Annotated in this window: 102 protein-coding genes and 1 riboswitch (1 of these 103 running past the window's edge); of the genes, 56 read left to right on the plus strand and 46 right to left on the minus strand. The window is 58.3% G+C overall.

Features of this window, described 5'->3' with window-relative positions:
- The first annotated feature begins 192 nt into the window (after positions 1 to 192).
- The 12 genes from B30_RS12710 to B30_RS12765 all read left to right on the plus strand — a co-directional run bounded on the left by B30_RS12710 (position 193) and on the right by B30_RS12765 (position 16,340).
- The gene (locus B30_RS12710; RefSeq protein ID WP_009572496.1) at positions 193 to 5,064 is read left to right on the plus strand and encodes a CapA family protein; all 4,872 of its coding nucleotides are present in this window, start codon (positions 193 to 195) and stop codon (positions 5,062 to 5,064) included.
- Between the two features lie 425 nt (positions 5,065 to 5,489).
- Positions 5,490 to 5,708, plus strand: coding sequence for a Flp family type IVb pilin (locus B30_RS12715; RefSeq protein WP_009572497.1), 219 nt, complete (start codon positions 5,490 to 5,492; stop codon positions 5,706 to 5,708).
- Position 5,709: 1 nt separating this feature from the next.
- Positions 5,710 to 6,678 carry a Flp pilus assembly protein CpaB gene (cpaB, locus tag B30_RS12720; RefSeq protein WP_040402471.1) on the plus strand — a complete coding sequence of 323 codons (969 nt, stop codon included), beginning with the start codon at positions 5,710 to 5,712 and terminating at the stop codon, positions 6,676 to 6,678.
- A gap of 35 nt (positions 6,679 to 6,713) precedes the next feature.
- Positions 6,714 to 8,045, plus strand: coding sequence for a type II and III secretion system protein family protein (locus B30_RS12725; RefSeq protein WP_100220113.1), 1,332 nt, complete (start codon positions 6,714 to 6,716; stop codon positions 8,043 to 8,045).
- Positions 8,042 to 8,602 carry a hypothetical protein gene (locus tag B30_RS12730; protein ID WP_009572502.1) on the plus strand — a complete coding sequence of 187 codons (561 nt, stop codon included), beginning with the start codon at positions 8,042 to 8,044 and terminating at the stop codon, positions 8,600 to 8,602. The genes B30_RS12725 and B30_RS12730 overlap by 4 nt, the downstream gene beginning before the upstream one ends.
- On the plus strand, positions 8,599 to 9,807 hold the full coding sequence (locus B30_RS12735) for an AAA family ATPase (protein ID WP_009572503.1): 1,209 nt from the start codon (positions 8,599 to 8,601) through the stop codon (positions 9,805 to 9,807). The genes B30_RS12730 and B30_RS12735 overlap by 4 nt, the downstream gene beginning before the upstream one ends.
- A gap of 3 nt (positions 9,808 to 9,810) precedes the next feature.
- On the plus strand, positions 9,811 to 11,349 hold the full coding sequence (locus B30_RS12740) for a CpaF family protein (RefSeq protein ID WP_009572504.1): 1,539 nt from the start codon (positions 9,811 to 9,813) through the stop codon (positions 11,347 to 11,349).
- Positions 11,350 to 11,645: 296 nt separating this feature from the next.
- Positions 11,646 to 12,323, plus strand: coding sequence for a type II secretion system F family protein (locus B30_RS12745; RefSeq protein ID WP_232616922.1), 678 nt, complete (start codon positions 11,646 to 11,648; stop codon positions 12,321 to 12,323).
- 1 nt (position 12,324) lies between these two features.
- Positions 12,325 to 13,278, plus strand: coding sequence for a type II secretion system F family protein (locus B30_RS12750; protein WP_009572506.1), 954 nt, complete (start codon positions 12,325 to 12,327; stop codon positions 13,276 to 13,278).
- Positions 13,275 to 13,697 (plus strand): TadE/TadG family type IV pilus assembly protein, encoded by a 423-nt coding sequence (locus tag B30_RS21450; protein WP_009572507.1) that lies wholly within the window; start codon positions 13,275 to 13,277, stop codon positions 13,695 to 13,697. Before B30_RS12750 ends, B30_RS21450 begins: the two co-directional genes overlap by 4 nt.
- Entirely contained in the window at positions 13,687 to 15,483 is a 1,797-nt protein-coding gene (locus B30_RS12760; RefSeq protein ID WP_157789812.1) for a pilus assembly protein TadG-related protein, read from the plus strand. Before B30_RS21450 ends, B30_RS12760 begins: the two co-directional genes overlap by 11 nt.
- Positions 15,484 to 15,539: 56 nt before the next feature.
- Complete coding sequence (locus B30_RS12765; protein WP_040402474.1) at positions 15,540 to 16,340, plus strand: tetratricopeptide repeat protein; 801 nt, start codon at positions 15,540 to 15,542, stop codon at positions 16,338 to 16,340.
- A 132-nt stretch (positions 16,341 to 16,472) separates the two neighbouring features.
- On the opposite strand, the gene B30_RS12770 is transcribed toward B30_RS12765, so the two are convergent.
- Positions 16,473 to 17,846 (minus strand): sensor histidine kinase, encoded by a 1,374-nt coding sequence (locus B30_RS12770; protein ID WP_009572510.1) that lies wholly within the window; start codon positions 17,844 to 17,846, stop codon positions 16,473 to 16,475.
- Positions 17,843 to 18,514, minus strand: a complete 672-nt coding sequence (locus tag B30_RS12775; protein WP_009572511.1) for a response regulator transcription factor — start codon at positions 18,512 to 18,514, stop codon at positions 17,843 to 17,845. Before B30_RS12775 ends, B30_RS12770 begins: the two co-directional genes overlap by 4 nt.
- Before the next feature lie 130 nt (positions 18,515 to 18,644).
- Here B30_RS12775 and B30_RS12780 point away from each other — a divergent pair, with 130 nt between their 5' ends.
- The 4 genes from B30_RS12780 (at position 18,645) to B30_RS12795 (ending at position 23,967) form a co-directional block, all read left to right on the plus strand.
- A complete protein-coding gene (locus B30_RS12780) occupies positions 18,645 to 19,745 on the plus strand; it encodes a Bug family tripartite tricarboxylate transporter substrate binding protein (protein ID WP_009572512.1) in 1,101 nt (366 codons plus the stop codon).
- Positions 19,746 to 19,878: 133 nt separating this feature from the next.
- A complete protein-coding gene (locus B30_RS12785; protein ID WP_198430616.1) occupies positions 19,879 to 21,840 on the plus strand; it encodes a tripartite tricarboxylate transporter permease in 1,962 nt (653 codons plus the stop codon).
- 64 nt (positions 21,841 to 21,904) lie between these two features.
- Positions 21,905 to 22,999 carry a 4-oxalomesaconate tautomerase gene (locus B30_RS12790; RefSeq protein WP_009572514.1) on the plus strand — a complete coding sequence of 365 codons (1,095 nt, stop codon included), beginning with the start codon at positions 21,905 to 21,907 and terminating at the stop codon, positions 22,997 to 22,999.
- An 11-nt stretch (positions 23,000 to 23,010) separates the two neighbouring features.
- Positions 23,011 to 23,967 (plus strand): D-2-hydroxyacid dehydrogenase family protein, encoded by a 957-nt coding sequence (locus B30_RS12795; protein ID WP_009572515.1) that lies wholly within the window; start codon positions 23,011 to 23,013, stop codon positions 23,965 to 23,967.
- Here B30_RS12795 and B30_RS12800 read toward each other — a convergent pair.
- Positions 23,948 to 25,000 carry an AbrB family transcriptional regulator gene (locus B30_RS12800; protein WP_009572516.1) on the minus strand — a complete coding sequence of 351 codons (1,053 nt, stop codon included), beginning with the start codon at positions 24,998 to 25,000 and terminating at the stop codon, positions 23,948 to 23,950. The two genes, B30_RS12795 and B30_RS12800, sit on opposite strands and share 20 nt — an antisense overlap.
- A 73-nt stretch (positions 25,001 to 25,073) precedes the next feature.
- Here B30_RS12800 and B30_RS12805 point away from each other — a divergent pair, with 73 nt between their 5' ends.
- From B30_RS12805 to tcuB, 3 genes are read left to right on the plus strand one after another with little or no spacing between them, the layout of a single operon-like run.
- Positions 25,074 to 25,745, plus strand: coding sequence for a GntR family transcriptional regulator (locus B30_RS12805; protein ID WP_009572517.1), 672 nt, complete (start codon positions 25,074 to 25,076; stop codon positions 25,743 to 25,745).
- A 3-nt stretch (positions 25,746 to 25,748) separates the two neighbouring features.
- Positions 25,749 to 27,191, plus strand: a complete 1,443-nt coding sequence (tcuA, locus tag B30_RS12810; protein ID WP_009572518.1) for an FAD-dependent tricarballylate dehydrogenase TcuA — start codon at positions 25,749 to 25,751, stop codon at positions 27,189 to 27,191.
- On the plus strand, positions 27,181 to 28,257 hold the full coding sequence (gene tcuB, locus B30_RS12815) for a tricarballylate utilization 4Fe-4S protein TcuB (protein WP_009572519.1): 1,077 nt from the start codon (positions 27,181 to 27,183) through the stop codon (positions 28,255 to 28,257). Before tcuA ends, tcuB begins: the two co-directional genes overlap by 11 nt.
- Before the next feature lie 108 nt (positions 28,258 to 28,365).
- Here tcuB and B30_RS12820 read toward each other — a convergent pair whose 3' ends face one another.
- Positions 28,366 to 29,262 (minus strand): LysR family transcriptional regulator, encoded by an 897-nt coding sequence (locus tag B30_RS12820; RefSeq protein WP_009572520.1) that lies wholly within the window; start codon positions 29,260 to 29,262, stop codon positions 28,366 to 28,368.
- Between the two features lie 87 nt (positions 29,263 to 29,349).
- On the opposite strand from B30_RS12820, the gene B30_RS12825 reads away from it, so the two are divergent.
- The 9 genes from B30_RS12825 (at position 29,350) to nadC (ending at position 39,244) form a co-directional block, all read left to right on the plus strand.
- Positions 29,350 to 30,519: an ABC transporter ATP-binding protein gene (locus B30_RS12825; protein WP_009572521.1), complete on the plus strand. Its 1,170-nt coding sequence runs from the start codon at positions 29,350 to 29,352 to the stop codon at positions 30,517 to 30,519.
- An 85-nt stretch (positions 30,520 to 30,604) separates the two neighbouring features.
- Positions 30,605 to 31,498, plus strand: coding sequence for a carbohydrate ABC transporter permease (locus tag B30_RS12830; RefSeq protein WP_009572522.1), 894 nt, complete (start codon positions 30,605 to 30,607; stop codon positions 31,496 to 31,498).
- Positions 31,495 to 32,388 carry a carbohydrate ABC transporter permease gene (locus tag B30_RS12835; protein ID WP_009572523.1) on the plus strand — a complete coding sequence of 298 codons (894 nt, stop codon included), beginning with the start codon at positions 31,495 to 31,497 and terminating at the stop codon, positions 32,386 to 32,388. Before B30_RS12830 ends, B30_RS12835 begins: the two co-directional genes overlap by 4 nt.
- A 49-nt stretch (positions 32,389 to 32,437) precedes the next feature.
- The gene (locus B30_RS12840) at positions 32,438 to 33,685 is read left to right on the plus strand and encodes an ABC transporter substrate-binding protein (protein WP_009572524.1); all 1,248 of its coding nucleotides are present in this window, start codon (positions 32,438 to 32,440) and stop codon (positions 33,683 to 33,685) included.
- Positions 33,686 to 33,749: 64 nt separating this feature from the next.
- A complete protein-coding gene (locus tag B30_RS12845) occupies positions 33,750 to 34,604 on the plus strand; it encodes a phosphodiesterase (protein WP_009572525.1) in 855 nt (284 codons plus the stop codon).
- Positions 34,604 to 35,377, plus strand: a complete 774-nt coding sequence (locus tag B30_RS12850) for an HAD-IIA family hydrolase (protein WP_009572526.1) — start codon at positions 34,604 to 34,606, stop codon at positions 35,375 to 35,377. Before B30_RS12845 ends, B30_RS12850 begins: the two co-directional genes overlap by 1 nt.
- A 374-nt stretch (positions 35,378 to 35,751) precedes the next feature.
- Positions 35,752 to 36,786, plus strand: coding sequence for a quinolinate synthase NadA (gene nadA, locus B30_RS12855; protein ID WP_040402520.1), 1,035 nt, complete (start codon positions 35,752 to 35,754; stop codon positions 36,784 to 36,786).
- A gap of 5 nt (positions 36,787 to 36,791) precedes the next feature.
- Complete coding sequence (locus B30_RS12860; protein ID WP_009572528.1) at positions 36,792 to 38,396, plus strand: L-aspartate oxidase; 1,605 nt, start codon at positions 36,792 to 36,794, stop codon at positions 38,394 to 38,396.
- A complete protein-coding gene (gene nadC, locus B30_RS12865) occupies positions 38,393 to 39,244 on the plus strand; it encodes a carboxylating nicotinate-nucleotide diphosphorylase (RefSeq protein ID WP_009572529.1) in 852 nt (283 codons plus the stop codon). The genes B30_RS12860 and nadC overlap by 4 nt, the downstream gene beginning before the upstream one ends.
- 155 nt (positions 39,245 to 39,399) lie before the next feature.
- Here the strand turns inward: nadC and B30_RS12870 are convergent, their stop codons facing one another.
- Together B30_RS12870 and B30_RS12875 are read right to left on the minus strand one after the other, a co-directional pair.
- Positions 39,400 to 39,810 carry a GFA family protein gene (locus B30_RS12870; protein ID WP_332835019.1) on the minus strand — a complete coding sequence of 137 codons (411 nt, stop codon included), beginning with the start codon at positions 39,808 to 39,810 and terminating at the stop codon, positions 39,400 to 39,402.
- Complete coding sequence (locus tag B30_RS12875) at positions 39,764 to 40,720, minus strand: DMT family transporter (protein ID WP_009572531.1); 957 nt, start codon at positions 40,718 to 40,720, stop codon at positions 39,764 to 39,766. Before B30_RS12875 ends, B30_RS12870 begins: the two co-directional genes overlap by 47 nt.
- A 172-nt stretch (positions 40,721 to 40,892) precedes the next feature.
- Between B30_RS12875 and B30_RS12880 the strand changes: the two genes are divergently transcribed.
- Positions 40,893 to 41,354 (plus strand): Lrp/AsnC family transcriptional regulator, encoded by a 462-nt coding sequence (locus B30_RS12880; RefSeq protein WP_009572532.1) that lies wholly within the window; start codon positions 40,893 to 40,895, stop codon positions 41,352 to 41,354.
- Between the two features lie 128 nt (positions 41,355 to 41,482).
- Here B30_RS12880 and B30_RS12885 read toward each other — a convergent pair whose 3' ends face one another.
- Both B30_RS12885 and B30_RS12890 read right to left on the minus strand, forming a co-directional pair.
- Positions 41,483 to 43,240, minus strand: coding sequence for an ABC transporter ATP-binding protein (locus B30_RS12885; protein WP_009572533.1), 1,758 nt, complete (start codon positions 43,238 to 43,240; stop codon positions 41,483 to 41,485).
- Between the two features lie 386 nt (positions 43,241 to 43,626).
- Positions 43,627 to 44,421, minus strand: a complete 795-nt coding sequence (locus B30_RS12890) for an IclR family transcriptional regulator (RefSeq protein ID WP_009572534.1) — start codon at positions 44,419 to 44,421, stop codon at positions 43,627 to 43,629.
- A gap of 105 nt (positions 44,422 to 44,526) precedes the next feature.
- Here B30_RS12890 and B30_RS12895 point away from each other — a divergent pair, with 105 nt between their 5' ends.
- On the plus strand, positions 44,527 to 46,659 hold the full coding sequence (locus tag B30_RS12895) for a malate synthase G (protein WP_009572535.1): 2,133 nt from the start codon (positions 44,527 to 44,529) through the stop codon (positions 46,657 to 46,659).
- Between the two features lie 31 nt (positions 46,660 to 46,690).
- A complete protein-coding gene (locus B30_RS12900) occupies positions 46,691 to 47,113 on the plus strand; it encodes a GlcG/HbpS family heme-binding protein (protein WP_009572536.1) in 423 nt (140 codons plus the stop codon).
- 513 nt (positions 47,114 to 47,626) lie between these two features.
- Here the strand turns inward: B30_RS12900 and B30_RS12905 are convergent.
- Positions 47,627 to 48,046, minus strand: coding sequence for an acyl-CoA thioesterase (locus B30_RS12905; RefSeq protein ID WP_009572537.1), 420 nt, complete (start codon positions 48,044 to 48,046; stop codon positions 47,627 to 47,629).
- A gap of 388 nt (positions 48,047 to 48,434) precedes the next feature.
- Between B30_RS12905 and B30_RS12910 the strand changes: the two genes are divergently transcribed.
- The 6 genes from B30_RS12910 to B30_RS12935 all read left to right on the plus strand — a co-directional run bounded on the left by B30_RS12910 (position 48,435) and on the right by B30_RS12935 (position 53,316).
- Entirely contained in the window at positions 48,435 to 50,717 is a 2,283-nt protein-coding gene (locus tag B30_RS12910; protein WP_009572538.1) for a bifunctional salicylyl-CoA 5-hydroxylase/oxidoreductase, read from the plus strand.
- Positions 50,714 to 51,457: an SDR family NAD(P)-dependent oxidoreductase gene (locus B30_RS12915; RefSeq protein ID WP_009572539.1), complete on the plus strand. Its 744-nt coding sequence runs from the start codon at positions 50,714 to 50,716 to the stop codon at positions 51,455 to 51,457. The genes B30_RS12910 and B30_RS12915 overlap by 4 nt, the downstream gene beginning before the upstream one ends.
- Positions 51,454 to 51,882: an acyl-CoA thioesterase gene (locus B30_RS12920; RefSeq protein ID WP_009572540.1), complete on the plus strand. Its 429-nt coding sequence runs from the start codon at positions 51,454 to 51,456 to the stop codon at positions 51,880 to 51,882. The genes B30_RS12915 and B30_RS12920 overlap by 4 nt, the downstream gene beginning before the upstream one ends.
- Before the next feature lie 27 nt (positions 51,883 to 51,909).
- Positions 51,910 to 52,338: a RidA family protein gene (locus tag B30_RS12925; protein WP_009572541.1), complete on the plus strand. Its 429-nt coding sequence runs from the start codon at positions 51,910 to 51,912 to the stop codon at positions 52,336 to 52,338.
- The gene (locus B30_RS12930; protein ID WP_009572542.1) at positions 52,331 to 52,708 is read left to right on the plus strand and encodes a hotdog domain-containing protein; all 378 of its coding nucleotides are present in this window, start codon (positions 52,331 to 52,333) and stop codon (positions 52,706 to 52,708) included. The genes B30_RS12925 and B30_RS12930 overlap by 8 nt, the downstream gene beginning before the upstream one ends.
- A 143-nt stretch (positions 52,709 to 52,851) precedes the next feature.
- Positions 52,852 to 53,316, plus strand: a complete 465-nt coding sequence (locus tag B30_RS12935; protein ID WP_009572543.1) for a MarR family winged helix-turn-helix transcriptional regulator — start codon at positions 52,852 to 52,854, stop codon at positions 53,314 to 53,316.
- Positions 53,317 to 53,331: 15 nt separating this feature from the next.
- On the opposite strand, the gene B30_RS12940 is transcribed toward B30_RS12935, so the two are convergent.
- The gene (locus B30_RS12940; protein WP_009572544.1) at positions 53,332 to 53,865 is read right to left on the minus strand and encodes a winged helix DNA-binding protein; all 534 of its coding nucleotides are present in this window, start codon (positions 53,863 to 53,865) and stop codon (positions 53,332 to 53,334) included.
- Between the two features lie 127 nt (positions 53,866 to 53,992).
- On the opposite strand from B30_RS12940, the gene B30_RS12945 reads away from it, so the two are divergent.
- Positions 53,993 to 55,081, plus strand: coding sequence for an LLM class flavin-dependent oxidoreductase (locus B30_RS12945; protein WP_009572545.1), 1,089 nt, complete (start codon positions 53,993 to 53,995; stop codon positions 55,079 to 55,081).
- A gap of 64 nt (positions 55,082 to 55,145) precedes the next feature.
- Here B30_RS12945 and B30_RS12950 read toward each other — a convergent pair whose 3' ends face one another.
- From B30_RS12950 to B30_RS12960, 3 genes are all read right to left on the minus strand, one after another.
- Entirely contained in the window at positions 55,146 to 55,955 is an 810-nt protein-coding gene (locus B30_RS12950; RefSeq protein WP_009572546.1) for an SDR family NAD(P)-dependent oxidoreductase, read from the minus strand.
- Entirely contained in the window at positions 55,952 to 56,794 is an 843-nt protein-coding gene (locus tag B30_RS12955; RefSeq protein ID WP_009572547.1) for a fumarylacetoacetate hydrolase family protein, read from the minus strand. Before B30_RS12955 ends, B30_RS12950 begins: the two co-directional genes overlap by 4 nt.
- A 63-nt stretch (positions 56,795 to 56,857) precedes the next feature.
- Entirely contained in the window at positions 56,858 to 57,283 is a 426-nt protein-coding gene (locus B30_RS12960) for a cupin domain-containing protein (RefSeq protein ID WP_009572548.1), read from the minus strand.
- A 568-nt stretch (positions 57,284 to 57,851) separates the two neighbouring features.
- Here B30_RS12960 and B30_RS12965 point away from each other — a divergent pair.
- From B30_RS12965 to B30_RS13015, 11 genes are all read left to right on the plus strand, one after another.
- Entirely contained in the window at positions 57,852 to 58,646 is a 795-nt protein-coding gene (locus B30_RS12965) for a cyclase family protein (RefSeq protein ID WP_009572549.1), read from the plus strand.
- 15 nt (positions 58,647 to 58,661) lie between these two features.
- Entirely contained in the window at positions 58,662 to 60,227 is a 1,566-nt protein-coding gene (locus tag B30_RS12970) for a phytoene desaturase family protein (protein WP_009572550.1), read from the plus strand.
- Positions 60,224 to 60,670, plus strand: a complete 447-nt coding sequence (locus B30_RS12975; protein ID WP_009572551.1) for a MarR family winged helix-turn-helix transcriptional regulator — start codon at positions 60,224 to 60,226, stop codon at positions 60,668 to 60,670. The genes B30_RS12970 and B30_RS12975 overlap by 4 nt, the downstream gene beginning before the upstream one ends.
- An 11-nt stretch (positions 60,671 to 60,681) precedes the next feature.
- Complete coding sequence (locus tag B30_RS12980) at positions 60,682 to 62,826, plus strand: thiamine pyrophosphate-dependent enzyme (RefSeq protein ID WP_009572552.1); 2,145 nt, start codon at positions 60,682 to 60,684, stop codon at positions 62,824 to 62,826.
- Positions 62,827 to 62,837: 11 nt separating this feature from the next.
- A complete protein-coding gene (locus B30_RS12985) occupies positions 62,838 to 64,388 on the plus strand; it encodes an indolepyruvate oxidoreductase subunit beta family protein (protein WP_009572553.1) in 1,551 nt (516 codons plus the stop codon).
- A gap of 3 nt (positions 64,389 to 64,391) precedes the next feature.
- Positions 64,392 to 65,936: a phytoene desaturase family protein gene (locus B30_RS12990; protein ID WP_009572554.1), complete on the plus strand. Its 1,545-nt coding sequence runs from the start codon at positions 64,392 to 64,394 to the stop codon at positions 65,934 to 65,936.
- Positions 65,937 to 66,065: 129 nt separating this feature from the next.
- Complete coding sequence (locus B30_RS12995; protein ID WP_009572555.1) at positions 66,066 to 67,604, plus strand: ABC transporter substrate-binding protein; 1,539 nt, start codon at positions 66,066 to 66,068, stop codon at positions 67,602 to 67,604.
- Between the two features lie 67 nt (positions 67,605 to 67,671).
- Positions 67,672 to 68,679 carry an ABC transporter permease gene (locus B30_RS13000; protein WP_009572557.1) on the plus strand — a complete coding sequence of 336 codons (1,008 nt, stop codon included), beginning with the start codon at positions 67,672 to 67,674 and terminating at the stop codon, positions 68,677 to 68,679.
- Entirely contained in the window at positions 68,672 to 69,535 is an 864-nt protein-coding gene (locus B30_RS13005) for an ABC transporter permease (RefSeq protein ID WP_009572559.1), read from the plus strand. The genes B30_RS13000 and B30_RS13005 overlap by 8 nt, the downstream gene beginning before the upstream one ends.
- A gap of 2 nt (positions 69,536 to 69,537) precedes the next feature.
- Positions 69,538 to 70,431 carry an ABC transporter ATP-binding protein gene (locus tag B30_RS13010; RefSeq protein ID WP_100220110.1) on the plus strand — a complete coding sequence of 298 codons (894 nt, stop codon included), beginning with the start codon at positions 69,538 to 69,540 and terminating at the stop codon, positions 70,429 to 70,431.
- A complete protein-coding gene (locus B30_RS13015) occupies positions 70,428 to 71,273 on the plus strand; it encodes an ABC transporter ATP-binding protein (RefSeq protein WP_009572562.1) in 846 nt (281 codons plus the stop codon). The genes B30_RS13010 and B30_RS13015 overlap by 4 nt, the downstream gene beginning before the upstream one ends.
- Positions 71,274 to 71,277: 4 nt before the next feature.
- Here B30_RS13015 and B30_RS13020 read toward each other — a convergent pair whose 3' ends face one another.
- A complete protein-coding gene (locus tag B30_RS13020) occupies positions 71,278 to 72,285 on the minus strand; it encodes an AraC family transcriptional regulator (RefSeq protein WP_009572564.1) in 1,008 nt (335 codons plus the stop codon).
- Positions 72,286 to 72,449: 164 nt separating this feature from the next.
- On the opposite strand from B30_RS13020, the gene B30_RS13025 reads away from it, so the two are divergent.
- The 3 genes from B30_RS13025 to B30_RS13035 are packed head-to-tail and all read left to right on the plus strand — an operon-like array spanning position 72,450 to position 74,990.
- The gene (locus tag B30_RS13025; protein ID WP_009572565.1) at positions 72,450 to 73,226 is read left to right on the plus strand and encodes an SDR family oxidoreductase; all 777 of its coding nucleotides are present in this window, start codon (positions 72,450 to 72,452) and stop codon (positions 73,224 to 73,226) included.
- Between the two features lie 29 nt (positions 73,227 to 73,255).
- Positions 73,256 to 74,497, plus strand: a complete 1,242-nt coding sequence (locus B30_RS13030) for a styrene monooxygenase/indole monooxygenase family protein (RefSeq protein WP_009572566.1) — start codon at positions 73,256 to 73,258, stop codon at positions 74,495 to 74,497.
- Position 74,498: 1 nt separating this feature from the next.
- Complete coding sequence (locus tag B30_RS13035; protein WP_009572567.1) at positions 74,499 to 74,990, plus strand: flavin reductase family protein; 492 nt, start codon at positions 74,499 to 74,501, stop codon at positions 74,988 to 74,990.
- Between the two features lie 58 nt (positions 74,991 to 75,048).
- On the opposite strand, the gene B30_RS22665 is transcribed toward B30_RS13035, so the two are convergent.
- The 24 genes from B30_RS22665 to B30_RS13150 form a co-directional block, all read right to left on the minus strand.
- A complete protein-coding gene (locus B30_RS22665) occupies positions 75,049 to 75,168 on the minus strand; it encodes a helix-turn-helix domain-containing protein (protein ID WP_157789813.1) in 120 nt (39 codons plus the stop codon).
- Positions 75,169 to 75,218: 50 nt separating this feature from the next.
- Positions 75,219 to 76,199, minus strand: coding sequence for a nucleotidyltransferase family protein (locus B30_RS13040; protein ID WP_232616923.1), 981 nt, complete (start codon positions 76,197 to 76,199; stop codon positions 75,219 to 75,221).
- Positions 76,200 to 76,385: 186 nt separating this feature from the next.
- Positions 76,386 to 77,147 (minus strand): bifunctional hydroxymethylpyrimidine kinase/phosphomethylpyrimidine kinase, encoded by a 762-nt coding sequence (gene thiD, locus B30_RS13045; RefSeq protein WP_009572569.1) that lies wholly within the window; start codon positions 77,145 to 77,147, stop codon positions 76,386 to 76,388.
- Positions 77,144 to 78,055 carry a HesA/MoeB/ThiF family protein gene (locus B30_RS13050; protein ID WP_009572570.1) on the minus strand — a complete coding sequence of 304 codons (912 nt, stop codon included), beginning with the start codon at positions 78,053 to 78,055 and terminating at the stop codon, positions 77,144 to 77,146. The genes thiD and B30_RS13050 overlap by 4 nt, the downstream gene beginning before the upstream one ends.
- Positions 78,052 to 78,657: a thiamine phosphate synthase gene (locus B30_RS13055; RefSeq protein ID WP_009572571.1), complete on the minus strand. Its 606-nt coding sequence runs from the start codon at positions 78,655 to 78,657 to the stop codon at positions 78,052 to 78,054. Before B30_RS13055 ends, B30_RS13050 begins: the two co-directional genes overlap by 4 nt.
- Complete coding sequence (locus B30_RS13060) at positions 78,654 to 79,415, minus strand: thiazole synthase (RefSeq protein WP_009572572.1); 762 nt, start codon at positions 79,413 to 79,415, stop codon at positions 78,654 to 78,656. The genes B30_RS13055 and B30_RS13060 overlap by 4 nt, the downstream gene beginning before the upstream one ends.
- Position 79,416: 1 nt before the next feature.
- On the minus strand, positions 79,417 to 79,614 hold the full coding sequence (gene thiS / locus B30_RS13065; RefSeq protein ID WP_009572573.1) for a sulfur carrier protein ThiS: 198 nt from the start codon (positions 79,612 to 79,614) through the stop codon (positions 79,417 to 79,419).
- Positions 79,604 to 80,410: an FAD-dependent oxidoreductase gene (locus tag B30_RS13070; RefSeq protein ID WP_009572574.1), complete on the minus strand. Its 807-nt coding sequence runs from the start codon at positions 80,408 to 80,410 to the stop codon at positions 79,604 to 79,606. Before B30_RS13070 ends, thiS begins: the two co-directional genes overlap by 11 nt.
- Positions 80,411 to 80,554: 144 nt before the next feature.
- Positions 80,555 to 82,354: a phosphomethylpyrimidine synthase ThiC gene (thiC, locus tag B30_RS13075; RefSeq protein ID WP_009572575.1), complete on the minus strand. Its 1,800-nt coding sequence runs from the start codon at positions 82,352 to 82,354 to the stop codon at positions 80,555 to 80,557.
- A 122-nt stretch (positions 82,355 to 82,476) separates the two neighbouring features.
- A riboswitch (TPP riboswitch) is annotated at positions 82,477 to 82,606 on the minus strand.
- 209 nt (positions 82,607 to 82,815) lie between these two features.
- Positions 82,816 to 84,843, minus strand: a complete 2,028-nt coding sequence (locus B30_RS13080) for a sigma-54-dependent Fis family transcriptional regulator (protein WP_009572576.1) — start codon at positions 84,841 to 84,843, stop codon at positions 82,816 to 82,818.
- A 57-nt stretch (positions 84,844 to 84,900) separates the two neighbouring features.
- Complete coding sequence (locus B30_RS13085) at positions 84,901 to 85,389, minus strand: hypothetical protein (RefSeq protein WP_009572577.1); 489 nt, start codon at positions 85,387 to 85,389, stop codon at positions 84,901 to 84,903.
- A 351-nt stretch (positions 85,390 to 85,740) separates the two neighbouring features.
- A complete protein-coding gene (gene katG / locus B30_RS13090) occupies positions 85,741 to 87,942 on the minus strand; it encodes a catalase/peroxidase HPI (protein ID WP_009572578.1) in 2,202 nt (733 codons plus the stop codon).
- A gap of 108 nt (positions 87,943 to 88,050) precedes the next feature.
- Positions 88,051 to 89,622: a GMC family oxidoreductase gene (locus B30_RS13095; RefSeq protein WP_009572579.1), complete on the minus strand. Its 1,572-nt coding sequence runs from the start codon at positions 89,620 to 89,622 to the stop codon at positions 88,051 to 88,053.
- 12 nt (positions 89,623 to 89,634) lie between these two features.
- A complete protein-coding gene (locus B30_RS13100) occupies positions 89,635 to 90,159 on the minus strand; it encodes a twin-arginine translocation pathway signal (RefSeq protein ID WP_009572580.1) in 525 nt (174 codons plus the stop codon).
- A gap of 20 nt (positions 90,160 to 90,179) precedes the next feature.
- The gene (locus B30_RS13105; protein ID WP_009572581.1) at positions 90,180 to 90,575 is read right to left on the minus strand and encodes a VOC family protein; all 396 of its coding nucleotides are present in this window, start codon (positions 90,573 to 90,575) and stop codon (positions 90,180 to 90,182) included.
- Positions 90,576 to 90,702: 127 nt separating this feature from the next.
- Positions 90,703 to 91,746, minus strand: coding sequence for an NAD(P)-dependent alcohol dehydrogenase (locus B30_RS13110; protein WP_009572582.1), 1,044 nt, complete (start codon positions 91,744 to 91,746; stop codon positions 90,703 to 90,705).
- A gap of 71 nt (positions 91,747 to 91,817) precedes the next feature.
- A complete protein-coding gene (gene groEL / locus B30_RS13115) occupies positions 91,818 to 93,449 on the minus strand; it encodes a chaperonin GroEL (protein WP_009572583.1) in 1,632 nt (543 codons plus the stop codon).
- A gap of 65 nt (positions 93,450 to 93,514) precedes the next feature.
- A complete protein-coding gene (locus B30_RS13120; RefSeq protein WP_009572584.1) occupies positions 93,515 to 94,318 on the minus strand; it encodes an iron-sulfur cluster assembly protein in 804 nt (267 codons plus the stop codon).
- A gap of 4 nt (positions 94,319 to 94,322) precedes the next feature.
- On the minus strand, positions 94,323 to 95,345 hold the full coding sequence (locus B30_RS13125; RefSeq protein WP_009572585.1) for an amidohydrolase family protein: 1,023 nt from the start codon (positions 95,343 to 95,345) through the stop codon (positions 94,323 to 94,325).
- Positions 95,346 to 95,436: 91 nt separating this feature from the next.
- Positions 95,437 to 95,805 carry an MmoB/DmpM family protein gene (locus tag B30_RS13130; RefSeq protein WP_009572586.1) on the minus strand — a complete coding sequence of 123 codons (369 nt, stop codon included), beginning with the start codon at positions 95,803 to 95,805 and terminating at the stop codon, positions 95,437 to 95,439.
- Positions 95,806 to 95,826: 21 nt separating this feature from the next.
- On the minus strand, positions 95,827 to 96,888 hold the full coding sequence (locus B30_RS13135; RefSeq protein WP_009572587.1) for an aromatic/alkene monooxygenase hydroxylase subunit beta: 1,062 nt from the start codon (positions 96,886 to 96,888) through the stop codon (positions 95,827 to 95,829).
- A 48-nt stretch (positions 96,889 to 96,936) separates the two neighbouring features.
- Complete coding sequence (locus tag B30_RS13140) at positions 96,937 to 97,995, minus strand: NADH:ubiquinone reductase (Na(+)-transporting) subunit F (RefSeq protein WP_009572588.1); 1,059 nt, start codon at positions 97,993 to 97,995, stop codon at positions 96,937 to 96,939.
- A gap of 78 nt (positions 97,996 to 98,073) precedes the next feature.
- A complete protein-coding gene (locus B30_RS13145) occupies positions 98,074 to 99,738 on the minus strand; it encodes an aromatic/alkene/methane monooxygenase hydroxylase/oxygenase subunit alpha (protein WP_009572589.1) in 1,665 nt (554 codons plus the stop codon).
- A 625-nt stretch (positions 99,739 to 100,363) separates the two neighbouring features.
- On the minus strand, positions 100,364 to 101,608 hold the full coding sequence (locus B30_RS13150; protein ID WP_100220111.1) for an RNA polymerase factor sigma-54: 1,245 nt from the start codon (positions 101,606 to 101,608) through the stop codon (positions 100,364 to 100,366).
- A gap of 118 nt (positions 101,609 to 101,726) precedes the next feature.
- Here B30_RS13150 and B30_RS13155 point away from each other — a divergent pair, with 118 nt between their 5' ends.
- Positions 101,727 to 102,701 (plus strand): hypothetical protein, encoded by a 975-nt coding sequence (locus B30_RS13155; RefSeq protein ID WP_009572591.1) that lies wholly within the window; start codon positions 101,727 to 101,729, stop codon positions 102,699 to 102,701.
- On the opposite strand, the gene B30_RS13160 is transcribed toward B30_RS13155, so the two are convergent.
- The 3 genes from B30_RS13160 to B30_RS13170 are packed head-to-tail and all read right to left on the minus strand — an operon-like array spanning position 102,698 to position 104,327.
- Positions 102,698 to 102,877 carry a hypothetical protein gene (locus B30_RS13160; protein ID WP_009572592.1) on the minus strand — a complete coding sequence of 60 codons (180 nt, stop codon included), beginning with the start codon at positions 102,875 to 102,877 and terminating at the stop codon, positions 102,698 to 102,700. The genes B30_RS13155 and B30_RS13160 overlap by 4 nt on opposite strands.
- 22 nt (positions 102,878 to 102,899) lie before the next feature.
- Complete coding sequence (locus tag B30_RS13165) at positions 102,900 to 104,036, minus strand: WD40 repeat domain-containing protein (RefSeq protein WP_009572593.1); 1,137 nt, start codon at positions 104,034 to 104,036, stop codon at positions 102,900 to 102,902.
- On the minus strand, positions 104,037 to 104,327 hold the full coding sequence (locus B30_RS13170; protein WP_009572594.1) for a hypothetical protein: 291 nt from the start codon (positions 104,325 to 104,327) through the stop codon (positions 104,037 to 104,039).
- A gap of 50 nt (positions 104,328 to 104,377) precedes the next feature.
- Between B30_RS13170 and B30_RS13175 the strand changes: the two genes are divergently transcribed.
- Together B30_RS13175 and B30_RS13180 are read left to right on the plus strand one after the other, a co-directional pair.
- Entirely contained in the window at positions 104,378 to 104,656 is a 279-nt protein-coding gene (locus B30_RS13175) for a hypothetical protein (protein ID WP_009572595.1), read from the plus strand.
- 344 nt (positions 104,657 to 105,000) lie between these two features.
- Positions 105,001 to 105,849 carry a GNAT family N-acetyltransferase gene (locus B30_RS13180; protein ID WP_009572596.1) on the plus strand — a complete coding sequence of 283 codons (849 nt, stop codon included), beginning with the start codon at positions 105,001 to 105,003 and terminating at the stop codon, positions 105,847 to 105,849.
- On the opposite strand, the gene B30_RS21455 is transcribed toward B30_RS13180, so the two are convergent.
- The 3 genes from B30_RS21455 to B30_RS13195 all read right to left on the minus strand — a co-directional run bounded on the left by B30_RS21455 (position 105,828) and on the right by B30_RS13195 (position 110,254).
- A complete protein-coding gene (locus tag B30_RS21455) occupies positions 105,828 to 107,654 on the minus strand; it encodes a sigma-54-dependent Fis family transcriptional regulator (protein ID WP_081583717.1) in 1,827 nt (608 codons plus the stop codon). The genes B30_RS13180 and B30_RS21455 overlap by 22 nt on opposite strands.
- A 218-nt stretch (positions 107,655 to 107,872) precedes the next feature.
- Complete coding sequence (locus tag B30_RS13190) at positions 107,873 to 109,051, minus strand: CaiB/BaiF CoA transferase family protein (protein WP_009572598.1); 1,179 nt, start codon at positions 109,049 to 109,051, stop codon at positions 107,873 to 107,875.
- 3 nt (positions 109,052 to 109,054) lie between these two features.
- Entirely contained in the window at positions 109,055 to 110,254 is a 1,200-nt protein-coding gene (locus tag B30_RS13195) for an acyl-CoA dehydrogenase (protein ID WP_009572599.1), read from the minus strand.
- Between the two features lie 114 nt (positions 110,255 to 110,368).
- Here B30_RS13195 and B30_RS13200 point away from each other — a divergent pair, with 114 nt between their 5' ends.
- Complete coding sequence (locus B30_RS13200) at positions 110,369 to 111,268, plus strand: LysR family transcriptional regulator (RefSeq protein ID WP_009572600.1); 900 nt, start codon at positions 110,369 to 110,371, stop codon at positions 111,266 to 111,268.
- Between the two features lie 73 nt (positions 111,269 to 111,341).
- Here B30_RS13200 and B30_RS21460 read toward each other — a convergent pair whose 3' ends face one another.
- Both B30_RS21460 and B30_RS13210 read right to left on the minus strand, forming a co-directional pair.
- The gene (locus B30_RS21460) at positions 111,342 to 115,172 is read right to left on the minus strand and encodes an HYR domain-containing protein (protein ID WP_198430611.1); all 3,831 of its coding nucleotides are present in this window, start codon (positions 115,170 to 115,172) and stop codon (positions 111,342 to 111,344) included.
- Between the two features lie 129 nt (positions 115,173 to 115,301).
- Positions 115,302 to 115,343, minus strand: partial view of a sensor histidine kinase gene (locus B30_RS13210; protein WP_009572602.1) — the final stretch only. The gene runs 1,770 nt beyond the window's last position; only the last 42 of its 1,812 coding nucleotides appear in the window; its start codon lies beyond the right edge, outside the window — the gene reads right to left on this strand; it ends in the stop codon at positions 115,302 to 115,304.

The following is a 115,343-nucleotide window of genomic DNA, read 5'->3' on the forward strand; positions in this document are numbered from 1 at the left end:
TCTCAAGGCGCAAGACATCCCGAGATCGCCCGCTCCTAACGCCTGGCGCGTTGGGGGCGGGTTGTTGACCCTGAGCGGTGTGTTTTGTACCAAGTGATCCGTGGGATGACCTCATCCGGCCTATAGGATGATTTAGAGTCTCACTGTTGTGCGGTGAGATGCTGCGTGACAGCCAATACAAAGGCGTATGCGATGGGCAAGAAAAAGCGGTCTCGAAACGTGCCAAAAGCAGACGCTCGACAGGGCAAGACTGACACACCCTACGCGTTGATGTCGCCGCTTGCACGCCATCCCAAAGCCCCGTTGACCGTGCTTTTGGCGCAGGCCAAAGCGGCTTTGACCTATGCGGTGGTGTCCTCTGGCGTTGAATCGCCAGCGTCAGCCCCGCTGCGCCTCTTTTTCTCCATGAGTGACGGCACCAAACGCGCAGAGGTCGTGCATTTCGTTGGGCGCGATCTGGCGGACATCTGGGAAAAAGTAGAGGCATGGCGGGGGGCTTTGGCCAATCCATGCCCGTCGATCCGTTGGCTGAGAGTGGATTGGGTCGATCAAACATGGGACCTGACATGGCACCACTGCCAATTGGCGCTTGAGAACAGCAAGCGGAGTTATTTTCGCTATGGGCTCGCGCTTGATCGTGGATTTGAACAGGCGTTTTTAGAGCAGGAACTCAATGCCAACGCGATGTTGTATCTTGGCGGCACCGTCGAACAGGCCGGTGTGAACGAAAAGAATTTCAACATTTATGGACGCCGACGGTTTGGCGCGGGATTCCAATTGCCTCAAGACCCCGCGCATCAGATCCGTTTGTTTTCGACCCAGGCTTTCCTTTTGCAGCCCAACCATGGTCCGATCCGGCTGCACGGCTTTTGCGGCGGGGCCGAAGGGCGGGACACCGGGCGCAGGGTTGTGACGGATCTCGACGAAACCACTGTCGAAAGCATGATCGCGCAATCCAGTCGGTTTTTGGCGGCCCAAGTCGATGAACAGGGCCAGTTTGTCTATGGGCTTCATCCGTGTTTTGACCGGGAGATTAAGGCCTATAACACCCTGCGCCACACCAGCACGATCTATTCCATGTTGGAGGCGTGGGAGGTCACACGAGACGCGGGGGTCAAGGCCGCGATTGACCGCGCGCTTCGGTTCATGACCCAAAACCTCATTCGTCGGTTTACCTTGCCGGATGGGAAAGAGGTCGCGTATCTGCAAGACCTGAACAATGAATTCAAGCTGGGAGGCAGTGCCGTCGCCCTTCTGGCGCTCGTCAAATACACCGAATTGACGGGCGATCAGAGCCACCTGTCACTGTTGGACCACTTGGCGGAGGGCATCCGACGGGTCCAAGACCCAGAGACCGGGCAACTGCCCCATGTGCTCAATTCCACGGATCTCAGCGTCAAAGAAACCTTTCGGATCATATATTATGATGGGGAGGCCGCTTTTGGATTGATGCGGCTTTATGGGTTGACCAAAGACGCGCGGTGGTTGCAAACGGTTGAAAAGGCGTTCGATTACTTTATCGCACAACAGCATTGGAAAAGTCACGATCACTGGCTTAGTTATTGCGTCAACGAATTGACTCTGTATCGGCCGGAGGAGCGCTATTTCCGGTTTGGCATCCAAAACGTGGTCGGGCATCTGGATTTTGTGATTGACCGCATCACGACCTTTCCCACCCTGCTTGAGTTGATGATGGCCGCGCATAAGATGATTGTGCGATTACAGGCCAGTGAGGCGCACCGCCCGCTTTTGAAACATCTTGATCTGGATAAGTTCTACCGGGCTCTCGAAACGCGCGCGCATTACCTGATGAACGGGTTTTTCTGGCCGGAAATCGCGATGTATTTCAAAAACCCCCAACGTATATTGGGCAGTTTTTTCATTCGCCATCACGGGTTCCGGGTGAGGATCGACGATGTCGAACATTACCTGTCGGGTTATACGGCCTATCTTCTGCACTATTTGCGAGATGAAAACCGCCCTTCAGACGTGGCAGACTCGCCGAAACAGGCAGAGCATGTGCTAGACGTGGGGGGGACGTCGCCCATGAGCGCCTCCGCGATTTTGGCTTGGGGGGGCGACGTCAATTTGGGGCGTCGTCAACATTACAGATCAAAGCAGCTGGGGTATGATCAGGTCCTCGATATTCCCGAGCTTAAGTCGGCCGATCTGTCGATCGTGAATCTGGAGTGCGTTGTCAGCTCGCTCGGCGCACAAGGTGTGATCAAGGGCGAAGGGGGGCCGTATTATTACCGTGCCCGGCCTGAAATGTTGAACATCTTGACGGCGGCAAACATCGACGCGGTGGCCGTGGCCAACAACCACAGCGGGGATTACGGCCCCCAAGCGTTGATGCAGCAACAGGACATCCTCCGCGCGCTTGGCATTGCCTACGCTGGCAGCGGGCGCACCCGAGACGAGGCCTTTCGTCCCACATTTTGTACCGCTGGCGCGGTACGTGTGGCGTTGTTTAGTGTCGATGCGACCCAGTTTCGGTTTGCCGCAACAGATGAGACGCCGGGCACCGCCTATGTGTCGTTGGATGATCCACACGCGTGGCGAGAGGAGTTTGAGCCGCGCATCGCCGAGGCCAAAAAACAAGCCGATCTTGCCATAATCGCCGTGCATTGGGGGGCGAACAATGCGCCCGCACCGGATGACGATGAAATCGCAGTTGGCCATGCCTTGATTGATGCCGGGGCGGATGCCGTGCTTGGTGCCTCGGCGCATCGGTTGCAAGGCATCGAAATCTACAAGGCCAAGCCGATCATCCATGACGCGGGCGATCTTCTGTTCGACTCCATTCGCAGTCAGTTTTCTGACGGCGGGGTGTTCCGGCTGGGCTTGAGCCCAGAGGGCGTGAAGTGGGTTGAATTTATCCCCATCGGGGTTGGATTTGGCTTTAGCCAACGCCTGCGTGGGGATGCTGCGCGCGGTGTGATACAGCGGTTTCAAAGTAAATGCCAAAGCATCGGTACGACACTAACGTGTCACGAAGACCGGGCGTATGTGCCACTCGTCCCACGGTCAGAGGCGGACAAACCTGTGGCTCAAACGGATGCGCTATCGAGGTGTTATCCGGTTGAGGTTTTGCAGTCCTATGAGGTCGATACACTGTATGGGCAGGTTCCGTATGTGCCCGAGGGGGCGCGGATCAAGCCGTTGAAAATAAACGGTTTGACGTTATTAGGGGTGCGCCTGACCCCGCAACATATCACGCATCGGCGGATGCTTTGGGTTGAGACTTGGTGGTCCAGTGACGTCCCGATCTCTGAAGACCTTCGGTTGAGCTATACGGCGATTCCTCGCGGGCAGGGGCCTTTGGTGGAGTGGGGCCGCGGCATGGATCATGATCCGTGCGATTGGATGCTTCCCACCCGTCGTTGGACTCCCGGGCGGATTTATAGAGACCATTTTGGTCTGCGTCCGCCGCCGTTAAAACACCTGAGTAATGCACCGTTACAATTGGAAATTCGCGTATTGGGTCGGGCGCCAAATACGCAGTGCTATCTTCATCCAAAACTGGTTCCGGTGCAGTTGACACAAACGGACACTTCGCTGAGCTTGTCCTACCGGACCCAGTTCCCTGATCTGGTGTCTGACAGCCCTTCGGGCCAAACATGGACGGCGGAGCAGCTTCAGGCGATCACCGGAGGGCGGTGGCTGACCGCCCCGCAAAAAGGCTGGTTCGTGCGTTCTGTGGTCAATGGTCAGAAACATATTGATATGCGAGACACGCCGGTCTTGTTTGTCGCCCACACCAATCGCGAGCGCGCATTTCACGAAGGTACGACCCAGCCGACCAAAACGATTGGGGACCGCCATCCGGTGGTGGCGCAGAATGTCCATCGTTTGGCCGGGGCGATCGTCAGTAAAGCCGTTGCCGATGTGCCAAGTGATTTCCCGCAACTGCTGGTTGATGATCCGATCAAGGCCCATATGGAGCTGGGCTTTGCGGCCCGTCAGCGGTTTCAGGGGCCGGTGATCGCCGTGACCGGGACGGTTGGGAAATCCTCAACCCTCGGGTTGCTCGAAACGCTGTTTGATCCCGGATGTGCCCTGAAAAGCGTGGACAACTATAACTCGCGTGTTGGCGTGCCGATCCAACTGTCCAGCCTTGCGCCCGACCATCAGGCCGCGTTGCTCGAAATTGCACAATCGGCGCTCTGGATGAGCCGTGGTCCAATCACCCGATGGGTGCGCCCCACCATCGCCATGATCACGGAAATTGGCCTGTCACAAACCAACAGGATGATCAAAACAACCGAGGATGTGGCGCAGTGGAAATCGAGGGTTTTCGATGGGCTGATGCCGGGTGGGATTGCCGTGATCGGCGAACATTTGGCGCATTTTGAGACCATCCACGCCAAGGCAACCCAACATGCAAGCCGCGTCCTGACCTTTGGGCCGAGCCCGAACGCCCATTTGCGTGTGCTGAACCAGATCACTGAGGGCAGATCGACCCGGCTCACGGTGGAACTGGCGGGTCAGACCCATGAGGTGACGCTGCCCTTTGTCAGTCAGGGCATGTTGAACAACGCAGTCGCAACCCTCGCCGTTGCTCATGCGCTTGGCCGCGATGTGCAGGACAGCGCTCAAAGGTTGGAGACATACAGACCGGAAGAGGGGCGTTTGGTTCAGTATGTCTGTCACTTAGGCGGGCATAAGGTGCGGGTGCTGGATGACAGTTGGAACGCCGAAATCCTTTCGATGTTGAATGCCTTTACTGAACTTGAGCGACAGCAGGTGGCGGGCCGGAAAATCGCAGTGCTCGGGCGCATTGTCCATCTTGGCGATCAGGCGGCGACGCTACACGAGACGCTTGCTGCGCCCTTATTGGCATCGGGTGCGACTCTTGTTCTGACGCATGGGGACGAGATGCGGCATCTGCGAAAGAGGCTGCCGGAGGCCGTTTTGGGGCCGCATTTTTCGAGTGCGCCCGCGCTTTTTACCACTCTCAAAGGCGCCGTGAAAGAGGGGGATTTCATCCTCCTGAAAGGATCGCGCCGGGATTCAGACTTTGGCGATCTGTCCCGTTGGCTCAATACGCTCAAGGTTTTGTAAGCTGAACCTGAAAAGCTCTTGGATAGGTATGCCGCAAAGCGGCCGTTTACGGCATAACTTTAGCTGTGGTTGGCAAACGTATGGCGGAGAATCAGGATAGGTATATCCACCTTGTGTAGGGGATGTGGTGCTGGACGACGCCAGATTTATTCAACACACATCATTTAAAGTCAATTCTTAGTGATGTATTCAGACATCCTATAAGTCGTATAAATACATTATAAAGGATGTATAATATTGCGCATAATTTCTGAAAATTGAAATTAAATTGCTTTAATCCTTGCAAAAGGATGGCCTTAAATCTCTAAAGTTATTCCATATGGTGTCGTTAATCCTTTCGACACTTTCATGGTCAAAAATATCAATGTGGTGAGCATGAGTCCATGAATCACCCCGTCCACAAGACTTTCGGAGAGAACGCACAGATGAAATTCTTCAAGCCTGCAAAAGCCTTAGCAAAACGTTTCACTCGTGAAGAGGACGGTGCCACGGCTATCGAATATGGCCTGTTTGCCGCTCTGATCGCTGCCGTGATTATTGGGACCGTCTACACTCTTGGTCAAAACGTGAACACGGGTTTTCAAACTGTAAACGATAAACTTGCTGATCCTTCTTGTGTAGCTACTGCAACCACCAGTTGTTGATATGATGTCGCGCTTGGGACTGTCCGGGCGCGTGACCATGGTTTTGGCAACGTCCACTTTGGTGGCGGGCGCGGCGGTCTGGTTTGGGCTTTTGCAAAAAGACCAAACCGTCGCGCCGCAGCCGCCCCAAATGGAAGCTCAAACCAAGACCGAACGTGTCTTGGTCGCGGCTCATACCGTTGTTGCCGGGACACAAGTCACGCCCGCAGGCTACACATTTACAGAGATGGCCGCCGATCAAGTCCACGATGGGTTTCTTGTCGACAGCCCGGCCAATCAAGCGGCTCTTTCCGTGCTGACTGTGGCGCGGACTGTCCCAAGTGGCACGCCCTTTGTGGCCGAAGATTTGATGCCACCCGAAACGGCAGTCTCTGGTGCCGAGCCACAAGTGCACACAAGCGCCTCGGCTCTGCGGCTGACCGAAGGCATGCGCGCGATCGCTCTGCCGGTAACGGCGGAAACCTCTGTGGCAGGGTTGATCCGGAATGGTGACCGGGTCGACATCTTGCTGTCTTACGCCTTGGAAGACGATCTGATCGCGATCCGCACCGTTTTGCGCAACGTGCGTATTATTGCCACGGATCAAATTCCCGAGCAGGCCCCGGAGAGCGAGCCGGTCGAACCCAAAGCGCCGCCAAAAATCGTCACATTTGAGCTCACGCCGGACGGGGCAAAAGTTTTGGTCCTCGCCCAGAAGATGGGGGATCTGATGCTGGTTCTGAGCGGCGGAGAAGAGGGGAATGCGCCGATCATTGCCGATGACACCCCAATCTTTTCCTCTCAGATTTCCGGTGAAACGACGAAACCCCTGCCGCCGATCAACAGTCGCAGTGTTGCGGTCGTGCGTGGCGCGGAGAGTCGGATGAATGTCCTCACCGTCGCGGATGCCATTGAGCCGGGTGAGATCGGTCGCCCGCAGACTTCATCAGAGGCGGCCATTGTCGCCGTTCCATCCATTCAAGGTGATTAATGCATTTCTTTCAAACGCCTAAGATTTTGAAACGCATGTGCGCGGGTCTCCGTCATGTGTGTTTGTGCGCGCTTTTGATCGGCTTTGCGATGCCAAGTGCCGCGCAAACGCTGGTAGAAACCCGCAACCGTGACGTTACTCTCTTTGCTGGACAGGGCAAATTGATCAAACTTGAGAACCCAGCGGAAACGGTGTTTTTGGCCAACCCGGATGTGGCCGATATCGAGATCAAGTCCCCTAGACTTTTGTATATCTATGGCAAAGCGATTGGAGAGACGACGCTTTTTGTCATCGACGATCAGGAAGAGGTGACTCTGAGCAGTGTCGTGAAGGTCTCTTACAATATGGACGCGATGAGCCGCGCCGCCCATGCCGCACTCCCGTCGGGAAAGTTCGCCGTCTCTGAAGTGGGTGGCGCGGTCGTTTTGAGCGGTAAGGTCAACACGATTTCTGATGCCGAACAGATTGAATCCGTGGTGCGACAACTGGCGGGGACCGAGACCGCTTTGATCAACAGCCTCGCGCTTGAAACCCCGCCGCAAATCAACTTGCAAGTACGCATTGCTGAGGTATCGCGAAGCGTCACAGAAAACCTTGGCGTGACGTGGTCCACCTTGTCGGGACAGGGCATTACTGGCGGCGAAGCGGTCAGCGGCGGCTATTCGATTGCTGGTAACATTCGCAAAGGTGGAACCAACATCGGTGTGACGCTTGAGGCGCTGAAAGGCGAGGGCTTGGTGACCATTTTGTCGGAGCCCAATCTAACGGCGCGCTCGGGCGACAAGGCGAGTTTTCTTGCCGGTGGACGCTTTCCTTACCAGACGAGAACAGCAGAAGATGTCCCCACGGTTCAATTCGAACCCTATGGTGTCGAGCTTGAGTTCCTCCCTGAAGTTTTGCGCAGCAATCAAATCAAACTCAATGTTCGGACGCAAATCCGCGAGCTGGATTTTTCCAGCGGCAGCCAGACGAACACCCAAAACTTTCCGCTGATCCTGGAGCGAAGCGCGAGCACAACGATCGAAGTTGGCAGTGGCCAGAGCTTTGCCATCGCCGGATTGTTCAGTGCATCGACGCAACAGGATGTCAAAGATGTGCCGGGTCTGGGCGACATCCCGATTTTAGGTGCCTTGTTCCGGTCGACGAGCTACCAAAAAGGTGAATCTGAGCTGGTCATCATTGTGACTCCCTACATCGTGGAGCCCGCGTCGCCTGATAAATTCAAGACTCCCTTGGATCACTTCGCCCCGGCGAACAGCCTCGATCGGAGTTTGCTGGGGGCCTTTTCGGCAGGAGAACCGATTGAGGAGAGCGCTCCTGTCTCCGTCAAAAACATTAACGGGAATGCGGGGTTCCTTTTGCAATGACTGTGACCAAAGCCAAAACCATTCTGGCGGGCCTTGTCCTGATGTGCCTTGCCGCTTGTGACACGCCATCGCCACAAATCGGTGTCACCCAACGGTTGTCCGCCCCTTATGTCGAAGCGCAGCATCAATTCCGCTTTGCCTCTGGAGCGTCCTCATTGTCCGCACAAGAACGCGAGCGGATCTCGGGGTTTCTAAATCAGCTTGCGTTGAAAAACGGGGATTTTCTGATCGTGACGATCCCGTCGAGCGGCCAAGCCAAAATTGATGCGGAACGTCAGGCTGTGATGCAATCGCTTTTGGCACGTTCGGCCGCGAAAAAGCAGTATCTCATGGACACCTCTTTTGGGTCACGTCCGTCATACCGGCAAACCGGTGTCATTCGTGCCACGCGAACGCAAGGTCTGCGCGTCGATTGCAAACCGAGTATCACCGATCTGGGCTGTGCGAGCGCTGCGAATCTTGCTGCGATGATTCACGAGCCGGGTGATGTCCTGGAACCGGATATGACTGCCACCATGGCCCTTAGGGATGCGCCGCTTGAAGGACATCAGCAATGAGTCAGATGTTCCAGCCCGCAAAGACCGAGCGCCGCGTCGAGGCGTTTGTCGCGACGGAAGAGGGCCGCGATGCAGTGGTCCATTTGTTACGACAGACGACACTGGACAGCAATGCGACGGTCCACACGGGAACGCTTCAAACCATGGCGCGCCTGTCAGGTATGACCACATTTGGCGATGTGATGATTGCAGAGCTTGGTGAGACCTCGCTCGCCGCCAATATCGAAGCAGTGCGTGATATCGTTGCGGATGGAACCGAAGTCATCCTGTTGGGGCGCGAGAATGACGTGGCAACATATCGCGCCTTCTTGACCGCCGGGGCCAAGGACTACCTTGTGCTGCCTTTGGATGCGACGGGTCCATTGCCGGATATTCTGACCTCTGAGGCCATTCCCTCAGCGACCAAACGCACGCATGGGAGAGCCATTGCCGTTTGTGGTGTCTCCGGTGGCGTGGGCGCCAGTCTTTTGGCCGCCAATCTTTCGGTGGCGTTCAGAGCGGGCGGGGAGCGAGCGGTGACACCGACCGTCGGGCTGTTGGATGCCGACCTGGCCTTTGGCTCTTTGGCCGTTGATCTGGACATTGAGACCACGTCCGGCTTGTTTGAAGCCTTTTCAACACCGGAACGCGTGGACAGCACTTTTCTTCAGGCGACCATGCATGAGGTTCAACCGGGGCTGTCCGTCTACTCGGCTGAAATCGAAGACATGAGTTTGCTGTCGAACTGCGAAATGGGTCTGTCCGGCCTTGTGGCTTCTTTGAAAGAGACGTTTTCGACCACTGTGATTGATCTCCCGCGGCGGTTGATTGCCGAGAAGAACCCGGTCTTGGATGTCGTCGATGATCTCATTTTGGTTCTGGCTCCCGGATTTGGTGCCGTCCGATCTGCGGGGCGTTTGATGGATTTGATCAATCGGAATGCGGCGGGTGCAGCGCCGCGGGTTTGGCTTGTGCTCACACAGACCCGCCGGGATGCTGGCCTGAGTGCCAAGGAAGTCGCCGGTGCCCTCGATCTGCCGGTCTCCTGCGCATTGCCACCATGTGCGAGCGACATTGCGCGTGCGTATGTGAAAGGCACACCCGTGCAATCCCTTGCCCCAAACAGCGCCTATGCCCGCCGTGTGGCGCACCTCGCACAGGCTATGTGCAAAGGTCACGACGCAGACAAAGTGCGGCAAACGTCCTGGTGGAAGAAAAGGGCGTAAGCCATGAGTGAGGCCGTTTCATACCCGACTGACATCGCAACCGTGCGCCCGGTTATCGAAGCCCGCGTGCGGTCTTTGCTGGCCGATGGCGCGGTCACCGGTCTTTATGCAGTAAGTGCGGCGATTGATTGGTATCAGGACACGACCGAACAGAGCTTGTCGCGAGACATGCAACGCGAGTTGATGAAACATCTGGTGTCAGTGGCTGAGGCGCAAAACGACACCCCGGCTCAAGCTGGGCCGGACGCCAGACCGCGCGCCCATTATCAACCAGAGTTCACCAGACGTGTCATGCGTTTGGGGGCGAAGATTGCGCCTGAGATCATGGAGCTTCTTGACCTGCGCGCCCTTGCCGGATTGCAATATGCGGCTCAACGCGGCGCCATTCGTGATGCGGTCATGTCCGTCAGTAAATCGCAGCGGTTTGATCTGAATGGTGTCGAAAGCGCGGAACTCGTCGATTATGTCGTCGATGACATGCTCGGATTGGGGCCGCTCGAACGGCTTTTGGCAGATGACAGCATTTCTGAGATCATGGTCAACGGACCAGAGCAGGTTTACGTCGAACGTCACGGTCAGTTGGAATTGGCGGATATTTCGTTTCGCGACGATGATCATGTTTTGACGATCGCGACGCGGATCGTAGGCGCTGTGGGTCGCCGCGTCGATGAAACCACGCCGTTGGTGGATGCCCGCCTGATGGATGGGAGCCGGATCAACGTGACCATCCCGCCACTGGCCATCGACGGGCCAACCATGACCATTCGAAAATTCCCAAAGGACGACTTAAAACTCTCTGATTTGATTGACCGGGGCAGTCTCTCTGGCCCGATGGCGGACTTCCTGCGCATCGCCGCGCAATTGCGCCTCAATCTCCTTGTCTCGGGCGGGACGGGGTCAGGCAAGACCACGCTGTTGAATGCGATCTCACGCGAAATTCCGGCGAATGAGCGCATTGTCACGCTTGAGGATGCGGCCGAACTGCGATTGCAGCAGCCTCATGTTGTGCGTTTGGAAACGCGCCCGCCCAATATTGAGGGCACGGGGCAGGTGCCCATGCGCGCGCTGTTTCGCAATGCCCTGCGGATGCGTCCTGACCGGATCATCATCGGTGAGGTGCGCAGCGAGGAAGCGTTTGATTTGTTACAGGCAATGAACACGGGTCACGACGGCTCTATGAGCACGCTGCATGCGAACACGCCGCGTGAAGCCCTGACGCGCATGGAAAATTTGATCGCCATGTCGGGGATTGTCTTGCCGACGGTTTTCGTGCGGCAACAACTTCGGGATGCCATCCATCTGATCGTCCAGATTTCGCGCATGCGGGACGGGGTGCGGCGGGTGACATCCATTTCGGAGATTGTGGGGGGTGAAGAGTCGGTGATCAGCCTTCAGGAATTGTTCCGCTTTGTGCCTGAACCCACACAGGGGCGCGAGACACTTCGGGGGCAATTTGTGTCCAGCGGGTTGACGCCGGGCTTTATTGATCGGGCGATTGAACACGGTCTTGATGGCAAATTGCGCCAAATCGTGAGTGTCTAAAGATGATCGCCTCCGCTGCTCTCTTCCTTTTGATTTTTACAGGCTGCCTCACGGTCGGCACGGTTGGGTTGATGCTCACGGACAGAAGCCGTCGCATTCGACGCGCGCGCCTTGTGAGATACTCCGCGGATCATCCGGGCGCGACCTCGGAACTGGTGCGCAAAAGAGTGTCGCAAACCACCAATACCGTTGCCCAAGCGGCGCTGAAACAACGGCAGGCCGGGGTTCAGGGGCTCTTGCAACGGCGGGTGCGTGAGGCAGGTCTGACCCTGTCACCCCTGTCCAGTCTTCTTGTCATGGGCCTCATCGCCGCCCTGACATGTGTGGGTCTTGCCATGACAACCCCGCTCTCTAAGCCTTTGGTGGGGCTGATCTCGCTCGGGAGCGGATGGATTGTTTTGAATGCTGTTTTCGATGTTCTGAGAGCGCGCAGGATCAGGCGGTTTACCGAGGCATTGCCGGATTGTCTTGATGTTTTTGCCCGTGGATTGCGCGCGGGGCAACCCCTCAGCGAGGCGCTAGGGCTCGTTGCAAATCACACTTCAGGCATTGCACAAGAAGAATTCCTGCGCTGTCGCGATGAGCATCGTGTCGGCAGGCCGCTTGATGAGACGCTTGCGAGTATGGCGGATCGTATTGCAACGGCCGAGGCCCGGTTCATTGCTGTCGCAACAAATTTGCAGGCAGAAACGGGCGGTAATCTTGTGGAGACGCTGGAAAACCTTGCCGTGCTTTTGCGTGATCGGCGTAAACTGCGCAAGAAAGCCGCCGCTTTATCCGCCGAAACCCGTGTCAGCGCTGTGATTTTATCCAGTCTGCCCTTTGGAATTGGCTTGATTATCTTTGTGCTCAACCCTGGCTATCTTGCACCACTGATCCAGGATTCTCGCGGACTCTTGCTTGCGACGGTTGGGGTTCTGAGCCTCTGTTTGGGCATATTTAGCATGTACAAACTGTCCCGGATTGATGTCTGACATGGGATATTTGGGCCTCGCATTCCTACTCTTGCTCATTCTTGGGCTGAGCCTTGTGCAATTGATCGCCTTGGCTCTGATTGACCATCGCAAACGGCGCGGTCGATTGGATCGCTGCCTCTCATCGGCGGGCAAAAAGACCAAAGATGTCGTCTCTCAACCCATATCCTTGAAAGCTGGAGAGATTTTGAGACGGATGGCGGCAGTGACCGCAGAACGTGTATCCGTGGTTAAGGGCGATGAGGCGGAAACCTCGGCGGCTCTTTTGAAATCTGCGGGCATTCGCAGCCGTGATGCGCATCTGATTTACGCCTTTCTAAAGCTCGTCCTGCCCGTGGCCGCTGTGATCCTGTCGGTGCTCTGGCTGGCACTCAATTCTGAAGATGGGGTCAAACCCCTCACCGCGATCGTTGTGGTGTGCGCAACAGCTTTGGTCCTGTCACGGGCACCGGATGCTGTCTTGTCCCACAAACGGAAGCGACGGCTTGAAAAAGTGCGGCGCAGCTTCCCGGACATGCTTGAATTGCTTGTGATCACGAGCGAAGCGGGGCTTGCGCCCGTCCCCGCACTCGGCCGTGTGGCGCGAGAGGTCTATGCGGCATGTCCAGAGCTTGCCATTGAACTACAACAGTTGGTTGTTGAACTTGGGGTGTTGCCAGAACGCGAACAGGCCTGGCGCAATCTGGAGGAACGGTTGCCTTTGCCAGAGGTGTCCGTGTTCGCCAATGCGATGGCACAAGCCGGTCGCTACGGCACGCCCTTTCGTGGCGCGTTGCGCGCTTTGATGTTGGATGCACGGGCTCAAAGACTTTTGAGATTAGAGGAACAGGCGGGGCGTCTCCCGGCTTTGATGACCATTCCGCTTATCCTGTTCATCATGCCCGCGCTTTTTATCGTGCTGATCGGCCCGGCGGCTCTGAGCATTCTGGACAATCTCATGAATGGAGGATCGTGATCGTGACACGGGTGCAACGATATCGGTGCGAAGACGACGGCGCGACGGCGGTCGAATTCGCGCTTGTGCTGCCTCTGTTGCTGAGCATCCTGTTCGGGATCATCAGCTTTGGCCAGTATTTCGCCATCGCCAATAGCCTACAGCAATTCGCGGCCGAAGCGGCGCGGTATTCTGTCAGCGAACCGTTTCTTGCCGATAGAGAAGGACGTGCAACAAGCTTTCTGACTTCGCCGGGCGGGCGGTTTTCCTTTTTGAATGCCAGCCATATTTCCGCCGATATCGACATGATTGAGGGCACCATGCCAGCCATTCAGATCACGTTGACCTATGATCTCAGTGGCACAGCGGTTGAGGTTGCAGACAGCTTTCTAAACATCGGGATCACGGATATTACGCGGAGCAGCTACCTTGCGTATTAAAGCGTGTTTCCGCAAATACAGCTCACAAGAGGGCGGTGCTGTGGCGATCATCGTCGCGCTTTTTCTGACAGTTGCTGTGGGCTTTATGGCCATCGGGATCGACCTCGGATCGCTGTATTTTCGGCAAAAATCTTTGCAAACACAGGCGGATATGACCGCAATCAGTGCCGTTTTGAACTTGAGTGGGACGCCGGATGATCATGCTCAGGCGACCGTCATCGGCAATAGGCTTGAGGCTTCGGCGCTGACGTCTTTGGAATACGGTCGCTACATTTATGACAGCGCCCTTCCGGCAGAGGACAGGTTTGAGACGCGCGATCTGTCCGATGTGGATGTCAATGCGGCAGAGGTTGTTTTGAAGGGTGCCGCACCTTTGTTTTTCTCTCAAACGTTTTTGGACACGGACAGCACCCCTCTTTCGGCGTCTGCAACGGCGGCACGATTTGATTTTGCATCTTTCAGCCTTGGATCGCGACTGCTCGATCTGGATGGCGGTATCTTGAACGCATTGCTCGGCGCGGCGCTTGGGTCAAACGTGTCGCTCTCTCTCTTGGATTACCAAGCCTTGCTGGATACACAGATTGATCTTCTGACCTTTACGGACGCGTTGGCGGTGCGGGCCGATCTTGTTGCGCTTGATTATGCGGAGATACTCACCTCGGAGATCGATCTGCTTGATGTGGCGGGTGCGCTATTGGACACCGGGCTTGTCTCGGGTTCAACAGATGTGCTGACGGCGATCCTGAATTGTACAGCATGTGGGTCTTTTAATGCGTCTGAGCTGATCGGCATCTCCGGAGATAACGTGGCGATTCAACTGGAGGATCGTCTTGGCACGGTGTCTGTGTCGGCGCTTGATGTGCTGAAAGCAACGCTCGACATCGTCAATGCAAACCGTCTGATCGAGGCCGATGTCGGCCTGCCCATTCCAAATGTTCTGGGCAATGTGGATTTGGCTGTCGTTGTCGGCGAACGCGAGGCATATTCGAGCTGGATCAACCTCGGCGAACGCGGAGCGACGCTCCACACCGCGCAGGTGCGGCTGAAATTGGACGTTGATCTGTCTCCATCCTTGCTCAGCGGGCTTGGGGTGGGGGTGTCCGCCTTGTCCTTACGCCTGCCGATTTATGCCGAAATCGCAAGTGCAACAGTGACGTTGACGGATCTTTATTGTGATGCGAGCGGCCCGAACGATCGGATCGCCAGTTTCGACACGGGGCTTACCCCTTTCACCGGAACAAACGGCACGCATGTGGTTGAGTTGTTCATCGGTGAATTCGATGCTCCGGCCTTTGAGGACACGACCACCCCGCTTGACGCGGCCAACCTTAGCCCTGCGGACTTCTTGGATCTGGAGCTGAACCTCGCTTTGATCACGATTGACCTCTTCACCCTGCAATTGAAAGCCCATGCCGCGACAGGCAATGCGTTACAGCCACAGATTGATTTTCTCGTGTCCGACATCGCGGGCAGCCCGAAAACTGTTGGGTCCGGCAGCCTGCTGGCCTCGACGGTTGCATCCTTGCTGGACCCCAACAATTTGGAGATCAGCATCAGCAGTCAAAGCCAATCCCTACTTGGAGGGCTGTTGTCGCTTTTGCTGACACCGGTTGTCGCGCTTGTGGACTCTGTACTCGACGTTTTGCCGGGGAAATTGCTTGGTGCTTTGTTGACGCCGATTGATGCCTTGCTCGACGGTGTTTTGAATGTGCTCGGCATCGGGATCGGTCAGGCCGACCTCACCCTTGATGGCGTCGCCTGCGGAAAGGTTGCCCTTGTCCGATGATACATGTTTCTGCCCCCCTTCACACCCGCCCTCATCAGCCCGACCGGAGTAAACCATTGCCCTTTTTCTCTCACATCACCCGCGCCCTTGTCCCTGTTCTTCTCGTGTTCAGTTTGTCCGCTTGCACCATGGACCTGTCCAACGACGGGGCGGGGAGTGTCACGGCAGGCGCGGATACGCTGCGCCTTGCACAGGCGACCTCTGAGGCCGGAGACAATGAGACTGCCGCGCGATTGTTCGAGAAAGTTCTTGTCGCCGACCCCGTCTCCGTTCCTGCGCTGTTGGGCGCGGGGAACAGCTATGCGCGGATGGGACAAAACAGCCGGGCCGAGGCGGTCCTGTTGCGGGCACATGAACTGGCGCCGAGCAATGCCGACGTTCTGACAACGTTGGCGCGGGTCTATCTGGCCCAACATCGTTCGCAGATGGCCGTGGAGGCTTATGACAAAGCGCTTCGGGTGGATCAACGGAATGTGTCCGCCCTTACCGGGAAAGGTGTCGCGTTGGACACGCTTTCACAGCACAAACAGGCGCAGGGTGTGTATGAGGACGGCCTGTCCTATTACCCGACAAATTTCATCCTTCGGAGCAATTATGCCCTGTCGCTTGCGTTGTCTGGGGACATCATCCGAGGGACGGCGATCTTACAGGAACTCGTCAAAGATCCGCTGGCCGCGCCTTATGTTCGCGGCAATCTTGCCCTCGTGTATGGTCTCGACGGGCGCGACAACGATGCTCGGGCCACCTTGTCGTTGGACATGAAGCCCGATGAGGTCGAGGAAAACATCCGCGTGTATCAGGCCCTGCGCCGTCTGCGCTTGGAAGGCAAACCGATAGGGTCCCTTGTCTTTGTATAAACGCAGTTTCTGCGGGTCCTGTTGTGTCCCTTGCGCGCGGTGTTGCCTCGAGCGAGGCAAGACAGGACCCCTAATATGTGGTGGGAACGCCGAGGGTGCGCCGTTCAAACAAACGTGACAACACCATTGTTTTCAATTCGGCAGGATGACGCGAATGGTACACCCCTTGGTGTCGGGAAGGACGATGGCGCGGCCATTATGGCTGCGCGCGATGTCTTGCACGATTGCCAAGCCCAGGCCACATCCTTGCAACGTGTCGGGGTCGGCGCGGAAAAACCGATCAAAGACCCTCTCGCGCAGGGGATCAGAGATGCCGGGACCATCGTCCGCAACCTCAAGCCAAACCTCGGTCGCGAGAAACCGCAGGGTGACGGTGATTGTCGGGGTCTCTCCCGCGTAGGTCACGGCGTTGTCGAGCAGGTTCATCAGCACTTCGTTGATCAAAATGCCGTCCGCCTGTATCAGTCGCCGCTCTCCCGTCACTTCGTAGATCACTGCCACACCTTGCGTGATCACCCGCTCGGCGAAACTGCGTGTCGTGTCCTCGACCGCTGTGGCGATATCAATCGGGCTTGCGAGGCTGCGCATTTTGCGCCCTCTGACACGTTCCATTGAGAGGAGCTGATGGGTCAGCCGACCCGTCCGGCGCGCCACATCTGCGACATCGGCGATGCGTTCGCGCAAAACCTTCTCGGTCGGCGCGGTCATCGCCGCCTCTGCCTGTGCTTGGATCGCGGCGATCGGATTTCGCACCTGATGTGCTGCGTCCGAAATGAAGGCGTCGCGCAGGGCGAAGGCGGTGTTGAGCCGGGTGAACAGGCTGTTCATGGCTTCGACGAGGGTGGACAGCTCCTCTGGCACCCAACGGCGGATTGGCTTGAGATCATCGGGGGTGCGGGCCAAAATGGCCCCTTCCAACTCGCGCAAAGGCCGCAAGCCGAAGGTGATCCCGAACCAGACTGTCAAAGCCGCGGTCGAGACCAGGATCGCGAAATAGAGCATGGTTTGAAAGATCAGATCATGGCTCAGTGCCTTTCGCTGCGAAACCGTTTGCCAGACCTCAACCGTCGCCAACCCTTTGCCGCCGTTCTCGTTCACATAGTCCTGCATGATCAATGCGCGCACCGGAACGCCGTTGGCAACGCTGTCATAGTAGTTGGGTTTGCCCGGCTCCAGCGCGGCCGAAAAGGAGGAAATCGGGGCATCGGAATAGCCGGTGACATAGGCCCCATTCGGCCCCGTGACGCGGTAGAATATCTCATCTCCCAAGGCGTTGGTCATGGCATTCAAAAGCTGGGTCGTGAGCATGTCACCCTGCGACTGCATCACATCGCGGGAGATCGTGAGCGCGATAGAATAGAGGGTGTTGTCATAGACTTGCCGCGACACATTGGTGAATTGGAGATACCGCGCAACGCTTGCCAGAATGGCGACCAGCACGAGCGGCGCAACAATCATCAAAAACAGGCGCTCGCGCAGGGCCAGACGGCGGAGGCGCAGTTTCACGGCTTTTCCTCGTCAAGCATATAGCCAAGGCCGCGGGCTGTCCGAATAAGGACACCGGAGCCGTCCAGTTTGCGTCGCAGTCGCGACACCAAAAGTTCAATCGCATTGGAATCAATCTCGGCACCGGTGCCATAGAGCGTGTCAGAAATCCGATCGCGCGAGATGATCCGGCCACGGTTGTCGAGCAGGCATTCGAACAGGGCCAACTCACGCCGTGGCAGCTCCAGATCCCCTGCAGGACCCTGTAATGTGCGGCGTTGAGAGTGATAACGGAGTGCGCCGATCTCTGTTGTGGGGGATTGCAAAATTGGCCTGCGGCGGGCCAAGGCGCGCACTCTTGCGATCAGTTCCGCCATCTCGAAAGGCTTGACCAAATAGTCGTCCGCCCCCGCCTCAAGCCCCATCACCCGCTCGGACGTCTTGCCCATGGCGGTCAGAATCAACACCGGAATCGTATCACCTCGTTGGCGTATTTCGCGTACAATCGACAGGCCATCCTGTCCCGGCAAGTTGACATCAATGATCGCAACATCAGGGTTCTCTTGGCGCAAAAACGCAGCGCCCTCAATTCCGTTCGCGATCCAGTTCACACCAAGACCTTGATCTTCAAGAGAATTTTTTATCCCCTTTGCTAAATTCTCATTATCTTCGATGATTGCAATACGCATTTCGCCTCGGACAGGATTTGGACAGGTTGGCTGGCTATAACCCTAACAAGGCGCGCTTGAGAGGAGAAAGCAAGGGCGTTGTGATCGCTTAAACATCGGCGATCAAAAATGCAGAATGGGAGGACAACACGTGACCGATTTTAAAATGACCCGCCGCAAAGCGTTGGGCATGGCTTTGGCGACCGCTGGTGCGATGATGACGTCGCCGGCTTGGGCCGAAGTGGATTTTTCTGGAAAAACGATCGAATGGATCATTCCGTTCTCGGCAGGGGGCGGATCGGATACATGGGCGCGGTTCAACGCACCTTTGCTGTCGAAATATTTGCCGGGTCAGCCGACCGTTGTTGTCGTCAACGAACCCGGTGGCGGATCGACAAAAGGGGCAAACCTGTTTGCTGTGCGCGCCAAGCCCGACGGCTTGACCTTGCTTGGGACCTCGGGGTCTACGCAATTCCCGTATCTGCTCGGTGATCCGCGCGTCAAATACGAATATAAAGACTGGAAAATCGCCATGGCCGCGCCAACCGGCGGTGTGGTCTATACCTCCCCGTCAACCGGCGTTGAAGCCGTGGCAGATCTTGCAAAGCTGAAAGGTCAAAAGCTCACATATGCAAGCCAAGGGGCCACCTCGCTTGATCTGGTGCCGTTGCTTGGATTCAAACTTATGGGTTTGGATGTGCAGCATGTGTTCGGGTTCAAAGGGCGCGGCGATGGCCGTTTGGCGTTTGAACGTGGTGAAACGAACATCGACTACCAAACCTCCTCGGCCTACATCAAAAACGTACAGCCTTTGGTCGAGGCAGGACAAGCTGTTCCGCTGTTCTCATGGGGGGTGTTGGATGAGGCAGGCACCATCGTGCGCGACCCGAATTTCCCGGATATTCCGAGCTTCCCCGAAGCCTATGAAATGCTGACGGGCATGGCGCCCGAAGGCGACGATTACGATGCCTTTGTGGCCTTCTTCATCGCGGGGTTCCCGGCCCAGAAAATGGCGGTTCTGCCCAAAGGCACGCCAGACGATATCGTGGCGGCTTTCAATGCGGCCTTTGAGACAATGAAGCAAGATCCCGAGTATCTGGCGAATAAACAAGCCGTCCTCGGGTCCTACGAGCAGGTCACAGGCGGCAAAGCAGAAGGGCTGTTTGAGATGGGCACGACCATTTCGACGCAAAACCGCAAGAATGTCGTCGATATGCTCGGCGCGCACTATGGCGTGAAGCTCGGCGAATAACCCCAAAGCCGGGTCAAACGTCGGGGGTGATCGCAGGTCTGCCGTCACCCCCCCTTTTTCCACACATATACACTGAATTTCCCCGGAGGACTTCCCCGTGGCCGATACCCTATTGGCAGCGCTCTCTGCGCTCATGACTTTCGATCATCTGCTTTACATGCTCATCGGCGTGACAGTTGGACTCGTAATCGGGGTGATCCCCGGATTGGGAGGCATCGCCGGCCTCTCTTTGTTGATGCCCTTTCTGTACGGGATGGACGATATTTCTGCTCTGGCGATGCTGATCGGCCTCGTTGCGGTGATCCCCACATCGGATACGTTCTCTTCCGTGTTGATGGGGATTCCCGGCTCCTCTGCCTCGCAGGCGACGGTGCTCGACGGCTTCCCGCTCGCTCGCCAAGGCCAGGCGGCACGGGCGCTGTCTGCGGCTTTTATCTCGTCAATGTTTGGCGGGATATTCGGGGCCGTTGTGCTGACCGGTTTTGTCGTTGTGGCGCGGCCCTTGATCTTGATGTTCGGCTCGGCTGAACTGTTCATGTTGGCGCTGTTCGGCCTGTCGATGGTGGCAGTTCTGGCCGGGCGTTCTTTGGCAAAAGGCCTCGCGGCCTGTGCGGTGGGTTTGCTGATCGGTTCGATTGGGGGGGCGCCCGCGACGGGCGAGTTCCGCATGACGTTCGGCATGGGCTATCTGTACGACGGCATTCCTCTTGTCGTGATTGGCCTTGGCCTGTTTGCCGTCCCCGAGATTTCCGATCTTTTGCGCCGCAACGCCTCGATTTCGGATCGCCCGCCGCTTGGCTCCGGCTGGGCGAAGGGGTTTCGCGATTGGTATTCCAACATTTGGCTGTCCATCCGCTGTTCGGGCATGGGCTGTATGATTGGCGCCATTCCGGGGCTTGGCGGTTCGGTGGTCGATTGGATCGCCTATGGGCACGCGGTCCAGACCTGCAAAAATCCTGAAAATTTCGGCAAAGGCGATCCGCGCGGCGTTGTGGCCCCTGAGAGTGCGAACAACGCGATGCAGGGCGGGGCTTTGCTGCCGACGATGCTGTTCGGCATTCCCGGATCGGGGTCGATGGCGGTGTTTTTGGGCGGGATGGTGCTTTTGGGCATGGAACCCGGACCGGCGATGGTCACCACAAACCTCGATGTCACCTATTCGGTGATCTGGTCATTGGCGCTCGCCAACGTGATGGGCGCGGGGATCTGTCTCTTGCTCGCGATTCCAATCTCGCGCCTGACCCAGATCCGCTTTCCGTTGCTGGCACCGTTCATGATCACGCTCATCTGCTTTGCAGCGTTCCAGGCGACCCGTGACATTGGCGATCTATTGGCGCTCCTGTCCCTGGGTTTGCTCGGTATCTTGATGAAACGCTTTGCTTGGCCGCGCCCTGCGATGCTGATCGGCTTCGTGCTGGCCCCGCAATCCGAAACCTACCTGTATCAAGCGGTGCAGTTCTACGATTGGTCCTTCGTGACCCGTCCGGGGGTGATCATCATCGGTGTGCTGACACTCGCCTCGGTGATCTTTGGTATTCGCAAACGCGTGGACGACACCGGGCATGTCGTCTCGGCGTCCAAAGATACCGACGAACACGAAGGCCGTTGGACCAGCCGCGCTCCGCAAATCATCTTTGCGCTGATGATTGTAGGACTCTTGATCGCCGGGCTGAAGGACGCGCTTGACCAAAGTTTCCTTGCCGCCGTCTTCCCCGCCTCCGTGGCTGTGGTGGGTTTGGCGATGGCCCTGTGGCTGCTGCCGGAACTGATCGCTGGGCATCGTGGTCATGTCTCGCATTACGACAGTGAGTTGGATGGTGAGACGGTCGGCAAAGCCGGAATCGGTGGGCTTTGGGGCGGGGCGTTTTGGATCGGCGGGTTGGTTCTGGCCTCAGCGCTGATCGGCTTTTACCTCGCGATGATCCTGTTCTTCGTGGCGTTCCTGCATGTGAGGGCGCGGGCCAAGCCCCTTCAGACGCTGATCATGACGGCGGCAGCGGCGGCCTTTATCTTGCTGATCGCCAAGATGCTCTCGCTCAATTTCCCCTCGGGTCTGGCGCAGTCCTATCTCGATCTGCCTTGGCCCTTCCGCTGATCCCACATTGACCAGCCCTCCGACGCTGTCGGGGGGCACACTCATTTTTTGCCGAAGGTGTGACATGACCCAAACTGCAATCCCCTATCTTTTGTTGCGCGGCGGGACCTCGCGCGGGCCGTATTTCAACCGCGCTGATCTGCCCGAAGATCACGATACGCTGTCGGGCGTTTTGGTCGCGGTCCTCGGTTCGGGGCAAAAGCTCAATATTGATGGCATCGGTGGCGGCGCTGCGGTGACGACCAAGGTTGCGATGTTGTCGAAATCCGATGTTCCGGGGGTCGATATCGACTATTTTTTCGCCCAGGTGTCGGTCGAGGATCGGCTGGTGGATTACAAGCCGACCTGCGGCAATATCCTTTCGGGTGTCGGCCCTGCCGCGATCGAAATGGGCCTGATCACGCCGACCGGTGACGAAACGCGTGTCCGAATCCGGTCGGTCAACACTGGCGCGCGCGTCGAGGCGGTCGTGTCCACCCCGAACGGGCGCGTGAGCTATGAGGGCGAGGCGAAAGTTGACGGTGTGCCGGGCACATCGGCTCCGATTTATCTGAATTTTATGGATGTCGTCGGCTCCGCCACAGGGGCGCTTTTGCCCACGGGGGCGGTGCGCGATGTGATCGACGGGATTGAGGTGACATGTATGGATGTGGCGATGCCGATTGCGATCGCACGCGCCTCTGACTTTGGTCTGACCGGATATGAAAGCGCCGAAGAGTTGGACGCGAACCGTGCGTTTTACGCGCGGATGGAGCCGATCCGCCTTGAGGCGGGCAGGCGTATGGGGATGGGGGATGTGTCCAAATCGGTGACCCCGAAATTTGCCCTGCTGGCCGCCCCCCGCCATGGTGGCACGATCACCGCACGGTATTTCATGCCGTGGAATTGCCACCCGACGATGGCGGTGACCGGCGCGCAATGCCTTGCCTCTTGCGTCCTGACCCCCGGCACCGTGGCCGAAGGACTGTTCGCCCCCCCCTCCGGCAGCCCCGCGTTGGTGCGGATCGAACATGCGAGCGGCGAGATTGACGTGACCGTTGACTATGCCTCGGATGACACGGGCTTTCATCTGAAATCTGCGGGCCTGCTCCGCACCGCGCGTCTGCTTGCGCGCGGCGAAGTTTTCGTGCCTTCTTCGATCTGGGACGGCAAAGCGTAAAGGAGATCGAGATGCGGGTGCATGTGCTGGATGACTGGTCGGACACGCTGCGCAGTTTGCCCTCCTTTGCCCGTCTTTCGGGTCATGAGGTCACGGTCTGGACTGACAGCGCCTCCGAGGGGATCCTTGCCCAACGCCTTGCCCAAGCCGAGGCGTTGGTTTTGTTTCGCGAGCGCACACAGATCACCCGAAGCCTGCTTGAGCGTTTGCCGAATCTCCGGTTGATTTCTGCGCGCGGGGCCTGGCCCCATGTCGATACACAGGCCTGCACCGATCTTGGCATCGCGTTTTGTTCGCAAAAATCCGATGCCGCGCCGAACCATTCTGCGGCGGAGCTGACATGGGCGTTGATCCTGAGCGCGATGCGCGATCTGCCCGCGCAAATGGCGGCGCTGAAAGCCGGACAGTGGCAGGCGGGTGTGGGCCGTTCGCTGCGAGGACGCACCATAGGGATTTATGGGGCGGGCCGCATTGGGCAACTCGTCGCCGGATATGCCCGCGCCTTTGGTATGGAGGTGATTTGGTGGGGCAGCGCGGCGCGGCGGGCCGCTCTTGTGGCCGCAGGCGAGACCGTGCCCGAAAGCCGCGCGGCGTTTTTCGGCGGGGCGGATGTGATTTCGCTGCATTTACGGTTGGTGCCGCAGACCCGTGGCATTGTCACCGCGAAAGACCTTGCCCAGATGCGTGCGGATGCCGTTTTGGTCAACACCTCCCGCGCCGGGTTGATCGAGGTCGGTGCGCTGTTGCCCGCGCTTACCAAAGGACGTCCGGCGATGGCCGCCCTTGATGTCTTTGACGTCGAACCAGTGCTTGACTCGAATGACCCGCTGCTCACCCACCCGCGCGTGATCGCCACGCCACATATTGGGTTTGTCACGCGCGATGAATTCGATCTGCAATTCGGTGAAATCTACGATCAGATCAACGCCTATACATCAGGCGCACCCATCAATCTCGTCGCAGGATAATCTTGGCCGCAATCGGCGCGCCCAGGATCACGATGATCACCCGCGTCAGGTGGTGAACGATCACAAATCCCAAATCCGCCCCGGTGACGATGGCCAGCACGGTCATCTCGGCCTGTCCGCCGGGCGCGAAGGCCAGGAACGCATCCACCGGGGGTGCCAGATGCAGCAAGGTGATCGCCTCAGTGAACCCCGCCGAGAGGGCGGCGAGCAGGGCGACGAACACCACGCCTGAGACAACAAAGCGCCTCAGTTCGCGCCATGTCACCCCGACGTAACAGACACCAATGCCGATGCCGATCAGAAGCTGCGCGGCCAGAATCGCCTCGCGCGGCGGGCGCATATGCAAAAGACCGGTGAGGGACAGGGTGGCCGCCAAGATCATTGGTCCAAGGATTGATGCACCGAACAGATGAAACCTCTCGGCGACTTTCCATCCGACCAATGCCGCAAAGGCCATCAGCCCAATCTGATCCCATGGAAGCTCACGTGCAGGCAGGCCGATCGGGTTGCTCAATCCAACGCCGTAGAGTTGCACGGCAATGATCGGGGCCAAGGTCACGATGATCAAAACCCGTGTCGCATGGATCAGTGAGAGCGCGCGTGCGTCGCCGCCCGCTTCTTGGCCAAACACCACCATGTCCTGCAATCCGCCGGGCATGGCCGCATACCAAGCGGTGACCCGATCATATCCGAGGGCGCGGAAATACGGCAGTCCAACCAAGGCGATCAGCCCGACAAAGACCGGAACCAGTGCCACGGTTTGCGCCATTTTGGGGAGGGCGTGCACGACGTCTGGGGTGATTGAGGCCCCCGCCGCCACCCCCAGAATCGTGCGCGCCGCCACCGAAACCTGGCCCATGCCTTGCAGGGACTGACCCGCGAGGGCGGCAATGAGGCAGGCCAGAAGCGGACCGAACAGAAAGGGCAGGGGCAGACCCAGAGCGATGAAAATCCCCGCTCCGCTCAGCGCAATCGCCATGGTTTTCAGCCGCCGTAGGGCGATTGGGTGGGATGAGAGCAAGCGATGGATCATATGGGCCTCATCTGGTTGACATGATGTGTATCCGAATGTATCCACTAGGATACAAAATCACAAGAGGTCAGATATGTCAGACCACACCGACGAAATTCCTCAGGGCCAAAGCGCCTATCGCCGCTTGCTTGAGGAGATTCGCAATGGCGTTCTCGAACCGGGAATGCGGCTACGCGAAGTCGAGATTGCAGAGCGCCTTGGCCTGTCCCGTACGCCGGTGCGCGAGGCGATGCGACTGCTTGAGGGTGACGGGCTTGTCGTGCACCAGCCGCGTCTTGGAGCGACTGTGCGCGCATTGGGCTATGCCGAGATCATGGAGCTTTACGAAATGCGTGCGGTTCTGGAAGGCACAGCGGCACGGCTCGCGGCGCGCGCGGCCTCCGAGGTGGAGCTGTCTGAGCTGACGGCGCTCAATGCCGAGTTCGCAGAGGCCATTGGTCATCAGGCGAAAGCCGCAGAAATCAACCGCCAGTTCCATATGATTTTGCAAGACGCCGCGAAGAACCGGTTTCTCATCAAATCCATCAGCAGTTTGCAAAAGACGATGATGATCCTTGGCCCGACCACTCTGTTGGATGCCGACCGCGCGCAGAGCGCGGTCGGAGAACACGGGCGGATCATGGCGGCGCTGAACGCGCGCGATGGTGTGCGCGCCGAAGCCGAAATGCGGGCCCATATCGAGGCCGCTCAGCGGGCGCGGCTCAAAGGATTGCGTGCGCGTGAGCGTGCCATTGAGGAGGATTGAGCAATGGTGAAAACGGTTAAAGAGGTGAAATCGGTTAAAGACACCGTGTGGGATGTGATTGTTGTCGGTGGCGGCAACGCGGCGCTTTGCGCGGCCATCACCGCCGCCGAAGCGGGCGCAAAAGTGCTTATTCTGGAAGGCGCGCCCAAAACCTATCGCGGCGGCAATTCGCGCCACACCCGCAATTTCCGCTGCATGCATCAAGGCCCGCTTTCGGTGCTGACCGGGGCCTATCACGAAGACGAGTACTTCAACGATCTGATGCTGGTCACCAAGGGCAAAACGGACGAATCCCTCGCCCGCCACGCCATCCGTGCGTCTGAAGAATGCCTGCCGTGGATGGAGGCGCATGGTGTGCGGTTCCAGCCTTCACTCTCCGGCACGCTGTCTTTATCGCGAACGAATGCGTTCTTTCTTGGCGGCGGCAAGGCACTGGTCAACGCCTATTACAATACTGCGCAGGATCTTGGGGTCACTGTGAAATACGATGCGCAGGTGTCGCATATCGGGATGGTCGGGGACTGTTTCTCCCATGTCGCAGTGTCCTTTGCGGGGGGCGATACGGTTGAGATCAAGGGGCGCGCCGTAGTGCTGGCCTCGGGCGGGTTCCAATCCGATCTTGAATGGCTCACCCGCGCATGGGGGCCTGCGGCGGCGAATTTCCTGATCCGCGGCACGCCCTATAATCGCGGCGTAGTGCTGCGCGACATGCTTGATCAGGGCTGTGAGAGTGTTGGCGATCCGACCCAATGCCACGCGGTTGCGATTGATGGCCGCGCGCCGAAATTTGACGGTGGGATCGTGACGCGGCTTGACTGTGTGCCATTCTCGATCGTGGTGAACCGGGATGGTGAGCGGTTCTATGATGAGGGCGAGGATGTTTGGCCCAAACGCTATGCGATCTGGGGGCGGCTTGTGGCGGGTCAGCCCGATCAGGTCGGCTATGCCATCATTGATGCGCGTTCGCGCGATCTGTTCATGCCCTCGGTGTTTCCGCCGGTGCAGGCCGACACGATTGACGATCTGGCCGACAAACTTGGGCTTGATCCCAACGCGCTGGTCCAAACCGTCGAGACCTTTAATGCCGCCTGCACCGAGGGCGATTTCACGCCCACCGAACTGGACGGTCTGTCTACCACCGGCCTCACCCCGCCCAAAACCAATTGGGCGCGCACGATCAGTCACCCGCCGTTCTATGCCTATCAACTCCGCCCCGGTGTGACCTTTACCTATCTCGGTTTGAAAACCGGACATGACGCCCGTGTGCAAACCACAAATGGTCCGCTCCCGAATGTGTTCGCGGCGGGCGAGATCATGGCGGGTTCGATCCTTGGCCAAGGGTACCTTGCGGGCTTTGGCATGACCATCGGCACAGTGTTCGGGCGGATTGCCGGGCAAGAGGCCGCCAAAATTGTCCTTTCTCAGGAGGCGCAGCATGTCGCTTGACACCCATCTTTCCGAAGCCCGCCGCCAGATCGAGATCTGCAATGCCTGCCGCTATTGCGAAGGGTTCTGTTCGGTTTTCCCCGCCATGACGCGGGAAAAAGCCTTTGCCGATGGCGACCTGACCCATTTGGCAAACCTGTGCCACAATTGTCGGGGCTGCTACTACTCCTGCCAATACACCGAGCCGCATGAATTTGCGCTTAACATCCCGGCAGCCTTGGCCGAGGTGCGCCAAGACAGTTGGGAACGCTTGGTGGGACCACAGGTTCTGGCCAAGGCGTTCCATCGCAGCGGTGTCGCCATCGCCGGGGTGCTTGTGCTTGGGTTTGCCCTGCTGATGGCTCTGATCTCCGTGATGCGGCCGGTCAGTGGCGAAGGGTTCTACGCCGAGCTGTCGCATAACCTGATGGTGGCGCTCTTTGCGCCTGCGTTCCTTTTGCCCTTATATGCCGTGGCCGTGGGGCTGAGACGGTATTGGACGGAAACAGGCGCGCCGAAGATGGTGTTGAGCGATGTTTTCATCGCGTTCAAACAGGCCGGGCAGCTCAAAAACCTCAATGGCGGGCAGGGGCAGGGCTGTAATTTCGAGCGCGAAGATCGCTACACCGATGCACGGCGCTGGTTCCATCAGGCGGTTTTGTTCGGCTTTCTGCTCTGCTTTGCCGCCACCTCTGTCGCGACATTGATGCACTACCTCCTCGACCTCAAAGCGCCTTATCCCCTCTTGAGCCTGCCCAAGATGTTCGGCGTCACCGGAGGTATCCTCTTGGTGATCGGGACGATTGGTCTGGGTTGGCTCAAAACCAAAGCGGACCCTGAACTCGGCGCCAAACGGGTCTGGGGCGGCGAGATGGGCTTTATCGCTTTGTTGGGTTTCACTGCCGCATCGGGGCTGGCGCTATATGCCGCAACGGGAAGTGCCGTGATGCCGATCCTTTTGGTGCTTCATCTCGGTGCCGTGGCGACGCTGTTTCTGCTGCTGCCTTACACGAAAATGGTGCATGGGTTTTTCCGCCTCACCGCCTTGATCGCGGAAGAGGCCATCAAACGCCGTGGTTCGATGTAACGGTCTCCTTGCCGCCGGTGATGCCGGGATCTGCGCGGCGGTTGGGAGGGTCTTTGCGCGATCAGCAATAAGCGCTCATGCGTTGTGAACATGCGCCACGCTGAGACCTCATAATCCACGGCGATCGAACGCAAAGAACACCTCCGGCAAGGTGCCTTTGGTCGCCCGCAGGGTAAAGACGTAATCGGACCGTTCCAGATGCATTTCCCGGCACGGGATCTGGATGAAACCGTCTTGGCGGCTGGCGCCCTTGTTCCACATAAAGCCAACCCCAAGCCGATGTGCAACCGCATCCAGAACCCCGTCGCGGGTGTCGAGGACGATGGAGGCACGCGGAGACAGCCCGGCCTTTTGAAAGGCTTCATCGACAACGCGCTGGGTCGAGGAGCCCGCCGTGCGCATGATCAGCCGTTCCCGCATAAGATCGCGACAACTCACTTCGGTCTGAGCCGCCAACGGGTGCTCGGGGTGGACGATCACCACCACGGACTGGCTCTGAATCTTGCGCCGTTTGAAGCGTGGCTGGTCGGGCACCTCGGGCAAAACCGCGACATCAACCCGACCTTCGGTCACGGCTTGTACGATCTTGCCCCAGCTTCCCATCTCGATGTTCACGTTCACATTCGGGAAATGGTCCTGAAACGCCGCAATCAACGCCATACCCGGCAAAGGATTTCCCAAACCCACACGCAGTTCGCCCTGTTCTAATGTGCTGTGTTGCGACAGGGTTTTCGCAATGCGTTCTCCCGCATCCTCGATCTCTCGTGATGTCTTGTAGATGTCCTGACACAGTTTGGTGGGCACCATGTCGTTGGCCACCCGTTTGAACAATTCCGCATTCAGCGCATGTTCCAGATTGCGCACCTGTTGGCTGATCGTCGCCTGCGAGACGTCCATGCGCCGCGCGGCAGCCGAAAAGCTACCAGTTTCCATCACACCGTTGAGGGCGCGCAGGCGAGCGAAGGTCAGGGCGGCAAGCGCCTCTTTGGGCAACAAGGTCTTCATGTGAGACCTATAGGAACTTCCTGTAACCGTAACATGACTGTTGCAGAAACTTCCTATGAAGCCCCGAACAGAGCGAAGGGGGCCGTCATGGCGACTATCCAATTCCGAGACATCCGAAAGTCCTTTGGCGACACCGATGTGCTCAAAGGCGTCGGGCTTGACATCGCGGACGGCGAATTTTTGTCGCTTGTCGGACCGTCGGGGTGCGGAAAATCCACTCTGTTGCGGATTTTGGCGGGTCTCGAAAGCCAGACCAGCGGATCGGTGACGATTGGCGGTACACCCGTCGACGGGCTGCATGCCGCAGATCGCGATCTGGCCATGGTGTTTCAAAGCTACGCGCTTTACCCGCATCTCAGCGTGGCCGAAAACATCGCCGTGCCGCTGACCATGCGCCGTCTGTCGAGCGCACAGCGGTTGCCGCTGGTCGGGCGCGTCTTGCCGGGCAGCCGGACGACCCGCGCCGCGATTGGCACCACCGTGCGCGAGGCGGCCGAGATGCTTGACATTGCGCATCTGCTCGACCGCAAGCCGGGGCAATTGTCCGGTGGCCAGCGTCAGCGGGTGGCCCTGGGCCGGGCACTGGTGCGCGACCCTTCTGCGTTCCTGCTTGACGAGCCACTGTCCAATCTCGACGCCAAAATGCGCGTGCATATGCGCGCAGAGATCGCCCAGCTTAACCGCAGGCTTGGTGCAACCTTTGTCTATGTCACCCACGATCAGGCCGAGGCGATGACCATGTCGGACCGGATTGCGGTGATGATGGAGGGCGAGTTGCTGCAAGTCGGCACGCCTGACGCGCTTTACGACCACCCGCAAGACCTTCGCGTGGCGCAATTCATTGGCTCGCCCGCGATCAACATCCTGCCGGTCGACACCGACGCCAGCGGCACGATCCACCTGTGTGACATGGCCACTGGCCTGCGTGCAAACGGTCCCGCCATCGAGCATCTGGGTGTGCGCCCTGAGGCCTTTGTGCCCTGCGAAGAGGGCGAGTTGGTTGTGGGCCGTGTGCGGTTGATCGAGAACCTCGGCTCGGACCTGTTCGTGCACCTTGACGCAGCCGGTGTGCCAATGCCTGTGACCGTCCGATTGCCGTCTTCGGCGCGCGGGCACGTCAAGGTGCGTGACGTGATGCGTCTTACCGCCGCGCCCGAACGGATTTGCGGCTTTGACAGCGCTGGCAAAGCCGCCCCTGTCGGCGCCCAGAACAAGGTCCATGACAACGTCCATGACAAGGTGGCACGCCATGTCTGATCTCGCCTCTCTTACGAAGAGTGTTCCGAACCAACAGCGGAGCGTGCGCCCCGAGCACCCCGAGCGACGGCAAGCCCGTGCAGGGATGGTGCTCTTTGCCCCGGCGCTGGTGTTGCTGATCCTCATTCTGATTGTGCCGGTGGGGGTCGCCGCACTCCTGTCGCTCACCGATTACACGCTGGGTCGCCCAAGCATCGACTGGGTGGGCCTGCGCAATTACATCGACATTTTTACCGGCTCTTCCTACCGCAAAATGATCGTGGCCACAGTGCTTTATGTCGCGCTGGTGGTCCCTGCTTCGGTGTTTCTGGGCCTGGGGGCGGCGCTTTTGATCCGCTCGCTCAATGTGGGACAGTCGTTTTACAAAACTGTCTATTTCCTGCCGGTCATGGCCTCGCTTCTGGCCATGGCGATCGTGTGGGAATTTGCTCTGCACCCGACATTGGGGATCGTGAACCGCACGCTTGCGATGGGGTGTGGCACGCCGCTGGAACTGTGGTCCTGGTTCGCACGCAGCTGTATCGATGGCTTTCCGCTTTGGCTCGGAGATCGCGACTATGCGCTCTATACGTTGGCGTTCATCGGCATCTGGCAGAGCTTTGGCTTCAACATGGTGCTCTATCTTGCGGGCCTCACTTCGGTGCCCAACGATCTTTACGGCGCGGCCTCTATGGATGGGGTCAAACGTGGCTGGGAACGGTTTCGCCTGATCACATGGCCGATGCTGGGACCGACGACGGTCTTTGTCGTCACCATCACGATGATCCGCTCATTTCAGGTCTTTGACACGGTCGAAGCCCTCACCCACGGCGGGCCCGCAAAATCCACCTATGTGATGATCTACGCGATCTACGAGAAAGGTATTGCGCAGAACCTCGTCGGGCTGGGGGCGGCCATCACCATCCTCTTTCTGGCCTTTGTCATGCTGATCAGCGTGGCGCAGCGCCGCTTTGTCGAACGTAAGGTGCATTACCAATGACCTATCGCTTTTCCACCCGCCAGACGCTGGCCCATGGGCTTTTGATCCTCGGCGCGATCATCGTTCTGCTGCCCTTTTATGTGATGATTTCGACCTCATTCAAATCGCCCGCAGAGATTGCCACGGGCACCGGAGGTGTGTTCGGGTCGCAGGCGCTGTTTCCCGATCCGACCTGCCTGGCACTGGGCGGCAACGAGACCGAGTGCCTCGTGCGCCCGGTACGTGACAACTATAGCCAAGCGTTCACCGCCGCGCCGCTCTGGCGCTACCTTCTAAACGGGGTGATCGTCACCGCCTCGATCTTTGTGCTGCAAACGTTGATCGCCGTGCCTGCCGCCTATGCGTTGGCCAAGCTTAAGTTCTGGGGGCGCGATGCCGCTTTTGCCCTCGTGTTGTTTTGCCTGCTGATCCCGGTCCATGCCATCGCGCTGCCGCTTTATCTGATGCTGGCAAAACTGGGCCTCACAAACAGCTACGCCGCCCTCATCCTGCCGTGGATCGTGTCGGCCTTTGGCATTTTCCTGATGCGGCAATTTTTCATGACCGTGCCCGATGATCTGATTGATGCCGCGCGCATGGATGGGATGGGCGAGTTCGCGATCATCTGGCGCGTCATGTTGCCCACTGCGATCCCTGCGCTTCTGGCCTTTGCGATCTTCTCGGTCGTGGCGCATTGGAACGATTATTTCTGGCCGCGCATCGTGATCACCGGTGACCGCAGCCTGTTTACGCCGCCCTTGGGTCTTCGCGAATTCAAGGGCGATCTGGGCGGCGACGTCTACGGTCCGATGATGGCCAGTGCAACGATCATCGCTGTGCCGCTCGTCGTCGCGTTCCTGCTGGCGCAGCGCCGTTTCATCGACGGCATCACGCTGTCGGGCATGAAATAACCCCCGTTTCCTCCCTTTCACACAGCCAACCTCCAAAAGGATTTTCCCCGTGAAAACGCTTCTGCCTCTCTCCACCGCTTTGATCGCCGCAATGGCCACCACGCAGGCCCATGCGGTCGATATCGAGGTGGGCTATGCCTATTCCGCAACCTTCGATCTGACGTTTGAGCAGATCATGCAGGAGTTTGCCAAATCCCATCCCGACATCACTGTGACCTTCCGCGCCACCTATGAAAATTACGAGGATGCGACCAACACTGTCCTGCGTGAAGCGGTGGCAAACACGCTGCCCGATGTGTCCTTTCAGGCGCTGAACCGTCAGGCGTTGCTCGTTGAGCGCGGCATCGCCAAACCGCTCGACGCCTATATCGCCGCCGAGCCGGATTTTGAAACCGACGGCTACCACAAAGCCATGCTCGATCTGTCGACCTTTGGCGGACATATCTATGGTCTGCCGTTCTCTGTCTCGACCCCGATCAGTTTTTACAACCGGGACATCTTGAACGCCGCAGGGGTCGATACGCTCCCCGCGACCTGGGACGAGGTCATCGCAGCCTGCCAGTTGATCAAGGCCAAGACCGACAAAGAGCCGCTCTATTGGGAATGGAATATTTCCGGCAACTGGTTGTTGCAGGCGGCGATGTGGAGCCAGGGCGTGCCGATGATCAAGGACGGCAAGCTGAATATGGACAATCCCGAGGGCCTCAAGGCACTTGAGACAGCCAAGGCGATCTTTCGCGACTGTGGCATGAAAAACGTCATCGGTGGTGACGCGGCCAAATCGCTGGCGGCGGGCGATCTGGGCATGTTCTTTAGCTCGACGGCCTATGTCGGCTTTGTCGATCGCTCGAAAGTCGGCGATTGGGAGTTTGTGACCGCGCCCTATCCGGGCATCGACGGCGCGCCGCAGGCTCTGCCGGCAGGTGGCAACTCGGCCATGCTGACCTCGACCTCGCAAGATCCCGAGGTGCTTGAGGCCGCGTGGCAGTTCATCAAATTCACCACCTCCGGCGCGGGGGCTGCTGCCGTGGCGCTCACCACCGGCTATGTGCCGCCGAACAAGGTGGCAAACGAGCTGTTGATGGAAGACTTCTATGCCAAGAACCCCAACAAGCTAACCGCTGTCAATCAACTGCCGCTCTTGTCTGAATGGTTCGCCTATCCGGGAGACAACGGTCTGGCTGTGACCCAGGTGATCGAGGATTACCTTGAGGCCATTTTTGTCGGCGACGCGACCGATATGGAAGAGCTGCGCGACGAGATGGTCGAAGAGGTCAACGCGCTGTTGCCGCGCTAACTGACGTTGCTCTCATAGGGCGTGGCGGTCCCCAGCGCCGCGCCGCAGTCCCAAAGGATACACGATGCCCGTTCCCCTCCGTTTCGCCGTTCTCACCGATCTGCATTTCGTCCCCGCAGGTCAGACGATCTACGGTTTTGACCCGCGTGCCAGCCTGAGGCGCGCGCTTGATTTCCTCGACACCCTGCCGCAGGTGGATTTTCTGGTGATCATTGGCGATCTCACCGACCGCGGCGAACAGGCAGCCTATGAGAGCCTGCAAAACGAGCTGTCTCGTCTCAAGGTCCCGGTGATCCTGATGGTCGGCAATCATGACGCCCGTGCGCCGTTTCGCGCAATTTTCCCGAATGCGCCGCGCGACGACAATGGCTTTGTCCAGGGATTGCATGTGTTCGAGCAGGCCAGCCTCATCACCCTCGATACGCTGATTGATGAGGCAGGCGTGCATCATGGTGCGCTCTGTGGCGCACGCCTTGCGTTTCTTGAAGCCGCGCTGCGGGACGCGCCCGCTGACCGGCCTGTTCTGTTGTTCCAACACCACCCGCCGCTGGACCTGTCGATCCCGCCGATGGACGCCATTCGCCTGCGTGATGAGGCGGCCGAACTTGCGACTTTCGCGCGCGCGGGCCGCACCCCCGACCACCTGTTCATGGGGCATGTGCATCGCCCGATCACGGGTCTCTGGCGGGGCATTCCTTTCCACATCCAGCGCGCGCTGATGCATCAGGTCCATCACGAATTTGATCAGCCGGGGCGGATCATGGGGAGCATTGAGGCTCCCGATCTGGCCTATGTCACGGTCGCGGAGGGCACCGTCCTGATCCATGATTGCTCCTTTGCCTACGATGGTCCTGTCTTTGATCTGGAATCTCCAGAAGCCGCCGCCGTGGCAATACCCCAAGACTTGGAACGGTTCTGATGCGGCTCGATCTCTATGATGGCTTTTTGTGTGATCTTGATGGTTGTCTGATTTCCGGCACAACGGTCCTGCCGGGGGCCCGAAGCCTGCTCGACTACGCGGGTGATAGGTTGATGATCCTGAGCAATAATTCCACCGATACGCCTGCAACCCTGTCTGCCCGTCTCAAGCGGCTCGGCCTGATCGCGCCGCCGGAGCGGATCGTGTTGGCGGGCACTTCGGCTCTGGATCATCTGGCGCAGATCGGGAATGTACGTCTCAGACTCTACGCAAATGCGGCTCTGCGCGCCTATGCGCAGGGGTTGGGGTTGTCACTGAACAGCCCTGAACCCACGCATATCTTGCTCACGCGGGACGAAACATTTGGGTACAAAGACCTTTGCGATACGCTTGAGCTTTTGGCAAAAGGCGCGCTGCTGTTTGTCGCCAATCCAGACGAAAGCCACCCCGGTCCCGATGGCACACCCGTACCCGAAACCGGCAGCCTGCTTGCGGCGATTTTAAGCGTTCTGCCGGACCTTCGCTATACCATGATCGGCAAACCGGAAGCGGGGTTATACCGTGCGGCCCTTGCTCGCCTGTCTGGAGATGTGCGCAAAGTTCTTGCCATTGGCGACAACCCAAAGACGGACGCCGCAGGCGCTGCGCGGCTTGGCATGGAGTGCGCTTTGGTTGGGGGGAGTCATGGGACATGGACAGATCTAGAACATCTTCTGGCGGTGGGTCGGACGGCCAGCACGCTCGCAAGACATCGCGTGCGAACGTGCACCTGATCTGAGGGGGCACGAGAGGTCCCGCAAAGTCAAAAGCGACCTCTCTCACAGCGAATGATATTCAAATCAAACCTGCGGCCTGCGCAAACCCGGCTCTGATCGAGCTGTTTCAAAACAGGTGCGCCTATGAAAATCAGGCCAACACCAGTCTCGGCGGGGTGTACGACGAGACATTCTCTCTGATCGCAAGAGCCGCCAATGGGCAGGCTGCATCCGGCTGTGCTAAGGTCAGCTTTCTTTCTCGGAGCTTGCCGTTGGGTTAACCCTGCATTAAACAGCCTGCGTGCCGAAACATGAACCAGCGTCACACTCTGTCACCTCCCGTGCCCGACACGATACGACAAAGGCTTTACATTTTGCTTGATGAAACCGCCATGCGCGCCGAACTCGCCGATCACTATGACCTGACCCCTTCGCTCAGCTGTGCCGAGGAGTTGGCGGATGTCTATGCCAAAATGGACCGGGTGATTTCACCGCCAGACTGGGCCATCTACGCGCCCTATGTCAAAGCTATTCTCGCGCTCAAAAAGCAACGCAACGCCGTGATTTTGGCCCATAACTATATGACGCCTGAGATTTATCACGGTATTGCCGATGTGGTAGGCGACAGTCTGCAACTGGCGATCAAAGCCACGGAGGTCGAGGCGGATGTGATCGTTCAATGCGGTGTGCATTTCATGGCCGAGACCTCGAAAATCCTGAACCCCTCGAAAACGGTGCTGATCCCGGATATGGACGCGGGCTGTTCGCTGGCCGAAAGCATCACCGCCGACGGGATTGCCGAGATGCGGGCCAAATACCCCGGCGCGCCGGTGGTGACCTATGTCAACACCACCGCCGAGGTCAAAGCCGCTTCCGATATCTGTTGTACCTCGTCGAATGCGGCACAGATCGTTGCCGCACAAGACAGCGACACGGTGATCATGACCCCGGATCAATACCTGGCCCAAAACGTCGCCAAACAGGTGCCCAACAAGCGCATCGTCTGGTGGGCAGGGTCCTGCATCGTACATGAACAATACACTGCCAAAGATTTGCGCGACTACCGCGCATGGAATCCCGGCACCCGGATCATCGCCCACCCCGAATGCCCGCCGGATGTGATCGCCGAGGCGGATTTTTCTGGCTCGACCAGTGGCATCATCGACTATGTTCATCGCGAACGGCCCGAAAAGGCCATGCTGGTGACCGAATGTTCGATGGCCTCGAATATCTCGGATGAATTGCCGGATGTGGACTTTGTCGGCCCCTGCAACATGTGCCCCTACATGAAGAAAATCACGCTCGAAAAAGTGCTTTGGTCGCTGCATTCGATGCAGGGTGCGGTTGAGGTTGATCCGGAGATCGCGGCACGGGCACGGGTGTCGGTTGAGCGGATGATCGACCTGTCACGCCGCCTCGTGGTTTAACATAAATGGATGAGCTGAGCACAGGGCGGGTCGTCATTGTCGGGGCAGGGCTAGGCGCGCTTTACGCGGCATTGAAACTTGCGCCACGCCCGGTGTTGATGATCTCACCAGAGGCCTTGGGCGAAGGTGCCAGTTCGGCTTGGGCACAGGGCGGGGTCGCGGCCGCCATGCATGACGCCGACAGTGCCGCAGACCATGCCCGCGACACCGTCCGTGCCGGGGCAGGGACGGTTGATGCCCAAATCGCCACACGGGTCACCGCTGAGGCCCGCGCGCATATCCTTGACCTGACCAAACTGGGCACGCCCTTTGATCGCACGGCTGAAGGCGGATATGTGCTGTCGCGTGAGGCGGCGCATAGTTTTGCCCGCGTGGTCCGGGTGCGCGGAGATCAAGCTGGCGCGGAAATCATGCGTGCTTTGATTGCCGAAGTCCGCGCCACCCCGTCTATTCAGGTGTTAGAAGGGGTGATGGCCACCGGGCTTCAGGCCGAGAATGGCCGCGTCACTGGCCTCGAAATCGCGCGCTGCGACGCGCAGTACGACACGGGGCTCTCGGCATCCTGTCTCTTGCATGGCGCGGCCTATATCATGGCAGGGGGCGGGTCGGGCGGGCTTTATGCCCTGACCACCAATCCACCGCGCATTCGCGGACAGGTGATCGGCATGGCCGCCCGCGCAGGGGCCGTGATCGCCGATGCGGAATTTGTGCAATTTCACCCCACGGCCATGGCCACCGGGGCCGATCCCGCCCCTTTGGCGACCGAAGCGCTGCGCGGAGAAGGTGCGGTTTTGATCAACCGCCATGGTGAACGCTTTATGCTGAGGCTGCATCCCGATGCGGAACTCGCGCCCCGCGACATTGTTGCCCGCGCCATTTATGCCCAGACCCAAGCGGGCCTGTGCCCTGCACTCGACACACGCGATGCCCTTGGCGCCCGTATCCTGACCGACTTTCCGGCTGTGGCCAAGGCCTGTCTTGAGGCCGGGATCGACCCGGTGCGCGACCCGATCCCGGTGGCCGCTGCCGCGCATTACCACATGGGCGGGATCGCCACCGATGAGGCGGGCCGCAGCACGCTTGCGGGCCTGTGGGCCTGTGGCGAAGCGGCCTCGACTGGCTTGCATGGGGCAAACCGACTTGCCTCAAACGGATTGCTTGAGGCTTTGGTCTATGCCCGCCGCTGTGCGGTGGATATTGATGCGACACTCGGGTCTGTCGCGGTTGAAGAGACGCCGATCGTCATTTTGCCGAACTTGGCTGTCGCCCAAGCTCCTGATCCCGCATTGGTGACACGGCTGCGCCGCGCCATGACCGATGGGGCCGGTGTGATCCGGGATGCCGTTGGGTTGTCCCGCACCTTAACCGAAATCGCCGAGATTGAAGCGGCGCAGCCCGATTGTCCCGCTTTGCAGAATATGACGGCCACCGCGACACTGATCGCAGCGGCTGCCCTGTTGCGGGAAGAAAGTCGTGGCGCGCATTGTCGCTCTGACTTCCCCGAGACGAAGGGGGCGACGGGCACCCGTTCATATCTCACGCTTTCCGATGCCCTCACCCTCTCTGACACGCTGACGCAGCGTCCCCATCCAGAACCGGAGTTCCCATGACCGCCATGTCCCCTCTGCCAGACCTGATTTTGGAACCGCTGGTCCGTGCGGCGCTGATGGAAGATCTCGGCACTTATGGCGACATCACCACGCGGACGGTGATTCCGGCGGGGACGCGCTATCGCGCCCGGATACAGGCGCGCGAGGCGGGTGTGGTGTCTGGGATGCAGATCGCGGCCATTGCCTTTCGCTTGGTGGATCCGCAGCTTTGCGTCACGCTTCATACACCGGATGGGACGGCCATCGCAGCAGGCGATCTTTTGATGGAGATTAAGGGAGATGCCGCCTCCATCCTGTCCGCTGAACGGGTCGCGCTCAATTTTGCCGGACGCCTCAGCGGCATTGCCACTCTCACTGCCGCGTTTGTCGCCGAGACCCGCGGCACAACGACCCGCATCACCTGCACCCGCAAAACCACCCCCGGTTTGCGACTTGTTGAAAAACAGGCGGTCTTGCATGGCGGCGGGTTCAACCATCGTTTTTCCCTGTCGGATGCGATCCTGATCAAAGACAATCACATTGCTGCCGCCGGTGGCATTCGCCCGGTTTTACAGGCGGTCAAGGCCAGTGCCTCGCATATGATCCGCACCGAGATCGAAGTGGACCGTCTGGATCAACTGGCCGAGGTGCTCGACGAAGGCGGCGCGGATGTGGTGTTGCTCGACAATATGGACTCGCCGACTCTGCGTGAAGCTGTCGCAATGACTGCTGGCCGGGTGATCCTTGAAGCCTCAGGCAACATGCGGCTGGAGCGCATCGCCGAAGTGGCCGCCACCGGGGTTGGATATATCTCCTCCGGCGCGCTGACTCATTCGGCGCGCACCCTTGATCTGGGGCTGGATTTTTGACGCGATCGCTCAAGAGGGCAAAGTCACGCGGCGCTTAATGACGCCACTGTTCGGCTAGTGGGGCGGGCGTTACAGGCGATGCAGGTCTTCGGAATTGCGTCGTAGCCACCCTTGCCGACCTAATAAAGCAGAATAGACGCGTGTCCTGAAAGCATCTAACCCGCTTCGAAGACATCGGCATCACCGGGCCTTGCATAGTAATCGCCTTTGTCGGCCACAAAAATATGCTTGCCAATACGCAAGGCGGAGGTGTCGTCCAGACACCCCGCGGCGATGCCAATACCGCTTTCGTCGTTCATGCGGTAAAAGAGGCTGGAACCGCATCTGGTGCAGAACCCGCGCTTTGCTGTCTCTGATGACGCGTACCAGTGAAGGCCCGCGTCTTGCGTGAAGGTGAGATCGTCAAACCGGGCGTGTGTCGAGGCCCAGAGGTGACCGCTCGTCCGGCGGCACTGGCTGCAATGGCAAACCGTGACGGTCTCTCGGATGTGGCTCACCTCAAAGGCCACAGCACCGCACTCACATCTGCCCTTTGTCAGTCTCATCTTCCCAGTCATCTGCCACATCCTCTTTTTGCATCAATATCCGTGTTCGGCCGCTACCCTGCCTTCTCTCCCGCAAGATCGTGTCCACGCCGCTCGTGACGATGATTGCCGCACCGACGATTGTCATCATGTCCAAGCGCTCTTGCCAGATGAGCCAACCGAAGAGCGTGGCCCAGAGCAGGCCGGTGTAGTCCAGCGGTGCCACAACAACGGCCGGAGCAAGGCGAAAGGCCTGTGTCATCATCGTCATTCCCGCAGTGCCGAAAGTGGCGATGCCCGCGAACAACCAGAGGTCCCCGGACCGTACCGGCACCCAGCCGAGAGGGACGATCAGCGCGCTCAACAACGCCCCCGCGCCGGTCAGGTAGACGAGCAGCGTCCACACGCTTTCGCGCGCATCGACCCAGCGGGCACTGAGCATGAGCACTGCGTAGACAAGCGCCGTCGCGACAGGGAGCAAAGAGATCCATTGAAAGGTCGCCCCGCCCGGGCGGATGATCACGAGAACCCCGAAGAACCCCGCCAATACGGCCAACCAGCGCCGCCACTCGACTTCCTCGCCAAGGAAAAGCGCCGAAATCAGGGTGATGAAGAAGGGCGCGACAAAGATCAGCGCCGTGGCCTCGGCCAGAGCGAGATGGATGACGCTTGTGAAAAACATCATCGTGGCAGCAACCCAAAGCGCGCCGCGCAGCAAATGTGCAACGGGCCGGTGCGACCTCAGGGCCGATGCGCCACCCATGATCACCGCGATGATCACAGTGAACGGCAAGGCGATCACGTTGCGCAGAAAAAGGATTTGCAGGGGGGAATAGCCGGAGGTCAGCGCCTTTGCGATTGCATCATTGGCGCTCAGACAGGCCACCCCCGCCATCATCAGAAGGAGACCCGTTATATGACGTCTCGGCGCTTTGGCGTGCGCAGTGTTCATTGTCATCCCCCCAAGGCTGTCTGCCCTCGTTGAGGCAAAATCTGCATTGCGATCAACCTCTCCCAATATGATGATTTTATGCAATATTTACGGAATGCATCTTGCTCTATAATCGATAAACCCGCCTATTTTGGCATGATTTAGCTAGATATGGTGAATGAAGGAGGTTTTTATGCACGAGATTGATGAGGCCGACCGGCGTATCCTGCGCGTCATGCAGGCGGATGGGACGCTTTCGGTCACAGAGATCGCCGACCGGGTCGGCCTGTCTCAGTCGCCCTGTTCACGGCGCGTTTCCCGGCTTGTTGAAAACGGGATCATTCTCGGCAAGACGGTCCTTCTCGATCGAAAGAAACTCGGGTTCAACGCAATCGTGCTGGTACGCATCAAGTTGACGTCTCACGGTCGCACGTCCTTTGAACAGTTCCAACAGGCCGTGCTGCGCATCCCCGAAGTGCAGGTGGTTCAACTCATGCTGGGGGACTACGATTTCAACGTGCGCGTGGTGGTGCGCGACATGGATCACTTCCATGCCCTGCTGCAAAACCAGCTCGTGCTGCTTCCCGGGCTTCAGGAAATCCAGAGCTCTGTGTTACTCGATGAGTTGAAATACACGACGCAGCTTCCTCTGTAGGGGCAGGGGCATCGCGCCCGGTTCCCGGTCCAGCGCTTTGCGAGGGCTGTTTTGGAATGGCTGCTCCGTTGACCCCACAGGCGCAATGATGCGGTCAGCCTGAAATGCAATTCAGACTGACCGAAGCGTTATCCGGCCAGCATTTGCCGGGCGCGCAGGGCACGGTAGAGACCGCCCTCATGTGCCATGAGGTCCGGCGGTGTGCCATCTTCAACAATCCGCCCACGATCAAAGACCAAAATGCGGTCCATCCGCTCCACCGTGGCCAAACGGTGGGCAATCACCAAAGTGGTGCGCCCCTCCATCAGCCGCTCTGCGGCCTGCGCCACCTTGGCCTCGGCCTCTGAATCGAGCGAAGATGTTGCCTCATCCATGATCAGGACCGGCGCATTCGACAGGAAAGCCCGCGCGATGGCGACCCGTTGACGCTCCCCACCCGACAGTTTGACACCGCGCTCACCCACCTCCGTACCAAAGCCTTTGGGCAGCCGCTCGATAAAATCGAGTGCCCCCGCGCGTTCGGCGGCGTCCCGGACATCCTGCATCGACGCGCCGGGACGGGCGTAGGCGATGTTCTCGGCCAAGGAGCGGTGAAACAACACAGGCTCTTGCGGGACAAGCGCGATATGTTGGCGCAACACCTCCAAGGGAACGCGCGCGATGTCGACGCCGCCCAGTGTGATCACACCGTCGTTGATCTCGTGAATCCGCTGGATCAGTTTCACGAAGGTGGTTTTGCCCGAGCCAGATCGTCCAACCAGTCCGACTTTCTGGCCCTCTGGAATGGCGACGTCCAGATTGGTAAAAAGCGGCGTTGCAGCCCCGTCGTAGCCATAATCCACATGATTGAACGCCAGTGCCGCAGCACGCGGCGGCAAGGCGGCTTCGGGCTTTTTCGCAACAGAGGTTTCCGGGGTGGCGGCCATCAGCGCCACCAGTTCCTCGGCATCGTTGACGGCCTTTTGCAGCCCGCGCACATGGTTGCCCATCTGGCGCAAATAGCCGTCGAGCATCCCAAGCGCCGAGACCACAAAGGCGATTTCGCCAGCATTGGCCAGATCGCGGCTATAGGCGAAAAGCGCCCCGCCCAGAACGGTTGCCCGCAAGGCCCAGATCGTCATGTCCTGGGACAGGCCTGAAAAGGTGCCGCGCCGCCATGTGCGCCGGCTGCGATGCGCCCATTTGTCCAGAACAAATCCCAACCGGGTGTCTTCGCGCAGCTCGCCTGCGTGGGCGCGCACGACGCCGTTGGAGGTGATCGCATCGGCCAGCGCGCCGGAGACCCGGCTGTCTTGGGCGTTGGCCAAACGGGCCGCGGGCGCCACCCAGAATAACGTCAACGACATCGAAAGAGCCAAAAACACCAGTGCGCCGATCCCGGCGACGAGCCCGACCTCCCAGCGAAACGCCGTCAGCGTGCCGATGGTGCCCAAAAGGATCAACACCGAGGGCAACAGCGCCAACAACAGCAAGTCCGCCATTTCATCCAAGGCCCAAGCACCACGCGTGATTTTACGCACGGTCGATCCGGCAAAGGCGTTTGCGTGCCAGTCGGCGGGGAGCCGCTGAACATGGGCGAACGCCTCGGCTTCGGCCGCGCGCATGGAGGGGATGGTCAGGTCGATGATGCAAAAATAGCTTAGGATTTTGGCCGCAATCGACAGGGCACCAAAGGCCAACAATGCCGCAAAGGCAGGCCATGGCGTGCCTGCCCCGGCAACCGCATCGACGAGGCGCCCTGTAAAAACAGGTACGGACAGATCGGCAGCAGATGAGACCAGGACCAGCGCCAAAATGGCGACGACCTTTCCCCTTTGCCGCATCCAAAGGCGGAAGGTGAACGAGAAAACACGCGCAAATGCGCCGTGAGCAGAAAAATGGAACATGACAGTCTCACAACCTTACGGGCTGTGCCTTGCAAATTGTTTGGAAAGTGGGGTCCAGCGCGGACCAGTAAATCTGTACCTTTGGGCGAAAGCGCCACAGAAGCGTCAGATAAAGGCGTCTCCGAAACCGGAGACCCCCGGGAGGAAGCGATCAGCGATAGTCATGTGCGCCCTCCTGGCAAGGTGTGTCATTGGGGTTGTCTTAATTGGCGGTCACATGGTCCGTCAAGCAAAAGTTAAGTGACAGCCATCGGAGGATGTTTGCGTATTCCGATGAAAAGCTCTTGTTGACTTGGAACCTGATAGATTTCGAACCGAGGCGCGGGTTCACTCGCGATACACATCCTGTCCCGCAGGAGCACGCGTGGCAATTCATTGATCACGTCTCAGGTGGGCAGGGGCCATTCTGCACGTTTTCCGCCAATTTTTTCGGTCAATTCGCTGGCCGCCGTCACGACTCTTCGGGCGACGACCTCCGTCATCTCGCCAGTCAGACGCATCATCATCGCTGACACGGAAATGGCGCAGACCGCATCGCCATCCGGGCCCCAGACAGGGGCCGCGAGGCAGCGCAGGCCGCGCGCATGTTCTTCATTGTCCACGGCGTAACCCTGTGCCCGGATGTGTGTGATCTGATCCATCAGAGCCGACAGGCCGTCAACCGAACGCGGCGTCATTGTGGGGAACCCGTGCCGGTCGCAAAATTCGGCGATCTGGGCATCGGGCCAAGTCGCCAAAAGCGCTTTCCCCATCGCCGAGCAGGTCGCGGGCACCCGTCCGCCGGGGGGAGAAATTGCCCGCATGATCTCGCGGCTCTCCACCTGGCTCAGCGTCACCAGATGCCCGTCGTCGAGATGCCCGAGATTGGCGGTTTCCCGCGTTTCGTCACGCAGCCGTCGCAAATAGGTCAGCGCCGGGGCCACATAGCTTCTCTTCTGGACATAACTGGCGCCTACCGCAAAGGCTTCATGGCCTACATGCCATTTCGACGTGGTTGGCTCGAAATGGGCAAAGCCCGAATGTTCCAAGGTTGTCAAAAGCCGGTGAGTGGTTGAGACGGCCAACCCGGCTTGTACTGCGAGGTCTGACACCCTTTGTCCCTCGGTCGCTGCCCCAAGCCGTTTCAAAAGCCCCAGAGCCCGCGAAACCGCCTGGACACCCCCTGTTTTTTCGCTCGCCATATCTGTCACTGCGATCCTTGTTTTCCATATCGTGGAAAACTCTTTCTAAACAATATCTGCCGTCGGGGAAAGCGCGTACATCAAAAGACAAGAAGGAGATTTGACATGACATCATACGTTGCTCGCCACGGGCTGGACGTGGCCGAACCCCTCGCCACCTTCATCGAAACCGAGGTTCTCGTTCCCGGCGTGTCTGCGGATGCGTTCTGGTCCGGCTATGCCACATTGCTGAAAGACCTGATGCCTGTGAACCGTATGTTGCTTGAGACCCGCGACAGGTTGCAGACCGAGATTGACGCGTGGCACGCGGCCAATACGTTGGGCGATGGCACGGCGTATCGCGCGTTCCTGTCGGAGATCGGCTATCTGCAACCGGAACCGGCCCCTTTCGCTGTCGAAACGCAGAACGTCGATGATGAAATCGCTGCCGTCGCCGGCCCCCAGCTTGTGGTGCCCGTGATGAACGCGCGCTTTGCCCTGAATGCGGCGAATGCGCGCTGGGGCTCGCTTTATGATGCGCTCTACGGCACGGATGCCATCCCCGGCAAGGCAAGCGGCCGCGGATATGATCCGGCACGCGGCGCTCAGGTGATTGCCTGGGCACGGGCACATCTCGACAAGGTGACCCCGCTGAGCGGACAGAGCTGGGCCGATGTCACCGGGTTCACGGTGTCGGACGGGGCTTTGCTCGTCGCCGCAGGTGGCATGGATGTGACGCTTGCCGATCCCGCTCAGTTCGCGGGCTATCGAGACACTGGCAATATTCTCCTCACCGCCAACGGGCTGTTGATTGAGGTCGTGATCAACCGCGACAGTCTGATCGGCAAAACCGATCCCGCCGGCATCGCCGATGTCCGCATCGAAGCCGCGCTGACGGCCATTCAGGACTGTGAAGATTCCGTCGCCGCGGTCGATGCCGAGGACAAATGTGCGGTGTACCGGAATTGGCTGGGTCTGATGACTGGCACATTGACCGAGAGCTTCGACAAGGGAGGGCAGCCGATGACGCGGGCGCTTGCCCCCGATGTCACCTATCATGCGCCGGACGGCGGTTCCGTCACCCACCCCGGACGTGCCCTCATGCTGGTGCGCAATGTCGGCCACCTGATGCTGACCGACGCGGTCCGCATCGACGGTCAGGACACGCCGGAAGGCATCATGGACGCCGTCGTGACGGTGGCCTGCGCCATGCACGATCTGGCCAAGACGGATGGTCCGCGCAATTCGCGCAAAGGCTCGGTCTATGTTGTCAAACCGAAAATGCATGGGCCCGAAGAGGTGGCTTTTGCCAACACGCTTTACAGCCGGGTCGAAGCTCTGCTGGGCCTGCCTGAAAACACCGTGAAGCTTGGCATCATGGATGAAGAGCGTCGGACGTCGGCCAATCTGGCCGCCTGTATCGCGGCGGTGAAAAATCGCTGCGTGTTCATCAACACCGGGTTTCTCGACCGCACTGGCGACGAAATTCACACTTCGATGCAGGCCGGTCCCGTGATCCCGCGCGGCGAGATGGCCGGGTCCGCATGGCTTTCGGCCTATGAGAACGGCAATGTCGATACCGGCCTCGCATGTGGCATGAAAGGTCAGGCGCAGATCGGCAAGGGCATGTGGGCCAAACCCGATGAGATGGCCGAGATGCTCGCCGCCAAGATTGCGCATCCGAAGGCCGGGGCCAACACGGCCTGGGTGCCGTCTCCGACCGCCGCAGTGCTGCACGCCACGCATTACCACGAGGTCGATGTCAGCGCCGTTCAGAGCGAGATCGCGGATCGTCCGCGCGCGCGCCGCGAGGCTTTGCTGATGCCGCCGATCATGCACGGGCGCAACCTGTCACAGGCCGAAATCCGGCACGAGCTTGAGAACGCATGTCAGTCCATTCTGGGCTACGTGGTGCGCTGGGTCGATCAGGGTGTTGGGTGTTCGAAAGTACCTGACATCAATGATGTGGCTCTGATGGAAGACCGTGCGACATTGCGGATTTCCTCACAGTATCTGGCCAACTGGCTGTTGCATGGCCTGTGTTCGAAGGATGACATCGAAGCTGCGTTCCGCTGCATGGCTCCAAAGGTCGATGCGCAAAACGCCGGTGATGCACAGTACACCCCGATGGCCCCCGGTTTCGCGGGCGAAGCCTTTAATGTCGCACGAGCGCTGGTCTTTGACGGAGTCAACCAACCTTCGGGCTATACGGAGCCGCTTCTCCACGCGGCCCGCCGCCGTGTGAAGAACGCCCTGTGACGGTGGGCGCAAAATCAAGGAAGGATACAACATGCTGACGATCAAGAGACTGGACATTCAGGACGCCCGCGTCCTGATCGCCGGGGCGCGGGAAAAAGCCGAGGTGATCGGCGTGCCTATGTGTATCGCAATCACCGATGAGGGCGGCAATCTGATCGCCTTTGAGCGGATGGACGGTGGCAAGGTGACGTCGTCGATCATCGCCATCGACAAAAGCTACACGGCCTCGGGCGCCAAGAAAGCCACACATGAATATGGCGTTGCAAGCCAGCCGGGATCGCCGGCCTACGGCATCGGTTCCGCCATCGGTGGCCGCCTTATGGTGGTGGGTGGCGGCCTGCCTGTCATTGTCGAGGGAGAGGTTGTCGGCGGAATCGGTGTCTCCTCTGGGACTCCGGATCAGGACCGCGCCGTAGCCCAGGCTGGCATCGATGCATTCCTTGCCACTTTGTAAGGTTGCGCATGTGACGTCGACGATGCGGCCTTTCACCGAATGCAACGGTTTCGCGACGTCACACCCCCAACATTAGGGAGTGTATGAGTTTTAATCTCATCGAATAAAACATAACTATCCTTATAGGAATTTTATTTCGCCGAGTGTGTGCGCTACCTTCAAGTGCGACTCCTATTAGAAAACAATGAGTTATCTAATGAGGAAAATGTGCCATGGGAGCCGTTTATACGCAACTGAGTATCTCCAAGCGACGCAAAACGGAACGCTGGAGACACCCGAAGGTCCCTGTCGACGCGATGGCCCGTGTTCCGGATTGGTCGGAATCAACTATCCACCGGGAGATCAACGTCATTTCTGGGCCGCTGACGCTTTCCCTAAAAAACGCCGGGTATTTCGGCCATACTGCCAATTGCAGATGCACCGCCCCCAGAGCCAATAGGAGCGCAGTTCAACTGGCGCTTACACGCGTGAGACGCGGCGCAAATGGAGCAGGAAGACGGCAAACGCCGTTGTTTATGCCGCCAGTTCGGGGTGAAGATATCTCTCCAACCCGGCGCGGCAATCGTCGGGCCAGGGATGGGATTTATGATCCTTGGTCGAGGTCATGACGATGAGTTGCTCGATGGTCCAGATCACGTCCTCTCCGACCGTCACCACCGTATATAAATCAAGAGAGGATTTGCCGATCTTGCGCACATGCACATTGAAATCGAGCACATCCCCGTACACCGCAGGTTTTTTAAATTCGATGGTCATTTTGACACTGGGCAGACCCAAATGGCGGTCAAACATCAGATCCTTCCATGTGACCCCGAAAGAGGCGAACATGGCCTCATTCACATCGACCAACATGGACAGATAGGCCGGGTGATAGGCGATGCCGGTGAGGTCGCAGTCACCAAAACGCATCGGCTTTGAAATCATAAAGGGCATAGGGATTCCTTTCAGTCGGGTGGTCGCAATGGGCATACGCCGCGTATGAAGATGAGCGGCCCGCCAAATTTGCGCCCTCTCTTATTGTTTATGTTTAAAATTTATTACGATGTCAAACACCGGATGAATCGGGTCGGATATGGGCGCTTTATCGGCAGAAATTCTCGAAAGATAGAACCTATAGTTTTGAGAATGAAACCATATATAATCAGAAAGTGAATTATTTAGCATTAAATTTCAATGTTTTAATCAATGCTCACAGGCCACACTTTCGGCGCGTCTGACCCATGTCTTACCTGTTGACAGGCAGATGTGCTCAACTTAACTTTATATTTAAAATATATTGGAGGCGCGAGACCTCAGCCTCCTAAGTCAAAGGATGACAGCAATGAAGATAGCGATTCTCGGCGGTGGCCCCTCCGGTCTGTACTTTGCGATTTCGATGAAGCTGCGCGACCCGAACCATGATCTCACGGTCTATGAGCGCAACCGCTTCGACGACACCTTTGGCTGGGGCGTTGTGCTGTCCGATGAGACCATGTCCAATTTTGAGGACAACGACCCGATTTCCGAAAAAATGATCCGCGACAACTTTGCCTATTGGGATGATGTCAAAACGGTCCGTGGCAACGAGGCGATGACATCAGGCGGTCATGGGTTCTGTGGCATTGGGCGCAAAAAGCTGTTGTTGGTGCTGCAAGAGCGCGCCCGCGCACTTGGCGTCACCTTGCAATACGAGACCGACCTCACCGACGAAAAGATCGCTGACTTGAAAGAGGCCCACGATTTGGTGGTGGCCGCAGACGGGCTCAACTCCAAAACACGCACGATCTATGCGGATAAATTTCAGCCCGACATCGACATGCGCCGGAACCACTTTGTTTGGCTCGGCACGCATCAGAAATTCGACGACGCCTTTACGTTTATTTTTGAGAAAACCGAACACGGCTGGATCTGGGCGCATGCCTATCAATTCGACGATGACACAGCGACGTTCATTGTCGAATGCGGCCCCGAGGTCTTTAAGGCCTTTGGCTTTGACAGGCTCAACCAACAAGACAGCATCGCGCTGTGCGAGAAGATTTTTGCCAAGCATCTTGGTGGCCATGCCTTGATGACCAATGCCAATCACATTCGCGGTTCGGCCTGGATTCAATTCCCGCGCGTCACTTGCGAAAACTGGTATTTTGAAAATGTCGTTTTGCTCGGGGATGCCTCCGCCACAGCGCATTTTTCTATCGGCTCCGGCAGCAAACTTGGGATGGAAAGTGCCATCGCCCTGGCCGATGAACTCAACTCCGGCGCACCGCTGCAGGACGCGCTACAAACCTATCAAGACGAGCGCAAACTCCAGGTGTTGCGCGTCACATCCGCGGCGCGCAATTCGACGGAATGGTTTGAAGAGGTCGAACGCTATCTGACCTTGGACATGATGCAGTTCAACTATTCCCTGCTCACCCGATCGCAACGGATCAGCCACGAAAACCTGCGGTTGCGCGACCCGGAATGGCTGGCCTCGGCCGAAGCCTGGTTCCAGAAAAAAGCGGGGAGCAATTCAAGCCGCAGCCCGATGTTTGCGCCGTTCAAGCTGCGTGAGATGGAGCTGACAAACCGTGTCGTTGTCTCGCCAATGGCACAATACAAGGCCTCTGAAGGCATGCCGACCGACTGGCATTTTGTGCATTACGCGGAGCGCGCCAAAGGTGGGGCCGGGCTGGTGTTCACCGAAATGCTTTGTGTCTCCATGGAGGGACGCATCACCCCCGGTTGCCCGTGTATCGGACCGGACCAAGTCCCTGCTTGGTCGCGCCTGACCGATTTCGTGCATGCGGAAACCCCCGCGAAAATCTGTGCGCAAATCGGCCATGCAGGTCGCAAAGGCTCCACCCGTCTGGCATGGGATGGGATCGACCAACCGCTCACAGAGGGCAATTGGGACCTCCTCTCCGCCTCGGCACTGCCGTTGATGGAGGGCAATGTCGTGCCCAAAGCAATGGATCGCGCTGACATGGATAAGGTCAAAGACCAATTCGTCGCAGCGGTGAAAGCCGCAGCACAGGCCGATTTCGACATGATCGAAATGCACGCAGCCCACGGGTATCTTTTGGCCTCCTTCATCTCGCCCGTGACCAACAAGCGGTCTGATGAGTATGGTGGAAGCCTAGAGAACCGGATGCGGTTCCCGCTTGAAATCTTTCACGCGATGCGCGCGCATTGGCCCGAAGCCAAACCGATGAGCGTACGGATTTCGGCCCATGACTGGATGGGCGACGCGGGCGTTCACCCCGAAGAGGCCGTCGCGATCGCGCAGATGTTCAAAGAGGCCGGAGCCGATGCGATCAACGTCTCCTCTGGCCAGACCGATAAAAAAGAACAGCCGGTCTATGGCCGTATGTTCCAAGTGCCCTTCTCTGATCGGGTGCGCAATGACATCCACGCGCCGACTTTGGTGGCGGGCAATATTTATGAACCGGATCATGTCAATTCGATCCTAATGGCCGGTCGCGCCGATCTTGTTCTTTTGGCCCGTCCGCATCTTGCCGATCCATACTGGACGCTTCATGCGGCCGTGGATCTGTGTGACACGGAGCAACCATGGCCAGCCCCCTATGAAGGTGGGCGCCGTCAGGCCAATCTTCTGGCCGAACGCGCGAAAGCGATGGCGTCATGAGTTTAGACGGGAAAGCGGCCTTTGTGACGGGAGGCGGCTCCGGTGTCGGGGCTGTCATCGCCATGCAACTGGCCCAAGCCGGAGCACAGGTCACGATTTGCGGTCGCCGTCGTGCGCCGCTCGACGCTGTGGCCGCCAGGCACCCGAACATCACGGCAGTTGTCGCGGACATCACCGATGAGGCTGCAATTTCCACGGTCATTGCCAAGGCGGCCCCCGATATTGTCGTGGCCAACGCCGGGGCCTCGGAAAGTGCACCGTTCGCCAAAACCGAATTGGCCGCCTTTGAACGGATGATGACGGTCAACCTCACCGGCACGTTTCTGACGCTGCGCGAAGGGGTCAAGGCGATGCAGGGCAAGCCATGGGGCCGCCTCATTGCCATCGCCTCGACCGCCGGGATCAAAGGCTATCCCTATGTCGCGCCCTATGCGGCGGCAAAGCATGGCGTGATTGGGATGGTCAAATCCGTAGCCCTCGAAGTTGTGCGCAAAGGCATCACGGTCAATGCGATTTGTCCGGGGTTTCTTGACACCGAAATGACCGACCGCTCGATCGCCAATATCGTCGAAAAAACCGGGCGCAGCCCCGAAGAGGCCCGCGCCTCTTTGGAGGCGACCAACCCTATGCACAGACTCGTCCCTCCCGAAGATGTCGCCCGTGCCGTTCTCTGGCTCTGCTCTGAGGGCTCGGATATGGTCACTGGACAATCTATTTCAGTGTCCGGAGGTGAGACATGAGCGAGACCTTTTCCATCCGCCGTCAGGTGGAATTCAATCACTGTGACGCCGCCGGGATCGTGTTCTACCCCCGCTATTTTGAAATGATCTCCTCGCTGACCGAGCGGTTCTTTTCTGATGCGTTGGATTTTAGCTGGGCCTCCATTGGCCTCGCTGAGGGCTACGGCACGCCGATGGGCAATATCGAGGTCCGATTTCACGCGCCCTCTCAGCTTGAAGATTGGTTGGATCTCTCGCTACAGATCGAACGGATCGGCCGGTCCTCTGCGACATTCCTGATCACCTGTGCCTGCGAGGGCGCGCTGCGGTTCACCTGTAAAGCCACGGTGGTTTACGCCAACATCAAGACCGGCGGCTCTGAACCCTGGCCCGAAACACCGCGTGCCAAAATGTCCCGCTATCTCACGGCCTCCTCCCAAAATTGAATGCCAAGATTAAAAGAAAGACGCACCATGACAGCTCTCACACCTCATATGTTCCTCCAGCCCGACGGTTGGGTTCCGGCCAAAGGCTATGCCAACGGTCTTTTGGCCGAAGGCCGGATGGTTTTCACGGGCGGTCTGATCGGGTGGAACGCCCAGCAAGAGTGGGTGCATCTGGATATGCTGGGGCAATTCCGCCAGACGCTCGAAAACATTGTGGCGGTGCTGGAACAGGCCGGTGCAAAGCCCGAGCACCTTGTGCGCCTGACCTGGTACATCACCAACAAAGAAGAATATCTCGACAACCTGCGGGCGTTCGGGGCCGCTTACCGCGAGGTGATTGGACGTCATTTCCCGGCGATGGCCGTTGTTCAGGTCGTGGCCTTGATGGAGGACGCCGCCAAGATCGAGATCGAAGCCACGGCGGTTATTCCCCATGACATTACACCCCATGACTGAGGCGCTTCAACGCCCCGACACGGCCCCCACCCTTGTCACTGTCGCCCCGCACAGCCACGCCACGCCACGCGGGGCGGTCACCGGGGCGTGGATCATGGGTCAGCTGGATGTGGCGGCGGGGCTTGCTGGCCGTAAAATTTCTCAGGGTGATGCCTTGATCCTGTCGATCAAAGAGCTGACCTTTCACGCCGCCCTCGCCGCTGGCGCGGAATTTGCGATCCATGCCGACCTGACACGACGCGGCAACAGTTCCTTTAACCTGTTTCTTTCCGCTTGGGCCGAGCCGGACACGGATTGCACCCTCATTATGAGTGCTGATGTGGTGCTTGTTGCGATTGATGCCGATGGCAAGCCACGGAAACTGAACTAAAAAACATTACAACAGCGTTAGCCGCATAGTCCTGATAAAGAAAAACCCATATGAATTTCATGTGGGTTTTCACTTTACCTGCGCGCCTATAAATTGATACTTAAAACAAGTTTTGTACGATACTTCGAAATGGATAGGTAAAAATGACTGCGCAAGAGACCCACTTGGTTGAGGATGAAATGCTCGCGCGTCAAAGGCTCCGGCTTTGGTTGCAAATGCTCAAGGCCGTGCGCCACGTCGAGGGATCTTTGCGTGAGCGCCTTCGCTCAGGCTATGCCACCACCCTGCCCCGCTTTGACGTCTTGGCCGCTCTTCATTCGGAACCGGAGGGCATGAAAATGAGCGAGCTGTCGCAGCATCTTGTCGTGTCCAATGGCAATGTCACCGGTGTGGTGGATCGGTTGGTGAATGAGGAGCTTGTGGAGCGGCTAACTCTCGAATCAGATCGCCGCGCTTTTCTGGTGCGGATCACCGACAAAGGCCGTGCTTTGATGGATGAAATGACGGCTGAACATCTCAGTTGGATTGACGAAATGTTCACGGATGTATCCGAGTCCGACGCGGCGCGCGGCATTTCCATCATGCTCGACATTCGCCACAAAGGTTAACGTAGCTTCTCGTAATCAGCGCCTATGTGTCGCGATCACGCGAGAGGCCTCTTCATAGAGTCCCGAAAGAATGTTGAGCGTCCGCACCGCGTCTTTCATCCGCGCGGTGAATTCCGGCAATTCAGCAATCTCTGAAATCAACTGACTGCGGCGTATCTCTGCGTATCTATCAGTGATCTCACGCCCCTGATCCGTGGCCGCGTAGGTGACCCCTGTCCGACTTGATCCATGTTTGGACACGAGCCCGTCAGAAACCATTTTCCGTATAGAATACTGAATGTTAGGAATGTCGTCCCGGTTCATGAGGCGGGCGATTTCTTTGATCGTTTTGGCGCGATCATTCATGCGGATCACATGGAGCAGCGCGTTGTCCGGGCCACTGGCAACATAGCCCGAAGAGGCGACCAGACACTCAGATTGCCAGCGGCCAAAGCTTTCGAATGTGCGCATCAAGGCGAATTCAAATTCCGTCGCCGCGACCTCTGGCTCATCGGCGGCAAGGTGCCATGTGAAGTCAATGTTTTTTGGCGCGGCCTTCTTTTCCGACATGTGCGGACCTCCGGTTTCAGCTTCGGTTTAAACATGTTTTCACAGCAAAATTATCTTGACTCAACGTCTTTTTTAAATGAATTTTTAAATCAAAAATCTATTCAAAAACCAACATGGAGAACCGCACATGACCAAGAATAAAATGTTTCAAAAGGACGGGTTCAAACTCGGCACCTTCTCATCCAACTGCTCCTCTGGGATGACGGTCAGCAAAGCGCCGGAACGCTGGGTGAACAGCTGGGAGAACAATCTCAAGCTCGGCAAGATGCTTGACGAGGCCGGGATGGATTTCATTTTGCCGATTGCCCGCTGGATCGGCTATGGCGGCGAAACCGATTTCCACGGCAGCGTGTTGGAGACGGTGACCTGGGCCACGGCACTTTTGGCCAACACCAAAGACATCTCAGTCTTCGCCACCATTCACACAGCGGCCAATCACCCCGTTGTCGTCGCCAAACAAATCGCCACGATGGATCAAATCGGTGCGGGCCGCGCGGGCCTCAACATTGTCGCGGGCTGGAACAAACCGGAATATGAGGCGCTTGGGCTCACACTGCCCGATGATCATGAGTCCCGCTATGGCTACGCTCAGGAATGGTTCGACATCGTTCAAAAACTATGGACCAGCCACGACCATTTTGATTGGGACGGCGCGGCCTTTACCCTCAAAGGCGTCAAGGGGGATCCTTGGCCCATCGAAGGGAGTGTTCCGATTCTCAACGCCGCTGGCTCCGGTTTGGGGCGCGAATTTGCCACCCAAAACGCCAATTACCTGTTCACCCCGGCCATTGATCTGACCCGCTCCGTCGATGAGATCAAAGAGCTCAAGCAAAAGGCAACGGACAAGGGTCGCGATGTGGGCGTGCTGACGTTCAGCCATGTGATTTGCCGCCCCACCGAAGAAGAGGCACGCGCCTATCACGACAAGATCATGAGCGAAATCGACTGGCCCGCCGTCGACAATCTGGTGAATCTTCAGTTCGCCCACGCGCAGTCTTTCCCGCATGATTTGCTGGCACAAATCCGCGATGTGATGGCGCTTGGCCACGGTGGTTTCCCGTTGATCGGGACCCCGCGCCAAGTGGCCGATGGCATCATCAAATTGCATGACACTGGCTTTGCGGGCACCACCCTGTCCTTTGTCGACTACGTTGAGGAATTCCCCTATTTCCGCGATGAAGTGCTGCCGCTTCTCGCCGAAGCTGGCATTCGCTAACGCAAAAGCAAAGCCCCCGATCTCTGAGAGACCGGGGGCTTTTGTCTTGTCGAAACAGGCAGGATTAAAGCAGGCCGGTTTCCTTGGCGACACGGCGATACGCGGCCCCGGCGGTAAAACCGCCGTCGATCACAAAGTCCTCTCCGGTGATGAAAGCCGACCCCTCGGAGGCGAGAAACAGCACCAATTGGGCAACCTCGTCGGCCTCACCGGAGCGGTGCATCGGCGTCAGGTTGATCATCGGTGCAAGGTGCGGCGAGCTGCGATTCAGGTCCGTTACAATCAGCCCCGGACAGATGGCATTGACCCGAATGCCCATGTCCGCGAACTCCATCGCTGCCGTACGTGTCAGGCCCCGGAGCGCCCATTTTGACGACGTATAGGCGGGGTCGTAATGCCCGGAAAAGCCACTGTTGGACGAAATATTGATGATGCTGCCGCCCCCCGTTTCGGCCATGAATGGCGCCGCATGTTTGAGACCGATGAACGCGCCAGTGGCATTCACATCCATCACTTTACGCCATTCATCCACGGACATATCCCGGATGATTTTGCGATTGATGATCCCGGCGTTGTTCACAAGGATATCAAGCCGCCCGGTCCAATCCCGCACAAGATCCAAGGCCGCGCACCATGCCGTTTCCGAGGTCACATCGAGTGTCGCGAAGCGCACATTATGCCCCGCATCACCCAGGCGCGCCGCCAGAGCCACACCGTCCTCTTCCAGCACATCACACAATAGCACAGAGGCCCCAGCCGTGGCCAAAAGCTCGGCCTCGATCGCGCCTTGCCCGCGTGCGGCGCCGGTTACAATCGCGGTTTTGCCCGACAAGTCCGTCAGGGCATTTTTGACCGTCTCGAAATTGATACTCATGCTTGCACCATCCGTTGGCGTTGTTCCCCAAGCCCGTCCGCGCCGAGTGTGACCACTTGTCCGGCACGCAAGAAAGTCGGCGGCTTCATCCCTAAGCCGACGCCGGGAGGGGTGCCGGTTGCAATGATGTCGCCCGGCTCCAGCGTCATGAATTGCGAGATGTAATGGACCAGATGTGCCACCCCAAAGATCATCGTCTTGGTGTTGCCGGTCTGACGACGTTCACCATCCACATCGAGCCAAAGATCAATGTTCTGAATGTCGTCAAATTCGTCTTTCGTGACCATCCATGGGCCGACAGGCCCAAAGGTGTCGTGGCTTTTGCCCTTGACCCATTGCCCGCCGCGCTCGGATTGAAAGGCCCGTTCAGAGACGTCATTGACCAAAGTGTAGCCTGCAACATAATCCAACGCCTCGGCTTCCGAGACGTATTTTGCGCGTGAGCCGATGACGATGCCCAATTCGACCTCCCAATCGGTCTTTTCGGACGCGCGCGGAATTTCGACATCATCATTTGGACCGCAAATCGCGTTCGAGGCCTTGGCAAACAGGATCGGTTCAGTCGGGGGTTCTTTGCCCGTTTCCTTGGCGTGATCGGCGTAGTTAAGGCCGACACAGAGAAATTTACCCGGTCGTGCGATCGCTGACCCGAGGCGCGGCGCCCCCTCAACCACGGGCAAACCCGTCAGATCAAGAGCTGCAAGTCTGGCGAGGCTCTCGGGTGACAGGCTCTCGCCATTAATGTCTGCGACAACACCGGAGAGGTCGCGCATTTGGCCCTCGGCATCCAGACATGCGGGGCGTTCCGAGCCGATCGGCCCATAGCGAAGAAGCTTCATAAAGCATCCTTTCATAGGACGTCTCCGGGGCATGACCCGCCGGAGACGACAAGGGGATGAATGTTACGCGCGACGATAGCCTTCGAGGGCTTCGTCGGGCACATCAGGAAGGTTTGTGACGAGATTGTCCGGCGTCCGACAGGTCAGCCAAACAAGTTCCTCGGTGGTGCTCATGTTGACTTCGACATGCGGCATGTAGGGCGGCACAAACACGAAATCGCCCTCATACATATCAAGATATTCTTTGTAGTCTTCGCCAAAATAGATGCGACCATGACCTTTCAGGACATAGCCCCCGGTTTCGCATTCTTCATGGTGATGCGGCGGCGAGCGATGACCGGGTTCATTGCTGACCCGCCCAAACCAGATTTTGGTGGCGGGTGTGTGCTGTGGGCTCACACCCGATTTGCGAACGCATTCACCGGATTGCAATGTGCTGTCATCCAGTTCGGTGGAACGCGTGACGACGGGAACAACTTTGTCGGCCATGGATAGTCCTCCTCTCAAATTGGGCGGGTGCATCGCACCCTTGGACGCAACAGTTGCATATGATGTTTTAGGCTTCAAGTAAATCTTTGCGCGTGGGATATGACGTTCAAAGACCTAAGGCGGGCATCGGCGCCCATAGACAAGAGGCCAGGCAGCGGGCGAGGCGCCGGAACTTATTTGCCCTAAATCCAAGGTCATTGCACAGAGAGACAGTTCTATGCCCGGAGCGCCCTTCTGTTTGATTCTACTCAAATCACTCTAAATACCCGTATTTTTTTGTTTGTTTAAATTTTAATCAGTGGTTTACCCCACCACAGTCGCGACAAACCTTCTCAACCGATCCCGTTGGAATGCGCTCAAAACTCTGTTTGTTTTCATGCAGTTTTCGACATCTTCAGCGTGCGATCAAAACAAATCACAGCCTTTTCAGGACAGGATTCCACACGCGCCCCCTCGGCGATACGAAAGATTTTTATCTCAAAATAAACTTTGTACTTGAAGAAAACTTATATATGCACTTGCATATTAATAATCAAAAAGCACACTTCACCTCAACAGGGAGTCCCATATGTCCACCCAGGAAACACTTGCAAACGTCGCAGCTGGTCTGCTGAACGGGTCCATCAAAGTCGTTGATTGCACCGCCCCGCTCGGCCCAGATACGCCGCTGTTGAAACTGCCGCCTGAATTCGCCGACGACACACCCAAAATTGAGATTCACAAAATCTCCGAATACGGTGACCGCGGTCCGTTTTGGGCTTGGAATTGGCTGAAACTCGGCGAACATTCTGGCACCCATTACGACGCACCGCATCACTGGATCACCGGCAAGGATTTTCCCGACGGCTCCGTCGACACCATCAATCCGCAAAACTTCGTCGCTCCGGCCAATGTGATTGATTGCTCCCAAGAGGCCGCCGAAAATCCCGATTTCCTTTTGACCGTCGCGCATGTGAAGGCGTGGGAAGCCGAGCATGGTGGGATCAAAGAAGGCGAATGGGTGCTGATGCGCACCGATTGGGATCAGTACAACACGGATGAGGATAAGTACCTCAACGCAGATGAAAACGGCCCACATACGCCTGGCCCGACGGCGGAGCTCATCACCTATCTGATGGAAGAGAAAAAGGCGCTTGGCTGGGGTACTCAGTGCATCGGCACCGACGCAGGCGCCGCAGGTGGCTTTGAAATTCCGTTCCCGGCGCACAATCTGCTGCACAAACACAACCGCTATGGCCTTGCCTCTTTGACCAACCTGAAGGAGCTGCCCGCCAAAGGCGCGATCCTTGTCACGGCACCGCTCAAGATCGTCAAAGGCACCGGCTCGCCGATCCGGGCGCTTGCGCTCATCCCTGCCGTCTGATCGGGAGACATATCCATGACCGCATCCACAGACATTGCTATCATCGGGACCGGGATCAACGCTTTGGTCGCAGGAGCCCTGTTGGCCAAATCGGGAAAACGTGTCGCGATGTTTGAACGCGAAGCGGTGGCCGGCGGCTGTATGCGGTCCGAAACCTTGGCGGAGGGGGTCACCTACGATCCCCTTGCCACAACATTCGTGCTTTGGGTGACGGGTGCTGCCCATGGCGCGCTCGGGGCCGATCTGGCACGGCATGGGGTTGAATTTTGTGCCACAGACACCCCAACCGGCGTGCTTTTGCCCGATGGTCGGGCGTTGACCTATAAAATGGACCGTGCCGCCAATATGGCCGCTTTTGATGCCATTCACAGCGGCGACGGCGCACAGCTTGGTGCGGATCTTGCGGCTTTTGGTGCCGATGCCGAACTGCTGTTTGGTCTGATGGGGGGCGATCCTTGGTCGAAATCCACCGCAAAGCTGCTGGGCAAGGAAGCCTGGAAACGCAAGCCGCATGGGCTTGCCGCCACCATGGGCGGTGCGTTGCAATCCATGCGCGGTTGGTTGGAAACCTCTTTTGAGGATGAGTTGACGCGGGCGCTTTGGGCACCGTGGTGCCTGCATGCGGGGCTTGGTCCTGAGGCGGCATTTTCCGGCCAAATGGGTCAGGTGATCGGCTTTGCCCTGGAGGCGGCAGGCGCGCCCATCGTGAAAGGCGGCGCGGCCAATATGGTGCGCGGGCTGATCGCGATCATCGAGGAAAACGGCGGTACCGTGCGCACCTCTGCTGAAGTGTCCGAAATTTTGGTGTCAAATGGCAAAGCGACCGGCCTCAAATTATCAAACGGCGAAACGATCAGGGCGGGCAAACTGCTTGCCTCCGTCACGCCGCATCAACTCTATGGCAGGCTCGCCCCCTCCCCCAAACACAGCGACAACCTACGCAAATACAAATACGGCAAAGGCAACTTCCAACTTCACTACCTACTCAACGGCCCAGTGAAATGGACCACGCCGGGGCTTGAAACCGTCCAGCTTTTGCACATCACTCCCGGCCTTGATGCCGTGTCAAAAGCGGGCAACGAAGCCGAGCGCGGGATGTTGCCGGATGTACCAACGATCTGTGTGGGCCAACCCACCGCCGCCGATCCCAGCCGCGCCCCAGAGGGTCAAACCCTGCTCTGGCTGCAACTGCCCGAGGCGCCGCGCACCGTCAAAGGCGATGCGCGCGGCGAGATCACCGTGCCCGCCGACGGGCAATGGACGCAGGCGCTGCGCGAAGCCTATGCCGACCGCGTTGAGGCCATCCTCAGCCACCATATTGATGGGTTCAAAGATCAAATTGTCACCCGCCGCGCGATCTCTCCGGCGGATTTGGAAAGCTACAACATGAACCTTGTTGGTGGCGATCCCTATGGCGGCGCCTGTGCCCTCGATCAGTTTTTCCTCTGGCGGCCCTTTGCCAACACTCTGCGTCACGACACCGGCATCAAAAACCTCTATCATATCGGCGCGTCCACCCATCCGGGGCCCGGCCTCTCCGGTGGCTCAGGCTTTCTGACAGCCAAGGAGCTCGGCGCATGATGGATCGTCCCGAAGATCTCGAAGAATTCACACCATACCTGATGAACCGGATCATGGCGCGCTACAACAAAGGGGTTGAAGCCACGCTCAAAGAGGTGGGCGTCTCCGTGGCTCAAATGCGCGCCCTCGTCGTTTTGTTCGATGGCGGCCCCTGCACGATCGGCGAATTGTCAGTGCTGACCGTGATCAAACAATCCACCCTCTCGCGCACACTCGATACAATGGAAAAGGCCGGCCTGATCCGTCGCGAAGGACAAGACGGTGACAGCCGTGTGCGCAAAATCAGCCTCACCGATGCCGGGCGCACCGCCTATGAAACTGCTTGGCCAGCCATGCTTGGCATGCGCGACACCATGCTTGCCGCTCTCACACAAGACGAACGCGCGCAGCTCAACAAGATGCTTTTGCGGGTGTTCTATGACATCCGCCATCACGATTTTTAAAGGAGACCCCCATGGCCGAAAGATCATTTGCCAAGGAAGTCCAAAAACTCAAACAAGGTGAGGGCGACACCTTTGCCGGTGAAGGCATCTTGGCCATCACCAAGGCGCTTTTGGAAAACGGCGTCGGCTATGTCGGGGGCTATCAAGGCTCGCCGATTTCCCACCTCATGGATGTGTTGGCGGATGCCGAAGAGATCCTCAGCGAGCTTGGGGTGCATTTCGAGGCCTCCGCCAGCGAGGCCACCGCCACGGCCATGCTCGCGGCCTCGGTCCATTATCCGATCCGTGGTGCCGTGACCTATAAATCCGTCGTCGGCACCAATGTCGCCTCGGACGCCCTGTCCAACCTTGCGTCGGGGGGCGTCACGGGCGGCGCATTGATCATTGTGGGCGAAGATTACGGCGAAGGCTCGTCGATCATGCAGGAACGCACCTATGCGTTCGCGATGAAATCTCAGGTCTGGATGTTGGACCCGCGCCCCAACCTGCCCGCCATTGTCAAAGCGGTCGGGGATGGCTTTGAGCTGTCCGAAGTGTCGAACACCCCTGTGATGTTACAGGTCGGCATCCGCTCGTGTCACGTCCACGGTCATTTCGAGGCGCGTGACAACAAACGCCCGCCGGTGACCGTCTCTGATGCGCTCGAAAACCCGGCGCGCAAACTGGACCGTATCGTATTGCCGCCCGCGACCTATCTGCACGAAGAAGAAAAGCTGACCAAACGCCTGCCAGCCGCGCAAAAATTCATTCTGGATCGCGAGATCAACGAACGGTTCGGCGCACCGGGCAGCAAGGTGGGTCTGATCCTTCAAGGTGGCACTTATAATACCGTGATCCGGGCGCTCAACCGTCTGGGACTGGCCGATCTCTATGGCGACACCGAGATGGATATGTTGGTGCTCAATTGCGTCTATCCTCTCGTTGACAGTCAAATCATGGCCTTCTGCGAGGGCAAGGATGCGGTCTTGATCATTGAGGAAGGTCAACCCAACTACATCGAACAACAGATCGCGCATATGCTCTACAAAGCCGGCAAGACGGTCAAACTCGAAGGCAAGGGCATGTTGCCGATGGGTGGGGAGTACACCGGGCAAGTCATGGTCGACGGCCTTGGCACATTCCTGTCCGACCATGCGCCTGACATGCTGCCAGTGGCCAAACTGGCCTCCAACGAAGACCCGATCGCGATCCCTGATCTTTCCAAGGTGCTGCCTGCCCGCCCACCAGGGTTCTGCACGGGTTGCCCGGAACGTCCAATCTTTGCCGCCACCAAATTGGTCGAAGAAGAGCTTGGCGAACATCACATCTCCTCTGACATCGGCTGTCACCTGTTTTCCATCATGCCGCCGTTTGATCTTGGGGCGACAACGATGGGCTATGGCCTTGGCCCTGCCTCCGCCGCGGCCTTTCACAATGAGAACAAAAAGGGCCGTCGCTCGATTTCCTTCGTCGGCGATGGCGGGTTCTGGCACAACGGCCTGACCAGCTCGGTCGGCAACGCCGTGTTCAACAAATCCGACAATGTCATCGTCATTGTCGACAATTTCTACTCGGCGGCGACAGGCGGTCAGGACATCCTGTCCTCGCGCGCCACGAACAAAACCAAACAGACCCAAAACTCCATCGTTGAGGCCTGCAAAGGCATGGGCGTCAAATGGATCCGTCAGATTGATCGCACCTATGATGTGACAAAAGTACGCGACACGTTGAAAGAGGCGCTGACCACCGAGGAAGAGGGTCCGAAGGTGATCGTCGCCTCCTCCGAATGTATGCTCAACAAACAACGCCGGGTGAAACCCGAACTGGCAAAGGCCGCCAAAGAGGGAAAACGCGTCGTGCGCCCACGCTTTGGCGTCGACGAGGATATTTGCACCGGCGATCACGCCTGCATGCGCCTGTCGGGCTGTCCGTCCCTCTCGGTCAAGGACACCGGCGACCCCCTGCGCGATGATCCGGTGGCCGCGATTGATCAAACCTGCGTCGGCTGTGGCAACTGTGGTGAGGTGGCGGATGCTGCCGTGCTCTGCCCCTCCTTCTTTCAGGCCGAAATCGTGTCGAATCCAAGTGCTGGCGAAAAACGCCGCGCCCGCCGCAGCCAAAAAATCATCTCTTGGCTGCAAAGCCGTCGCGACGCGAAACGCGTGGCTTTTGCCTAAGGAACCGCTCCATGAACATACAAGCAAACCCGATTGTCGCCCGCCGGTCTCCCGGCCCTGACGGAGAGAAAGTCATCACACTGGCGGCGCTCGCGGTCGGCGGTCAAGGCGGTGGTGTGCTCACCAACTGGATCGTGGCCGTGGCCGAAGCCAATGGCTATCGCGCCCAATCCACCTCGGTCGCGGGCGTGGCCCAGCGGACGGGCGCGACCATTTATTATGTCGAAATGTGCCGCGACACCGGCCGCGCGCCGGTGTTTTCCTTGTCCCCCTCGATCGGGGATGTCGACATTCTCATCGCGTCGGAGTTGATGGAAGGCGGACGGGCGATTATGCGCGGCTTTGTGACGCCGGGTCGCACCACGTTGATCACCTCCACCCACCGCATCGCCGCCGTGTCGGAAAAAATCAATCCCGGCGATGGCCGCGTGGATGGCACAGACGTGGTCGAAGCCATGGGCATCGCGGCGGATCATGTCGTCGCCTTTGATATGGAAAGCGTGGCGAAAAAAGCCGGGTCAGTGATTTCGTCATCCCTGCTTGGCGCGCTGGCGGGATCAGGTGCCCTGCCGTTTCCCCGCGACAGTTTTGAAGACGTGATCCGTGGCTCAGGCCGCGGTGTTGAGGCGAGTTTGCGAGCGTTTGGCGAGGCCTACGAGATTGCAAAAGGCACCAAACCTGCGCCGCTCCCCGAAGAGATCGCAGCGCCCATCGTGCCGGTTTTGCATGTTCCGCAAAAGCTCGCCACCAAATGGGCGGCCCTTGAGGCCCGCGTTGCGGCCTTGCCGGATGCGGTCAAGGACATGACCGCTCTGGGTTTGAAAAAAGTCGTGGACTACCAAGATGTTGCCTATGGTTCCGACTATCTTGATATGGTCGAAAAGATGGTCGCGCTGGATGCCGCGCCGTTTGATCTCAGCATGAATGCTGCCAAATATTGCGCCCGCGCTTTGTGCTATGATGATCTGTTGCGGGTTGCGGATATCAAAACACGGGCATCACGGTTTGAGCGTGTCAAAGACGAAGTTGTCGTCAAAGACGATCAAGTCCTCATGCTCACCGAATATTTCCACCCGCGTTTTGAGGAATTCGCCACGACCTTACCCAAATCCATCGGGAAGTGGCTACAAAGACGCAAAGGCATTGAAGCGTTTTACACCAAGCATTTCGACAAAGGGCGACGTATTCGCACCGATAGTTTGCGTGGATTTATGATGCTCTGGGTGGTGTCGTCCCTGCGGCCGATCCGCCGCAAATTGCTGCGTCACGAAGGTGAAATGGCGCATATGGCCGCGTGGTTCAACACCGCGATGGACGTGGCCAAAACGGACCCGGCGCTCGCCTCCGAAGTGTTGGCCAATTATCGCCTGATCAAGGGCTATTCCGACACCCATGCCCGTGGTCTGTCGAAATTTGCACGCGTGATGGGCGCGCTTGATCTCTTGAAGGGTCGCAATGATGCCGCCGATTGGATGCGTCGTCTGCGTGTCGCCGCTCTCGACGATGTCAAGGGCGACAAACTCGATGGGGCTTTGGCCACTGTCAAAAGCTTTGCGGGGTAAGGGATGAGCACGCCGATCGTCATCATTGGGGCCGGGATCAACGGCCTTGTCGCGGCGGCCGATCTGGCTGCAAGGGGCAAAAAAGTTCGTGTTTTCGAGCGCGCGCCAACCCCCGGCGGCGCTGTGCGTACCGAAGAGTTGACCCTCCCCGGCTTTCGTCACGATGTCGCGGCGATGAACCTGTCGATGTTTGCGGGTTCGGCCTTTATGGCCCAGCATGGGGAGGAAATGGCGCGGCACGGAATGGGGTTTGTCCCCATCTCGCGCCCCTTTGCACAGGCTATGGAGCCGGGCGATTATGTCGGCGTGTCCACGGATGTGGAGGAGACGCTGGCCACCTTCGCCTCCGAGGCTGACAAGGCGACATGGCGCGAGCTGATGGCGGCGTTTCCCGTCCGCGCTGGTGTGGTCGGGGGGCTGCTTGGCACCCCGATGCAACGCTGGCCCCTGCTCAAATTCGTCTGGAAAATCTGGCGGTCTCTGGGAACGGCGAAAACTCTTGAGGTGGCGCAATTTCTGATGAGTTCGCCGCGCGCGTGGTTGGAAGACACCTTTGAAGACCCGCGCCTGCGCACCGCGCTATCGACATGGGGGATGCATCTCGATTTCGCGCCCGACATTGCCGGAGGCGCGATTTTCCCCTATCTCGAAGCGATGGGGGGTCAGGCCATGGGCATGGTGATTGGCAAGGGCGGTGCAGATGTCGCCACCCGCGCGCTGGTCGCCATGATCAAGGCGCACGGCGGCACCGTCGAATGCAACGCCGATGTGACAGAGATCGCGCACACAAACGGCAGGGCCACAGGCGTTGTCGTGAATGGCAAAAAGGTCGAAGCCTCAACCATTTTGGCAGGTCTGGCCCCCAAACACCTGTTGCGCCTTACGGGCGGCACACAGGATGTGCGGTTTGACACTGGTCTCGAAAAATTCCGCCATGCGCCCGGAACAATGATGATCCATCTTGCCTTGGATGCGCCTGTGCCATGGGCGGCAGAGGCGCTTGGCACTTTCGCATATGTCCATATCGGGCGCAGCATCGACACCGCTGCGCGCACTTATGCTCAAGCGCTTGCCGGGCTTTTGCCCGACACGCCGCTTCTTGTTGTTGGCCAACCGACAGTGTTCGATCCCGCTCGTGCCCCGGATGGAAAGCACACGCTTTGGGTTCAGGTCCGGGTGGTCCCGGCCGAGATCAAAGGCGATGCAAAAGGCGAAATTACTTCACGAAATTGGGAAGATGCAAAGAGTCTGATGGCGGAACGCGCGCTGGATTTGATCGAAGAGCAAGCCCCCGGTTTTCGCGCCACCATCTGCGCACAGTCGCTTGTCTCGCCGCTCGATCTCGAGGCGGAAAACCCCAATCTTGTTGGCGGCGACCAAATCTGTGGCTCTCATCACCTGAGCCAGAATTTTCTTTTCCGCCCTGTGCGCGGCTTTGCCGACGGGCACACGCCGATAGAAGGGCTGCACCTGATTGGAGCAGCCGCCTGGCCGGGGGCCGGGACCGGTGCCGGATCGGGATTTTTTGCGGCGCAAATGATCAAGTGACAGACAAATCGACATCAATGTCGTTTGAGCCTTAAGTTTATGCTTTAACTTTAAACTTTATATGCTCAAACTATCACCAGAAACAGAGCCCGACAAATGGGCCACCTTCAATCAACGGGAGCTTCGCATATGACTGCAAAGACACAACTGACACGGCGCGGATTTATCGGCGCATCGGCGGCCCTGACCGCTTTGATCGCAACGGGAGCACCTGTTTTGGCACAGAGTGCCGACAGCCTGACCATCGCCTATAATATTCCGGTGCAGAGCTGGGACCCAACTACAGGCCCGGCGGCGGTGAACCCCGCGCTGCAATCCATTTACCTCGCCGTGTTCGACCGCTTCATCGACCAAGCCCCTGACCTGTCGTTTGGCCCCGGCCTTTTGACCGAGTGGGGATTCAACGACGACAAAACCAAAATCACCATGACCGTCCGCGAGGGCGTCAAATGGCACAACGGCGATGATTTCACCCCCGAAGATGTGGTGTGGTCCCTGACCCGCGCGGCCAATCCCGCGACCGGAAACCCGATGCAATTCGTCTGGTCGAAAATTGGGAACTTTTCCGTTGAGGGCAATGTGATCACTGGCGATGTGTTCAGCTTTGAGCCCGCACTGTTCAAATGGATGGCCTTCCTCACGGCCTTTGTCCTGCCAAAGAAATATTACGAAGAGGTCGGATCAGACGGGTTTGAAAAGGCACCAATCGGCACTGGCCCCTATATGGTCGACGCTTATGAACAGGGCGCCTATGTGCGGCTCAAAGCCTTTGCGGATTATTGGGGCGGCGCACCAGAGTTTGACACCGTGACCATCAAATTCGTCACCGATGCCGCCTCGCGTGTGGCAGAAATTGAATCGGGCAATGTCGATGTGACCTCGAACATGCCCTATGAGGAATACGACCGCCTGATCGCCAAAGACGGCCTGTCCGGTGTGGCTGTGCCGATCACCGATATTGGTATGATTTTTCTGAACGACATCGACGTGATGTTGGATAAGAACGTCCGCCTTGCTGCCCATCACGCGATTGACAAACAACTCATCATTGATCGTCTGTTGCGCGGGTATGGTGTGGCCCTATCCACCCTCGAAGTGCCCGGTTACGCCGCCTATGACGACAGCATCGTGGTGGAATACGACCCCGAAAAATCCAAAGAGCTTTTGGCCGCGTCCGGCTATTCCACCGACAATCCGGTGACCTTCACGATCCAAACCACACGCGGGTTCAAACCCAAGGATTACGAGATGATCCAAGCGATTGTTGGGATGTGGCGCAAGGTCGGGATCAACGCCGAGATTGAGGTCTATGAGATCGCCAAGCACTATGAGTTGCGCGCCTCTGATACCTTGGCCCCGGCGGCGTTTTACAACTGGGGGAACTCGATCGGCGACCCCTCGACCTCCACAGGGTTCTCAATGTTCGGCCCTTCGCCCCATGCGGTTTGGGACAGCCCCGATCTGGTTGAAAAAATTGGGCCGCTCTTTGTCGAACCCGATGAAGACAAACGGATTCAGGGCTATAAAGACGTGTCGCGCTACATCGCTGAAGAGGGCTATGTCATCCCGATTTTGCAATATGTGATGCCCATCGTTTATGCGTCCACGGTGAATGTGGTGCCCTACACATCCGGCGATTTGCTACCCCAAGCCATGACCAAAGCCTGAACCCCATCAGGCCAAGCACCCGGTCCGCATAGCCTGCGGCCCGGGCCCTAATTCATGTGAGAACCCCATGCTCCTGAAAACCGTCTTTGTGCGGCTGTTGACGACTGCGATTACGCTGTTTGGCGTGGCTATTGTGGTCTTTGTCCTTGTCCGTGTTGCGCCCGGAAACCCGATTGCAATGATGCTGCCACCCGGTGCGACGGAGAAAGACATTGCCGCCCTCAACGCGGTCTATGGCTTTGACAAAAGCCTGGCCGAACAATTCATCATTTGGCTTGGCGGCGTCTTGCACGGCGATTTTGGCACCTCGATCACCCTGCGCCAACCCGTGGCCGAGCTTGTGCTGGGCCGATTGCCCGCGACACTCGAACTCTCCAGTATCGCGCTTTTGCTCGCAGTGGCGCTTGGTGGCTGTGTTGCCGTCATCGGGGCGCGCAAACGTGGGACAGGGACAGAAGTTGGGCTTGATCTGACAAGCGGCGCGGTTTTGTCGGTGCCGGATTTTCTTTGGGGTCTGATCTTTGTTTTGGTGTTTGGTGTGCTCTGGCCGGTCCTGTCAATCTCAGGTCGGGTCGACCCCCGCATCGACATTGATTTCACAACGAACTTCTACATTTTCGAAGGGTTGCTGCGAGGGCGGCTGGATGTCGTTGGCTCAACCTTATCGCATATGCTCATGCCTGCGATGTCGCTGGCGCTGCCCTTGGCCGCGATGATCGCGCAACTGTTGAAACAGAACCTCAAAGAGGCGTTGACGCAGGATTACACGACGCTGGCGCGGGTGCGCGGCTTTTCCGAGACCGCGGTGATCTTGCGCGAAGCGCTGCGCAATGCCGCTTTGCCAACCTTGGCGCTTGTGGGGGTTCAGTTCACCTTTCTCATCGGCGGCACCGTGATTGTCGAACGCCTGTTCGCCTTTGAGGGGCTTGGCAACATGGCCATTGATGCCGTGATCAACCGGGATCTTCCGCTCATCCAAGGCATCGTGCTGCTCTTTGCGGCGCTCTTTACCGTGATCAACCTTTTGGTCGATCTCTCTTACACATTCCTGAACCCGAGGTTGCGCCATGGCTGATGTCTCCACGAATTCCCCCCGGCTGATCCTCACCGATACCAATTTTCGGTTGTGGTTGCCGCTGTTCTGGATCGGCTTGATTGCGGCGGCGGCTCTGTTTGCGCCACTGATCGCGCCGCAAGACCCGTTGGCACAAGATCTGATGATGGAACGTCTTCCGCCGTTTTTCATGGAGGGCAGCGAGCCCGGATATTGGCTCGGCACCGACAGCCTTGGCCGCGATGTCCTATCACGCATCATTTACGGCGCGCGCATTGCCCTTTTCGTCAGTCTGATTGCCGCCACGACCACCGGGATTTTTGGCTCTGCGCTCGGCCTGATTGCGGGCTATTATGGCGGTTGGGCCGACCGGGTGATTTCTCGGCTGGTCGACATTTGGATGGCATTCCCGCCGGTCCTGTTTGCCGTGCTTTTGGTGGCCGTGATGGGCACCGGGCTTGGCTCCGTCATCGCCGCAATTGCGCTGATTGACTGGACCCGGTTCGCGCGGGTGATCCGGGCCGAAACCATGGTTCAGGCCCGTATGGATTATGTCGATAGCGCCCGGATTGGCGGTGCTCGCCGCGCCGCCACCTTGGTCAGTGAAATCTTGCCCAATGTGATGCCCTCGATCATCGCGCTTTTGATGTTGGAAATGGGCATCGCGGTGATTGTCGAAGCGATCCTGAGCTTTGTGAACCTGTCGATCTCCTCGGATGATCCCACCTGGGGGTCGATGATCGCCGAAGGGCGAGGCGCCATCCATTTTGCATGGTGGGTGCTTTTGTTCCCGCTGATCGCCCTTTTCATGACCGTTCTGAGTTTCTCAACGCTTGGCGAAGGTCTTAAGCAACACTTCGATCCGGTGCTCAAATGACCATGACCACAGCTCACGCCCACACGCTTGACATCATCAACCTCAACATCGCCCTGCCCCGAGGCCAACGGCTTTTGCGCAATGTGTCGCTGCAATTGGAACCCGGCGAGGTGCGTGCCCTTGTCGGAGAAAGTGGGGCCGGAAAGTCGATGATTGGCAAGGCCGTTCTTGGCATTCTTCCCCATAGGATCAAAAGGACCGAGGGTGAAATTCTCTTGGAGGGGGCGCATCTCAATGCGATGACCCCGGCCACCCGCCGCAGCACCGTGGCCAAAATGTCCGCCCTCATTCCACAAGACCCGCTGACCGCTCTCAATCCGGTGCGTAAAATCGGGCCACAGATCACCGATCCCTTGACCCGAATTCACGGTTGGAGCCATCAGCGCGCGCTTGCCCGTGCCCGCGAGCTTTTGGATCGGGTGCATATTCGCGCGCCTGACCGGGTGATGCACAGTTATCCGCATGAGCTGTCCGGTGGGATGCGCCAGCGGATTTTGATCGCCGCCGCCTTTGCGCCCTCCCCGCGCTTGATCGTGGCTGATGAACCCACCACGGCGCTGGATGTGACCGTACAAAAGCAAATCCTGCGTCTCATTCGAGAACTGCAACGGGAAACTGGCACCGCCGTTTTGTTTGTCACCCATGACATGGGCGTGGTCGCCAAGATCAGCCAAAAAGTCACCGTGCTCTTTGCCGGGCGTGTGATCGAGGACGCCGCAACACGGACCGTTTTTGAAAACCCCGCGCATCCCTACACACAGGCCCTCATCGCCGCGACGCCGACACCAAACGTCAGCGCCGAGCCGTTTCAACCGGTGCCTGCGGCACTGATCACCGAATTGCACCGCGAAACACTGGCCGCAGATGCCCTTTATGCTCAGAGAGGTCGCCGATGAACCAGATGACGCACCCCACGCCCCCTGCCCTTTTTTCCATCCGCGATCTGCGCCTGTCTTTCGCGGATCGCGCCCACAAACCCCTGTTTGGTCCGGCTCCGCGTGTCGAGGTTCTCAAAGGTCTTAGCCTTGACATCCCAGAGGGGCGTATCACGGGGATTGTGGGCGAAAGTGGATCGGGAAAGTCGACCTTTGGGCGCATTCTGGTGCGCTTGTTGGCCCCCGAGTCTGGTCAGGTTCTGTTTGACGGAAAGGACATTGGCGCATTGGACGAAGCCGCACTGCGACCGCTGCGCCGAGACCTTCAAATGATTTTCCAAGACCCGATGTCCTCGCTCAACCCGCGCCACAGGGTGTGGCGCATCATCGCCCAACCGATGAAACGCTATGGCCGGGGTGGGGACCGGGCGGCTGCGATCACAGCCTTGGAAAAGGTCGGCCTGTCCGCGCAATTTGCAGATCGCTATCCGCATGAACTGTCCGGCGGACAACGGCAACGTGTCGGCATTGCGCGGGCAATCGCCTTGGAGCCGCGGTTCATTTTGGCCGATGAAATCGTCTCTGGCCTCGATGTGTCCAGCCAAGCACAGGTGTTGTCTCTCTTGGCCGATCTGGCGCGGGATATGGGGCTCACCTTGGCCTTTATCAGCCATGATTTATCCGTGATCCGCCATCTGTGCGACACGGTCGTGGTCTTGCACCACGGGGAAATCGTGGATCAGGGCCCGGTCGAGGACGTGTTTGAGCATCCGCAATCCGCAATCACCAAAAGCCTGCTGTCCGCGATCCCGCGCCCGGAGATGGACGAAAGCTGGTGGGACGACATGTCTGAACCCGCCTGAGTGACTACGGACGTTTGGCCGCACGCAGTGTTTCAATCGGCGTGCAGCCAAATTTTCGACGGTAATGCTCGGAGAACCGACCAAGATGAAAGAACCCAAGCGCCATGGCCACCGTCGTGACGCTTGTATCCAGCTTGGGGTTCGACAAATCTTCCCACGCCTGTTCCAGCCGAAGATCGCGTAAAACCGTCATCGGGGCGCGGCCATATCGCGTCCGGCACATGCTTTGCAGGGTCCGAACACTGGTCCCCGCAGATTGGGCGATGTCTTCAATCATAATGGGATTTTGCAGGTTTTCTCGCATGAACTCTTCGGCACGGCGGAGGATACGTGGGACGGGCCCAGACGCTCCACTCACCGCTGGGCCAAGATTATGGGCCTGCGTTTGTAACACCCCGATCATCAACGTGCGCTCAAGCTGACGTGCCAAAAGCGTGTCTCCGTCGACCAGATTGGTCCCTCGTTCTGCCTCACGCATCACAAAGTCTAAGACGCTCATAAAGGCACGGCCTTCGCCGCCGCGCATGTCATTGGCACCGTCAAAATGAAGCGTCTGACCAGAGGGCAAACCAAACTCGGCCCGCGCCGCATCGAGCAAGGCGGCCTTCTCAATCTGCACCTGCACTTGCACGCAGTCTTCGCTCCAGATCATGCAGGTCTGTGCATCCGGGTTGAGCACGCCGCCAAACCCGCCACCGATCTCATGTCGGTTCGGGCCATTGGCCACCGACGCCGAGCCACGGATCGGAACCTGAAACAGATAAAACCGCTCAAGCTCGCCCGGTGCAATCAGGGTCTTTGCCCCATAGGTCATGACATTGATGGACAGGGACCGCCCCGCAAGACGGTTGTGCCGCGCGGCAAGGCGACCGGACCCGATGGTTTCCAAACGATGATCGCAATACACCCGCGCCACGCAGTCGCGGGTTTCATCCAAATCGTCACTCGAAAACAGCGGATGCGCCCCCAGAGGCAAGCCCTCCGTTGCTGGCTGTCCATCGAAACGAGTCATGCGCCTCCCCTGATATGGTCATTTAGGACGTCTGTGCGGCAGTCTATTTTAGGCCTAAAGTATATTTTTTCGCAATATGGACTCTGTCCGCGCGATCAGGATAGCGCGTTCCCCCCCACTCTCCGCAAGCTTTCTTTTATAAAACCAACAACAGGGAGCACAAAATGCGTGGACTGAAAGACAAAGTCGCAATCATTCCCGGTGGTGCCACGAAAATTGGCGTTGCCGTGGTTGACGCGTTTAAATCGTACGGCGTCAAGGTGGTCGTGGCCGATATTGACGCGGAAAATGGAGAGACGCTCAAGGGAGATGGCGTGCATTTTATCCGCGCGGATTTGCGCTCGGATGCCGATATCGACGCCCTCGTCAAAGGCACTGTCGACACATATGGCCGGATTGATTTTCTCGTCAACGTGGCGGCCACATATCTGGACAACGGGGCTGAAAGCACACGCACCGAATGGCTCGAAGCTTTGGATGTGAACCTTGTTGGGTCGGTGATGCTGATGCAAGCCGCCCGCGAACAGCTTGCGCAAAACAAAGGAGCCATTGTCAATTTTGGCTCCATCTCGGCCCGCGTTGCCCAAACGGGCCGCTGGCTTTATCCCGTGTCCAAGGCGGCGATCCTGCAATTGACCCGCAATCAGGCAATGGATCTGGCCCCCGATGGCATCCGCGTCAACGCGGTGTCCCCCGGCTGGACCTGGTCCAACATCATGGACAATCTCACCGGCGGCGACCGCGCGAAAACCGACAAGGTTGGGGCCGACTATCATTTGTTTGATCGCGTTGGAGACCCGGAAGAGGTGGCGAATGCCATCATGTTCCTGTGCTCAGACGAGGCCGGATTCATCACCGGCACCGATATCCGCGTCGATGGCGGCTACACCACCATGGGACCAGAGGGAAAAACCCCGGCCATCCCGCGCCTCATCGACTGACGCACAGCAAAACCAACAGGAGAGACACTATGAAACGCATCACAATCGTCGGCGGCGGTCAGTCCGGCCTGCAACTTGGCATTGGCCTTTTGCAAAAGGGCTATGACGTGAAAATGATCCAAGATCGCACCGCAGGTGAGATCGCCAACGGGCGCGTGACCTCATCGCAATGTCAGTTCGACGCCGCCCTCACGTTGGAGCGCGATCTTGGCATCAACTTTTGGGAAGACGACTGCCCGCCCGTGGAAGGCATTTCCTTTTCCGTCCCCAATCCCGAAGGGCCGGGCAAGGTCATCGAATGGTCCTCGCGTCTGGATCAAAAGGCCCAATCCATCGACCAAAGGGTGAAAATGCCACGTTGGCTTGCGGAGTTCGAACGTTTGGGCGGCAAGTTGATCATCACGCAGGCCGACATCCCGATGCTCGAAGTCGAAGCAAAATCCGCCGATTTGGTGATTGTCGCCTCTGGCAAAGGCGACATCGGCAAGCTGTTTGAACGGGATGCGGAGCGGTCGCCCTTTGACGCGCCACAACGCGCGCTGGCGCTGACTTATGTGCATGGCATGACGCCCCGCGACAATTTTTCGGCCGTCAGTTTCAACCTCATTCCCGGTGTCGGCGAATATTTCGTATTTCCCGCGCTGACCAAGTCTGGTCCCTGCGAAATCATGGTGTTTGAAGGCGTGCCGGGGGGGCCGATGGATTGCTGGCGCAATGTCAAAACCCCCGCTGAACATCTTGCCCAATCGAAGGACATTCTCAGCACGTTCTTGCCTTGGGAAGCGGATCGGTGCCGCAACATCGAGCTCACGGACGAAGACGGTATCCTTGCCGGGCGGTTCCCGCCGACCGTACGCAAACCTGTGGGTACGCTGCCCTCTGGGGCGCTGGTTTTGGGGATGGGCGATGCGGTCTGTCTCAACGATCCGATCACGGGTCAGGGCGCGAACAACGCCGCCAAGGCGGCTGGTGTTTACCTGGATGCGATCTTGCGCCATGGCGAACAGCATGGCGATCATCCCTTTGACGCCGCTTGGATGCAGGCCACGTTTGAGCGGTTTTGGCAGTATGCCCAATGGGTTGTGCGTTGGACCAATATGATGCTGTTGCCACCGCCGCCTTTCGTGCTGGACATCATGGGCTCGGCGCAGGTGCTGCCGGGACTGGCGCATCGCATCGCCAATGGGTTTGATGACCCACGCGATTTCTTCCCGTGGTTTGCCGATCCGACCGCCGCGCAAGAGTATCTTACAAGCCTGCAGGCGGCGTGACATGACCATCGACACAGCAACCTTTCGCGCCACAATGGGGCTGTTTCCGGGGGCCGTGACCTTGATCACAACCGGAACCGGCGAGATGCGGCGCGGCATCACTGCCACGGCGGTCTGTTCGGTCAGCGATGCCCCGCCAAGCCTTTTGGTTTGTGTCAACAACCGGACTGGCACCTGTTCGGAAATCACCCGCTCCGGTCGTTTTAGCGTGCACCTGTTGGCCCAACACCAAAGTGATGTCGCCATGACCTTTGCCGGGGCAAATGGGCACAGCGGGATTGCCAAGTTCGACCTTGGCGACTGGCAAGAGTGCCCGCGCGGATTGCCGCGTCTGCCGGGAGCGCTCGCCAGCCTGTCTTGTGATGTGTTGACCGAAACAGACTCCGGCACCCATCGGATTTTCATCGGCCGCATCGAAGATGTCGTTCAGACCGCAGGAGACCCTTTGATCTACGCAGGGGCCCAGTTTCATCGGCTGCAAAAAGTCGCCTGACGTCACAAACATAAAGAGGCCAACCCGAAGGCTGGCCTCTTTGGATCCCGCAAAACTTTTAGACCTCGGAAGAGGACGGCTTGCGAATGTGGTATTGCTTCATCTCGCGATAAAACGTCGGGCGAGAAATCCCCAGAACCGCCGCAACCCGCGTCAGGTTGCCGTTCTCCGAAATCATCGTTTGGTGCCAACCCGCCCAATCCAACACATATCAGCGGACTTAGGGGTCTATCCCGCCTCGCACGCCATCAGGATGTCGCGTGTGACGGGCATACGTTCCAACGTCCGTGCGATCCTCTCACGCCATTTGGGACCGCGCGCCAGTGCGTCCTCATAGGCATCCCAAATGTCGGAAGGACGATCCTCGGACATGGTCTCAATAAGGAACGCCGCCTGCTGACGGTCTTTTTCTGCCTTGAGGGACTGAGGCCCGTCACGACGACGGTCTGCCACGATCAGTTTGTGGATGGCGAATTTCTCGGGCCGCGGAATCTGCACAAGAATCCCATCACGATAGAGCGCAACCACATGGATCGGGTCCGAAATCAGGTAATTCAGGTGATGCAGCGCCCGCGCCTTGACGCCCAGAGCGGGGAGATCGCGAATGCCTTCGGCGGCATCAAAGGACGGGGTGAGAAATTCAATCATCATCCCCGTCTTGCCGCTCTGTCGCCACCGCCAGACACTGTCACGATCAAGGCCCTGAACAGGATCGAATTTGAGCGCCGAAAAGGTCTGGGCCAGCGATGGTTCGACCGCGTCTTGCAAGGCAACCGACAGGCGTTCGAATTGCGCGATGTCTATATCCCCGGTGTTGGCCACGCTGCCAAGGGGAAGAGTGGCGCCAAGCTCTCCCTCCATCAGACGAAAGGCATTTGTCCCGATCAGGGTGCCACCCAGCCGGAATGTGCCGACCTTTGCCATGGCGAGCAGCAACCCGCCCGTTCCGCGATCGACCGGGGTCATACCCTCGGCGCGCAGCAGACGCGCAAGCCGCGCGCGTTCCAGCTTGCGCTCTGCGGCCCGTTCGCGAAGCTCATTCATGCGGTCCACACGAGTGCGCGTCTCGGCGCTGTCCGGCCCGATATACCAGAACTTGACAGAGGTGCCGATTTTTTCGGCCGCGTACCAATAAACCTTGCCACCGCGCTCCTTGGTAACAAGCGAGCCACGCACATTCGCGACCATATCGTCTTTCAGAAGACGCAAGAGATCACTATAGGCAGACCGTGCCACTGAACTTAGATTTGCCACTTTGGCCCCCGCTGTCACATGCACGGTAAACTTATATCTTTCGGTTTGCCGTGACAATCGGTAAACCAATTTATTTACGCTTACCGATCAGGTCTTCTTCCGTCCCGGAACTGTCCGAAACATTCAGATGCGCTTTGATCATCAGGGGCGGACGGTAAGTTTTTCACCCAGATCAAGCGCTTCTTGGGCGACCAACAGGGCATCATGGACATGGTGTTTTGCGGCGGTCACCGCATCAACAAGACTGGCACCCTGTGCCAGATGCACCGCGATGGCACTGGCCAATCGGCACCCGGTCCCTCTGAGCGTGGCATCAATCCGGGGCGCCGTGAAGGCCACACATGGGACACCTAGGCGATACAGGTGATCGACGCTGACGGGGCCTTCCGCATGCCCCCCCTTGACCAGAACCGCCCCACATCCCCGTTGCAAAAGCCGCTCGACACAGGCGCTATGATCGCCCTCCGGGACGCCAAGGCGGCGCGCCAAAGCGGCCAGTTCCGGCACGTTCGGTGTCAACAGGTCGACCTTTGGCAACAGCCGGTCCAATAAGGCCGTGACACCAAGATCATCCAGCAACATGTGACCGGAACTGGACATCAGCACCGGGTCCAAAACGCACGGGGCGCGGGGCACAGCAGCGGCGACCGCCTCGACGATCCCTGCCCTGCCCAGCATGCCAATTTTGACCGCGCTCACCGGACCGGCGATGGCGATTTGATCCGTCACAACCTTGGGTGGGACGGCGTGCACGGCGGTGACGGCGCGGTCGCTTTGGGCGGTCACCGCGGTGACGGCAACGCGCGCGGTGCCGTTTAGGGCGTGCACCGTCGCACTGTCGCGCAACACCCCTGCCCCGCCGCTTGAATCCAGACCCCCAATGCAGAGAACAACCCCACTCACATTCCGTCTCCAACGATGGCAACCCGGTGATGCCCAAGCGCGGCACACCGTTTGGCCGCCCGCCACGCCCGTAGACCTGATTTGCAAATGAAAACCACGCGCTGTCCCGGCGTGGGTTGTGGGTCGGCTGTGGCGGTGGTCCGCAGGTCGATGACCAAATCCTCCGGGGAGATATGCGCGGGGGCCAAAATTTCCGGCACCACATCCGGTTCTGGCGCGCCATCAAAGCGAAACCCGCTCACATGCCACTGCGCCAGATCGAGCGACAAAAGCTGGCCCAAAGGCGAAGGCTTTAGCCCCAACAGAACCGACAATGCCATCTGCGCCTGAAGCGCGCCGAGCATCGCAACGACCGGTCCCATCACGCCGGTGTCTGAACAGCTCCCAAGCCGCGAGGGCAGATCGGGAAACACCGCGCGCAGACTGGGCGCGCCGCCGCAAAACCCGCCAACATAGCCCTGACGCGCCAACACCGAGGCGCTGATCAACGGGCGTTCAACCGCGAGACAAAGATCGGAGAGCGCATAGCTGGTGGCAAAACTGTCCGCGGCATCGACGATCACATCGGCCTGCGCCATGAGGTCGGGGGCATTGCCCGGATCAAGCCGGGTGACATGGGCAATGAAACGCCCGTCGGGGTTGAGCGCGCTGAGACTCTGCGCGGCAACTTCGGCTTTGGGTTGGGCCAAATCAGACATCCGAAACAGGGTCTGACGGTGCAGGTTGCTTTCCTCCACATGATCGGGGTCTACGATGTCGATCCGCCCGACCCCCGCCCCGGCCAAAAGCGGCAAAACGGTGGAGCCAAGCCCGCCCGCCCCCACCACCAAAACCCGCGCAGCGGCCAACCGGGCCTGCCCGACCGCGCCGATTTCGGGCAGGATTTCCTGCCGTGCATAGCGGTTCATCGCCAAGCCTCCGTGGCCCTGATCCAGTCGCAACAGCGCGTTTCGGGATCAGCCGCCTGTGCGATATCCGTCACCACCGCGGCACTGTCCGCCCCGGCGGCAAACAGCCCCGGCAATCGTTCGGTCGTCAGCCCGCCGATCCCGACCAGCGGCACGTCACCCGCCGCGCGTTTCCACTTGGTCACACGTTCCAGCCCTTGCGGACCCCATGGCATTTTTTTGAGGAGCGTCGGATAGACCGGGCCAAGCGCGACATAGGCCGGATCACACGACAGGGCGCGCTCCAGTTCCGCCTCATCATGGGTGGACAGGCCAACGGCGATGCCCGCACGACGCAGGGCGGCAAAATCCGCGCTGTCCATATCCTCTTGACCCAGATGGACAAAGGAACAATTGAGATCAAGCGCCGCTTGCCAGTGATCGTTGACCACAAGCTGGGCGCGATGCACGGCGCAAAAGTCGCGGGCACGGCGGATTTGACGATGGATTTCCGCCTCCGCCTGGTCTTTGATCCTGAGTTGAACGAGGCGGACCCCATGGGGGACGAGCAATTCGATCTGACTGACATGGCCGACGATTAGGTAAAACGGATCAAGTTTCATGCCAACAACTCCGCCATGCCAAACACCGGCGTGGACGCATGGGCCATGTCGCGCGCGGGCATCAAACCCGCCTCTCGCGCCAAACGTCCCGCCGTGATTGCGTCCGAAAAGGCCCGCGCCATCGCCACCGGGTCAAGCGCCTTGGCCACGGCGGTGTTCAACAGCACCGCGTCAAAGCCCATTTCCATCGCCTGCATGGCCTGAGACGGCGCGCCGATCCCGGCGTCGATCACCAAAGGCACCTGTGGAAAATGCGCCCGCATGGCACGCAGCCCACCGATGTTGCGCAGCCCCTGCCCTGACCCAATCGGCGCACCCCATGGCATCAACACGCGACACCCGGCCTCGATCAGCTTCTCCCCCACGATCAGATCTTCGGTCGTGTAGGGAAAGACATCGAACCCATCCGCACATAAAATGCGTGCGGCCTCAACCAGAGCAAAGGGATCGGGCTGCAACGTGTCGGCATGGCCGATCACTTCGAGCTTGATCCAAGGCGTGCCAAACAGCTCGCGCGCCATATGGGCGGTGGTCACGGCCTCGCGGACCGTATGGCACCCTGCAGTGTTGGGCAAAATCCGGCAGCCGCTGTCCTGAAGAATATCACGGAATCCGCTGCCCCCCGGCCCTTCGCGGCGCAACGAGACGGTGATGACCTCCGCGTCAGAGGCCGAAATGGCCGCACGCAGCACCTCGGGCGAAGGGTATTGTGCCGTGCCGAGCATCAAACGGGTGTTGAGGTCTATGCCATAAAACATTCTATCCTCCCTGCATCGGCGCGAGGAGTTCAACCTTTGCGCCTGGGGTGAGCGGGGTCGATGCCCGCGCCGCGCAGGGCACGAACTGCCCATTGAGCGCGGTGGCGACTGCGGCCGCCTCAATACCGGTTTCGACAATCAAATCGGCCAGTGTCGGCGCAGCCGTTTCATGGGATGCACCATTCAAGTCAATGCGCATGGGCAGGCTCCTTTGCCAAAACGGAGACAAGATCAAGGGCGAGTGCCGGGGCCATCAAAAACCCGTGGCGGTACATGCCATTGACGTGGATCACATCGTCGACATGCCGGATGGCAGGCAGATTGTTTGGGAAGGACGGCCGCAGCCCCGCCGTCGTTGTGATCACCTCGCCCTCGGCAAAGCCGGGGTGAACGGTATAGGCCGCCGACAGCAATTCCATCACAGCCCGCGCCGTGATACCGCCCGCATCATCGCTTTCGACCATCGTCGCCCCGACCATGTACCGCCCCGCGCCGCGTGGCACGATATAGACCGGAAAGCGCGGATGCAGCAGGCGGATCGACCGGGTGAGTGTCACATCGGGGGCGTGCAGTTCCAACATCTCGCCACGCACCGCGCGCAGATCGGACAGAGCCGCGCGGGCCGCAATCCCTGTGCAATCCACCACGCGCCCGCGCGCGGGACCGTCGCGAAACGCCACCCCCGCCGCCAAAAGCCGCATGCGCAAGGCCGTGAGCGCAGCACGGGGGTCGAGATGCGCCTCGGCTGCAAAGAAAAGCCCGCGCGCAAATCGTCCAGATATTGCGGGTTCCAATGCATCGGGCGTCACCCAGCCATGCCCGCGTGTTGCACGCGCAAAGCGATCCAATTCCCCCGCATCACGCGGAGCGGCGAGCACAAGCGTCCCGCGCCGCGTCACATCAGGGACATGGGCCGCCCACCAATCCACCGCCGATTGTCCGCGCGCGACGATCACCTCCGGCGCGCTTTCGCCCTCGCAATAGGGCGCAAGCATCCCCCCCGCCAGCCAGGAGGCGGGGGGCGGGGGGGGGGGGGGGGGGCGGGCTGTGCTCGGGCGCGATCACTTCGATCTCATGCCCCGCCTCATGCAGCGCGGTGGCAACGCACAACCCCACCACGCCCGATCCCAGAACCGAGATCATTCCGCCGGCTCCTTCGCGCTGTCGTCTGTCGGCAGGTAAAGTTCGCCACCCTCGCGGAATTTTGCGGCCATAGCCGCCATGCCGTCCTGCTTTTCGGCCTCGGCGCGAATGTCATGGGAAATCCGCATCGAACAGAATTTCGGCCCACACATGGAACAGAAATGCGCCACTTTATGCGCTTCTTTCGGCATGGTTGCGTCATGCATGTCGCGCGCCGTGTCGGGATCAAGGCCAAGGTTGAACTGATCTTCCCAGCGAAATTCGAACCGCGCCCGAGACAGCGCGTCGTCACGCAATTGCGCGCCCGGATGCCCCTTGGCCAGATCGGCGGCATGGGCGGCGAGTTTGTAGGTGATGACCCCGGTTTTGACATCGTCTCGGTCCGGCAGGCCAAGGTGTTCCTTGGGCGTCACATAGCATAGCATCGCCGTGCCGAACCAGCCGATCATCGCCGCACCGATGGCGGAGGTGATATGATCATAGCCCGGCGCAATGTCGGTCGTCAGTGGCCCGAGCGTGTAGAACGGCGCCTCGTGGCAATGTTTGAGCTGTTCGTCCATATTGGCTTTGATCTTGTGCATTGGCACATGGCCAGGACCTTCGATCATCACCTGACAATCCTTGGCCCAAGCGATTTTCGTCAGCTCGCCAAGCGTGCGCAATTCGGCAAATTGTGCCTCGTCATTGGCATCGGCAATGGAGCCGGGGCGCAAACCATCGCCCAAAGAGAATGACACGTCATAGCGGCGGCAGATGTCGCAAATCTCGTCGAAATGCTCGTAGAGGAAACTTTCGCGGTGATGATGCATGCACCATTTCGCCATGATCGACCCACCACGCGACACAATCCCGGTCACCCGCTTGGCGGTCATCGGGATCATGTGCAGTCGGACGCCTGCATGGATGGTGAAATAATCGACGCCCTGTTCGGCCTGTTCAATGAGCGTGTCGCGGAACACCTCCCATGTCAGGTCCTCAGCAATGCCGTTGACCTTTTCCAACGCCTGATAGAGCGGCACAGTGCCGATGGGCACCGGCGCATTGCGGATGATCCAGTCACGAATGTTGTGAATGTTGCGCCCGGTGGAGAGATCCATCACCGTATCCGCGCCCCACCGGATCGCCCAAACCATTTTCTCTACCTCTTCCTCCATCGAGGAAGTGACGGCGGAATTGCCGATATTGGCGTTGATCTTGACCTTGAAATTGCGGCCGATGATCATCGGTTCCAATTCGCGGTGGTTGATGTTGGCGGGAATGATCGCGCGGCCTTCGGCGATTTCCTGGCGGACAAATTCCGGCGTGACGAGGTCAGGCAGTTCCGCCCCCATCGGATCGCCATCGCGGGTATAGGCCGCCATCCGGCCTTCATTTTCACGAATGGCGACGAATTCCATTTCCGGCGTGATCACCCCGGCTTTGGCATAGGCAAGCTGCGTCACGGCCCGGTTGCCAACAGCGCGCAGCGGATCGCGCTGTTTCGGGAAAGCGGGCGTCAATCGCGCGCCGGTCGCAAAGCCGTTGTCGGCATCTGTGATCACCCGCCCCTCATATTGTTCGATGTCGCCACGCGCCTGAAGCCAGCCACCGCGCACATCGGCCAACCCTTCGGAAATCTCGATCTGTGCTGCGGGGTCAGTATAGGGGCCGGAGCTGTCATAGACCCGCAATGGCGCCTCGCCCGTCACCGAAATCTCGCGCAACGGCACGCGCAACTCATGGGTCTGGCCATGAACATAGATTTTTTGTGAGGCTGGCAAAGCGCCTGTGGTGATTGTCGGGATCGTGTCTTTCATTTCGGTCTCCTCATAACGATGAGACCCAAGTGAAACGGGTAGCAGACATGGACCACCGCCCATGCGCCAAACGCAAATGGGCCAAGCGGCCCGAAAGGACCGCCCTCGTGACAGAGGTGTACGGAATTGCCCTTCGGTCTTCCTACGCCAGCATCAACTGGGTCAGGTTCTAAGGGTCGCGTCACCTCGGGCGGGGTTTCCGCCGTCAATCAGCCTCTCAGTCCCTTGGGCGGGACTCCCCTGACGTAGTGGTATTAACGAAATGCCGTGGCGTCCTGTCAACCGATAAGTTACGGCGAAGGCGTAGACCGGCTTGCACACGCGCCTGTCACCCGCTGATGCGGGCAACAGATTTTCTGGGCTATCTCATTGAATATACGACTGATCCAACAACGAAAAGCCGGGGTTCGCAAGCGGGTGCGTCCTCATTTGGAGTGACTGCTTTGCATGTTGCAAAACTCTTAGGCGTCGGAAGAGAGCGCCTTGCGAATATGGTACTGCTTCATCTTGCGATAAAGCGTCGGGCGAGAAATCCCCAGAACCGCCGCAACCCGCGTCAAGTTGCCGTTTTCCGAAATCATCGTCTGGCGGATGGCCGAGGCCTCAATGCTTTCGAGATCGCCGGAATGGCCTTTGAGAATGTTTGGTAGCGGATCTTCTTCGCAACTGGCGAAATCGTCCTGCAATTCGGGCGGCAAGTCCCTCAGGCGCACAAGATCATCTGTCTTGATCAGGTAAACACGCTGTACCACGTTGCGCAATTCACGCACATTTCCCGGCCATTGATAGGCCATAAACCGTTTGATCACCTCGTCAGAGAAGGTCATCGGCGGGCGCCCGGTTTCCTTGGCATAGCTTTGCGAAAAATGAGCGACCAGTTCAAGCACGTCATTCGCACGGTCCCGCAGGGGCGGGACTTCGATGGTCACCACGCCCACGCGATAAAACAGGTCACGCCGGAAATTGCCTTTTTCGATCTCTTGCCGCAGGTCGCGGTTCGTCATTGCCACCAGCCGGACGTCAACCGGACGGCGTTGACTGCCACCAACCCGATAGATCGCACGTTGTTCAAGCGCCCGCAGCAGATAGGGTTGCAATTCGATCGGCATGTCCCCGATTTCATCAAGACACAGCACGCCGCCATCGGCCAATTCAAACTTGCCCGCGCGTCCGCCACGCACCGCCCCGGTGAAGGCCCCGTCCTCATAGCCAAAGAGTTCGGCCCCGATCAGTTCGCCGGAAATCGCCGCGCAGTTCACCGGTACATAGGGGGCTTTTTCACGCGGCAAGCGGCTATGGATCAACCGCGCGAACAGCTCTTTGCCGACGCCGGTTTCCCCATGGATCAGCACGGAAACATTGGCTTGCGCCACTCGCTCGGCCAATTCGATCGCATCGACCATCTTGGGCGAACTGCCGATAATCTGGATCTCAGCTTCGTTCACATTGCTGCGCGGTTTGATCGTACACGACGCAGGTATACGGGTCGAATTGTTCTTATTTTTCAAAAACAACGCCGCACCACGATAGACGCCTTCCAGCTTCAGCCGCTCGACACCGTCCGTCTCAAGACTCAGGGGCAGCAGGTTCGTGATCTCTCTGTCTGAGAGTTCCAACAGCTTTGGCAAAAGCTTGTGACCGACTTCTAACTCCTTGGACCGCAACAAGGTTTTTTCATCCACCCCACGCCGAAACAGAACGTGACCGTTCTTATCCAACAGGATCACACCGCGATCCACCCGACTGTATTCGGACATCATGAAGGCTTCGAGCAACATGGCGCGCTCTTCTTGCTGCTGCTCCGCGAGGGCAATCTCAATTTCACGCGCCGAGGCCAACACCAGAGCAATATTGTGTTGGCGGAAAATCTGGGGCGGGCCAGACAAATCAACGACCCCGATAATCTCTTGGGTAAACGGATCGCGGATTGGGGCCCCCGCACAGGTCCAGGCCTGCACACCTTCTACGAAATGCTCGGCAGCATGCACATAGGCGGGCTTTCCCGTCTTCAGCGCGGTGCCGATCCCGTTGGTCCCGATGGTTTGTTCATTCCAATCCCCGCCGATCTCAAGATGGATGCCCTGACCCTCGTCCAGGATCAACTCGTCCCCAATGGCGTCGATGATGACGCCCTGATCATCCGCGAGGATCAGGATCGTCTTGGCTTCTTTCAGATAGGGTTCGAGACGCTTAAAGGCGGCTGATGCCGCCTTACGCAAAGCGGCGTTGCGCTCCTGACGCAGGAACACCCCGTTCTCGTCAATGATCTTGCGCGACGCCTGCCCACCGGCATTGACCCCGAGTTCCCGGCTGCGTCGCCACGAGGCAAGGATTTCCTCGCGCACAGTGTCAGGTCGGGTCTCAGTATTTTGACCAGAGGACACAAAGCGTTCCCACGCCTCACGGGTATGCTGTTCCGAATAATCGGAACCGCATATCAGCCCCGCAGCCTTGTCATTTTGCATGTTGTAAAAGCTTGAACGGGTCATGATGAGGGGACACGCCTTCCTTTCTCATAGCTGATGATTCAAAAAGCGCCGTTTTCCTCATGTGCTTTTCAGGTCCAACACAATCTCAAGCTCATTCGCCAGATCTTTCTCGGTAAAGTCACGCGTGATCTCAACGCCTTCCAAATGTTTCAGCAGGGCGTAAAGATCGTCATCCAACGGGGAGAGGAATCCATTTTCCTTGGTCGCAAGAACCAGTTTTTTAGACATGAAATTGCCACGAATTTCGCCCAGCATCTGAATCTGCAACCCGCTGGATTTGTCCGCCAACACAACGCGGTTGTTCAGGCTGACTTTTACGTAGGGGTCGGCAACATCATTGCGCACAGAGGCTTTGAGATCATAGATCATCAGCCCGTCGAGCTTGGGCGGCTCCCGCCGTTTCGCCTCTTGCTGGCGCATACGGGTGTAGCCACCGCCGCTGAGCTGGTCTGCGAGTTTGCGGATCACGGGCATATTTTCAGAGATCAGGCGCTTCGCCTTCACATCTTCCGCACGTGGACCTTCTCTCTTCGAGAAAATATCCAATTTCAGTTCCTCCCTGATTAAAAGATTAGCAGTAGTTGTCTCGTCTCTCCAAGAGAAAAGACCGGCCTCGTCCAGCGGAACACATCATCGGTTTCATGGTAAAAACGGCTGAAACCCGTCGGATTTTGGAAAAAGACGCCACGGATCAGATGGATGCAGTCTTCTGCAAGACACCTCATTTCCCGGCTTTCAGAGCATGAGTGTGCAAAAACTGAACAACGTTTTCTCCGCAGATACGGACGAGAACACGGGGTGGCCTGTGCCAAAGGCGCATTTCCGACGCAGGAAAGGCCAAGACCGAGGTCTGCCAAAGGCCGAAATCCGGCCTTTGGCATTCTTATTCAACTCCGATCAACGCAGATCGAAACGGTCCGCATCCATCACTTTGACCCATGCCGCAACGAAGTCTTTCACAAAGCCTTGCGCATTTGCCCGGCTGCCATAGACCTCGGACAAAGCCCGCAATTGCGAATTCGATCCGAACGCCAGATCAACGCGCGTCGCGCTCCATTTCTTCGCCCCCGACGCCCGGTCACGCCCTTCGAAAAGCGTTTCGGAGTCATCGACCGGCACCCATTCGGTGTCCATGTCCAAAATGTTGACGAAGAAATCGTTGCTGAGCGTGCCGGGGCGTTTGGTCAAAACGCCGTGCTCCGATCCACCTTGATTGGCTGCCAGTGCCCGCATCCCGCCAACCAAGACGGTCATTTCCGGCGCGCTAAGGGTCAAAAGCTGTGCCTTATCCACCAAAAGTGCTTCGGCCGGATAGGTATAGGCGGCTTTCTCGTAGTTGCGGAATCCATCTGCGACAGGTTCCATCGGCGCAAAGGAGTCTGCATCCGTTTGTTCAGCCGAGGCATCCGTGCGACCCGGCGTAAAGGGCACCGCAATGACCGTCCCGCCGTCTTTGGCCGCCTTTTCAATGGCCGCATTGCCGCCCAACACGATCAAATCCGCCAAGGAGACTTTTTTCCCGTCGCTTTGCTGACCGTTAAAGGCGGTTTGGATCGCGCTCAACCTGTCCAGCACCTTGGCCAGACGGGCGGGATCATTCGCCTCCCAATCCTTTTGCGGAGCCAGTCGGACACGCGCCCCGTTGGCACCGCCGCGTTTATCAGAGCCACGGAATGTCGAGGCCGAGGCCCAGGCAACAAAGACCAGATCCGACACCGAAACACCCGAGGACAGGATTTCCGCCTTGAGGGCGGCGGCATCTGCATCCGTGATCAGGGGATGATCTGCCGTCGGGATCGGGTCTTGCCAGATCAAATCTTCGGCGGGAACCTCGTCCCCAAGGTAGAGTGCTTTCGGTCCCATGTCGCGGTGGGTCAGTTTGAACCAGGCGCGCGCAAAGGCTTCGGCGAAGGCTTCGGGGTCCTCATGGAACCGTTTCGAGATCGGCCCATAAATCGGGTCCATCCGCATCGCCATATCGGCGGTTGTCATCATGACCGGAACCGTCGTACCCGAACCGTCAACCTGCGGCGCGTGATCACCCTCAGACAGGTCCTTGGCATGCCAGATATGCGCGCCAGCCGGGCTTTTGGTCAGTTCCCACTCATAACCGAACAGCAGGTCGAAATAGCCATTGTCCCACTGGATCGGGTTCGCGGTCCAAGGGCCTTCGATGCCCGAGGTGGTGGTGTCCACGCCTTTGCCGGACGCATGCGTGTTTTTCCAGCCAAAGCCCATCTCTTGCAGCGGGGCCGCCTCAGGTTCCGCCCCCACGAGCGCGGGATCACCGGCCCCATGTGCCTTACCGAACGTGTGGCCGCCCGCCACCAAAGCAACCGTTTCCTCGTCGTTCATCGCCATCCGCGCAAAGGTTTCGCGGATGTCACGGCCCGAGGCAATCGGATCAGGCGTGCCGTTCGGACCTTCGGGATTGACGTAAATCAGACCCATTTGCACGGCGGCCAACGGATTTTCCAAATCGCGGTCGCCCGAGTAGCGCTTGTCGCCCAACCATTCGGTTTCCGAGCCCCAATAGATGTCTTCTTCGGGTTCCCACACGTCTTGGCGACCGCCGCCAAAGCCAAAGGTCTTGCCGTTCATGCTTTCGATCGCGACGTTTCCGGCCAGGATCATCAGATCGGCCCAAGACAATGCGTTGCCGTATTTTTCCTTGATTGGCCATAGCAGACGGCGGGCCTTATCAAGGTTGCCGTTGTCCGGCCAACTGTTCAGCGGCGCAAAACGTTGAGTGCCCGTTGAGGCCCCGCCACGCCCGTCAGCGGTCCGATAGGTGCCGGCAGAATGCCACGCCATACGGATGAAAAACGGGCCGTAGTGACCGTAATCCGCAGGCCACCAGTCTTTGCTGTCGGTCATCAGAGCGGTCAAATCGGCCTTGACCGCTTTCAGGTCGAGTTTTTTGAACTCTTCGGCATAATTGAAGTCTGGCCCCATTGGGTTCGACGCCGGGGTGTGTTGATGCAAAATCCGTAGATTGAGCTGATTGGGCCACCAGTCCCGGTTGCCTTGCCCCGAAGCATTGGTTGCGCCGTGCATAACCGGACATTTGCCCGCGCGATGCTGATTGTTTCCGTCCATGGTTTCCTCCCTTTAAAGTGAAACATATAGTTTTGGCCCATACGTTTTAAAGCACGGGTCGAGCATCCCGGTTCCCCGAGCGGCCCTATTGTAAAGCAAGAGACGGTGTCAGAGCGTCTTTTTGCCCATTTCGGATGCGATGTAATCTGCCTGCCGGATCGCCAATGCCACAATGGTAAGCGTCGGATTTTCCGCCGCACCTGTGGTGAATTGACTGCCGTCCGAGACAAACAAGTTGGCAATGTCATGCGACTGACCATGCTTGTTGACCACACCATCACTCGCCTTTTCAGACATCCGGTTCGTGCCCATATTATGGGTCGAAGGATAGGGCGGCGTCGGGAAGACGCGGGTTGCGCCCACGGCCTCGTACACGGCAATACCCTGTTTGTAGGCGTGACTGCGCATTGCAATATCGTTCGGGTGATCATCAAAGTGCACATTCGCCACCGGCAACCCATGTTGATCCTTTATATCATGGTTCAGCGTGATCCGGTTGGTTTCTTGTGGCATATCTTCGCCGACAAGCCACATGCCAGCCATGTTCTCGTAATGATCCAGCGCCGTGGTGAATTCACGACCCCAGCCGCCCGGATCAAGGAAGGCCGCCATGAACGGCAGACCCAGAGACAGCGTCTCCATCTCATAGCCGCCGACAAATCCCCGTGACGGATCATGACGGGCTTCGTCTTGGATGATCCCGGCCATGGTGGTGCCACGCCACATACGAACCGGCTGATCAAACACGCCATAAACCGATCCGGTCATGTGACGCATGTAGTTGCGCCCGACCTGACCCGAACTGTTCGCCAAACCATCGGGGAACATGGAGGAGGCCGAATTCAGCAACAGCCTTGGACTTTCGATTGAATTCCCGGCGACACAGACGATCCGGGCCTTTTGCTCGTGCTGTTTGCCTTTTGCATCGACATAGACAACGCCGTTCACCCTGCCCTTTTTGTCATGTTCAATCCGCATGACATGACACCGCTCGCGCACTTCCAGATGTCCGGTCGCTTCGCCTTTGGGAATGTCCGTATAGGCCGACGACCATTTCGCGCCCCACTTACAGCCCTGAAAACAAAACCCGGTTTGCTGGCACGCCATGCGGCCATCATACTCGGCCGAATTGATCGCCATCCGTCCCGTGTGGACCTCTTTGTAGCCCAGAGCCTTTGCCCCGGCTTCGAACACTTTGTAGTTGTTGTTGCCCGGCAAACCCGCCCGGCCACCCGTGCGTGTGACGCCCAGCTTGGTTTCTGCTTTGGTGTAGTAATCATCCATCTCACGCGGGTCGATCGGCCAATCCAGAAGGTTCGCGCCTTGCACATCGCCATAGGTCGATTTGGCCTTCCATTCGTGGTCCTGGAACCGCAAAGACGCGCCCGCCCAATGGGTCGTGGTGCCGCCAACGGCCTTTACAATCCACGCAGGCAAGCCCGAAAAATCCTTGGCCACGCGCCAGTCGCCCGAGGTCGACCGAGGGTCGGTCCAGGCAAGTTGGCCAAAGCTGTCCCATTCGTCATTGATATAATCCTCTGGCAAATACCGGCCACCCGCCTCCAGCGAGACAACCGAAATTCCTTTTTGTGCCAATTCGTTGGCCAACACGCCGCCACCGGCCCCGGTGCCAATAATTACGACAACGCTGTCGTCATTCAGATCAAAAGGTGCAGTCATTGTTCAAACCCCTCAAAGCCAATTGATGTCATCGAAACCGCGGTCAATGTATCCGCCTTGCGAAAAGCTCTCGCCCTCGTAGCCAAAGATCGGCCAGACGGCTTTTTGGTTGTACAGGCCGGTCACCAACCCACCGCGAACCTGTTGAAAGAACGGGCTGTTTTCCATTGCGCGCAACAGATCAACACGGTCGCGTTCCCAACCCACGTCGATGTAGCGCGCGTAGCCGATGCCCTTTGCCGCCGCATCCAAAGCGGCGATATTCGCTTCGATGGCCTCAGCAGCCTCAGCCGTGTCATAGCCTTTCACGGCAATGGCGTAATATGCATCAGAGACCTGATCATGCGGATAGATATCTCGTGCCATTTGGATCAGCGTTGCCATGGTTTCGGACGACAAATATTCGACCTCCAAAGCCCAATTTGCGGCCTCCACCCGGCCCGCAACAAAACCGGATCCGATGGCGAAGCTGGCGCCGAACACTGCGCTTTGCGACAACAATTGCCGGCGCGTCATACCTTGCTTGCGAAGAGACATGTTTTCCTCCCTTTTCAATTTTACTGATATCTACCAGCGCGTTGCAGAACTTCGATCTGGTACCCGTCCGGGTCCTGAACAAAGAAAAACCGCGCCAGCGTTTTGCCATTGCTTTTGAAATCAACCACCTTGCGCGGGGCAAACCCCGCCGCCTCAAACCGGGCGTGTTCGGCCTCAAGATCTTCAACGCTGAACGCAAGATGCCCATAACCGTTGCCCAGATCGTAAGGCGCGGTTGTGCCCTTGTTGACCGTCAACTCCAGTTCAAATGTGGCCTCTGAATTGGACAGATAGACGAGCGTGAAATCGTCAAAATCGATCCGCTCCGCGACCTCCAACCCAAAGGCCGCGCGGTAAAAGGCGACAGACTGGGTCTCATTGAGCACCCGGATCATGGAGTGAATTGCTTTTGCCATTTTCAGTCCTCTACGCTTGAGAGTTTTAAATGCCCTGCGACCGAGAGCGAGGATGCGGTCGCAGGGCCGATGTCATCGGCAAGGTCAATGGGACGATCCCTTGCACGTTGACTCACCGGTCCGGGCCTCAGGGGACAATCACCCCGCGACCGGTAAACTTGCGATCATTGAAATCGACGATGGCTTGGTTGATGTTGTCGAGGCTGTATTCGGTCTGGTGCATCTTCACCTTGCCGTCGGCATTCATTTCCATGAGTTCGACCAACTCAACAAAATCACCCACAAGGCTGCCACCGATCTTGATCTCGTTCGCGACCAAGTCCAGTGTTGGCACTTCGACGGTGCCGCCATAGCCGACCATGATCAACTCGCCGCCCTGACGAAGCAGCTTCCAACAGATGTTTTGGGTGCCATGCTCGCCGACAAAGTCGATCACCACATGTGCGCCGCCGCCGGTCGCTTCCTTCACCTGTTCGATCAGGTCCGGTCCGCCGTCGAGAACGATGTCCGCGCCCAACTCTTTGGCAAGCACCTGCGCGGCTGGTTCACGGTCCACCGCAATCACCCGCGCCCCGCTTGTGTGTTTCAGCACTTGCAGCGCAATATGACCAAGCCCTCCGATCCCCAAAAGCACAACATAGCCCCCTGGATTCAGGAGTTTGGCCGCCTTTTTGGCCGCGCGGTAGGCCGTGATACCCGCATCCGCCATGGGCGCAACTTCGAGCGGGGTGATGCCGGTGTTCAGCTTGATGACCGAACTTTCGCTGGTCTTGAAATATTCGGCAAAGCCGCCATCCAACCCGAGACCGGGGAACAGCCCGTGGTCACAATACATGTCATGCCCATACCGGCAACTCAGACAGATGCCACAGCTGCGATGTGGGTGACAGATCACCGCATCGCCGGGTTTCACCGAGGTGACGGCACTGCCCACGTCTTCGACCCAGCCCGCGTTCTCATGGCCCATGATATAAGGCAAAAGATTGCCCCCGGTATCCATGATGTCTTTCCAAACACCTTCGATGATATGCAGGTCGGTGCGGCACAAGCCGGCTGCACCGACCTTGATGATCACCTCATCCGGCGCTGTGATTGTGGGAGGACGTACGTCTTCAATCTTCAGCTGCACCTTCATTGTGGGATCATATTCGTAGAGTCTTGCTGCTTTCATGGTCAGGTTCCTTCCGACTGTTCAGACCGACCCCGTGACGAGGTCGGCCACCATTTCATTCACAAACGAGGTCAGGGACGGCCCAAAAGCTCGGCACCGCCACCGCGTGCAGGGCCCGCGGTCGGATCGGCTTCGCCTTCCGCAAGATCCCCAACAAGCGTTTCGGTTGTCAGGATCAGCTGGGCGACGGATGCGGCGTTCACCAGGGCTGATGCCGGGACACGCGCGGGGTCGATGATCCCCATCGCATACATGTCGCCAAACTCGCCGGTTGCCGCGTTAAAGCCCTGGCCCGTGGCCCCCTCGACGACAGCCTTCGCCACAGCGTCGGCATCTGCGCCAGCGTTGCCGGCAATGCGCTTCACCGGTTGCGTTAAGATTGAGCGCACCAATGCCACGCCTTTGGCGATGTCACCTTCGGCTTTGACCCCATCCAGACAGGGCGCGATCTGTGCCAAGGCGGTGCCACCGCCGGCGACAACACCGTCCTCGGCCGCCGCACGCACAGCGCACAGAGCATCCTCGATCAACTGGATCGTCCGCTTTTGTTCGACCGGGGTGAACCCGCCCGCATAGATAATCGCGCTACCCCCCGTCAGTTTCGACAACCGCTCGCGCAGCTTGTCTTTTTCGACGTTCGGTGGTGCGATGTCATATTGCCGCTTCACCTGATTGCGGCGGGCTGTGATCGCCTCAGAATTGCCCTCTCCCCGCAGGATCGAGGTGCCAGAGGCATGTGAGCGCACCACTTCCGCCCCACCAAGCTGCGCGCGCGTGACCTTCTCGATCTTTTTGCCGAGATCGCGGGCCAAAACCTCGCCGCCGGTCAGAATGGCAAGATCATCCATCATCGCGGTGCGCCAATGGCCGTACTCGGGCGGGTGGACGATCAGGTATTTCCCTGCGCCGCCGCCCTCCAGCAACCGGATCACCACCTCGGGTGCGATTTCTTCGGCGATGATCATAAGCGGGCGGTTTTCGCCGTCCGCGATGGAAATGGCTGTGTCCAGAATTTCAGGCTGAAGAATTTTCTGATCGGTCATCAAGATCAGCGGATGGCGCAAGATCGCTTCCATGTTTTCACGATCCGTGACCATGTGATGCGAGATATATCCGCGCTCGATGGACATGCCCTCGACCACATCCATCGTCGTTTCGATGGTCACCCCGAAATCGGCGGAAATGACACCGCTTTTACCGACCCGACGAAATGCTTCGGCAACCAATGCGCCAAGGGTCGGGTCCGTCGCGGACACCTGCGCCACGGCTTCAAGATACTCCGGGTGCGCCTCGCAATCGCGCGAGGAGGCATCAATCGCCTTGACGATCTCTTGCACAGCCAGATCAATGCCCTTGCACAGATCGACCGGCTTCACACCCGTGTTGGCCAGCTGCACACCTTTTTGGATCAACGCATTCGCTAGAACAATCGCCGTCGTGGTGCCGTCGCCTGCCACATCGTTGGTCTGCATCGACACTTCGCGGACCACCTGAGCGCCCATGTTTTCAAAACGATCGCTCAGTTCAATCTCGCACGCGATGCTCACGCCATCGCGGGTCACAAGCGGCGTTCCCACCGGGCGGTCGATCATTGCATTGAGACCCTTCGGCCCGAGCGTGGGCTCAACCGCAGCGGCAAGCCGCGCCACACCGCGAGCCAGACAGTCCCTGGCGGTCGTTCCATGCACCATGAGTTTCGCCATATCTTCCTCCTTCTGCCCAAGAGATTTCTCAGGCTTCCTCCTAAAACGTTTATTTTATCAGAGACTTATCGCCCCGGGTTGGCTCCGTCGCGGGGCGGCACACGCCCGGCAATAAAATCAACCAGCGTTGGCCCCTCGGGGCCGATCTCGACTTCTTTGTAGCGGGTTTTGGCAAGCCCCCGGCACATTGCGCCGTTGAACTCCATGTTGATGCGGGTGCTGCGGAGGTGGGTAAGATGCTTGGTCAGCGCGGCGGCATGGATGGGTTGCCCGTCCCAAGTCGGAAAAGCCAGATCATCCGGGTTGACCGCCAAACCTTGAGACAGGAGCAAGTCCAGATACCGCGGTGTCTGCCGCAGTTCCTCTTCCCCTGTGAATTCAATCCGCTGAAGCGCCGCCAGCGGCATCGACACAATATCCTCCGCCCTATGCCCAAGCGCCTGAAGACCCAGCAAAACAACCTCTTGCCGCCTGTCAAAGGCTTTGGACATGAACTTCGCAACCACGTCGTCCAGTCGCTCTCCCTTGCAATACTGGGCAAAGATATCGTGGTAATTTCGCCCGCTGTTCACACCCTCATTGACCTCATCGCCAAAACAATGGTCGTTCAGTTGAACGGTCATTTCTTTGACCCAAGGCAGCGAGGTGATCTCCTTGCGGATGCCAAAGGCCATCAGAAAGGCGAAATTCGGCGAACACCAGTAGGTGGGGAGTCGAAATTCGACTCGCACCGTTCTTGCATCCGAAACTTCGACCGTCTCGACGAACCCCATGTCTGTAATGGGTTCGTCGAGTTCCGGGTCTGTCACCGCTTCGAGACAGTCCCAGACGTCGAGTTCCAGCTCTGTTTTGAGAGTGGACACCAGCATCGGATCACTCCGCCGCAATCTGAACCGGAGACCCGGCCAATTCGACTTTTTTCTTATTTACATCAATGTCGTAAAGACGTGCAGCGTTGAGGCCGAGGATCTTTTCTTTGATCTCATCGGTCAGTTGCACACCCCGTTCCTGGGCGATGTCTTCGGGGATTTGATAGTCCCAGAATTTCTCAACCAACCATTTCGGCGTCCAGATCGCATAGTCCGAGCCAAACAACAGCTTGTCTTCACCCAGCCAGAACAACAGCTCTGCCATGATCTCGCCAAAATAGCGCGGACGCGAATGAATGAACGGCAACGCCACAGCCAAACCACCATAGACATTGGTTTCCTGCGTCGCGATCCAGCAGAACTCATCCAGACGCGGCAGTCCGCAATGTTCGATGATCCAGTTCAGGTTCTGGAAATCCGTCGCCGCATAGTCCACATCGCGCACATCAAACGCATCCATGGACAGGGGTGTGATTGTCGGGCCCTTGTGGACATGAACATTCTTGATGCCCAGCTTTTCGCAGAGTTCAAAGCATTTGTAAGCGGCCGGATCATTCAGCGCCCAGCCTTTGCTGTCGCCATTCCATTCGGCCGTGTACATTTTCACGCCCTTAATGTCGAAGGTCTCTTTCATGTAGTGGATGTATTCCAGAGCCTTTTCGCCATCACGCGGATCGAACGAGCCGTTGACGATAAAGCGCTCAGGATGACGGGCGGCCATCGACGAGCTGCGCTCGATCGAGGAAAAGCCCTTTTTGTAGAAATCGTTGAGATAGGTCGATTGGATGATCGCCATGTCGTCCGGGCCATCGACGAAGAGATCGCGATAGACGTCATCTTCGCTGTATTTTTCGAACTTCGATTTTTCCCAAAGCTCCTCGGATGGGCTCAGGTTGGTATGATAGGCGTAGAAGCAATCAATGAATTGCTTGCCGTGGATATTCGCCTGATTTTCAGGGCTGCCGTCCCAAAAATGGGTGTGCCCGTCGAGTACGAAAATCTCTTTCCCCTCAGGTGTCTTGAACATGGTTTCCTCCCAAAGTGTCGTGGTGCGTTTGTGTTGATTTGGATGTTGGGTCAGAGGGCGCGAAGAACCGCGCCCTCCCGTCCTTGCGTCATCAAATGTATTCGAACACGTCATCCATGTTGCCGAAGAGGATCACCACGTTGTCATCCACGCGGACCATGCGGCCATAGTGGGTGGAGGTGTTCACCTCAAAGATCTCAGCGGTCATTTCACGACCGAAGAATTCGCTGATCTCATCCATTTTGAAGATCAGCTTGCCTTCGCCATCCACCCGGATCGTCGCCGGGTTATAGGTGACCGTCACGTTCGGATCCTGCCCCATGAATTCGGCGATGGCACGGGCCTCGACCGAGTCATTCATGGTGATCCCACACTGGTGTGAAATCGTTTGATCGAAGGTGATGTCCTTCATAGATTTGAAAATGTTCTGCTTGGAAGCATCACGGGCATTGATAGACATTTCTCATTCCTTTTCAGAAAGTTAGCTGAGGCCCAACTCGGTGACGATCTGGCTGATCCGCTCATGCGAAACAGCTTTGACATCTTCGAACGATACCGGCTTGGAATGCGGCTGCGACCAGATCGGCTGCAACGCGATGGCGGCTTTGTCGGCCAGGTCGCGGTGCTTCGCGAGCCAGCCTTTGAACAGCTTCCGGTTGTGATCGCCGTATTGTTCGTCGTTTGCCAACAGGTAAATCAGGTCCACGGTGTTCGCGAGGTTGCGCTCGTAATCCGCTTCTGCGGCCGAGATCACCGGCGGCGTGATGAAGTCGTTGTTGGCGGCTGCGGCCTGCATGAAGAAGCCGGACCGGATCAATTCGCCGACCAGAGGTTCGAACACGATGTTGATCGCGAAATATTGCTCGAGGTAATCCTCACAGCCCATGATCGTCTCGATCGCTTCGCGGGTCGGCTGCCAGATCGGATCTTCGAGCCAGCATTTTTTGCCCAGCTCATCGTCCCACCCTTCAAGATCCATGCCGATTTCGGCCAGATACAAGGTGATGTCCTGTGCAAGGCGCATCTTGTAGGACGAGTTCGTCAAGGTGGCGTTGTTGATCATCTGGGAGTAGCCATAGCGCTGCGCCTGCATCAGCGAGGTGCCAAGACCAAATTCGGCATGTTTCCATGCGCCCAAATGTTTTTGCAGGATCATCTGCCAGTTTTTGTCGAAAGACCGCGGTGCACCGGCGCGGCGCGCATTGGTGATCACGCTTTGCACCATGCTCTCGATCTTGGACTGGCGCTGATAGTGGGTGCGTTCCCATTCTTGGTCGGGGGCGCGGAAAGCGTGCCAGTTGCTCGACAGCGCGGCCGTGCTGTCTTTCGTGTAGGCCCCGCCGCCTTTTCCGCCCTCGAATTCAATGATCCAGTTTTGGATCAGGTAGCGCTCGGGATCGGGTTGTACGTCAACTGTGACGTCTTCGTAATGGGTTGCCCGTTTGCCGCGCGGTTCGAAATAGTTGTAGCGGCGGCTGGTTGAGCCGACGAATGTTGCGGCACCGGCGGCGCCGGATCCTACTGAGCTTGATGTTGCTACCATTGTAGCCTCCCTTTGGTTGGTTTCACGTCACTAGCGTTCGAGCCGGGTTCAATGGCCCGAAGAACCGGAAGTGGGCGTGAACTTGTCGTAGAAAATGCGGTCTGTTTCGAAGTTGCGCATGAACAAAACGGGTGTCAGCGCGTCGATCATCGGCGGCGGTCCACAGGCATACACGTCCCCCTCCCCGTCGCAGTCGATCTCCTTCAACCGCGCATCGACGCATTCATGGACAAAGCCGCGCTCGCCGGCCCATCCGCTGTCGTCAGCCTCATGGCTGAGCACCGGAATGAACTCGACATTCGGGTGGGCGTCGGTCAACGCCTTGATCTCGTCCAGTTTGAAAAGGTCGCTTTGAGACCGCGCGCCGTAGAAGAAATAGATCGAGCGCTCTTCTCCGCTGACCACCTGATCGTTCAAAATCGACCAAACAGGCGACATCCCGGACCCGGCTCCGACAAGGATCACTGGCCCGTCTCGTCCTTCGCGTCGGAAGCACATCCCGTAGGGCCCTTCGATTTCGACTTCGGCTCCGGCTTTGATGCCGCCATCGTCGAGTTCGTTGGAGAACCGTCCGTCAGGGTATTTTTTGATGATGAAGCCGAGTTTTTGGGCTTCGCTCGGCGGATTTGCCATGGAGAACGAGCGTGTAATCTTCTCCCCTTTTTCCGTTTTGACTGTGATGTCGACATATTGACCCGCCCAAAATTTGAGAGGCGCATCCAGTTCAATTTGAACAGCGCGAATGTCATGGGTCAGTTTTTGGAAATCGACGATCTTGCCGGAATACTGCTTCACCGGGATCGACTTGGACAGAACCTCTTCGTCATAGTTCAACAGTTCGATATCAATGTCGCTGTAGGCATGCGCGCGGCACATCAGGATATGCCCGCTGTCTTTCTCCATGTCATTCAACGCGAAGGTGGAGTATTTCAACATCTCCGTTTCGCCATTCAGCTTGACGCATTTACACGCCGAGCATTGCCCTTCCTTGCACCCGTGAGGTAGCGCGATCCCCTGCCGGAACGCGGCGTCGAGAATGGTTTCGTCTTCCTCGACTTCAAACTCCACTCCGACCGGTTCCAACCGGACAGTATAAATATCCGTCATTGTGTCCTCCCTATCCACAGCGTGCAGACATTGCACACCGGGTGGAGGGGGCCGTCAGTCGGCCCCCGCCGTGTTGGTTTAGTTGCAGGGGTTGATGGTGAAGCCTTCGCGATACTTGGCGATATGCGCATCGCGATCCGTATCCGACATTGCGCGCAGCATGTTCAGCGGCGACCGCAGCGTGTGACCACGCACATGCTCGAGCTTCCACATATCCTTGTTGTCGAACCGCAGGTGCGGCTGAGCGACAAGGGTTTCGCCATCTTCGCGGACGAAGTTCAGATCCTTGATGGCATCCGCCAGATCCCAACCGTCGTAGACGCTTTCCCATTCGCGTTTGCCCGAGAATTTGCCCATCGCAGGCGTTGGGCGGCCCTCGTATTCATCCGAGAACGCAGAGACTGCGGTCCAGCGATCCAGCTCATGCGCAAAGGTGTGCCACTGGCCGTCGATCTGATCGACAACGATGTCTTCACGGACGACACATGGCACCAAGCTCGACCAGCACCGATGCGGATAGACGTAGCCGGTGTCTTCGTTGAAGGTGACGACCGTTTCACCCGGCTTCGACAGTTTGGAGTACCATTTCCAGAAATCACCGAACTCGGCATACCAACCCGGATATTTGTGCTCGAACCATTCGAAATCTTTTTCGGTCTGAGCTTCGATCCGCCAGAAGTTGACAGGCCAGCCAACGGCAAAGAACTGAGCGATCTTGTGAACGTAGTTCTTCTTGGTGATCCGGTTCCAGGCTTCCTGGACGTCATCGTGGTGGACTTTCACACCATACTTCTCAAGCGGAAGCATGTAGGTCCGGTAGTAGTCTTCAAAGATCCAGCGGTGCCACATTTCCGCATAGGACTCTTTGTCCTTGTCGCGGTTGGTGGTGCCGTATTCGATCAGCGTACCGATGGCGGCGTCAACGATGGCGTGGTTTTGCCAGAACGCGTAACGCAGATCGCGTTCCAAAAGCAGGTGGTTCTCCGGCTCTTTGAGCGCGGCCATCAACATCGAGTGGCCGTTGCCAATGTGACGGCTTTCATCGGACTGAACCGACAAGAACACGGTGGGCAGCGCGTAGTCGCCATTGCGGGCGGCTTCCGACGGCATGGCCACGAAAAGCGTGTTGGTAAAGGCCGTTTCGGCAACCACGGTCAAATACATACAGGCCGAAGTCATCACGTCCCCGGTGATGAAGCCTTCGCCAAATTGGCGACCGATCGTGGTGGCATAGCATTTGCCAAACGCTTCTTCGGTGATGTCGAACCCGGCCGGGTCGATGTAGTTTTCCATGTACCATTTTTTCAGGTTCATCTGAATCGTGGAGTGGCGGAATTCATCCACCATCTGCATGGTAAACCCGGTCCGCAGATCTTCGCCCGGTGCCAGACGTGCAATCATCGCCATGGAGCGTGCGGCCGAAATTTCCGGGAAAGGGATGATGGCCAAGAAGAGCTTCATCCATTCCACCCAACGGGGTTGAACGTTGCGGAACATGTCACCGCGCAAAGCGGCGTCAAGTGCACCATAAACCCGGTTGTCCTTTTCTTCCTGCATCGGGAAGTAGGAGCGCAGAACCTGTTTCATCGGGTCGCGCGGCGCCTTGGTGATTTTGTAATCCGTCGGGAAGGTGCTGGCTTCCTGCACATAAGAAGGGTTCCAACCAAGATCGGAAATCTTCTTGGTGGCCTCCCCCACCGAAATCCCACGCTGAGACGTGATTTTATTAAGCGTTAAAGTCATGCCATGAGCCTCCTTAAAGCTCTGCAACCGGAACCCCGGTCACCTGTTGGCGGCTTTTGCCGTTGCGTTTGAGCGCCGGGGTTCAATCTCCAGCGGCGCCGGTTTTCGGCAAAGGTTGAAAAGATCGACATCCTTGCGATGGCCGGCATGTGCCTTGGCCGATCACCCGAATGCCCTCACTCCCTATCCTTCGTTCTTTGAGGCTGCCCCGCGTGGAGCAGTTGCTCGCGTCTTGTGCAGGTCTTGTTGCAAACGGCGTTCCACAATTCGGAAAACCCGTGCCTCAAACGCGAGAAAATATTTAAACTATTGTTTATATTATATATTTTTTGTTAATTTATTTTGCACACCCAAAATCCGGCTCTTCCCCGTCCTGAGTGAAATGGACATATTGTCGCATATTGTGTCACTCGGACGGTCCGCAGAGTTACGAAGCGTTACACGTTACACTTGACGCATTTTACACTCTGCCCGGACGGGCTCAGGCGGCCAAAAAACGCAGTGCTCAGAGCGTGATGCTCAAAATGCAATATGCCGAGCATTCGCCCGGCACGTTGTGTGGATAGTCCTCGAAAATTTCGCCCTGACGCGGGAGGTTTTGACGCCTTAAAATCGCACTGAAACCTCAGGCGTAAAGGCGCCGTTTCGCCGCGGATGCAAGACCGATTTCCTGACGATATTTCGATACGATACGTCGGGACACGGTGATGCCTTCCACATGCAACAGCGCCGTCAAGCGACGATCGGACAGCGGATGTGCGGAATCCTCAGTGGCAAGAAGGGCCCGGATGCGCGCCTGAACTTTGGGTTTGGAATCTGTCATACCAACCGAAGCCGCCCCGGCGCAAAGCACCCGCGCCGCGATCACGCCATGGGGACCTTCGATCAACAACCCATTCAACACCCGGCTCACGGTGCTCGCATGATACCCGGTGATCTGCGCGATTTCGGACATGGTCATCGGCTGCAACGCTTCGGCCCCGGTGTGGAAATACGCGCTTTGTCGATCCACCAAGACCCGCACCACCTGCTTTACTGCGGACTGCCGTAACTCCAATGCTTGTTTCAGCGCCCGCGCCCGCGCAAGCGCCTCACGCAACGCGGGGGTCTGCCCGGCTTTTGGCATCGGTAAAATCGACACTTCGGACGCGCGCGCGGAGAGAAATTCGATCTCCCACCCCGTCGCAGATAACGTCACCCTGACATCCGGTTCACGCAAAAGCGTCGCATCCGTCATGAAAACAGCACCCGGTTTCGGGTTCAGCCGACGGATCACCGACAGACAGGACGTCACCTCCTCCATCTCAAGACCAGCCACTTTGGCCAGACAGGCGGGACCGCCTTTTTCAAACGCCTCCAGATGGGCCAAAACCCGCCCCATGGTCTCGGTCATGGCGTCCTGATCTTCCAACTGAAGCCGCAAACACTCTTCGAGAGTCCGGGCGAAAAGCCCCGCCGGTTCAACACGCTTCTGGATGATCTTCAGCGCCGTTTCGACCACCTCAGCCCGCATATCCAGCGTCTCGGCGATCTGGGCCACCGACCGGCCAAGCCAGCCGGATGGATCAAGTTCCTCGATCAAGGCGGTGACCAGTTTTTCCAGCTGCCCGCCTTGTAAAATCAACCCGGCCAGCTCGCGAAAGACATGATCATAGAGGCTTGAGGCGTCTTCAACGGCGGTCATTTCAAGAACATCCGTCGCACTGACACCGCCCGCGCTGCGCGGACGCAGCACGATCATCGGATTGTCCCGCGCGGTCTGTGCAATATGATCATCCAACTCGGCCGACGACATGTTCAACACCTCGATCACCTGACCGATTTTGAACACCTGTGTCTGTCTGGCGCGCATACGTATGGCTAGCGTCATCTCATTCTCCCTCTGTCCCTCTCGGGACAACTCCTCCGTCCCGGTTGGGACAAAACTCTGGCCATGTGCGCGATGGCCGGGTTATCGTGGCTTAACTGAAACCCGGACACGCAGCCCGATGCACAAGACCGATCCGACTGGCGGAACACTCCCTTTCGAATACGCGCCACCCGAACTGTCCTATCCCGGCCTCTCGCCACAGCTTTTGGCACGGGTGAAACAGCTTTGGGCCGCGCAAGGGTTGGACTTCGATCGCCACTGGCGCGACGGGGTGCGCAGCCTGCCGGGGTTCCGGGCCTTGCCGCGCGTTGAGAACGCGCCCAACAGCGCCGAGGTGGATCTGGTCTTTCTGTTTGACCAATGCATTCTCTGGGTCCGGGCGTTGCACGCGGGGACAAGTTGCGGACGCACTCATCACATCGAAGGCCTGACCCCGGCGCAATGGCACGGGCTTGCGGCCCTGTCTGCGCGGCTGACCGAACAACTCAGCGCCCTGCGGCTTTTGGCATTGACCGACCTGCCGATGCCCGCCATGCAAATCGCCCGGTCGATTTCCGAAGATGTGGATATGGCGCTGGTCCTGCTGATCCGCCCCAAACTTGCACAACGGTTTGCCGACTGCCAAAGCGTTGAAGAGGCGAATGAATTTTGGCGGCGTCACATCGCGGGCGGGCGGGTTTTTCGGACCATTTCCGAAAAGCTCTATACCGTTGGCATTGATCACTCCGCCGACACCGACTATGCGAAATGGCGCAAGACGGTGCTGACCACGCTGGGCGCGGCGGTGCACAGCAACGCGCTCAATACCCATGTTCCGACCCGCCAACAGGACAACGTGCTGGTGAATGACGACAGCTTGCATTTTGCCACGTTTCGGATTCATGAACTCTGTGCCTTCGCTCAACTGGTGGAGCCGGATTTGACGAAAATATTGGATCTGGCGGGCGCAACAGCCGCCAATACACCCTCTGCAACCGACCCGCTTGCGCAGCTGGCCGGACCGTTGAACAGTATACTTGTGAGCCAAATTCAAAGGCTGACGGCTCCCGGAACGACGCCCACCGGAGTGCGGCAGGCGTCAAAGTTCCATTAGTGTTTGAGGTCTTCGGCTTGGCCAAGGCGGTTTTCGGCAACCCAGCGCGCGGCCAGAACAAGTGCCCCTGCCGCGAAATCTTTGCCGTGCTCCTCAACCATCTCTTCGGCCACTTTCGCCAGTGCCTGGAAAAAACGGTCCTTGCTTTGTTCTTCTGTAGTCAATGCTTGTGTCATTGATCCTTCTCCCTTGGTTTTTCTATTTGAACATGTCGTCTGGAAAAGTGGCGATGGACACCGTGCCATCCTCACTTCCCAGTGCCAGATGCGTTCCGTCCCCGGACCACGCGACCGAAGTGACGGCAACGCCGGTGCCTTCGCGCAGCATCATCTCCTCGGGTTGGCCCACCCGGCAAATCGTGACCAAACCATTGCTATAAACCACGGCGCAGAGGTCACGTTTACCGTGAACCGACAGCCGATCCACAATCGTCAACCCCGGTTTTCCCGTCGTGATCGGGTCCCCTTCGTGATCGCCAAATGGCAGTTCAGGCAGCGCCCAACCCACCACGCGGAAGGCCCCGGACGCGACCAGGGCCCGTGACGTTGCACTGAAATCCACCGACTGCACCGCCTGCGGAAAATCAACGATCCGATCCGCTTGCCCGGCAACGGCATCCACCACCAGAACAGATTTGTCGCGACACCCCGCAACCAACCAACGCACGCAGGGCGACCAGCGCATCGCCAAAACCTGACCCTGACAGGGCAGTGTCGTCAGAAGCTCAAGACCTTCGGCTTTGACGACACTGATATGCCCCGCCCCCCAACACGCCAACAGGCGCCCATCGTCTGACACCGCGATGTCACGCACATCATGCGTCAGCTCTGTGCTGCTCAGCGGTTCCCCGCCCTCAGCACTCACGACCGATATCTGATCGCCACGCCCGACCACGATCTGTGCCGCGCCCGGCATCGCAGTCAGTGCCGTGATGTCAACGCCCTCACTGGGCAGCAACCGCAGAAGCTGGCCGCGGGGCGTCGCGCGCCAAAGCTCTTCTCCCTCGCTATGGACAAAGGCAAATCCCTGTGGCCCAAGCGGGCACATTTTACTGTCTGGCAGCGCCGTGGCATCCCGGCTGGTCAGCGGCATCGGCAGTGGTTTTTCCCGCGCCCGAATGGTCATCCGGCCGGTGTCGAGTTCCTGCCGTATCCGTTTTTCCGGGCCTTCGGCATCCTTCACGCCGACAAAGGTCATGCGCCCGTCGGCCTGAACCACCGCAAGCGCCGTTCCGTCCATGTTGAACAGAACCTGCCGGATGTTTTGGTCCAAATCCCATGTCCGGGCCAACAAATCAAAAAGCGAGAGCGCCTGAGGCGGCATATGCTGTGTCATTCAGTTTTCCTTTTTCATAACGGTGTCGATTTCCGCATCCAGTGCAGAAAGACGCCCTTCCAATGCATTGATCCTGTCGGCGCTGCGCTCCAACGCGGCCTCATTTTGGCGGCGCGCGACCTCGCGGGCCTCGTCAACCACGCCGTCCTCTTCGTCCTTCATGTCCAACACCATCATCCCACTGGCCTTTTGGTTCAGCCGCATATGCTCGACATTCGCCGCCGCGATGTCCTGTGTGACCTTCAGGCGATCCATGAGAATATCTTGAATGCTGCGTGATTGACCTGTCATTGAGACCCCCTTTAAATGAGTGCTGTTTGACGCATTGAAGGGCCGACACGATGATTGATCCCACCGACATTCGATTTTTCCAAACGCTGGCGTTGGTGTGTCACCAAACCGATGGCGTGGACACGCACTGTCAAAACGCCATCCAGCAGGCGCTTGACACCCGTGATCCGCAAGACATGCGCGCGGCACGCCACGCCGTTGATGCGCTGGACGATGTGCTCAAAGATCAGATTTTGCAGCAGGTGCATCGGCGGATGGCCACCGATATTTCTGCGATATGGGATGTGATGTCCTACGCCTCGGGGCAAACCAAAGAGCGCCCGAACTGAGCCTGCATCGTACAAACCACACGGCCCTGTATGCAATTTCTCGTGCACGGCTATCCCCTCCCCTGAACATCCGGTCTTTCGTATGGGTCAGGCTATCGAAGCGACAGGATGACGCAATGAAATCCGCTTTAAACAGGTGGATTTTTGCCCAAATTCGTGGTGCGTTGGAAAAGTTGTAAAATAGCTTTACGGTTTCATTTTGAGGTTGGAACATATTGTTCCATAAGAGATTTTTCTGCAGTGCAGTATATTTTCCAAATCACGATCATTTCCGAGTCACCCTCTTGATTTCGTCCGATGATTCGCGCTGTTCTGGGTCATCTCAGGCCAATCAAGAGAGCCCCATGACCCGCTTTTCAACCGATCCGGCACCGCAAGATTTCGCCCTTCGGGAGGTCCGGCACGAGGATCTGCCGACCCTGATCCAACAGTTGAACGATCCCCGGATTGCCCCTTGGCTTGCTGCCGTGCCACAGCCCTTTGGCCCGTCCGAGGTCGATGCGCTGCTGGCCCATGGCCAGCATCCCGGTGAACATCTCTTCATTGTCGAACAAGGCGGCGCAGTGGCGGGATGCCTGTGCATCGGGGCCTCACTTTGGTATTGGCTTGATCCGGCATTTTGGGGCCGCGGACTGATGCAATACGCGCTACAGGTCGCCGTAGCCGCCCATTTCGCCACGCTCGCACCGCCGCTGATCGCCACATGCCACACGGATAATGCGGCGTCGCAGGCGCTGCTGACACGGCTTGGTTTTTCACCTGCCCCAACCCAGCGTAAAATGTTTTTCCAAAGCACACAGTCGGCGCAGCTTTGCCGTGATTTTGTGATGACACCGGAACAATGGCATCTGTTGCACCCGCCGTTGATGGCCCTGAAGGACGTCAGCCTGCGTCCGGCGGAGCAAAAGGACGCCGCGACCTTGGTGCATATGTTGCCCCACACCGGATCACCGATCTGGCCAACGCCGGAAACGATCCGCGCGTTTATCGAAACGCATCGCTTTCGCGGCCCGCCAAGGGGCCTTTTCGTCATACTCGACGCGCATCGCCGCAGCTTAGGCATGGCGCTTTTGACAAAAAACACGCCCGCTTTGCGCTTTCTGTCAGAAGAAGACACAGCCCGTCACCATGATCACGTCGCCGCCGCATTGGCGCAAGGCATCGGCGCTGTTCAGTCTTTCAGATGCGAATAAACCGTGTTGCGTGAGATGCCCAAACGGCGGGCGGTCAGCGCCACATTGCACTGACAGATTTGAAAGACACGCCGCACCTCGAGGCATCGCTTTTCTCGCATCGGAACCCCCAAACAGCGACCACAGGCCCTAGTCTCGCTCTGTTGCGCCGGAAAGAAATGGTCCACCTGCGTCTCGCGTACGATCCCGGCGGGACAGCTTGCCACCAAGACCTGCAAATGATGCCGCAAATCGTTCAAATTACCAGACCGTTCCATTGACGCGAGCTTGCGCAGGGCCTTGGCCGACAGTTGATGCTGCGGCGACAAATCCGCCAGCATGATACGCGCCAATTTGTCGAAATCCGTACGCGCCTTGAGCCCCGGCAAATCAACAGTCAGCATGTTGACGCCCGCAATCGTTCTGGTCCGTATATGGGTTTCATCCTGCTGCGGCTGATCCGTCGCCACCACATACCAATGCCCCGCCGCCACATCTCTGCGCACACTGTCCAGGAGCACGTTCAAATCGTCTGCGGCCAGACCCTTCAGCGCAGAAACATGCTCCAGCACCAATGTGCCGCCCTGTGCCAGGGAGAGCCCCGACGGGGCGGTGGCCTGCATCAACTCCCCGATCACCCCGCGCATATCCGTGTCTTGGATCAGCCTGCGGCAGTCTACGGCGATCAACGGTTTGGCCGGATGCACATGTCGATGTATGACCTCGGCCATGGCGGTTTTGCCGCTTCCCGTTGCGCCGTGAATGCACACTGGCTGGCCCACATCCGCCGCCCGGCGCGCCACACGCAAGCATTCGCGCACCAGCTCGTCATCAAAGACAAGCTCCTGGTCCTGAGGTTCTAGCCGGTAAAGCCGCGGGGCACGTAGCGTCACTTCCTGCGCGGGCGTACCACCTGAGCGCGGGCGTGACATTGGGCGCAGCCGGGCGAAATAGCTCGCATTCAACCCATCCGAAAGCTCGACCGTGTCCCCCCGGATCAGTTTGCGCAGGATCGAGCGAAAGGTCCCGTTAAAAATTTCGCTGAACCGGCTTGTGGCCACACAGTTCAGACCCGACAGCAATCTGGCCGAACTTCTGTTGGCGCCGGTGACATAACCCTCTTCGTTCACCGCTACCATGCCCACACTCTGCGTCGGCAAGTATTCGACTCTGGGATGGAATTGTATGATGTAATCCCGGCGATGGCTTTCGATGAACAATCGGTTTTCAATGTTCGTCGCTGCCAGACCGACCAGAGCTTTGGTGTGATACTGGCGGGCAGACACTTCCGAGGACGCATCGAGCAATCCGACAATCTTGCCGTCCGACGCAAAAATCGGGGCGCAGACGCAGGACACCCCGCCGTGACGCGTAAAAAAATGCTCAGGCCCGGTCACCATACTGGTCTGCCCGGTGAACAGCGCCAGCCCAAGCGCATTCGTGCCGCGCAAATCTTCGCGCCAGATCGAGCCGGGGCGCACGCTGCGCGAACATTCGGCGGCGTGGAATTCAGCATCCATGATAGCGTCCAAAACGGTGCCGTTCGCATCCGCGAAAGCCGTCATATAATTCGTACCGGCAATCTGCGAACTCAAAAGCTCAAGTTCGGGTCGCACAATTTCCATCAGCCGTTCGTTCTGCTGGCGTGCGATTTGCAGCTCCTGATACGAGATCACTGCCTCCACGGGCGCGCCACCGGGGTCCAGCCCCACGCGCAGACACCGCTGCCAACTGCTTGCAATCTCCTCAGGCATCGCGCCATGCGCAAATTGTTCACCTGCGTCCAACGCCGCGCGCGCTGTCATAAATGCTGTTTTCATACTCATGAAGCGCACGATCCTCCCCTTGATCCCAACAGTTTTACCCTGAAATGCAGGAAATCAACGAGAATGTTCAGTTTTTGAACAGCGAATGTGAAGGATGTTCAAAAAATCTGACCGTCATCAACGGCCAGCGCCGTGGCGCAGCTTGTCCAATGACAGGGGCCTCACGCCCCTGTCTGACACCCCCACAGATTGCAAAATGGCCTTGGGCTTATGTGGGCTTATTCGGTGTCGCCCGCCGCATCAGAAAAGGCCGCTTTGTCCGTCCCCAGCAGCGGGCCAAGCAGCGGGGCCGCGCGATCAAGGGTCATTTCACTGCGTGAGAACCGGATCGGCGTACGCAGTCCCTCAATCCCCTCTGGCGCAATCCGCAGGTTGCGCGCTTCGATCTGTGGCTCGGACAGGGCTTGGGCCACCGTGTTGATCGGCCCGACCGGCACCCCCGCCTGTTCAAGTGCGGCGATCAGATCATCCCTTGACCACGCGGTCGTGGCATGGACCAGCGTCGCGCAAAGCCTCTCGCGATGTGCGACCCGCGCTGGGTTGGTGGCGTAGTCCGGGTTGGTTTCCAGCCCCTCAAGCCCAAGCACACGGGTCAGTGCCGCGAATTGCCTGTCGTTGCCGCATGCGATGATCAGATGGCCGTCGGCGGAGGGGAACACCTGATAAGGCACGATATTGGGATGGGCGTTGCCCAACCGTGTGGGGGCAACACCGCCAAGGAGGAAATTGGTGGCCTGATTGGCAAGCACGCCCACGCCGCACTCCAACAGGGACAGGTCTACATGCTGGCCCAAACCCGAGCGCGCCCGCTCCGCCAGGGCGGCCTGAATACCGATCACCCCATAAAGGCCGGTGAACACGTCGATCCATGCGACGCCGACCTTTTGTGGTTCGCCACCGGGTTCGCCGGTCAAATCCATGATGCCGCACATGCCCTGTATGAGGAAATCATAGCCGGGCTGTTTGGCGCGCGGACCGTCCTGACCGAACCCGGTCACGGAGGCATAGACCAAGCGGGGGTTGAGTTTCGACACGCTGTCAAAATCAAGCCCAAATTTCACCAGCCCGCCGACCTTGAAGTTCTCAATCAAAACATCCGCATCGGCAATCAGCGCCTTGAGCCGGGACAAATCCTCGGGGTTGGAAAAGTCGCAGGTGACAGATCGCTTACCGCGATTGGCAGCATGAAAATAGGCCGCGACCTTTTCCGTGCCGCCATCAGGCAGCGGACGTTCGATAAAAGGCGGCCCCCAACGGCGCGTATCGTCGCCGTCCGGGGACTCGACTTTAATGACCTCAGCCCCCAGATCCGCCAAAGTCTGGCCGATCCAGGGACCGGCCAGAATGCGGGCAAGCTCTACGACCTTGAGACCCTTGAGAGGTGCGTCGCTGATCATGGATCAGCCGAACGCTTGCAGGCCAGTGATCGCGCGCCCGAGGATCAGCGCGTGCACGTCATGTGTGCCCTCATAGGTGTTCACCGTTTCCAGATTCTGCGCATGGCGCATCACATGATATTCGATCTGGATGCCGTTGCCGCCGTGCATGTCACGGGCGTTGCGTGCAATATCCAACGCCTTGCCACAGTTGTTGCGTTTGATCAGCGAGATCATCTCGGGCGCGAACCGGCTCTCATCGAACAACCGACCCACGCGCAGTGCCGCTTGCAGTCCGAGCGCAATCTCGGTCTCCATATCCGCGAGTTTCTTTTGGTAGAGCTGGGTCGCGGCCAGAGGGCGATTGAACTGATGGCGGTCCAGCCCATATTGGCGCGCCCGATGAAAACAGTCTTCAGCCGCGCCCATCACACCCCAGGCAATGCCATAGCGCGCGCGGTTGAGACAACCGAACGGACCACCCATCCCCTCAATATTCGGCAAAATCGCTTCTTCACCCACCTCCACATTGTCCATGACAATCTCGCCGGTGATTGAGGCCCGCAGGGAAAGCTTGCCACCGATTTTCGGTGCAGACAGGCCCTTCATACCTTTCTCAAGGATAAAGCCACGCACCTTGCCGCCATGCGCCTCCGATTTGGCCCAAACCACGAACACATCGGCGATCGGGCTGTTGGAAATCCACATTTTCGAGCCAATCAGGCGATAGCCGCCGTCGGTCTTGATGGCGCGGGTTTTCATGCCCGCCGGGTCTGACCCCGCATCGGGTTCGGTCAGGCCAAAACAGCCGATATATGCGCCGCTAGCCAGTTTGGGCAGGTATTTTTGCTTTTGGGCCTCAGAGCCATAGGCATAGATCGGGAACATCACGAGCGAACTTTGCACCGACATCATCGAGCGATAGCCACTGTCCACACGTTCAATGGCCCGCGCGACCAGACCGTAGGACACATAGGAGGCCCCGACCCCGCCATATTCCTCGGGCACGGTCACGCCAAGCAACCCCAACTCACCCATTTCGCGGAAAATCTCCGGGTCTGTCCTTTCTTCAAGATAGGCCTCTGCGACGCGCGGTTGCAGGCGATCCTGCGCAAAACTATGCGCTGTCTCCGAGATCATGCGCTCTTCGTCGCTCAGTTGCTCGTCGAGCAAGAACGGATCAGCCCAATGAAACGAACTCCCTTTGTGGGATGGTGCAGACATGTTGGATCTCCTCATTTCGACCGGATGGATTCTATGGATTTCAGTGAAAATATGCATGGAAATCGCCGTTATAAAGCGATATTTACACATTACTTCATGCATAAAGAGAATGATATGAGGCAAAGACGCTTCCTCCCCTCCGTCAAACTTCTCATGGCACTCGACGCGGTGGTGCGACACCGCTCGATCACGGCGGCGGCCGAAGAACTGAGTCTGACTCAGAGTACGGTGAGCCGTTTGATCCTGACGCTGGAAGAGCAGCTGGGAAAAGATCTTTTCACCCGCGAACGTCGGCGGTTGATCCCCAATGCCGCCGCGATCAGTTATCAACGCGATGTGGCGCGCGCCCTCGACATGATTCAGCGGGCGTCGATGTCGGTGGTCACCAACCCCGATGGCGGCACCCTGTCGCTTGCGATCCTGCCCACCTTCGCGACGCGGTGGCTTGGGCCGCGTCTGAGCGGGTTTCTCAACGCCCATCCGGGTGTGGCCGTGAACATGTCCACGCGGATCGGTCGGTTTGATTTTGGCGGCGAAGTGTTCGACGCCGCCATCTATTATGGTCAACAGAATTGGCCCGAGGCGCGTTCTATGAAGCTGTTTGATGAAACTGTAACGGCTTGTGTCTCACCCGGTTTCGCGGCCTCCCATCGGTTGCAAAATCTTGAGGACCTAACGGGCGTGCCAACGCTGCATCTTGAAAGCCGACCAAGCGTTTGGGCGGATTGGTTCGAAGGGCAAGGAGGCTCCGCGGCAGGAACGAACGGGATGATGATGGATCAGTTCTCAATGATGATTCAGGCGGCGATTTCCGGGCTTGGGATCGCGCTTCTACCAGATTATCTTGCCCGGATCGAAATCTCCGAAGGCCGGCTTGTGCCCGTGCTGCGCCAAGCCGTGCCTGTTCGGGGGGCATATTGGCTGGTTTGGCCGGCACAAAAGGACGACCACGCGCCTTTGGTCTCATTCCGGAATTGGTTGTCTGTGGCGGCCCAACCAGAGAGCCCCTCCTGACGGAACCGTCACATCCTGGCCGATCTCAGTGACATGCCGGCGTTTTGCAAACAGGTGGTGACGGCAGACCGCTTTAGAACGCGATGGAATAGGCCAAGCCCACGCCAAAGCTTTCAAAATCCGATGCCCCGATCCCGTCATAAAACCCGGTCAGTGCTAGGTTTGATCCGCCGTCAAAGGCATAGCTCAGACCCAAATCCACGCGGCCGCGCCATCCCTCAGAGCTTAGCTCAAGGGTGCTTGCAGCGCCGGTGCCCTCGCCATGGGCCCAGATGGCTGAGACACCGCCATTGATCCGCAAATCCGCGTTTGCCAGCGGCACGTCATGCTCAAAGTCCAGCCCAAGCGCCGCCTGAGCGAGGCCAACCCTTTGCTCGGGGATGATGTTGCCCAGCCCATCTTGATAGGTCAGTTGTGTGTCTGAGGTATAAGACAGGTCAAAATTCGGACGCAGAGTGGTTGGTCCGTAATCCATTTCCCCGGCCAATTTCGCCTGAAGCAGCCACCGCTTTGTATCAAACTGATCGGCGTAGGTGCCATAGGGGGAAATGTCGTTTGAGGTCCGTCCATAGAGCGCGCGCCCTTCAAAATAGAGCGGATGATTGGGACTGCGCGCGATGACATAGGGCCCGGCCAACCACCCCTGCCCCGTGACGCTCGCCGGCCCGTCTGTTTGATCTATGTAATCGAATTGCAGCATGGCCCCAACCATCATGTCCGGGGACAGGGTTGCATGGCTGCCCAAAGCGCCAAAGACATAGCGCGTCTCGGCCCCCTCCTCGTCCGACCACGACCCCGTCAAAGCCATCCAAACCGACTGTTCGGCTTGGCTTGCGATGTCAAAACGGCCCGTCCCGCGGCTCACCTGCGCATTGAACGTGCTTCGGGTTTGGCCCGTCAGGAAGGGGATCAAATCCGGTTGGTTGGCCAGCAATTGCGTGGCCCGAGACTGAAGAAACGCGGCGATCTGTTCTTGGGTGTCCGTCACAGTTGTGTCGGAAATGGTCACCCTGTTGGAGGCGGTGCTGAGATTGCCCGCCGTGTCTTGCGCGGCTCCCTCCGGCACCGACGCAAACGCATCTCCCGTCCCGGTCAGGGTCACCAAGGCCGTATAAACCGCCGGACCACCCGTGATCCCGGCCACCGTGGCGTTTGCGAGGCTGATGTCAGAAGCCGCAAACCCGGTCACATCCTCAGAGAAGGTGAAGGTCAGCAGAGTTGTATCCCCGAACCCCGCCGTCTCTGTCGTGCCACTGATCACAAGACTTGGCGCGATCAAATCGGTCTCAACCTCAACCGTGGCCGCAGGGGACACATTGCCCGCCGCATCCATGACCGTGACCCGAACCGTGCCACTGGGCTGTCCAAGGGGTGAGGTCACATCAAAGATCCCGCCGCTCAACAGGACGGTTTGGTATGATCCATCCGGGAAGGTAATCGTGGCCGTGGTCCCTATCTCACCGGAGCCAGAGACAGAAATCGACGCGCCGAAGTTGACCACGGTCGCCTCGATGATCGGCATCTCTGGTGCGGTCACATCGGTCACGGTTACGGTGAAACTGACCTGCGCCGCCGCATTGCCGACGCTGTCGGTGGCATTCATCGTCACCGTGGTGTCGCCGATGGGGAAATCATAGGACCCAGTCAAAACAGTCGCGCCAATTGCATAGGTGATCGCCGGGACCTCGCCGGAATTGTCGGTCACAGTCCCCAAGGTGGTGACATCCAAGGCGGCGGTGTTCAGCCCCGCATCGGTGTCTACATTCTGGGTCGCTGGGGCGGTGATCACCGGAGCTTCGGCATCACTCACTGTCACGGTAAAACTCACCTGCGTGGCCGCATTGCCGGCGCTGTCTTCGGCGTCGATGGTGACTGTGGTCACGCCCGATGGGAAATCATAGGGGCTGCTGATCATCGTGCTGCCGATCTTGAACACCGGCACGAGGTCTGTGTCGCTGTTGTCCGACACCGTGGCGGCGAAACTCACCGAAGCGGTCGAAAGCCCAGCATCCGCCGCCCGCGCAATATTGGCGGGGGCCGTGATCACCGGCGCCTCAGCGTCGCTGATCGTCACGGTGAAACTCACCTGTGCTGCGGCGTTGCCTGACGTGTCAGTCGCATCCATCGTTACCGCCGTCTCCCCAACGGGGAAATCATAGGAACCGGTTAAAACGGTCGACCCCACCTTATAGGTGATCGCCGGGACTTCGCCGGAATTGTCGGCCACAGAACCCAAGACGGTCACATCCAATGCGGCAGTGTTCAGGCCTGCATCGGCAACGGCCGTTTGATCGGTCGGGGCGCTCAGAACCGGCGCTTCGGTGTCCAACACAGTGATAAAGGCCGATTTCGTTGCCGTTCCGCTACACCCATCGAGATCGCTCGCGGTTAGAGAGACCGTGTAGGAACCGGGTGCGGTGAAGGTATGCGTCACGGAAGCGAAATTTGAAGAGGTTGCGCCATCGCCAAACGACCATGCCATGCCGATGAGTGGCGAACCTGAGTTTGTGGTGGAGGTGAAAGCCACCGCGAGAGGCGCATCGCCAGCGGTGACATCCGCCGTAAAATCCACGTCCGGCCCGATCGCTTGGACCAAGTTTGAAACGGTTTTGGTATCTGTCAAACCCATGGCGGTGGTGACAGTCAGCTTAACTGTAGCCAATCCATGGGAAAACATGTGGGTTGGGCTTTGTTCTGTCGATGTGGTGCCATCGCCAAAATCCCACAGCCACCCAATGATCTCGCCCGTGGTTCCTGCGGTTGAGGTGTCGGTGAAACGAGTGGTCACGGGGCTACAGCCAAAAACGCCTGATGCGGTAAAATTCGCAACCGGGATGGCCGTATTGGTCACCGTCACCGTAAAACTCGCCTGCGTGGCCGCATTGCCAACGCTATCCGTGGCATCCATCGTCACCGTGGTGTCCCCGATGGGGAAGGCATAGCTGCCCGTCAGCACGGTTGCCCCAACCTTGTAGGTGATCGCAGGGACGTCGCCCGAATTATCCGTCACGGACCCCAAACCCGTCACATCCAGCGCAGCGGTGGACAGGCCCGCATCGGAGCCGATCGTTTGGCTTGAGGGCGCAGTGATAACCGGCGACGTGACATCAATATTCAACGCATTTGCGCTGGATTGATAGGTGGTCGTGATCCCGTCAAAGATCGAGGCACAGATATAGCCGCCATTGTTGACTTCTGATGTGATCGAAAACGACACGCCGGATGTGAAGGCAATTGAGGGTGCGTCGCTGGCGTTACAGGTGGCATCGGCGCTGAAGCCATATTTTGCGATGGCAAGCTGACCACTGTCCGGGTCGGTGGTGGTGATGGTGATTTGGTCGCTGGTTGTGACACTGGCTGAGACATCATCGGTGAAGGACAGGCTTGGGGCGGTGTTGGCGCCTTCGCTGATGTAATAGGTGTAAAACCCGGCGCTCATCCCACCCGCATCCGACACAAGCCGAAACGAAAAGCCCATAAAGGTCTCATCGGCATAGGGGAGCTGTGCGCCGTCTTGCACGAAATCCGCGATATTGGCCTCTGTCGTTCCAAGGCAGTTTGCAATCAAGGTCGTGGTGATTGAGAGACCAGAATAGATCCCGGGTGTGATCCCGTATGTGGAATCGCCGGCTGTGACGTAGTTGCCCCCCGCATAGCCATAGGACCCAAGGCCATTAAGGACCACACCGGCCGATATCCCCCCGTCTTCGGTTGTGCTTGCCATGACATTGCAGGCACCGATCGTAGATGTTGAGCGAAACTTGATGTCGCCGCCGCCGACAAAGGCAAAGGCGGCTTGAGACCCCATGACTAGACCTAAAAGCGCAATCAGAGCGCAGCGGATCACCGTCACGCGCCAGCCCGCGCAGAGACGGTGGCAAATGCCATTTGTTTTGTTTGTCATGATCACCACCCCTAAACGTAAAGTCCTCTTGCCGACATACGCCATCTCGCCTGTCGATCTATATGTGGATTCACACATGTGGCGCAGAAAGCACAGGTGCGTGAGCGCCACTAAATTTAACCCAAGCCCTTATGTTTCAACGCGTAAAATGGAAACGGTTGTTCCGGTTTC

The sequence above is a fragment of the Celeribacter baekdonensis B30 genome, from assembly GCF_000299875.1.
GTDB classification, from domain to species: domain Bacteria; phylum Pseudomonadota; class Alphaproteobacteria; order Rhodobacterales; family Rhodobacteraceae; genus Celeribacter; species Celeribacter baekdonensis_A.

Bases quoted from the DNA above. Each gene is read 5' to 3' on its own strand.
- B30_RS12710 (WP_009572496.1), top strand. From the start codon at position 193: ATGGGCAAGAAAAAGCGGTCTCGAAACGTGCCAAAAGCAGACGCTCGA.
- B30_RS12715 (WP_009572497.1), top strand. From the start codon at position 5,490: ATGAAATTCTTCAAGCCTGCAAAAGCCTTAGCAAAACGTTTCACTCGT.
- cpaB (WP_040402471.1), top strand. From the start codon at position 5,710: ATGATGTCGCGCTTGGGACTGTCCGGGCGCGTGACCATGGTTTTGGCA.
- B30_RS12725 (WP_100220113.1), top strand. From the start codon at position 6,714: ATGTGCGCGGGTCTCCGTCATGTGTGTTTGTGCGCGCTTTTGATCGGC.
- B30_RS12730 (WP_009572502.1), top strand. From the start codon at position 8,042: ATGACTGTGACCAAAGCCAAAACCATTCTGGCGGGCCTTGTCCTGATG.
- B30_RS12735 (WP_009572503.1), top strand. From the start codon at position 8,599: ATGAGTCAGATGTTCCAGCCCGCAAAGACCGAGCGCCGCGTCGAGGCG.
- B30_RS12740 (WP_009572504.1), top strand. From the start codon at position 9,811: ATGAGTGAGGCCGTTTCATACCCGACTGACATCGCAACCGTGCGCCCG.
- B30_RS12745 (WP_232616922.1), top strand. From the start codon at position 11,646: ATGGGCCTCATCGCCGCCCTGACATGTGTGGGTCTTGCCATGACAACC.
- B30_RS12750 (WP_009572506.1), top strand. From the start codon at position 12,325: ATGGGATATTTGGGCCTCGCATTCCTACTCTTGCTCATTCTTGGGCTG.
- B30_RS12775 (WP_009572511.1), bottom strand. From the start codon at position 18,514: ATGCGTATTGCAATCATCGAAGATAATGAGAATTTAGCAAAGGGGATA.
- B30_RS12785 (WP_198430616.1), top strand. From the start codon at position 19,879: ATGACTTTCGATCATCTGCTTTACATGCTCATCGGCGTGACAGTTGGA.
- B30_RS12790 (WP_009572514.1), top strand. From the start codon at position 21,905: ATGACCCAAACTGCAATCCCCTATCTTTTGTTGCGCGGCGGGACCTCG.
- B30_RS12795 (WP_009572515.1), top strand. From the start codon at position 23,011: ATGCGGGTGCATGTGCTGGATGACTGGTCGGACACGCTGCGCAGTTTG.
- B30_RS12800 (WP_009572516.1), bottom strand. From the start codon at position 25,000: ATGATCCATCGCTTGCTCTCATCCCACCCAATCGCCCTACGGCGGCTG.
- B30_RS12805 (WP_009572517.1), top strand. From the start codon at position 25,074: ATGTCAGACCACACCGACGAAATTCCTCAGGGCCAAAGCGCCTATCGC.
- tcuA (WP_009572518.1), top strand. From the start codon at position 25,749: ATGGTGAAAACGGTTAAAGAGGTGAAATCGGTTAAAGACACCGTGTGG.
- tcuB (WP_009572519.1), top strand. From the start codon at position 27,181: ATGTCGCTTGACACCCATCTTTCCGAAGCCCGCCGCCAGATCGAGATC.
- B30_RS12820 (WP_009572520.1), bottom strand. From the start codon at position 29,262: ATGAAGACCTTGTTGCCCAAAGAGGCGCTTGCCGCCCTGACCTTCGCT.
- B30_RS12825 (WP_009572521.1), top strand. From the start codon at position 29,350: ATGGCGACTATCCAATTCCGAGACATCCGAAAGTCCTTTGGCGACACC.
- B30_RS12830 (WP_009572522.1), top strand. From the start codon at position 30,605: ATGGTGCTCTTTGCCCCGGCGCTGGTGTTGCTGATCCTCATTCTGATT.
- B30_RS12835 (WP_009572523.1), top strand. From the start codon at position 31,495: ATGACCTATCGCTTTTCCACCCGCCAGACGCTGGCCCATGGGCTTTTG.
- B30_RS12845 (WP_009572525.1), top strand. From the start codon at position 33,750: ATGCCCGTTCCCCTCCGTTTCGCCGTTCTCACCGATCTGCATTTCGTC.
- B30_RS12850 (WP_009572526.1), top strand. From the start codon at position 34,604: ATGCGGCTCGATCTCTATGATGGCTTTTTGTGTGATCTTGATGGTTGT.
- nadA (WP_040402520.1), top strand. From the start codon at position 35,752: ATGCGCGCCGAACTCGCCGATCACTATGACCTGACCCCTTCGCTCAGC.
- B30_RS12860 (WP_009572528.1), top strand. From the start codon at position 36,792: ATGGATGAGCTGAGCACAGGGCGGGTCGTCATTGTCGGGGCAGGGCTA.
- nadC (WP_009572529.1), top strand. From the start codon at position 38,393: ATGACCGCCATGTCCCCTCTGCCAGACCTGATTTTGGAACCGCTGGTC.
- B30_RS12870 (WP_332835019.1), bottom strand. From the start codon at position 39,810: ATGTGGCAGATGACTGGGAAGATGAGACTGACAAAGGGCAGATGTGAG.
- B30_RS12875 (WP_009572531.1), bottom strand. From the start codon at position 40,720: ATGAACACTGCGCACGCCAAAGCGCCGAGACGTCATATAACGGGTCTC.
- B30_RS12880 (WP_009572532.1), top strand. From the start codon at position 40,893: ATGCACGAGATTGATGAGGCCGACCGGCGTATCCTGCGCGTCATGCAG.
- B30_RS12885 (WP_009572533.1), bottom strand. From the start codon at position 43,240: ATGTTCCATTTTTCTGCTCACGGCGCATTTGCGCGTGTTTTCTCGTTC.
- B30_RS12890 (WP_009572534.1), bottom strand. From the start codon at position 44,421: ATGGCGAGCGAAAAAACAGGGGGTGTCCAGGCGGTTTCGCGGGCTCTG.
- B30_RS12895 (WP_009572535.1), top strand. From the start codon at position 44,527: ATGACATCATACGTTGCTCGCCACGGGCTGGACGTGGCCGAACCCCTC.
- B30_RS12900 (WP_009572536.1), top strand. From the start codon at position 46,691: ATGCTGACGATCAAGAGACTGGACATTCAGGACGCCCGCGTCCTGATC.
- B30_RS12905 (WP_009572537.1), bottom strand. From the start codon at position 48,046: ATGCCCTTTATGATTTCAAAGCCGATGCGTTTTGGTGACTGCGACCTC.
- B30_RS12910 (WP_009572538.1), top strand. From the start codon at position 48,435: ATGAAGATAGCGATTCTCGGCGGTGGCCCCTCCGGTCTGTACTTTGCG.
- B30_RS12915 (WP_009572539.1), top strand. From the start codon at position 50,714: ATGAGTTTAGACGGGAAAGCGGCCTTTGTGACGGGAGGCGGCTCCGGT.
- B30_RS12920 (WP_009572540.1), top strand. From the start codon at position 51,454: ATGAGCGAGACCTTTTCCATCCGCCGTCAGGTGGAATTCAATCACTGT.
- B30_RS12925 (WP_009572541.1), top strand. From the start codon at position 51,910: ATGACAGCTCTCACACCTCATATGTTCCTCCAGCCCGACGGTTGGGTT.
- B30_RS12930 (WP_009572542.1), top strand. From the start codon at position 52,331: ATGACTGAGGCGCTTCAACGCCCCGACACGGCCCCCACCCTTGTCACT.
- B30_RS12935 (WP_009572543.1), top strand. From the start codon at position 52,852: ATGACTGCGCAAGAGACCCACTTGGTTGAGGATGAAATGCTCGCGCGT.
- B30_RS12940 (WP_009572544.1), bottom strand. From the start codon at position 53,865: ATGTCGGAAAAGAAGGCCGCGCCAAAAAACATTGACTTCACATGGCAC.
- B30_RS12945 (WP_009572545.1), top strand. From the start codon at position 53,993: ATGACCAAGAATAAAATGTTTCAAAAGGACGGGTTCAAACTCGGCACC.
- B30_RS12950 (WP_009572546.1), bottom strand. From the start codon at position 55,955: ATGAGTATCAATTTCGAGACGGTCAAAAATGCCCTGACGGACTTGTCG.
- B30_RS12955 (WP_009572547.1), bottom strand. From the start codon at position 56,794: ATGAAGCTTCTTCGCTATGGGCCGATCGGCTCGGAACGCCCCGCATGT.
- B30_RS12960 (WP_009572548.1), bottom strand. From the start codon at position 57,283: ATGGCCGACAAAGTTGTTCCCGTCGTCACGCGTTCCACCGAACTGGAT.
- B30_RS12965 (WP_009572549.1), top strand. From the start codon at position 57,852: ATGTCCACCCAGGAAACACTTGCAAACGTCGCAGCTGGTCTGCTGAAC.
- B30_RS12970 (WP_009572550.1), top strand. From the start codon at position 58,662: ATGACCGCATCCACAGACATTGCTATCATCGGGACCGGGATCAACGCT.
- B30_RS12975 (WP_009572551.1), top strand. From the start codon at position 60,224: ATGATGGATCGTCCCGAAGATCTCGAAGAATTCACACCATACCTGATG.
- B30_RS12980 (WP_009572552.1), top strand. From the start codon at position 60,682: ATGGCCGAAAGATCATTTGCCAAGGAAGTCCAAAAACTCAAACAAGGT.
- B30_RS12985 (WP_009572553.1), top strand. From the start codon at position 62,838: ATGAACATACAAGCAAACCCGATTGTCGCCCGCCGGTCTCCCGGCCCT.
- B30_RS12990 (WP_009572554.1), top strand. From the start codon at position 64,392: ATGAGCACGCCGATCGTCATCATTGGGGCCGGGATCAACGGCCTTGTC.
- B30_RS12995 (WP_009572555.1), top strand. From the start codon at position 66,066: ATGACTGCAAAGACACAACTGACACGGCGCGGATTTATCGGCGCATCG.
- B30_RS13000 (WP_009572557.1), top strand. From the start codon at position 67,672: ATGCTCCTGAAAACCGTCTTTGTGCGGCTGTTGACGACTGCGATTACG.
- B30_RS13005 (WP_009572559.1), top strand. From the start codon at position 68,672: ATGGCTGATGTCTCCACGAATTCCCCCCGGCTGATCCTCACCGATACC.
- B30_RS13010 (WP_100220110.1), top strand. From the start codon at position 69,538: ATGACCACAGCTCACGCCCACACGCTTGACATCATCAACCTCAACATC.
- B30_RS13015 (WP_009572562.1), top strand. From the start codon at position 70,428: ATGAACCAGATGACGCACCCCACGCCCCCTGCCCTTTTTTCCATCCGC.
- B30_RS13020 (WP_009572564.1), bottom strand. From the start codon at position 72,285: ATGACTCGTTTCGATGGACAGCCAGCAACGGAGGGCTTGCCTCTGGGG.
- B30_RS13025 (WP_009572565.1), top strand. From the start codon at position 72,450: ATGCGTGGACTGAAAGACAAAGTCGCAATCATTCCCGGTGGTGCCACG.
- B30_RS13030 (WP_009572566.1), top strand. From the start codon at position 73,256: ATGAAACGCATCACAATCGTCGGCGGCGGTCAGTCCGGCCTGCAACTT.
- B30_RS13035 (WP_009572567.1), top strand. From the start codon at position 74,499: ATGACCATCGACACAGCAACCTTTCGCGCCACAATGGGGCTGTTTCCG.
- B30_RS22665 (WP_157789813.1), bottom strand. From the start codon at position 75,168: ATGATTTCGGAGAACGGCAACCTGACGCGGGTTGCGGCGGTTCTGGGG.
- B30_RS13050 (WP_009572570.1), bottom strand. From the start codon at position 78,055: ATGAACCGCTATGCACGGCAGGAAATCCTGCCCGAAATCGGCGCGGTC.
- B30_RS13055 (WP_009572571.1), bottom strand. From the start codon at position 78,657: ATGAAACTTGATCCGTTTTACCTAATCGTCGGCCATGTCAGTCAGATC.
- B30_RS13060 (WP_009572572.1), bottom strand. From the start codon at position 79,415: ATGTTTTATGGCATAGACCTCAACACCCGTTTGATGCTCGGCACGGCA.
- thiS (WP_009572573.1), bottom strand. From the start codon at position 79,614: ATGCGCATTGACTTGAATGGTGCATCCCATGAAACGGCTGCGCCGACA.
- B30_RS13070 (WP_009572574.1), bottom strand. From the start codon at position 80,410: ATGCTTGCGCCCTATTGCGAGGGCGAAAGCGCGCCGGAGGTGATCGTC.
- thiC (WP_009572575.1), bottom strand. From the start codon at position 82,354: ATGAAAGACACGATCCCGACAATCACCACAGGCGCTTTGCCAGCCTCA.
- B30_RS13080 (WP_009572576.1), bottom strand. From the start codon at position 84,843: ATGACCCGTTCAAGCTTTTACAACATGCAAAATGACAAGGCTGCGGGG.
- katG (WP_009572578.1), bottom strand. From the start codon at position 87,942: ATGGACGGAAACAATCAGCATCGCGCGGGCAAATGTCCGGTTATGCAC.
- B30_RS13095 (WP_009572579.1), bottom strand. From the start codon at position 89,622: ATGACTGCACCTTTTGATCTGAATGACGACAGCGTTGTCGTAATTATT.
- B30_RS13100 (WP_009572580.1), bottom strand. From the start codon at position 90,159: ATGTCTCTTCGCAAGCAAGGTATGACGCGCCGGCAATTGTTGTCGCAA.
- B30_RS13105 (WP_009572581.1), bottom strand. From the start codon at position 90,575: ATGGCAAAAGCAATTCACTCCATGATCCGGGTGCTCAATGAGACCCAG.
- B30_RS13110 (WP_009572582.1), bottom strand. From the start codon at position 91,746: ATGAAAGCAGCAAGACTCTACGAATATGATCCCACAATGAAGGTGCAG.
- groEL (WP_009572583.1), bottom strand. From the start codon at position 93,449: ATGGCGAAACTCATGGTGCATGGAACGACCGCCAGGGACTGTCTGGCT.
- B30_RS13120 (WP_009572584.1), bottom strand. From the start codon at position 94,318: ATGCTGGTGTCCACTCTCAAAACAGAGCTGGAACTCGACGTCTGGGAC.
- B30_RS13125 (WP_009572585.1), bottom strand. From the start codon at position 95,345: ATGTTCAAGACACCTGAGGGGAAAGAGATTTTCGTACTCGACGGGCAC.
- B30_RS13130 (WP_009572586.1), bottom strand. From the start codon at position 95,805: ATGTCTATCAATGCCCGTGATGCTTCCAAGCAGAACATTTTCAAATCT.
- B30_RS13135 (WP_009572587.1), bottom strand. From the start codon at position 96,888: ATGGTAGCAACATCAAGCTCAGTAGGATCCGGCGCCGCCGGTGCCGCA.
- B30_RS13140 (WP_009572588.1), bottom strand. From the start codon at position 97,995: ATGACGGATATTTATACTGTCCGGTTGGAACCGGTCGGAGTGGAGTTT.
- B30_RS13145 (WP_009572589.1), bottom strand. From the start codon at position 99,738: ATGACTTTAACGCTTAATAAAATCACGTCTCAGCGTGGGATTTCGGTG.
- B30_RS13150 (WP_100220111.1), bottom strand. From the start codon at position 101,608: ATGACGCTAGCCATACGTATGCGCGCCAGACAGACACAGGTGTTCAAA.
- B30_RS13155 (WP_009572591.1), top strand. From the start codon at position 101,727: ATGCACAAGACCGATCCGACTGGCGGAACACTCCCTTTCGAATACGCG.
- B30_RS13160 (WP_009572592.1), bottom strand. From the start codon at position 102,877: ATGACACAAGCATTGACTACAGAAGAACAAAGCAAGGACCGTTTTTTC.
- B30_RS13165 (WP_009572593.1), bottom strand. From the start codon at position 104,036: ATGACACAGCATATGCCGCCTCAGGCGCTCTCGCTTTTTGATTTGTTG.
- B30_RS13170 (WP_009572594.1), bottom strand. From the start codon at position 104,327: ATGACAGGTCAATCACGCAGCATTCAAGATATTCTCATGGATCGCCTG.
- B30_RS13175 (WP_009572595.1), top strand. From the start codon at position 104,378: ATGATTGATCCCACCGACATTCGATTTTTCCAAACGCTGGCGTTGGTG.
- B30_RS13180 (WP_009572596.1), top strand. From the start codon at position 105,001: ATGACCCGCTTTTCAACCGATCCGGCACCGCAAGATTTCGCCCTTCGG.
- B30_RS21455 (WP_081583717.1), bottom strand. From the start codon at position 107,654: ATGAGTATGAAAACAGCATTTATGACAGCGCGCGCGGCGTTGGACGCA.
- B30_RS13190 (WP_009572598.1), bottom strand. From the start codon at position 109,051: ATGATCAGCGACGCACCTCTCAAGGGTCTCAAGGTCGTAGAGCTTGCC.
- B30_RS13195 (WP_009572599.1), bottom strand. From the start codon at position 110,254: ATGTCTGCACCATCCCACAAAGGGAGTTCGTTTCATTGGGCTGATCCG.
- B30_RS13200 (WP_009572600.1), top strand. From the start codon at position 110,369: ATGAGGCAAAGACGCTTCCTCCCCTCCGTCAAACTTCTCATGGCACTC.
- B30_RS21460 (WP_198430611.1), bottom strand. From the start codon at position 115,172: ATGACAAACAAAACAAATGGCATTTGCCACCGTCTCTGCGCGGGCTGG.